99 protein-coding genes and 1 riboswitch (1 of these 100 running past the window's edge) are annotated in these 112,895 nt (G+C 68.9%); of the genes, 43 read left to right on the top strand and 56 right to left on the bottom strand.

The features are described from left to right. From RIB45_RS06825 to RIB45_RS06810, 4 genes are all read left to right on the top strand, one after another. Positions 1 to 1,555: the 3' portion of a helix-turn-helix domain-containing protein gene (locus tag RIB45_RS06825; RefSeq protein WP_350049491.1), read on the top strand. The gene continues 44 nt to the left of window position 1, outside the view; 1,555 of the gene's 1,599 nt are visible here — the last part of the coding sequence; the start codon falls outside the window, past its left edge; the stop codon is at positions 1,553 to 1,555. 112 nt (positions 1,556 to 1,667) lie between these two features. Further along, a complete protein-coding gene (locus RIB45_RS06820) occupies positions 1,668 to 2,054 on the top strand; it encodes a response regulator transcription factor (protein ID WP_350049490.1) in 387 nt (128 codons plus the stop codon). A gap of 31 nt (positions 2,055 to 2,085) precedes the next feature. Beyond that, entirely contained in the window at positions 2,086 to 2,379 is a 294-nt protein-coding gene (locus RIB45_RS06815; protein ID WP_350049489.1) for a hypothetical protein, read from the top strand. A 15-nt stretch (positions 2,380 to 2,394) separates the two neighbouring features. Next, complete coding sequence (locus tag RIB45_RS06810; RefSeq protein ID WP_350049488.1) at positions 2,395 to 5,190, top strand: ATP-binding protein; 2,796 nt, start codon at positions 2,395 to 2,397, stop codon at positions 5,188 to 5,190. Positions 5,191 to 5,258: 68 nt separating this feature from the next. Here RIB45_RS06810 and RIB45_RS06805 read toward each other — a convergent pair whose 3' ends face one another. Both RIB45_RS06805 and RIB45_RS06800 read right to left on the bottom strand, forming a co-directional pair. Then, positions 5,259 to 6,173: a pirin family protein gene (locus RIB45_RS06805; RefSeq protein WP_350049487.1), complete on the bottom strand. Its 915-nt coding sequence runs from the start codon at positions 6,171 to 6,173 to the stop codon at positions 5,259 to 5,261. Positions 6,174 to 6,222: 49 nt separating this feature from the next. Beyond that, complete coding sequence (locus tag RIB45_RS06800; protein ID WP_350049486.1) at positions 6,223 to 6,609, bottom strand: hypothetical protein; 387 nt, start codon at positions 6,607 to 6,609, stop codon at positions 6,223 to 6,225. A 148-nt stretch (positions 6,610 to 6,757) separates the two neighbouring features. Between RIB45_RS06800 and bchI the strand changes: the two genes are divergently transcribed. From bchI to bchO, 3 genes are read left to right on the top strand one after another with little or no spacing between them, the layout of a single operon-like run. Further along, on the top strand, positions 6,758 to 7,798 hold the full coding sequence (bchI, locus tag RIB45_RS06795; protein WP_350049485.1) for a magnesium chelatase ATPase subunit I: 1,041 nt from the start codon (positions 6,758 to 6,760) through the stop codon (positions 7,796 to 7,798). Continuing rightward, on the top strand, positions 7,795 to 9,645 hold the full coding sequence (locus tag RIB45_RS06790) for a magnesium chelatase subunit D (RefSeq protein WP_350049484.1): 1,851 nt from the start codon (positions 7,795 to 7,797) through the stop codon (positions 9,643 to 9,645). Before bchI ends, RIB45_RS06790 begins: the two co-directional genes overlap by 4 nt. 16 nt (positions 9,646 to 9,661) lie before the next feature. Then, on the top strand, positions 9,662 to 10,555 hold the full coding sequence (gene bchO / locus RIB45_RS06785; protein ID WP_350049483.1) for an alpha/beta fold hydrolase BchO: 894 nt from the start codon (positions 9,662 to 9,664) through the stop codon (positions 10,553 to 10,555). A gap of 221 nt (positions 10,556 to 10,776) precedes the next feature. Here bchO and RIB45_RS06780 read toward each other — a convergent pair whose 3' ends face one another. Genes RIB45_RS06780 through RIB45_RS06765 form a run of 4 tightly spaced genes read right to left on the bottom strand, consistent with a single transcriptional unit; the run spans position 10,777 to position 15,989 of the window. Further along, positions 10,777 to 11,400, bottom strand: a complete 624-nt coding sequence (locus RIB45_RS06780; protein ID WP_350049482.1) for a sarcosine oxidase subunit gamma — start codon at positions 11,398 to 11,400, stop codon at positions 10,777 to 10,779. Then, entirely contained in the window at positions 11,393 to 14,452 is a 3,060-nt protein-coding gene (locus RIB45_RS06775; RefSeq protein WP_350049481.1) for a sarcosine oxidase subunit alpha family protein, read from the bottom strand. The genes RIB45_RS06780 and RIB45_RS06775 overlap by 8 nt, the downstream gene beginning before the upstream one ends. Next, positions 14,449 to 14,709 carry a sarcosine oxidase subunit delta gene (locus tag RIB45_RS06770; protein ID WP_350049480.1) on the bottom strand — a complete coding sequence of 87 codons (261 nt, stop codon included), beginning with the start codon at positions 14,707 to 14,709 and terminating at the stop codon, positions 14,449 to 14,451. The genes RIB45_RS06775 and RIB45_RS06770 overlap by 4 nt, the downstream gene beginning before the upstream one ends. Positions 14,710 to 14,732: 23 nt before the next feature. Beyond that, positions 14,733 to 15,989, bottom strand: a complete 1,257-nt coding sequence (locus RIB45_RS06765; RefSeq protein ID WP_502882564.1) for a sarcosine oxidase subunit beta family protein — start codon at positions 15,987 to 15,989, stop codon at positions 14,733 to 14,735. Between the two features lie 447 nt (positions 15,990 to 16,436). Between RIB45_RS06765 and RIB45_RS06760 the strand changes: the two genes are divergently transcribed. Both RIB45_RS06760 and RIB45_RS06755 read left to right on the top strand, forming a co-directional pair. Next, positions 16,437 to 18,536 carry a hydantoinase/oxoprolinase family protein gene (locus RIB45_RS06760; protein ID WP_350049478.1) on the top strand — a complete coding sequence of 700 codons (2,100 nt, stop codon included), beginning with the start codon at positions 16,437 to 16,439 and terminating at the stop codon, positions 18,534 to 18,536. After that, entirely contained in the window at positions 18,533 to 20,272 is a 1,740-nt protein-coding gene (locus RIB45_RS06755) for a hydantoinase B/oxoprolinase family protein (protein WP_350049477.1), read from the top strand. Before RIB45_RS06760 ends, RIB45_RS06755 begins: the two co-directional genes overlap by 4 nt. Positions 20,273 to 20,416: 144 nt before the next feature. On the opposite strand, the gene RIB45_RS06750 is transcribed toward RIB45_RS06755, so the two are convergent. The 6 genes from RIB45_RS06750 to RIB45_RS06725 all read right to left on the bottom strand — a co-directional run bounded on the left by RIB45_RS06750 (position 20,417) and on the right by RIB45_RS06725 (position 28,188). Then, positions 20,417 to 21,133: a type 1 glutamine amidotransferase domain-containing protein gene (locus tag RIB45_RS06750; RefSeq protein ID WP_350049476.1), complete on the bottom strand. Its 717-nt coding sequence runs from the start codon at positions 21,131 to 21,133 to the stop codon at positions 20,417 to 20,419. Positions 21,134 to 21,503: 370 nt separating this feature from the next. Next, positions 21,504 to 22,094, bottom strand: coding sequence for an amino acid synthesis family protein (locus RIB45_RS06745; RefSeq protein WP_350049475.1), 591 nt, complete (start codon positions 22,092 to 22,094; stop codon positions 21,504 to 21,506). Then, a complete protein-coding gene (locus RIB45_RS06740; RefSeq protein WP_350049474.1) occupies positions 22,091 to 22,975 on the bottom strand; it encodes a UPF0280 family protein in 885 nt (294 codons plus the stop codon). Before RIB45_RS06740 ends, RIB45_RS06745 begins: the two co-directional genes overlap by 4 nt. Positions 22,976 to 22,979: 4 nt before the next feature. Continuing rightward, positions 22,980 to 24,512 carry a 6-hydroxynicotinate reductase gene (locus RIB45_RS06735; protein WP_350049473.1) on the bottom strand — a complete coding sequence of 511 codons (1,533 nt, stop codon included), beginning with the start codon at positions 24,510 to 24,512 and terminating at the stop codon, positions 22,980 to 22,982. Continuing rightward, positions 24,509 to 27,319, bottom strand: a complete 2,811-nt coding sequence (locus RIB45_RS06730) for a molybdopterin-dependent oxidoreductase (protein ID WP_350049472.1) — start codon at positions 27,317 to 27,319, stop codon at positions 24,509 to 24,511. The genes RIB45_RS06735 and RIB45_RS06730 overlap by 4 nt, the downstream gene beginning before the upstream one ends. Then, positions 27,316 to 28,188: an FAD binding domain-containing protein gene (locus RIB45_RS06725; protein WP_350049471.1), complete on the bottom strand. Its 873-nt coding sequence runs from the start codon at positions 28,186 to 28,188 to the stop codon at positions 27,316 to 27,318. The genes RIB45_RS06730 and RIB45_RS06725 overlap by 4 nt, the downstream gene beginning before the upstream one ends. Before the next feature lie 535 nt (positions 28,189 to 28,723). Between RIB45_RS06725 and RIB45_RS06720 the strand changes: the two genes are divergently transcribed. Continuing rightward, positions 28,724 to 30,493 carry a putative bifunctional diguanylate cyclase/phosphodiesterase gene (locus RIB45_RS06720; protein ID WP_350049470.1) on the top strand — a complete coding sequence of 590 codons (1,770 nt, stop codon included), beginning with the start codon at positions 28,724 to 28,726 and terminating at the stop codon, positions 30,491 to 30,493. 4 nt (positions 30,494 to 30,497) lie between these two features. Here the strand turns inward: RIB45_RS06720 and phaR are convergent, their stop codons facing one another. Next, complete coding sequence (gene phaR / locus RIB45_RS06715; RefSeq protein WP_350049469.1) at positions 30,498 to 31,169, bottom strand: polyhydroxyalkanoate synthesis repressor PhaR; 672 nt, start codon at positions 31,167 to 31,169, stop codon at positions 30,498 to 30,500. A 531-nt stretch (positions 31,170 to 31,700) separates the two neighbouring features. On the opposite strand from phaR, the gene RIB45_RS06710 reads away from it, so the two are divergent. Together RIB45_RS06710 and RIB45_RS06705 are read left to right on the top strand one after the other, a co-directional pair. Continuing rightward, positions 31,701 to 33,065: an alpha/beta fold hydrolase gene (locus RIB45_RS06710; protein WP_350049468.1), complete on the top strand. Its 1,365-nt coding sequence runs from the start codon at positions 31,701 to 31,703 to the stop codon at positions 33,063 to 33,065. Positions 33,066 to 33,273: 208 nt separating this feature from the next. Continuing rightward, positions 33,274 to 34,449 carry an acetyl-CoA C-acetyltransferase gene (locus RIB45_RS06705; protein WP_350049467.1) on the top strand — a complete coding sequence of 392 codons (1,176 nt, stop codon included), beginning with the start codon at positions 33,274 to 33,276 and terminating at the stop codon, positions 34,447 to 34,449. 27 nt (positions 34,450 to 34,476) lie between these two features. Here RIB45_RS06705 and RIB45_RS06700 read toward each other — a convergent pair whose 3' ends face one another. Further along, entirely contained in the window at positions 34,477 to 34,935 is a 459-nt protein-coding gene (locus RIB45_RS06700) for a MarR family winged helix-turn-helix transcriptional regulator (RefSeq protein ID WP_350049466.1), read from the bottom strand. Positions 34,936 to 35,347: 412 nt separating this feature from the next. Beyond that, positions 35,348 to 35,902, bottom strand: a complete 555-nt coding sequence (locus RIB45_RS06695; RefSeq protein ID WP_350049465.1) for an RT0821/Lpp0805 family surface protein — start codon at positions 35,900 to 35,902, stop codon at positions 35,348 to 35,350. 66 nt (positions 35,903 to 35,968) lie between these two features. Here RIB45_RS06695 and RIB45_RS06690 point away from each other — a divergent pair, with 66 nt between their 5' ends. After that, a complete protein-coding gene (locus tag RIB45_RS06690; RefSeq protein WP_350049464.1) occupies positions 35,969 to 36,304 on the top strand; it encodes a hypothetical protein in 336 nt (111 codons plus the stop codon). On the opposite strand, the gene RIB45_RS06685 is transcribed toward RIB45_RS06690, so the two are convergent. Beyond that, a complete protein-coding gene (locus RIB45_RS06685; RefSeq protein WP_350049463.1) occupies positions 36,283 to 37,251 on the bottom strand; it encodes a diacylglycerol/lipid kinase family protein in 969 nt (322 codons plus the stop codon). The genes RIB45_RS06690 and RIB45_RS06685 overlap by 22 nt on opposite strands. A 206-nt stretch (positions 37,252 to 37,457) precedes the next feature. On the opposite strand from RIB45_RS06685, the gene RIB45_RS06680 reads away from it, so the two are divergent. From RIB45_RS06680 to RIB45_RS06650, 7 genes are all read left to right on the top strand, one after another. Then, complete coding sequence (locus RIB45_RS06680) at positions 37,458 to 38,309, top strand: UDP-2,3-diacylglucosamine diphosphatase (protein WP_350049462.1); 852 nt, start codon at positions 37,458 to 37,460, stop codon at positions 38,307 to 38,309. Beyond that, positions 38,306 to 39,415 (top strand): glycosyltransferase family 4 protein, encoded by a 1,110-nt coding sequence (locus RIB45_RS06675; RefSeq protein ID WP_350049461.1) that lies wholly within the window; start codon positions 38,306 to 38,308, stop codon positions 39,413 to 39,415. The genes RIB45_RS06680 and RIB45_RS06675 overlap by 4 nt, the downstream gene beginning before the upstream one ends. Positions 39,416 to 39,556: 141 nt before the next feature. Then, the gene (locus RIB45_RS06670; RefSeq protein WP_350049460.1) at positions 39,557 to 41,419 is read left to right on the top strand and encodes an ABC transporter ATP-binding protein; all 1,863 of its coding nucleotides are present in this window, start codon (positions 39,557 to 39,559) and stop codon (positions 41,417 to 41,419) included. Between the two features lie 11 nt (positions 41,420 to 41,430). Beyond that, positions 41,431 to 42,198, top strand: coding sequence for a lysophospholipid acyltransferase family protein (locus RIB45_RS06665; protein WP_350049459.1), 768 nt, complete (start codon positions 41,431 to 41,433; stop codon positions 42,196 to 42,198). After that, positions 42,195 to 43,496, top strand: coding sequence for a 3-deoxy-D-manno-octulosonic acid transferase (locus RIB45_RS06660; protein WP_350049458.1), 1,302 nt, complete (start codon positions 42,195 to 42,197; stop codon positions 43,494 to 43,496). The genes RIB45_RS06665 and RIB45_RS06660 overlap by 4 nt, the downstream gene beginning before the upstream one ends. Then, the gene (lpxK, locus tag RIB45_RS06655; protein WP_350049457.1) at positions 43,496 to 44,491 is read left to right on the top strand and encodes a tetraacyldisaccharide 4'-kinase; all 996 of its coding nucleotides are present in this window, start codon (positions 43,496 to 43,498) and stop codon (positions 44,489 to 44,491) included. The genes RIB45_RS06660 and lpxK overlap by 1 nt, the downstream gene beginning before the upstream one ends. Before the next feature lie 44 nt (positions 44,492 to 44,535). After that, a complete protein-coding gene (locus tag RIB45_RS06650; protein ID WP_350049456.1) occupies positions 44,536 to 45,414 on the top strand; it encodes a lipid A biosynthesis lauroyl acyltransferase in 879 nt (292 codons plus the stop codon). Here RIB45_RS06650 and RIB45_RS06645 read toward each other — a convergent pair whose 3' ends face one another. Further along, entirely contained in the window at positions 45,415 to 46,248 is an 834-nt protein-coding gene (locus RIB45_RS06645; protein ID WP_350049455.1) for a M23 family metallopeptidase, read from the bottom strand. After that, positions 46,248 to 47,771: an exodeoxyribonuclease VII large subunit gene (gene xseA, locus RIB45_RS06640; RefSeq protein WP_350049454.1), complete on the bottom strand. Its 1,524-nt coding sequence runs from the start codon at positions 47,769 to 47,771 to the stop codon at positions 46,248 to 46,250. Before xseA ends, RIB45_RS06645 begins: the two co-directional genes overlap by 1 nt. Positions 47,772 to 47,955: 184 nt before the next feature. Here xseA and RIB45_RS06635 point away from each other — a divergent pair, with 184 nt between their 5' ends. From RIB45_RS06635 to RIB45_RS06620, 4 genes are read left to right on the top strand one after another with little or no spacing between them, the layout of a single operon-like run. Continuing rightward, positions 47,956 to 48,414 (top strand): hypothetical protein, encoded by a 459-nt coding sequence (locus tag RIB45_RS06635; RefSeq protein WP_350049453.1) that lies wholly within the window; start codon positions 47,956 to 47,958, stop codon positions 48,412 to 48,414. A gap of 60 nt (positions 48,415 to 48,474) precedes the next feature. After that, positions 48,475 to 49,770, top strand: coding sequence for a phosphoribosylamine--glycine ligase (purD, locus tag RIB45_RS06630; RefSeq protein WP_350049452.1), 1,296 nt, complete (start codon positions 48,475 to 48,477; stop codon positions 49,768 to 49,770). An 18-nt stretch (positions 49,771 to 49,788) separates the two neighbouring features. Further along, entirely contained in the window at positions 49,789 to 50,106 is a 318-nt protein-coding gene (locus RIB45_RS06625; protein ID WP_350049451.1) for a hypothetical protein, read from the top strand. A gap of 30 nt (positions 50,107 to 50,136) precedes the next feature. Next, positions 50,137 to 51,522 (top strand): TldD/PmbA family protein, encoded by a 1,386-nt coding sequence (locus RIB45_RS06620; protein ID WP_350049450.1) that lies wholly within the window; start codon positions 50,137 to 50,139, stop codon positions 51,520 to 51,522. A gap of 3 nt (positions 51,523 to 51,525) precedes the next feature. Here the strand turns inward: RIB45_RS06620 and RIB45_RS06615 are convergent, their stop codons facing one another. Beyond that, entirely contained in the window at positions 51,526 to 52,056 is a 531-nt protein-coding gene (locus tag RIB45_RS06615; RefSeq protein WP_350049449.1) for a hypothetical protein, read from the bottom strand. A gap of 406 nt (positions 52,057 to 52,462) precedes the next feature. Next, the gene (locus tag RIB45_RS06610) at positions 52,463 to 52,840 is read right to left on the bottom strand and encodes a VOC family protein (RefSeq protein ID WP_350049448.1); all 378 of its coding nucleotides are present in this window, start codon (positions 52,838 to 52,840) and stop codon (positions 52,463 to 52,465) included. A 70-nt stretch (positions 52,841 to 52,910) separates the two neighbouring features. On the opposite strand from RIB45_RS06610, the gene RIB45_RS06605 reads away from it, so the two are divergent. Further along, positions 52,911 to 53,165, top strand: coding sequence for a hypothetical protein (locus RIB45_RS06605; RefSeq protein ID WP_350049447.1), 255 nt, complete (start codon positions 52,911 to 52,913; stop codon positions 53,163 to 53,165). A gap of 16 nt (positions 53,166 to 53,181) precedes the next feature. On the opposite strand, the gene dusA is transcribed toward RIB45_RS06605, so the two are convergent. Next, positions 53,182 to 54,210 (bottom strand): tRNA dihydrouridine(20/20a) synthase DusA, encoded by a 1,029-nt coding sequence (dusA, locus tag RIB45_RS06600; protein WP_350049446.1) that lies wholly within the window; start codon positions 54,208 to 54,210, stop codon positions 53,182 to 53,184. A 141-nt stretch (positions 54,211 to 54,351) separates the two neighbouring features. Between dusA and RIB45_RS06595 the strand changes: the two genes are divergently transcribed. Further along, positions 54,352 to 56,601 carry a putative bifunctional diguanylate cyclase/phosphodiesterase gene (locus tag RIB45_RS06595; RefSeq protein WP_350049445.1) on the top strand — a complete coding sequence of 750 codons (2,250 nt, stop codon included), beginning with the start codon at positions 54,352 to 54,354 and terminating at the stop codon, positions 56,599 to 56,601. Positions 56,602 to 56,803: 202 nt separating this feature from the next. Here the strand turns inward: RIB45_RS06595 and pufC are convergent, their stop codons facing one another. The 12 genes from pufC to RIB45_RS06535 all read right to left on the bottom strand — a co-directional run bounded on the left by pufC (position 56,804) and on the right by RIB45_RS06535 (position 68,145). Beyond that, positions 56,804 to 57,838 carry a photosynthetic reaction center cytochrome PufC gene (gene pufC / locus RIB45_RS06590; RefSeq protein WP_350049444.1) on the bottom strand — a complete coding sequence of 345 codons (1,035 nt, stop codon included), beginning with the start codon at positions 57,836 to 57,838 and terminating at the stop codon, positions 56,804 to 56,806. A 3-nt stretch (positions 57,839 to 57,841) separates the two neighbouring features. Beyond that, positions 57,842 to 58,816 (bottom strand): photosynthetic reaction center subunit M, encoded by a 975-nt coding sequence (pufM, locus tag RIB45_RS06585; RefSeq protein WP_350049443.1) that lies wholly within the window; start codon positions 58,814 to 58,816, stop codon positions 57,842 to 57,844. An 11-nt stretch (positions 58,817 to 58,827) separates the two neighbouring features. Then, positions 58,828 to 59,652 carry a photosynthetic reaction center subunit L gene (pufL, locus tag RIB45_RS06580; protein ID WP_350049442.1) on the bottom strand — a complete coding sequence of 275 codons (825 nt, stop codon included), beginning with the start codon at positions 59,650 to 59,652 and terminating at the stop codon, positions 58,828 to 58,830. A 237-nt stretch (positions 59,653 to 59,889) separates the two neighbouring features. After that, positions 59,890 to 60,087, bottom strand: coding sequence for a light-harvesting antenna LH1, alpha subunit (pufA, locus tag RIB45_RS06575; RefSeq protein WP_350049441.1), 198 nt, complete (start codon positions 60,085 to 60,087; stop codon positions 59,890 to 59,892). A 12-nt stretch (positions 60,088 to 60,099) separates the two neighbouring features. Beyond that, positions 60,100 to 60,312 carry a light-harvesting antenna LH1, beta subunit gene (gene pufB, locus RIB45_RS06570; RefSeq protein ID WP_350049440.1) on the bottom strand — a complete coding sequence of 71 codons (213 nt, stop codon included), beginning with the start codon at positions 60,310 to 60,312 and terminating at the stop codon, positions 60,100 to 60,102. A 173-nt stretch (positions 60,313 to 60,485) separates the two neighbouring features. Further along, positions 60,486 to 60,758: a hypothetical protein gene (locus RIB45_RS06565; RefSeq protein WP_350049439.1), complete on the bottom strand. Its 273-nt coding sequence runs from the start codon at positions 60,756 to 60,758 to the stop codon at positions 60,486 to 60,488. 52 nt (positions 60,759 to 60,810) lie between these two features. Next, the gene (gene bchZ / locus RIB45_RS06560) at positions 60,811 to 62,271 is read right to left on the bottom strand and encodes a chlorophyllide a reductase subunit Z (protein ID WP_350049438.1); all 1,461 of its coding nucleotides are present in this window, start codon (positions 62,269 to 62,271) and stop codon (positions 60,811 to 60,813) included. Beyond that, a complete protein-coding gene (bchY, locus tag RIB45_RS06555) occupies positions 62,265 to 63,932 on the bottom strand; it encodes a chlorophyllide a reductase subunit Y (protein WP_502882557.1) in 1,668 nt (555 codons plus the stop codon). Before bchY ends, bchZ begins: the two co-directional genes overlap by 7 nt. Positions 63,933 to 63,956: 24 nt before the next feature. Beyond that, positions 63,957 to 64,979 carry a chlorophyllide a reductase iron protein subunit X gene (locus RIB45_RS06550; RefSeq protein ID WP_350049437.1) on the bottom strand — a complete coding sequence of 341 codons (1,023 nt, stop codon included), beginning with the start codon at positions 64,977 to 64,979 and terminating at the stop codon, positions 63,957 to 63,959. Further along, positions 64,976 to 65,911, bottom strand: coding sequence for a chlorophyll synthesis pathway protein BchC (gene bchC, locus RIB45_RS06545; RefSeq protein WP_350049436.1), 936 nt, complete (start codon positions 65,909 to 65,911; stop codon positions 64,976 to 64,978). Before bchC ends, RIB45_RS06550 begins: the two co-directional genes overlap by 4 nt. Positions 65,912 to 66,103: 192 nt before the next feature. Continuing rightward, the gene (locus RIB45_RS06540) at positions 66,104 to 67,231 is read right to left on the bottom strand and encodes a methyltransferase (protein WP_350049435.1); all 1,128 of its coding nucleotides are present in this window, start codon (positions 67,229 to 67,231) and stop codon (positions 66,104 to 66,106) included. 11 nt (positions 67,232 to 67,242) lie between these two features. Further along, on the bottom strand, positions 67,243 to 68,145 hold the full coding sequence (locus RIB45_RS06535; RefSeq protein ID WP_350049434.1) for a polyprenyl synthetase family protein: 903 nt from the start codon (positions 68,143 to 68,145) through the stop codon (positions 67,243 to 67,245). Positions 68,146 to 68,308: 163 nt separating this feature from the next. Here RIB45_RS06535 and crtD point away from each other — a divergent pair, with 163 nt between their 5' ends. Continuing rightward, positions 68,309 to 69,865 (top strand): 1-hydroxycarotenoid 3,4-desaturase CrtD, encoded by a 1,557-nt coding sequence (gene crtD, locus RIB45_RS06530; RefSeq protein ID WP_350049433.1) that lies wholly within the window; start codon positions 68,309 to 68,311, stop codon positions 69,863 to 69,865. A gap of 2 nt (positions 69,866 to 69,867) precedes the next feature. After that, a complete protein-coding gene (locus RIB45_RS06525) occupies positions 69,868 to 70,794 on the top strand; it encodes a carotenoid 1,2-hydratase family protein (protein WP_350049432.1) in 927 nt (308 codons plus the stop codon). A gap of 11 nt (positions 70,795 to 70,805) precedes the next feature. Here the strand turns inward: RIB45_RS06525 and RIB45_RS06520 are convergent, their stop codons facing one another. Genes RIB45_RS06520 through RIB45_RS06505 form a run of 4 tightly spaced genes read right to left on the bottom strand, consistent with a single transcriptional unit; the run spans position 70,806 to position 74,152 of the window. After that, positions 70,806 to 70,970, bottom strand: a complete 165-nt coding sequence (locus RIB45_RS06520) for a hypothetical protein (RefSeq protein ID WP_350049431.1) — start codon at positions 70,968 to 70,970, stop codon at positions 70,806 to 70,808. A 14-nt stretch (positions 70,971 to 70,984) separates the two neighbouring features. Further along, positions 70,985 to 71,458: a TspO/MBR family protein gene (locus RIB45_RS06515; protein ID WP_350049430.1), complete on the bottom strand. Its 474-nt coding sequence runs from the start codon at positions 71,456 to 71,458 to the stop codon at positions 70,985 to 70,987. A gap of 47 nt (positions 71,459 to 71,505) precedes the next feature. Then, complete coding sequence (locus RIB45_RS06510; protein ID WP_350049429.1) at positions 71,506 to 72,618, bottom strand: phytoene/squalene synthase family protein; 1,113 nt, start codon at positions 72,616 to 72,618, stop codon at positions 71,506 to 71,508. Further along, positions 72,596 to 74,152 (bottom strand): phytoene desaturase, encoded by a 1,557-nt coding sequence (locus tag RIB45_RS06505; protein WP_350049428.1) that lies wholly within the window; start codon positions 74,150 to 74,152, stop codon positions 72,596 to 72,598. The genes RIB45_RS06510 and RIB45_RS06505 overlap by 23 nt, the downstream gene beginning before the upstream one ends. Positions 74,153 to 74,269: 117 nt before the next feature. Here RIB45_RS06505 and RIB45_RS06500 point away from each other — a divergent pair, with 117 nt between their 5' ends. Beyond that, positions 74,270 to 74,554 carry a sll1863 family stress response protein gene (locus tag RIB45_RS06500; protein ID WP_350049427.1) on the top strand — a complete coding sequence of 95 codons (285 nt, stop codon included), beginning with the start codon at positions 74,270 to 74,272 and terminating at the stop codon, positions 74,552 to 74,554. Positions 74,555 to 74,594: 40 nt separating this feature from the next. Here RIB45_RS06500 and RIB45_RS06495 read toward each other — a convergent pair whose 3' ends face one another. Beyond that, entirely contained in the window at positions 74,595 to 74,822 is a 228-nt protein-coding gene (locus tag RIB45_RS06495) for a HupE/UreJ family protein (RefSeq protein ID WP_350049426.1), read from the bottom strand. Between the two features lie 48 nt (positions 74,823 to 74,870). After that, positions 74,871 to 75,066, bottom strand: a riboswitch (cobalamin riboswitch). A gap of 71 nt (positions 75,067 to 75,137) precedes the next feature. Here RIB45_RS06495 and RIB45_RS06490 point away from each other — a divergent pair. The 3 genes from RIB45_RS06490 to RIB45_RS06480 all read left to right on the top strand — a co-directional run bounded on the left by RIB45_RS06490 (position 75,138) and on the right by RIB45_RS06480 (position 79,068). Beyond that, positions 75,138 to 76,157, top strand: coding sequence for a ligase-associated DNA damage response exonuclease (locus RIB45_RS06490; RefSeq protein ID WP_350049425.1), 1,020 nt, complete (start codon positions 75,138 to 75,140; stop codon positions 76,155 to 76,157). A 4-nt stretch (positions 76,158 to 76,161) separates the two neighbouring features. Continuing rightward, positions 76,162 to 77,769, top strand: coding sequence for a cisplatin damage response ATP-dependent DNA ligase (locus RIB45_RS06485; protein ID WP_350049424.1), 1,608 nt, complete (start codon positions 76,162 to 76,164; stop codon positions 77,767 to 77,769). A gap of 210 nt (positions 77,770 to 77,979) precedes the next feature. Then, a complete protein-coding gene (locus RIB45_RS06480; RefSeq protein WP_350049423.1) occupies positions 77,980 to 79,068 on the top strand; it encodes a COX15/CtaA family protein in 1,089 nt (362 codons plus the stop codon). A gap of 103 nt (positions 79,069 to 79,171) precedes the next feature. On the opposite strand, the gene RIB45_RS06475 is transcribed toward RIB45_RS06480, so the two are convergent. From RIB45_RS06475 to acdA, 3 genes are all read right to left on the bottom strand, one after another. Further along, positions 79,172 to 80,404 carry a CaiB/BaiF CoA transferase family protein gene (locus tag RIB45_RS06475; RefSeq protein WP_350049422.1) on the bottom strand — a complete coding sequence of 411 codons (1,233 nt, stop codon included), beginning with the start codon at positions 80,402 to 80,404 and terminating at the stop codon, positions 79,172 to 79,174. A gap of 142 nt (positions 80,405 to 80,546) precedes the next feature. Next, positions 80,547 to 82,181, bottom strand: coding sequence for a thiamine pyrophosphate-binding protein (locus RIB45_RS06470; protein WP_350049421.1), 1,635 nt, complete (start codon positions 82,179 to 82,181; stop codon positions 80,547 to 80,549). Positions 82,182 to 82,230: 49 nt separating this feature from the next. Then, a complete protein-coding gene (gene acdA, locus RIB45_RS06465; protein WP_350049420.1) occupies positions 82,231 to 83,472 on the bottom strand; it encodes a 3-sulfinopropanoyl-CoA desulfinase in 1,242 nt (413 codons plus the stop codon). A gap of 103 nt (positions 83,473 to 83,575) precedes the next feature. Between acdA and RIB45_RS06460 the strand changes: the two genes are divergently transcribed. Together RIB45_RS06460 and RIB45_RS06455 are read left to right on the top strand one after the other, a co-directional pair. Then, positions 83,576 to 84,457, top strand: coding sequence for a LysR family transcriptional regulator (locus RIB45_RS06460; protein ID WP_350049419.1), 882 nt, complete (start codon positions 83,576 to 83,578; stop codon positions 84,455 to 84,457). Positions 84,458 to 84,534: 77 nt separating this feature from the next. Beyond that, complete coding sequence (locus tag RIB45_RS06455; RefSeq protein WP_350049418.1) at positions 84,535 to 85,200, top strand: DUF2459 domain-containing protein; 666 nt, start codon at positions 84,535 to 84,537, stop codon at positions 85,198 to 85,200. Here RIB45_RS06455 and RIB45_RS06450 read toward each other — a convergent pair. Both RIB45_RS06450 and RIB45_RS06445 read right to left on the bottom strand, forming a co-directional pair. Then, on the bottom strand, positions 85,197 to 85,685 hold the full coding sequence (locus tag RIB45_RS06450; protein ID WP_350049417.1) for a GFA family protein: 489 nt from the start codon (positions 85,683 to 85,685) through the stop codon (positions 85,197 to 85,199). The genes RIB45_RS06455 and RIB45_RS06450 overlap by 4 nt on opposite strands. A 212-nt stretch (positions 85,686 to 85,897) precedes the next feature. Next, a complete protein-coding gene (locus RIB45_RS06445; RefSeq protein WP_350049416.1) occupies positions 85,898 to 86,512 on the bottom strand; it encodes an RT0821/Lpp0805 family surface protein in 615 nt (204 codons plus the stop codon). 272 nt (positions 86,513 to 86,784) lie between these two features. On the opposite strand from RIB45_RS06445, the gene RIB45_RS06440 reads away from it, so the two are divergent. Continuing rightward, entirely contained in the window at positions 86,785 to 87,294 is a 510-nt protein-coding gene (locus tag RIB45_RS06440) for a hypothetical protein (protein WP_350049415.1), read from the top strand. A gap of 4 nt (positions 87,295 to 87,298) precedes the next feature. Here RIB45_RS06440 and RIB45_RS06435 read toward each other — a convergent pair whose 3' ends face one another. The 4 genes from RIB45_RS06435 to RIB45_RS06420 form a co-directional block, all read right to left on the bottom strand. Next, positions 87,299 to 88,534, bottom strand: a complete 1,236-nt coding sequence (locus RIB45_RS06435) for a type III PLP-dependent enzyme (protein WP_350049414.1) — start codon at positions 88,532 to 88,534, stop codon at positions 87,299 to 87,301. Positions 88,535 to 88,865: 331 nt separating this feature from the next. Beyond that, complete coding sequence (locus RIB45_RS06430) at positions 88,866 to 90,038, bottom strand: NAD(P)/FAD-dependent oxidoreductase (RefSeq protein ID WP_350049413.1); 1,173 nt, start codon at positions 90,036 to 90,038, stop codon at positions 88,866 to 88,868. 66 nt (positions 90,039 to 90,104) lie between these two features. Then, positions 90,105 to 90,677 carry an isoprenylcysteine carboxyl methyltransferase family protein gene (locus tag RIB45_RS06425; protein ID WP_350049412.1) on the bottom strand — a complete coding sequence of 191 codons (573 nt, stop codon included), beginning with the start codon at positions 90,675 to 90,677 and terminating at the stop codon, positions 90,105 to 90,107. Positions 90,678 to 90,692: 15 nt separating this feature from the next. Then, entirely contained in the window at positions 90,693 to 91,781 is a 1,089-nt protein-coding gene (locus tag RIB45_RS06420) for a type III polyketide synthase (protein WP_350049411.1), read from the bottom strand. A gap of 132 nt (positions 91,782 to 91,913) precedes the next feature. On the opposite strand from RIB45_RS06420, the gene RIB45_RS06415 reads away from it, so the two are divergent. Further along, positions 91,914 to 92,669 carry a GntR family transcriptional regulator gene (locus tag RIB45_RS06415; RefSeq protein WP_350049410.1) on the top strand — a complete coding sequence of 252 codons (756 nt, stop codon included), beginning with the start codon at positions 91,914 to 91,916 and terminating at the stop codon, positions 92,667 to 92,669. On the opposite strand, the gene RIB45_RS06410 is transcribed toward RIB45_RS06415, so the two are convergent. Further along, positions 92,666 to 94,123 carry a hypothetical protein gene (locus RIB45_RS06410; protein ID WP_350049409.1) on the bottom strand — a complete coding sequence of 486 codons (1,458 nt, stop codon included), beginning with the start codon at positions 94,121 to 94,123 and terminating at the stop codon, positions 92,666 to 92,668. The genes RIB45_RS06415 and RIB45_RS06410 overlap by 4 nt on opposite strands. Positions 94,124 to 94,235: 112 nt before the next feature. Further along, a complete protein-coding gene (locus RIB45_RS06405; RefSeq protein WP_350049408.1) occupies positions 94,236 to 95,456 on the bottom strand; it encodes a hypothetical protein in 1,221 nt (406 codons plus the stop codon). A 314-nt stretch (positions 95,457 to 95,770) separates the two neighbouring features. On the opposite strand from RIB45_RS06405, the gene RIB45_RS06400 reads away from it, so the two are divergent. Then, positions 95,771 to 96,097, top strand: a complete 327-nt coding sequence (locus tag RIB45_RS06400; RefSeq protein WP_350049407.1) for a hypothetical protein — start codon at positions 95,771 to 95,773, stop codon at positions 96,095 to 96,097. A 7-nt stretch (positions 96,098 to 96,104) separates the two neighbouring features. Here the strand turns inward: RIB45_RS06400 and RIB45_RS06395 are convergent, their stop codons facing one another. The 3 genes from RIB45_RS06395 to RIB45_RS06385 all read right to left on the bottom strand — a co-directional run bounded on the left by RIB45_RS06395 (position 96,105) and on the right by RIB45_RS06385 (position 98,988). Continuing rightward, entirely contained in the window at positions 96,105 to 97,157 is a 1,053-nt protein-coding gene (locus tag RIB45_RS06395; protein WP_350049406.1) for a metal-dependent hydrolase, read from the bottom strand. A gap of 85 nt (positions 97,158 to 97,242) precedes the next feature. Continuing rightward, a complete protein-coding gene (locus RIB45_RS06390; protein WP_350049405.1) occupies positions 97,243 to 97,659 on the bottom strand; it encodes a hypothetical protein in 417 nt (138 codons plus the stop codon). 57 nt (positions 97,660 to 97,716) lie between these two features. Continuing rightward, positions 97,717 to 98,988 (bottom strand): FAD-binding domain-containing protein, encoded by a 1,272-nt coding sequence (locus RIB45_RS06385; protein WP_350049404.1) that lies wholly within the window; start codon positions 98,986 to 98,988, stop codon positions 97,717 to 97,719. A 169-nt stretch (positions 98,989 to 99,157) separates the two neighbouring features. Here RIB45_RS06385 and RIB45_RS06380 point away from each other — a divergent pair, with 169 nt between their 5' ends. Further along, positions 99,158 to 99,577, top strand: coding sequence for a universal stress protein (locus RIB45_RS06380; RefSeq protein ID WP_350049403.1), 420 nt, complete (start codon positions 99,158 to 99,160; stop codon positions 99,575 to 99,577). 118 nt (positions 99,578 to 99,695) lie between these two features. Next, positions 99,696 to 100,295: a PAS domain-containing protein gene (locus RIB45_RS06375; protein ID WP_350049402.1), complete on the top strand. Its 600-nt coding sequence runs from the start codon at positions 99,696 to 99,698 to the stop codon at positions 100,293 to 100,295. 13 nt (positions 100,296 to 100,308) lie between these two features. Here RIB45_RS06375 and RIB45_RS06370 read toward each other — a convergent pair whose 3' ends face one another. Both RIB45_RS06370 and RIB45_RS06365 read right to left on the bottom strand, forming a co-directional pair. Next, positions 100,309 to 102,954: an ATP-binding protein gene (locus tag RIB45_RS06370; protein WP_350049401.1), complete on the bottom strand. Its 2,646-nt coding sequence runs from the start codon at positions 102,952 to 102,954 to the stop codon at positions 100,309 to 100,311. 165 nt (positions 102,955 to 103,119) lie between these two features. Next, positions 103,120 to 103,878 carry a hypothetical protein gene (locus RIB45_RS06365; protein ID WP_350049400.1) on the bottom strand — a complete coding sequence of 253 codons (759 nt, stop codon included), beginning with the start codon at positions 103,876 to 103,878 and terminating at the stop codon, positions 103,120 to 103,122. 152 nt (positions 103,879 to 104,030) lie between these two features. Between RIB45_RS06365 and RIB45_RS06360 the strand changes: the two genes are divergently transcribed. From RIB45_RS06360 to RIB45_RS06350, 3 genes are read left to right on the top strand one after another with little or no spacing between them, the layout of a single operon-like run. After that, a complete protein-coding gene (locus RIB45_RS06360) occupies positions 104,031 to 104,678 on the top strand; it encodes a TetR family transcriptional regulator C-terminal domain-containing protein (RefSeq protein ID WP_350049399.1) in 648 nt (215 codons plus the stop codon). Between the two features lie 53 nt (positions 104,679 to 104,731). Then, a complete protein-coding gene (locus RIB45_RS06355; protein WP_350049398.1) occupies positions 104,732 to 106,801 on the top strand; it encodes an oxidoreductase in 2,070 nt (689 codons plus the stop codon). 26 nt (positions 106,802 to 106,827) lie between these two features. Continuing rightward, complete coding sequence (locus RIB45_RS06350; protein ID WP_350049397.1) at positions 106,828 to 108,909, top strand: oxidoreductase; 2,082 nt, start codon at positions 106,828 to 106,830, stop codon at positions 108,907 to 108,909. A 7-nt stretch (positions 108,910 to 108,916) separates the two neighbouring features. Here the strand turns inward: RIB45_RS06350 and RIB45_RS06345 are convergent, their stop codons facing one another. Beyond that, positions 108,917 to 109,834: a LysR substrate-binding domain-containing protein gene (locus RIB45_RS06345; RefSeq protein ID WP_350049396.1), complete on the bottom strand. Its 918-nt coding sequence runs from the start codon at positions 109,832 to 109,834 to the stop codon at positions 108,917 to 108,919. A 120-nt stretch (positions 109,835 to 109,954) separates the two neighbouring features. Here RIB45_RS06345 and RIB45_RS06340 point away from each other — a divergent pair, with 120 nt between their 5' ends. Continuing rightward, a complete protein-coding gene (locus RIB45_RS06340) occupies positions 109,955 to 110,827 on the top strand; it encodes a TauD/TfdA dioxygenase family protein (protein ID WP_350049395.1) in 873 nt (290 codons plus the stop codon). 138 nt (positions 110,828 to 110,965) lie between these two features. Here RIB45_RS06340 and RIB45_RS06335 read toward each other — a convergent pair whose 3' ends face one another. Further along, on the bottom strand, positions 110,966 to 112,681 hold the full coding sequence (locus RIB45_RS06335; protein ID WP_350049394.1) for a sensor histidine kinase: 1,716 nt from the start codon (positions 112,679 to 112,681) through the stop codon (positions 110,966 to 110,968). Positions 112,682 to 112,895: the final 214 nt, after the last annotated feature.

Below are 112,895 nucleotides of genomic sequence, written 5' to 3'. Positions count from 1 at the left end.
CGACGCAGGGGTCAGCCAAACCGCGCTTGCAAAGGCGGCGGGGGTCTCGCCGAGCTATCTCAATCTGATCGAACACGACAAGCGACAGATCGGCGGCGCGCTGCTCAAGCGCATCGCACAGGCCCTCGATGCGCCGCTCGGTCGGTTGAGCGGGGCGGAGGACGCGCCGCTCGCCAACGATCTTGCGGAGCTTGCACGGACTCTGGCCTTTCGCGGCCTGGACGACGCGTCCGCGGCGCGCTTCACGTCCCAGCATCCGGATTGGGCGGGCGCGTTCGTCCAGCTCCATCGGCGCTATCGCGATGCGACCGAGACGGCGTTGGCGCTGTCGGACCGCTTAAGTCAGGACCCGGCCTTGATGGAGTTGAGCCACGCGGTGCTCACCCAGGTGAGCGCCATCCGCTCTTTCGCCGAGATTCTGGAGGCCTATCCCGACCTCGCGAGCGACGAGCGGGAGCGTTTTTGCGGCATCATCGCCGCCCAGGCGGACCGTCTCGGATCCAGCGCGCGGGAGATGATCGCGCTGCTCGACGGGGCGCAGAACGCCCCCACGCCCACGTCGCCGCAGAGCGAGGTCGACGATTTCATTCATCATTGCGGCAATCACCTGCCGGTGCTCGAGGAGGCGGCGGACGCGCTGCGCCGCCAGCTGGAAACCGCTCCCCAGCCCTTGGCCGCCGCCATCGAAAGCCGGCTCGTGCAGGCCCACGGCCTGCGCATTCGCCGCGGCGATCCGCTCGAGGCGACGCAAAGCGACCCGCGTGCGGACCTGCTGATCCTCGACCAGGCGGCCTTGGACAGCACCGTGCGCTTTCAATTGGCGCGAACGCTCGCGCAGCTGGAGTTGGGCGACGCGATCGAGGCGCTGGCCGCCAGCGGCCAACTCACCAGCGACGAAGCGCGCGCCATCGCGCGTCGCGCGCTCGCCAACTACGCCGCCGGCGCGCTGCTGTTCCCGTACGCCCCCTTCTTCGAGGCGGCGGAAGCGGACCGCTACGACATCGACCGGCTGGGCCAGCGCTTCGGGGCCAGCTTCGAGCAAGCCGCCCATCGGCTGGTGACGCTGCGCCGGGAGGACGCGCAGGGCGTGCCCTTCGCCTTCCTGCGCGCCGACCCGGCCGGCAACATCTCGAAGCCGTTCAGCATCGCCGGTCTGCGCATGCCGCGACTGGGCGGCGCCTGCCCTCTATGGGCGCTGTACGGCGCGTTGGCGACGCCGGACCGAACCATCGCGCAACTGGCCGAAATGCCGAGCGGCGAGCAGTATCTTTTCATCGCGCGCAGCCAATCGAAACGGGCGCCCGCCTATGGCGGGCCGGCGGCGAGCTATTCGGTCATGCTGGGCTGCGACGTCGTCTATGGCGACCGGCTTGTGTATTTCGACGCCTTCGCGTCGCGCAAACGCTCGCTGGCGACGCCGGTCGGATTCAACTGCCGATCCTGCCCCCGCGCGGGCTGCGCCCAGCGCGCCCAGGCGGCGATCACCGCCGAGGGGCCGCCGCGCGGCGTCGCATCGGCCCGCAACGATCCTCTCGCAACCGAAGGCGCGACGTGAAAGAATGGACCGGTGAAGGGCGCGCGCCAAGCGACACGCCCAAGCGACATGGACGATCCGGGCGGCGTTAGGACTGCGAACAAAACCGGACGTCCGGGGAGGACGATCGATCATGGGGACTCGCATCCTCATCGCGGAGGACGAGCCGTTCATCGTCGAGTCCTTGAGCTTCCTGCTGAAGCGCGAGGGCTATGACGTCGAAGCGGTCGACACCGGGTCGCGGGCGCTGGCCGTCCTGCAGGCCTCGGCGCCGGACCTGCTGCTGCTCGACATCATGCTGCCGGAGACGAACGGCTTCGACGTGCTGCGCCGCGTCCGGGCGAGCGAGGCCCTGGCCGGTCTGCCGGTCATGGTCCTGACCGCCAAGGGCCAGGAAGCGGACCGCAAGCGGATGCAGGAGCTGGGGGCCGACGATTTCGTCACCAAGCCCTTCTCCAACCGCGATCTGATCGAACGCGTCGCCGTGCTGCTGCGCGAAGCGGCCAAGCCGCCGGGTTGAGCCGGGCGCGCCTGCAAGGGGAGCCGGACCGATGAATCGCCGACGCCTGCGCGACGCCGCCGCCGCCCTGCCGGCCGGCGCCGTTCTGATCTTCACGCCGCCCTATATGCGGATTTACGATCAGGATTGGACCGTCTTCGGCGTGCCGTTCCTCCATGTCAGCCTGTTCGCGCTTTGGTTTGTCGGTCTTGTTCTCTCGGCCGCGCTGGCCCGCCGCCTGATCGCGGACGAGGAGGCGGGGGAAGACGGCGGGGTCGAGGCGTTGGACGCGCCGCCTCCGTCGGATGGAGCGGAGCCGCCCGCGCACGCGGCGCGCGGCGACTGACGGGGCGCCGGCGTCATGCTGACCACCGGCGTCATCATCCTGATCGCGGGCGTCTATCTCGGCGGGCTGTTCCTTCTCGCCTTCTACAGCGAACGCCGGGCCGCGCAAGGACGCGCGCGCTTCATCCAATCGCCGCTGGTCTACACGCTCTCGCTCGCGGTCTACTGCACCAGCTGGACCTTCTACGGGGCGGTCGGCTCGGCCGCGCGCAGCGGGCTCGAGTTCCTGACTATCTATCTCGGCCCCACCATCGTGCTGATGGCCTGGTGGCTTTTGCTGCGCAAGTTGGTGCGCATCTCGAAAGCGCAGAAAATCACGTCGATCGCCGACTTCATCTCAGCCCGCTACGGCAAGAGCGCCAGCATCTCGGCGTTGGTCACCTTGATCGCGCTCAGCGGCGTCGCGCCCTATATCGCGCTGCAGCTCAAGGCGGTCGCCTCCAGCGTCGACGCGCTCGGCGGCCTGCACGTACGGACTCCCGTCTCCGCGACAAACCACGGGATCCTGGCCGACACCGGTTTCTGGGTGGCGGTCTGCATGGCGCTGTTCACCATCCTGTTCGGCACCCGCAATCAAAGCGCCGACGAACGCCAGCCGGGCATCGTCGCCGCCATCGCGTTCGAATCGATCGTCAAGCTGGTCAGCCTCGGCGCGATCGCGCTGTTCGCGCTGTACGGCATGAACGGCGGGATCGCCGACCTCTATGCGCGGGCGGACTGGCATGCGGGCGTGGCGCGATTGACGACGCTCGGCGCGGAGTTCGAGACGCGCTGGCTCGCGACCCTGTTCCTGGCGGCGGCGGCCTTTATCTGCCTGCCGCGTCAGTTCCATGTCGGCGTGGTGGAAAACAACGACGAACGCCATCTGGCCACCGCCAGCTGGATGTTTCCGCTCTACCTGATGCTCGTCAGCCTGTTCGTGATCCCGATCGCGATCAGCGGCATGACGCAGTTGCCTGAAACCGCGAACCCCGATCTCTTCGTGCTGACGGTGCCGCTGTCGGAAGGCCGGACGGGGCTCGCGCTGGTCGCCTTCATCGGCGGACTCTCGGCGGCGACCTCGATGGTCATCGTCTCCTCGATCGCCATGTCGATCATGATTTCGAACCATCTGGTGACGCCGCTGCTGCTGCGTCTCAGCGTCTTCAGCCAGCAGCGAACCAGCGATTTCTCCAAGGTGCTGGTTCTGGTGCGCCGGCTCAGCATCATCGCCATCCTCACCCTCGGCTTCATCTATTACCATTCGATCGGCACGACGAGCCCGCTGGCCTCCATCGGCCTGATCTCATTCGCCGCCGTCGCGCAATTCCTGCCCGCCCTGATCGGCGCGGTCTATTGGGAAGGCGGCACCAAGGCCGGCGCCACGGCCGGTCTGATCGGCGGCTTCGGGCTGTGGACCTACACCCTGCTGTTGCCGAGCTTCGCCGGGGCCGGCTATGTGGTGATAGAGCTGGTTGAGAGCGGTCCCTTCGGGATCGAGCTTCTGAAGCCCAATGCGCTTCTCGGCCTAACAGGCTGGGACCCGCTGGTTCACGGGCTGTTCTGGAGCCTGAGCGTCAACGTCGTGCTGTTCGCGGCGGTCTCGCTGTTCAGCGAGCAGTCGCCGCTGGAGCGTCTTCAGAGCGCCGTCTTCGTCGACGCGTTCGACCGCCGGCGCACCGGAGTCGAAGGGGCGATCCCACGCTCCGCGGCCACCGAGGATTTGTTCCGTCTGGCGCGGCGCATCCTGGGGCGCGATCGCGCCGATCGGCTGTTCGCCGAATACGCCCAGTCCGTGGGGCTCGATCGGCGCGCCGATCTTCCGAAGACGGACCCCGCCCTGATCGTCTATGTCGAGCGCGCGCTGGCCGGCTCGATCGGCGCCGCCTCGGCGCGTTCGCTAGTCGCACGCATCGCCAAGGGCGAGACGATCAGCCTGGAATCCGTGATCCAGATCCTCGACGAGACCCAGGAGGCGATCCGCTACAGCCGCGAGCTGGAGCGCAAGTCGCGCGAGCTGGAGGAGACCGCTCGTCAGCTGCGCGAGGCGAACGCCCAGCTCACCGAGCTCGACCGGCTGAAGGACGACTTCCTGAGCCGGGTGAGCCACGAGCTGCGCACGCCCATGACCTCGATCCGCTCCTTTTCCGAAATGCTCGTGGAACAGGCGGCGCAACGCGGCCCGCAGGCGTTGGAGGGGGCGCAGGCGCAGCGCTTTCTCGGCATTATCCAGCATGAAAGCGTGCGGCTGACCCGTCTGCTCGATCAGATCCTGGACCTGAACCGGATGGAGAACGGCCAGCTCGACTGGGAGTTCGAACGCCTCGATCTTGTCGACGTCGCGCGCGAGGCGATGGAGACGATGCACGGTCTGGCCCAGAACAGCGACGTCGAGCTGATCGACGGGCTTGGCGACGCGCGCCTCCCGGTTCTCGCCGACGGCGACCGGCTGAAGCAGGTCTTCGTCAACCTCCTGTCGAACGCAATCAAGTTCAACGACGCCGCCGAGCGCGGCGGGATCGGCCGCGTCTGGGTCGAGGTCGACCGCACCGCCCTTCCCTCGGCCGGACTGGCCGCGATCGCGGTGCGCGACAACGGCCCCGGGATCCCGCCTTCCGAGCAACAGACGCTGTTTTCCAAGTTCTCGCGCGGCTGGAAGGAAGGGGCGCGGCGGCCGACCGGAAGCGGCCTCGGTCTCGCCATCTCCAAACAGATCATGCTGCAGTTCGGCGGGGAGCTGCTGCTGACCGCCTCCTCACTCAACGGCTCCAGCTTCGCGGTGCGCCTGACGCGCGCCGAGGACGCGGCCGAGCGACCCGACGCCGCCGAATGAACGCGCGTCGCCCCGAGCGACCGACGGGCCGGCGCCCGAAGCCCGCCGTTAGGCGAAGCGGGAGGCGATCAGGGGAGCGGGATGAAATCGTCTTCATCGCCGGGCACTTTGGGAAAGCGGCCCTCCCGCCAATCCCTCTTGGCCGCGTCGATCCGCGCCCGCCTGCTTGAGACGAAGTTCCAGAACTTGTGACGCGGACCGTCCAACGGCTCTCCGCCGATGAGGATCAGCCGAGCGCCCGCCGGCGTGCGAACGGAGACGCTCAGCGCCGGCCGCAAGACCAGCATGCGCCCGGCGTCGAAGGTCTTGCCGCCGACCTCGACCGAGCCCTCCAAGACGTATACGGCGCGCTGCTGGTGCTCCGCGTCGATCGTCAGCGTCGCGCCGGCGGACGCTTCGACGTCGGCGTACAGCGTCGGAGAGAAAACGGTGACGGGCGAGGTCTTCTCCCACGCCCGTCCCGCGACGATCGAAGCGCGCCACCCCTCCCCCTCGACGATAGGAATCTGGTTCGCCGGGTAGTGCTGGAAGGACGGCGCGCTCTCCTCATACGCCGTCGGCAAGGCCATCCAGACTTGCAGCCCGTAGAGGCGCGTTTCGCGCCCGCGCAGACGCTCGGGCGTGCGTTCCGAATGCACGACGCCGGATCCGGCGGTCATCCAGTTGACCGCGCCGGGGACGATCTCCTGAGCGTAGCCGAGGCTGTCGCGGTGCATGATCGAGCCCTCGATCATCCAGGTCAGCGTCGACAGGCCGATATGCGGATGCGGCCGCACGCTCAACGGCGAGTCCGCCGCCAACGTCGCCGGCCCCATTTGATCGAAGAAGACGAAGGGGCCGACCGCCGGCGCCTCCTTCGTCGGCAGCACCCGCCGCACGCTGAGTCCGCCGATGTCGTGTTCGATCGGCGAGATGACCAGATCGACCGGATCGCACGCGCCGGGCTCGGTGCAGATCGGATCGGTTGCAGCGCTCCAGCTCATGTCTTTTCCCCTCGCTGGCGGCCTCTTCCATACGGGCCGCTCGACCCCGTCATCCGTCGACGTCCAACCCGAACGCCTCGACCACGTCTGGGTGAATGACGTCGGCGTGAAGGGTGAGCAAGACGAGTTCCGCATCGAGGCCGCGTTCTTCCGCGACCGCCGCTTGGACCCGGCTCTCCACGGCCCGTGTCCGATCCGGCCCGTTGGTCTCGGCGTACGCATCGGGGCCGAGCGTGCAATAGGCGACGAGCGCCGCCGCCTCCGCCATGTGCGGCGCGGCGTCGCCATATGCGCCCTTCAGCAGACGGATGACGGTCATCTTCACGGCGTCGGCCGTCAGCGCCGGATGCAATCCGGCGCTGCGCAATTCGTCGTCAAGATGGCGCAGGTCGCGCGCGCGGCCGAGCCGGCCGAATATCCCCAACATCGCCGCCATTCTAGCGCAGGCGCCCCCTGCGCCGCACTAGGGAAGACGACGGCGGCGCACGCCCTCTTTTTGCCGCCCGAAACCCTCGCTATAGTGTCTCGCAAAGTTGACAGGCGCGCGGGCGACCGCGCCAGATTCAAGAGGACCCGCACCCCCTATGAGCGCCCCTTTTCCCTTCTCCGCCATCGTGGGCCAGGACGAGATGAAGCGCGCGCTGCTGATCGCCGCCGTCGACCCCCATGTCGGCGGCGTCTTGGCCTTCGGCGATCGCGGCACCGGAAAATCGACGACGGTGCGCGCGCTGGCCGCGCTGCTGCCGCAGATCAAGGTGGTCGAGGGCTGCCCCTACAATTGCGATCCGGAGCGCCCCTCGCCTCTGTGCCCGCACTGTGAGGGCGATGGGACGACGCCCGAGGGCGCGAAAAAGGCGTCCAAGGGCCGCAGGATTTCCGCCCCCGTTATCGATCTGCCGCTTGGCGCGACCGAGGATCGCGTCGTCGGCGCGCTCGATCTGGAGCGCGCCCTGACCCGCGGCGAGAAGGCGTTCGAGCCGGGCCTGCTGGCCCGCGCCAACCGCGGCTTCCTCTATATCGACGAGGTGAACCTGCTGGAGGACCATCTGGTCGATCTGCTGCTCGACGTCGCGGCGTCCGGCGAGAATCTGGTGGAGCGCGAAGGCCTGAGCGTCCGCCACCCGGCGCGTTTCGTGCTGATCGGTAGCGGCAACCCGGAGGAGGGCGAGCTGCGCCCGCAGCTGCTTGATCGCTTCGGTCTGTCGGTCGAGGTGACCACGCCCAACGACCTGGAGACCCGGGTCGAAGTGGTGCGCCGCCGCGACGCCTACGAACGCGATCCGAGCGCCTTCCACGAGCGGTGGGCGAAGGAGGAGGCGAAAATCCGCCGCCGAATCGAGCGCGCGCGCAGGCTGATCGGCGAGGTGGAGGCGCCGGAGGCCGCCTATCGACGCGCCTCCGAGATCTGCATGGCGCTCGACACCGACGGGCTGCGCGGGGAGTTGACCCTGATCCGCGCGGCGCGCGCCTCGGCCGCCTTGGACGGCAAGAAAACGATCGAGGACGAGAGCTTGCGCGCGGTCGCGCCGATGGCGCTGCGCCACCGCCTGCGGCGCGATCCGTTGGACGAAGCCGGCTCGGCCGTGCGCGTCGAACGGGGGCTCGGCGAGGTCTTCGCCGCATGATCGAGGCCGCCGCCCTGACCGCGGACGACGCATCCGCCGGCGACGGCGATCCGGCGTCAGAGCGGGTCTGGGCGGATGCGTTGACGGCGGCGGCGCTGCTGGCGCTCGACCCGAGCGGCTGCGGCGGGTTGCGACTGAGGGCCGGGCCGGGGCCGGCGCGCGACAGCTGGATGACATATCTGTCGGCCCTGATCCCGGCGGGAACGCCGGTGCGGCGCATGCCGTCGGGGATCGGCGACGAACGGCTGCTGGGCGGTCTGGATCTGGCCGCGACCTTGAAGGCGGGTCGGCCGATCGCGATGCGGGGTATGCTGGCCGAGGCGGACGGCGGTCTTCTGATCGCGGCGATGGCCGAGCGCCTGGGCGGCGAGACGGCGGCGAAACTCTCCTTGGCGCTCGACCGAGGCGCCGTTCGCCCGGAGCGCACCGGCGCCGCCGAGGAGGTGTCGACCCGCTTCGGTCTGATCCTGCTGGACGAGGGGATCGAGGAGGAGGAAGCGCCGCCGGAGGCGCTGATCGACCGGCTGGCCTTTTCGATCGATCTCTCCGCCTATCGCGGGCCGCTTGAGACCGACGGCTTTCCTTTGCCAGAGGAAATCGAGGCGGCGCGTGAGCGTCTCTCCGCCGCATCCGTGGGGGACGAGGCGATGCGCGCGCTGGTCGGCGCCGCGCTGGCGCTGGGCGTCGCCTCGGCGCGCGCGCCGATCCTGGCGCTGCGCGTCGCGCGCGCGGCGGCCGCGTTGGACGGGCGGCCGGAGGCCTCGATGGACGATTGCGCCCTGGCCGCGCGCCTGGTTCTCGCCCCGCGGGCGACGCGTCTTCCGGCCCCGCCCGAGGATCAACAGGAAGAAGAGCCCGAGGACCGGCAGGAGGAGGAGCCGCCCGAACCGCCGGAGGACCCCGACCAGGACCCGCCGTCCGAGGAGCCCGAGCCGCCGCCGGACGAGAGCGAGGCGAAGACGCCTGAAGAGATCCTGGTGGAGGCGGCGCAGGCCGCCCTGCCGCGCGATCTGCTGGAGCGGATGCGGGCCGGCGTCAAACTGCGCAGCCCCGCCTCCGCCGGGCGGAAGGGGGAGATCGCGCGCTCCCTGACCCGCGGGCGGCCGATCGGCGTGCGCCCGGGCGCGCCGCGCCCCGGCCAGCGTCTGAACGTGGTCGAGACCCTGCGCAACGCCGCCCCCTGGCAGCCGCTGCGCCGGCGCGAGCGCGGCGAAGAGACCGGCGAGGCCGCGACCCGCGTCGAGGTGCGCAAGGACGATTTCCGCATCACCCGCTTTAAGCGCGCGCGCGAGACCTGCACCGTCTTCGTCGTCGACGCCAGCGGCTCCTCCGCCTTCAATCGGCTGGCGGAGGCGAAAGGCGCGGTCGAGCTGCTGCTGGCCGAATGCTACAGCCGGCGCGATCAGGTGGCGCTGATCACCTTCGCCGGCAAGACGGTCGATCTGGCCTTACCGCCGACCCGCAGCCTTGCGCGCGCCAAGAAGCTGCTGGCCGGCCTGCCCGGCGGGGGCGGCACGCCGCTGGCCGCCGCGATCGACGCAGCCGGAGAGCTGGCCGGCAAGCTCGCCCGCGCGGGGCGGACGCCGGCGATCGTGCTGATGACCGACGGGCGCGCCAACATCGCGCGCGACGGGGCCGGCGACCCGCCGCGCGCGGCCGAGGAGTCGCTGTCGGCGGCGCGCTCCTTCGCCGCCCAAGGCCACGCTGCGCTGCTGGTCGACATCTCGCCGCGTCCGCGCGAGAACGCGCAGGCGCTGGCCGGCGCCTTGAAAGCCCGCTATCTGCCGCTGCCGCGGGCGGACGCGCGCCGCCTTAATGACGCCGTACGCGGCGCGACCGGCCGCTGAAAAGGAGAGCGACGCGATGGCGGTGCGCGACGAGCGGCTCATCTGGGCGCGCGACGGCGTCGACTGGCCGAACCGCGATCTGTCGCGCTTCATCGAGACGCGCGGGCTCACCTGGCACGTCCAACAGGCCGGGCACGGGCCGCTGTTGCTGCTGCTGCACGGCACCGGCGCCTCGACCCACAGCTTCCGCGACCTGATCCCGGCCTTGGCCCGCGACTATTCGATCCTTGCGGTCGATCTGCCCGGGCACGGCTTCACCGATCTCCCGCCCTTCTACCGGCTGTCGCTGGACGGCATGGCGCGCGCGCTGGACGAGTTGCTGCGAACGCTGGCGGCGAAGCCGGCCGGCGTCGTCGGCCATTCCGCCGGCGCGGCGATCGGCGCGCGGCTCGCCCTCGATCGGGCGATCCGAGCGGATCTGCTGATCAGTTTGAACGGCGCGCTGCTGCCGTTCCGCGGCGCGCCGAACTTCCTGTTTCCCGCGATAGCCAAGGCGCTGTTCCTCAATCCGCTGACCCCGCGCATCGCGGCCAGGCGGGCGAGCCCGAAGGCGGTCGCGCGCCTGATCCGCGACACGGGCTCGCATCTGGACGAGCGGGGCCTCGACCTCTACTGCCGGCTGATGCGCACGCCCGCCCACATCGCCGGCGCGCTGGGCATGATGGCGAATTGGAAGCTGCAGGGCTTGGCGCGCGAGCTGCCGCGGCTGGAGACGCCGATCGTCTTCGTCGCCTGCGACGGGGACCGGGCGGTCCCGCCCGCCGACGGCGCGACGCTCGCCGGCCGCGTGCCGCACGGCCGCTATCTGGAGATCCCCTCCCTCGGCCATCTCGGACATGAGGAGAACCCGCCGCGCTTCATCGAACTGATCCGCAGCGAGATGCGGCATGCGGGCGGTCGGACGGCCTGAATCGGGAGCCGCTAAAAGAAGGATAGGACAGGCAGGACGCCCCAGCGAAAGCGGGGGGCTCAGGAGTACCCCTGCGGCGGCGCCGGTTGAAAAAGGCGCCCGCCTTCGCGGGCGCACCGTCAAGGCGGCTCGACTTGATGGCGAAAAATTCCTCAGAAACCGCGCTTTAGCGAATCACGGCCGAGCTTGGCCCGACCCTCTTCCGAAGACTGCCCCCGACCTCACGCCGCCTCCACCCGCACCCCGTACTCCGCCGCCGCATGCATCAGCCAGTCGAGGAAGCTGACCGCGAAAGAGCGGGCGACATAGAGATCGGCCGTCTCCTCGTCGACGCGGTGCATCGTCACCGTCATGTGGCCGAGCGACGTTCCCACGACGCGGCCGGGATCGAAATCGCGACCGGGGTCGAGGTCGAGGGTGCAGCCCTTGGCCAGAACGTCGGTCAAGGCAGGACCCGAGATCCGCAGGCAGACCCGGCCGTGCCCCTGATCGGTCAGCGCCGCCTGCCCGCCCAGTTCGGCGGCCAGCGTCTCGACCAGGCTCGCCACGCCGCGCGCGCTCTCCGGCTCGACCAGCAGCCAGCTGTCCGGGCCGACCCACAGCGCCGTCGTCTCGCCCGCGACGGTCGCGACGAGCGGGTCGCGCGAGGGGCGCACGCCGACAGTCTTCCCGATTTTCTCGACCGTCTCGGCCGCGCTTTCCGGCCAAGCCTCGACCTGGGCGATGGCGAGCGCGGGGCGCTCCCGCACCATCAGCCTCGGCCCGTCAGCGCAGACGGTCCCAAAGTCTCCCGGCTCCAGCCGTCCTTCGAGGGCGGAGCGGCGGCGAATTTCGAGCTCAGCCATGCAGACGCTCTCCCTTCGGGTCGACGAAGACGGGCTCGACGATCTTGACCGGCACGCTCAACCCGCGCAGCGGATAGCGCATCGAAATCTCCTCGCCGAGGCGCGCGCGGCCGTTCACCACGAGGCCGAGCGCGATCGGATGGTCCAGTTCCGGGCTGTAGCCTGTGGAGGTGACGTTCCCGATCATCGGGATCGGCTTGCCGCCGGCGGCGAGCGTTCCGGCCTCGGCGGGCGCGTCCTTCTCCACCAGCTGCGCGCCTTGCCGCAGCTTCGTCTTGCCGTCGACAGGGACGAGGCCCACGACCTGCTTGCGGTCGGCGCGGATCAGATCCTCGCGTCCGGCCAGCTTGGCGCCGATGAAGTCCTTCTTGGACGACATCATGCGTCCCATGCCGAGATCGTCGGCGGTGGTGCGGCCGTCGAGCTCCGGTCCCGCGACGTGGCCCTTCTCGATCCGCATGTTGCCGAGCGCCTCCATGCCGTAGGGCGTGATGTCGAACTCGGCGCCGGCCTGCATCAGCATTTCCCACGCCGCGCGGCCGTAATCGGCCGGCACGTTGAGCTCGTAGGCGAGTTCTCCCGAGAAGCTGATGCGGAAGAGCCGCCCCTTGATCTCGCCGGCCGCCGAGCCCTTGTTGAGCGTCGCCGGGCCGCACGCCATGAAGGGAAAGGCCTCGCTCGACAGATCGATGTCGACCACCTTCTCCAGCGCCTTGCGGGCGTTCGGACCGGCGAGCGCCATCGCCGCCCACTGCTCGGTCACGCTGACGGCCTTCACGCGCAGATCCGGCCAGACCACCTGCAGGTGATAGTCGATCCAGGCCATGATGCGCACGGCGTTGGCGGTGGTCGTTGTCATCAGATAATGCTGCTCGCCCAGGCGCGACGTCGTGCCGTCGTCGAGCACGATCCCGTCCTCGCGCAGCATCAGCCCATAGCGCGCCTTGCCGACCGGAAGGGTCTTCCAGCCGTTGATGTAAAGACGGTTCAGGAACTCGGCCGCGTCCGGCCCCTGGATGTCGATTTTGCCCAGCGTGGTGACGTCGACGATTCCGAGCGAGCCGCGCGTGGCCATGGTCTCCCGGATATAGGCGTCGAACAGGCTCTCGCGCGGACCCGAGGGATAGTAGCGCGGCCGGCGCCACAGGCCGGCGTCGATCCACTCGCAGCCCTGCTCCTCATGCCAGCCGTCCATCGGCGTGCGGCGCAGCGCCATGTACCGCTCGCCCACCTCGGGCCCGGCGAGCGCCCCCAACGCCACCGGCGTATAGGGCGGGCGGAAGGTGGTGGTCCCGGTCTGGCCGATCTCCACCCCGCGGGCCTTCGCCATGATCGCGAAGCCCGGAATATTCGAGGTCTTGCCCTGGTCGGTGCCCATGCCGAGCGTGGTGTAGCGCTTCAGATGCTCGACCGAGATGTAGCCCTCCCGATGGGCGAGGCGCACGTCGGACGCCGCCACGTCGTCTTGATGATCGACGAACTTCTTGCCCGGCGTGTTGATCGGATCCGGGCATTCCCAATAGGCGCGCGGCGGGACTTCCTGCGGCGCGCTCGCCTTGGGGGCCTCGATTTCAGGCCGCGCGAGGCCCGCCGCCTCGGCCGCCTCAAGGCCGGCCGCGTGGCCGTGGGCAAGACATTCCGGCAGGGTGAAGACGCCCGCGCAGGCGCCGGCGGAGCGTTCGCGTTGGCGCGGCGGCCCCGGCAGGAAGCAGCACTTCTCCGCGTCCCAATAGGCCTTGGCGCCGGTCTGACTGGAGAGGTGCAGGGTCGGCTGCCAGCCGCCGGACATCGCCACCAAGTCGCAGGCGGCCGCGCGCTGCGAGCCGGTCGCCTTGCCGTTCTCGTCCAATTTCAGGATGGCGAGCTGGCGCACGGCGCGCCGGCCTTGGGCCTTCACCGGCGCATAGCCGCGCAGATAGGTGATGCCGCGGTCCTTCGCCTCCTGTCGGATCGGACCGGGTCCCTTCGGACGCACGTCGACGATGGATTCGATGGTCGCGCCCAGGTCATGCAGATCGATCGCGGTGCGGTAGGCGTCGTCGTTGTTGGCGGCGACGACGATTCGCTTGCCGGCCAGCACGCCGTACTGGTTGGCGAAACCCCGCACTGCGCCCGCCAGCATCACGCCGGGCCGGTCGTTGTCAGCGAAGATCAGGGGCTGTTCGATCGCCCCGGTCGCCAGCACGACCTCTGTCGCGCGGATCGACCATAGACGCTGGCGCGGCTGATGCGGCGGGGGCTTGATCAGATGGTCGCAGACCCGCTCGACCGCGCCGATCATGTTCTGGTCGTAATAGCCGAAGGCGGTGGTGCGCGGCAGGATGCGCACGTTCCCCGCCGCCTCCAGGGCGCCGCGCTCACGCGCCAGCCATTCGCCGGACTCCAGACCGTCGACCTGGAAGCGCTCCATCAAAAGCCGTCCGCCGATCTCCTCGCGCTCGTCCAGCAGGATCACCCGCCCGCCCGACGCGGCCGCGGCGCGCGCGGCGGCGATGCCGGCCGGGCCTGCGCCGATCACCAGCACCTCGCAATGGGCGCTCATCTTGTCGTACTCGTCGGGGTCGGGGGCGTGGGTGCCCGTCCCCATGCCGGCCGCTTTGCGGATCGACCGTTCGAAGCGCATCCACAGCTTGGTGTTGGCGAAGGGTCCCATGAAGGTCTTGTAGTAGAAGCCCGCCGGCAGGAAGCGCGCGAACAGCTGGTTGACCGCCTGGACGTCGAAGGCGAGCGAGGGCCAGCGGTTCTGGCTTTCTGCGACCAGCCCGTCATAGAGCGGGATCATCGTCGCGCGCGTGTTCGGCTCCACCCGGTCGCCGACGCGCAGGCGGACGAGCGCATTGGGCTCCTCCGGCCCGTTGGAGAAAATCCCGCGCGGGCGATGGTATTTGAAGCTGCGCCCGACCAGCTTCACGCCGTTCGCCAGCAACGCGGAGGCGAGGGTGTCGCCCTCGAACCCGGTCATCGGGACGCCGTCGAAGGTGAAGCTGATGCGGCGCGTGCGGTCGATGCGGCCCGCCTCGGCGTGGCGGTTGATCTGTCCCGGACCGGTCATTTCGTCACCTCGCCGGGCTTGCCGCATTGCAGGATGTCATGGCTCAGCGTGTCGCGCTTCACCGCCACATGTTGACGGCAGCCCGCGCCGTGACGCCACAACTCGACATGAACGCCCTTCGGATTGTCGCGCAGATAAACATAGTCGAAATGGCCCGCCTCAGCGCCTATCGCGGGGCGCTGAAGCGTCCCATCGCCGACATAGGTGAACTCCACCATGTCGCGCGGGCCGCACCAGGGGCACTCGATCCTCAGCATGTCGGTCAGACTCCCTTGCGCGCCTAGTGCCAGCCCGGGGTCGGGCCGGCGCCGCGCTCGTCCAGCACCGCGCCGGTCTCGAACCGGCTGAGCGAGAGCGCCTCGTTCAACGCGTGCGGCCGGTCCTGGGCGATCGTGTGGGCGAAGACCCAGCCGCTGCCGGGCGTCGCCTTGAAGCCGCCGTAGCACCAGCCGCCGTTGAGATAGAGCCCCTCGATCGGCGTCTTGCCGATGATCGGGCTGCCGTCCATCGTCATGTCCATGACGCCGCCCCAATGGCGCAGCAGACGCAGGCGCTTCAGGCTCGGCATCAGGGCGACGCCGCACTGGATCACATGCTCCAGCATCGGCAGGTTGCCGCGCTGGGCGAAGGAGTTGTATCCGTCCAGATCGCCGCCGAAGACGAGCCCGCCCTTGTCCGACTGGCTGATGTAGAAATGCCCGGCGCCGAAGGTGACGACGGTGTCGATCCAGGGCTTCAGCGGCTCGGAGACCATCGCCTGCAGCAGGTGGCTTTCGATCGGCAGGCGCAGGCCCGCCATCTCCGCCAGTTGCGTGGTGTGGCCGGCCACCGCCAGACCGATCTTCTTGGTCTTGATCGCGCCGCGGGTCGTCTGGACGCCGGTCACCCGCCCCTGTTCGACGTCGATCCCCGTCACCTCGCAATTCTGGATGACGTCGACGCCGAGGCGGTCGGCCGCCCGCGCGAAGCCCCAGGCGACGGCGTCGTGGCGCGCCGTGCCGCCGCGCGGCTGGAAGAGGCCGCCGTGGATCGGGAAGCGCGCCTTGTCCGAAAAATCGCACATCGGCGCGATCTCGCGCACCTGTTCGGCCGTCAGCAGGTCCGCGTCGATCCCGTTCAGGCGCATCGCGTTGCCGCGGCGCGCATAGGCGTCCATCTGCGCGTCGGAGTGGGCGAGGTTGAGCACGCCGCGCTGGGAGAACATAACGTTATAGTTGAGTTCGTGGCTCAGCTGCTCCCACAGCTGCAGCGACTTCTCGTAGAAGTGCGCATTGCCCTCCAGCATGTAGTTGGAGCGCACGATCGTCGTGTTCCGACCCGTGTTGCCGCCGCCGATCCAGCCCTTCTCCAGCACGGCGACGTTCTTCACCCCGTGCAGCTTGGCGAGATAGAAGGCCGTCGCCAGACCGTGGCCGCCGCCGCCGACGATGATCGCGTCATAGCTGGGTTGGGGGTCGGGGTCCCGCCAGGCCGGCTTCCAATGGCGTTGGCCCGTAAGGCCGCCGCGCAACACGCTCCAAACCGAATAGTCGTTCATCAACCGCCCTGACCGCTGCATGGGGCGCCGCCCGGCCCGACATGACGAACCCCCGCAGGTTGCGGGGGTTTTCGCGCCGTACGGCAACGTGTCGCTCATCTATCAGGGCTCACGATCCCGCGCCCGCCGATCCCCGTCAAGCTTCGGCCTTTTCGCGACATCGGCGGCGAAAATGGGACAAATCGCCGAACCGGGCGGAGCGCGCCGACCGGACGCCGCGCGTCGGGGATCTTAAGTCGGCGACGCCGATCCGCGTGTGATCGCCCCCCAGCCGCGAGCGGTCCCTCGATCGTCGCTCGTCCAGCGCGATTGTCCGGCGAGCGTCCATTATGGGAGCGCCCAGGTAATTCATATGTACACGAATGAATTGACCGGTGTTGCGATTTCAGGGACGCTTTGCGAACGCTGTCCGCTGCGCGGCGGCGCGACGGGGAGGCTTGGCGAGACATGACGGCGCGAGAGCGTGAAGCCGCCGGCGGCGCAACGGCGAGGGGCGGGCTGGTCGGCTGCGACGTTGGCGGCACCTTCACCGACCTGATCTATATCGACGTCGACGCCGACGGCGGTCAGCAAGTGCGCATCGCCAAGGTCCCGACGACGCTGGACAACCAGGCCTTCGGCGTCCTCGCGGCGCTGGACGCGGCGGAGGCCGATCCGGCGGCGCTGGCGGCGCTGGTGCACGGCACGACGACGACGACGAACGCGTTGTTGGAGCGCAAGCTGGCCAAGACGGGGCTGATCACCACCGCGGGGTTTCGCGACGTACTTGAGTTGGGGCGGCGCACCCGCCCGCAGCCCTACGGGCTGAAGGGAAGCTTCACGCCGCTGATACCGCGCGAATTGCGGTTGGAAGTTCCGGAACGGATGGACGCGGACGGCGGCGTCGTCACGGCGTTGGACGAGGCGGCGGTCGGCGCCGCCGTCGACCAGCTGATCGCGGCCGGCTGCGAAGCGCTCGTCATCCATTTCCTGCACGCCTACAAGAACCCGACGCACGAACGCCGCGCGGCCGAAATCGCGGCCGCGCGCTGGCCCAACCGCTACATCACCATGGGCCACGCCGTGTTGAGCGAGTATCGCGAATACGAGCGCGGCGTCACGGCGGCCGTCAACGCCTCCGTCCAGCCGATTCTGGAGCGCTACATCGCCCGTCTGGCGGACGAGCTGGCCGGGCGCGGCTATCGCCACGACCTGTTGGTGATGCAAGGCAACGGCGGCGTGGTCTCGGGCCGAATCGTCGCCGAGAACGCGGTCAACACGGTGATGAGCGGCCCGGCCTCCGGCGTCATGGCCGCGGCCTACACCGCGCGCGCCGCCGGCGTCGAGAGCGTGGTGACCTTCGACATGGGCGGCACCAGTTGCGACGTCGGCCTGATCAAGGACGGCGCGCCCCAGGTCTCGAACGAGTTGGAGATCGAGTACGCCATGCCGGTGCACGTGCCCATGGTGGACGTGCACACGATCGGGGCCGGCGGCGGGTCCATCGCCTCGATCGACGCCGGCGGCCTGCTCAAGGTCGGGCCGGAGAGCGCGGGCTCCGCGCCCGGACCGATCTGCTATGGCCGCGGCGGAACGCAGCCGACCATCACCGACGCCAATCTGGCGCTCGGCCGGCTCAATCCGAAGGCGCTGCTGTCGGTCGACCGTCCGGTCGGAATCGAGGACGTGCAACGGATCATCGGCGAGACGATCGGCGCGCCGCTGGGCCTGGACTGGGCGCAGGCGGCGGCCGCGATCCTGCGCATCGCCGACAACAAGATGGCGGGCGCGGTGCGGATGGTCTCGCTCAGCCGCGGGCACGATCCCCGGGATTTCGCGCTGTTTCCCTTCGGCGGCGCCGGACCCTTGCACGCCGCCTCCATCGCCCGCGAATTGGGGATTCCGCGTCTGCTGGTGCCGGCGCGTCCGGGGATCACCAATGCGCTGGGCTGCACGGTGGCGGACGTGCGCCACGATTACGTCAACACGATCAACGAACCGCTTGGGACCGTCGACATGGCGCTCGTGCGCGAGACCCTTGAAGCGCAGATCGCCCAAGGCCGCGCGACCATCGAACGCGAGGGCGTCGAAGTCGGCGACGTCAGCGTGCTCCACAGCGCCGACATGCAATTCGTCGGGCAAAGCCATTTGCTGGCGGTTCCGGTTTCAGGTCCCGACGTCGATCGAGAGACGCTGCAACAGGCGTTCGAAGACGTCTATTGGGCGCGCTTCGAGGTCGCGCTGCCGGAGATCAAGGCGAACCTCGTCAATTTACACACGGCCGTCATCGGCAAGCGCCCGCCCGTCGACCTCTCCAATCTGATCGACGAAGAGCGCGCGGCCAGCGCGCAGGCCGCCCTCGCCGGGCGCCGGACGGTCTGGTTCCAGGGTGCGGGGTGGGTGGAGACGCCGCTCTATTCCCGCGGCAAGCTGGCCGAAGGCTTCGCGATCGACGGGCCGGCCATCGTCGAACAGTTGGACAGCACCATCGTGATCGAACCGGGCATGCGCGCGCGCGTCGACGCGATGGGCAACCTGATCGTCAGCATCGGAGACGCGACGGAATGAACGCGCAGACGGACCAGGACCTCGACCCTGTCACTTTGACCGTGATCCAGAACGGCCTCGCCCAGGTCTGCAACGAAATGGACCTGGCCTTCTGCCGGGCCGCCTTCTCGCCGGTGATCTCAGAGGCGATGGACCGATCCGACGGAATCTACGCGCTGGACGACGGCGCGCTGATCGCGCAGGGGGAACTGGGGCTGCCGGTCTTCGTCGGCACCATGCAGTACGGCACGCAAGCGGTGATCGACCGGATCAAGGATCCTGAGCCCGACGACGTCATTATCTGCAACGATCCCTATCTGGGCGGCACGCACCTCATGGACGTGCGCTTCTATCGGCCGTTCTTTTATCGCGGACGGCTCTATTGCTGGCTCGCCAACACCGGGCATTGGCCGGATACGGGCGGGATGGTGCCGGGCGGCTTCTCGGCGCGCGCGACGGAGGTGGAGCAGGAGGGGCTGCGCCTGCCGCCGGTGAAACTCTTCAAACGCGGCGTCCTCGACGCCGAGATCCTAGCGATCATCCAATCCAACATCCGCATCGCCGATCAGCGGATCGGCGACATTCAGGCCCAGGCGGCGGCGTTGAAGATCGGCGACAAGCGGCTGACCGCCCTGCTCGACCGGTATGGCGAGGAGACGGTGACGGAGGCGATCCGGCAGCTGCGGCGGCGCTCCAACCAGCTGATGCGGGCAAAGATCGCGGAGATCCCGGACGGCGTTTACGAAGGCGAGGCCTTCGTCGACAGCGACGGCGTGGTGGACCAGCCGCTGCGGATCGCCATGAAGATCACCGTCGCCGGCGACGAGATGACCTTCGACATGACCGGCAGCAGCCCGCCCTGCCGCGGGCCGATGAACAGCGTGATCGCCACCACGCGCTCGTCGGTCTATCTGGCGATCAAGCACATCTTCCCCGACGTGCCGCTCAACGCCGGCGCGTACGAGCCGCTGAAGATCGTCGATCCCAAGGGCACCTTCCTCTACGCCGAGTACCCGCGCCCTGTCTCCGGCTGTGCGGCCGAGGTCTCGCAACGTATCGCGGAAGCCGTGTTCGCCGCGTTGACCAAGGCCGTCCCCGACGAACTGTTCGCCGCGCCGGCGGGCTCCAGCGGCAATTTCGCGCTCGGCGGCCACGATCCGGTGAAGGGCCGCTCCTATGTGATGTACGTGATCTCGGGCGGCGGCTACGGCGGCTATGCGGAAGGCGACGGCCTCTCCAACGGCTGCTCGACGATCGGGATTTCCAAGTCCCAGCCGGTCGAGGTGCTGGAGCAGTATTTCCCCGTCCTGTTTCACCGCTACGCGCTCTACGAAGGCTCCGGCGGGCCGGGGAAAAGCCGCGGCGGCATGGGCCTCAACTACGCCGTCTCGATCCGCCGGGGGGAGGCGCGGGCCTCCATGGTGATGGATCACGGGCGCGACGGGCCGCAGGGCGCGCTCGGCGGCGCCGACGGCGGCCCGAATCGGGTGCGCTTCACTTTCGCCGACGGCCGCTGTTACGAGCCTGAGCACAAATCCAAAGACCAGGACGTCACCATCCGCCCCGGCGACTTGGTCGACGTCTCCACCCCCGGCGGCGGGGGCTACGGCGACCCGTTCGCGCGCGATCCGGCGAAGGTCGCGGCGGACGTGGCGAAGGGATACTACACCGCCGAGCAGGCGGCCGACCTCTTCGGCGTCGCGCTGACGGCGGACGGATCGGTGGACGCGGCCGGGACCGATCGGCTGCGGGGCTAAGCCGCGCGCTCCAGAGAATCCTCACGGCGATTTCGGGAACGGCCTCGCGCGTTTTCCGGGGACGCGGCCGTCGCAGGCCGACCAAAAAACCCCGCCCGAGCGTGAGCCTCGGGCGGGGGCGTTCGGGACGCTAGGGGTCCGGCGTCACGCCGCGTGGCGCTGCTCCGCGTCGCGCAGGGCCTCAAGGAAGAGGGCCGACAGACGCTCCAGCGACATCGGGTTCTGCCCGGTCACCAGGTTGCCGTCGCGCACGGCGTAGGAGGTGAAGGGCTCGCCGCCTTCGACCTTCGCGCCGAGATCCTTCAATTTGCTCTCCAACAAGAAGGGGACGACGCCGTCGAGTTCGACCTTGCGCTCTTCCTCGTCCCGGAAGCAGTTCACCCGCTTGCCCGCGACGATCGGTTCGCCGTCCTTCTTGGCGGCGCCGACGAGACCGGCCGGACCGTGGCAGACCGCGGCGACCGGTCGGTCGGCCATGTAGAAGGCGCCGATGAGGTCCGCCAGCGTCTTATTGTTCGGCATATCCCACATTGTGCCGTGGCCGCCCGGCAGATAGACGCCGTCGTACGCGTCCGCATTCACTTCGGTGAGCGGCAGCGTCTGCCGGATCGTCGCCATCGCCATGTCGTCGTTCAGAAACCGTTCGACGCTCTCAGCGTTCTCGCCGTCCGGTTTGCGGCTGTTCGGGTCGATCGGCGCCTCGCCGCCTTGGACGGAGGCGATATCGACCGTGTGGCCGGCGTCCTTGAAGGCGTAATAGGGATGGGTCAGCTCCTCGAGATGGAAGCCGGTCGGCTTGCCTGTGTCCCCGAGCTGATCGTGCGAGGTCACGACGATTAGGATGCGCTTTTCGTCAGCCATTGCGGCAAAGCCTCCTTTTTGTCCTGAGACATTCTATCGAACGGCCGTGCGCCGTCCGCCAGGCCTTCACCTAAGCTATTGATTTTTCGTTTAAACCCCGATCGGCGAAAAATCCGCAGCGCCCCACACTCGCCATATTCGAGCCCCATGGGGAACACATGGACCGACGACGATAGGCGCAATCCCGATCCGGGGCGCGGATCGGTCGCGGCGAGCGGTTACGGACCCGCGTCGCGGCGCCGCCCCCCTCACGGCGTCGCGACGAAGCCGCGCGAAGCGGCCGGCCGCGCCCCGGACGGGAGGCCTTCTCTCTCCCACGCAATGAAGCGGACGCCTGATGTCTGCAGGAGTGAGCTCGTCAGGACGCAGGCTAGCGCAGCCCGTCGCGCGCGCTGATGTCCGCTTGCGTCAGGCCGCCGACGCGTTCGTGGATTCGGCCGCCGTCGGCCATCGCGATGGCGTAGACGATCTCGCGCGGGCGCGGGGCGTCGGCGACGCGCACTTCGATCGCGGAGAAGTGGCTGCGCACATAGGCCGCGTCGATATGACCGAGCGGCACGTCGAGCCCCGCCCCGCAGGCGCCGACCTTCTTCGACGAAGGCACGATGGCCAGCGCCTCGCCCAACAGCCGTCGCATCGCCCAACCGCCGGGGACATGCCACAGCGCGCCGTGCTCCAACTCCCCGTCGACGCCCACGATCGCCCCCTTGCCGTAGGCTTCGATCGCCCGCTTGTCGCCGCCCATGGCGACGAGCAGACGGGCGGCCATCTCGTCGCCAAGCGGCTTCAGCGTCTCCATGAACCCCTCGATCTCGGGCGCGAACGCGCCGGCGAAGGGATTGGCGATGACGGCCGCCGCCCAACCGACCAGCACGGGCTTGTCGGGCGGCGGGCCGAATTCATGCCGGATCTCTTCGACATGAGTGACGATCTTGCGGATCTCGATGGTGGGGTCGCTCATGCGGGGACGCTCCGATCTGCGGATGGAAGGACGACGGCGGGTCCGGGCGCTTGCAACGGGCCGAGAGCCCGCCGCCGCCCTCGCAGGCTCAACACCGCGCCGAGGATCAGCCCTTGGGTCTGGAACTGCGCCGCGCGCTCGAAGCCCGCGGCCAACGCCCGATCAATCGCGGCGTCGGAAAGCGGGCCGAGCGCGGTCACCGCCGGCCGCTCGCCCAGATCGCTGTCCGGGTCGAGGGAGGCGGCCGGCCGGCGCGTCACCGCCGGGTCGTCGACGTCCACGGCGTTGGCGATCAATGTGGCGGCGGCGTCGGCCTGGGCCGCAGTTTCCGCCAGCACGGTGACGGCGTCGGCTATCCCCAACGAGAATGAGCGTCCGCCGCGCCCGCTGGTGGCGAGGCCGCGCCCGCGCTGACCGGCGTCTAGATCGACCCGGCCCGCCGGCTCCGCCGTATCGAGATCGGCGAGGAGGCCGACCCCTATCTGCGTCCCGGGGGTGAGGAAAAAGGCCACGTCTCCCCCATTGTTCACATAGGCTTTGGCGAGCCGTCGTGCGCGCGTCATCGCCGCCAACAACTCGTCCGCAACCGCGCCGGCCACGGCGGCCATCGGCGTGACGAAGGCTTGGTCGCTGAACGGCAGGCACGCCCAACGCATGCGCTGGGCGACGGGTCCGCGCGGGCTGACGGCGCCGATCGGCGCGCGTAACAGCGGCAATTCCTCGGCCAGCGAGGGCAAAATGTCTGGAAAGCGCGCCTCGGCCTGATCGTAGGCGGCCTCCACCTCCGCGAACGGCCCCTCGGCTTCCACGATCAGATCGATCGGTCCGTGCTGCAGATGCAGGCGACCGTCGGCCAATCGGGCGGCGAAGGGCGGGGTCATGGGATCACAGCGCCTCTTCCGCCGTCTTCGGGTCGTGCGGCCAAGGCAGGTCCGCGCGCGCATCAATCAGGCGCCGCCCGTCCGGCGTCTCGATCCGATCCAGCGCGACGATCGCCGCCTCATGCCCGCCCAGCGCCAGATAGTCCGCGCGGCTCATGCTGAATTCGATCGGCGCGACCAGGGCGGGCGTCGGGACCGATCCGAAGGCCTCGTCCGGCGTCTGCGTCACATCCACCATCACCGTGATCCCGCCGCCCGGCCAGACATAGGCGGGCGCGCCCCCGACCGTCACCCGGGTCAGCGCGTCGCGCACCGAACGGGTTAGGCGCACCGGATTCTCCGTCACGCCCGCGCGCAGGCTGCCCCCCGCCCCGCCGAGGAACAGGACGGAGCACAGCGCCGGCTCGCAATTCTCCGCAATCCGGTCGACCACCTGGGCGAGCGGCGCGGGCATCTCCGTCGGGACGGGCGTCAGATCCTCGTCGAGCACGCAGTAGAGCGCGTCCTCGCCCGTGGTCGAGACCATGAAGAGGCGCAGGCCCGGCCAGGCCTTTTTGGGGTCGATCTTCTCGATGATGGTGAGCGGGTCGGTTACGTCCGTGCCGCCCCAGCCGGCGCCGGGGCGCGCGGTCTGAAAATACCGCCCCGGCGTCGATTTGCGCCCGCGCACGCGGATCCCGCTCGGGCTCATGTCGAGATAGGCGCCCGCCTGATGTTCGCTCAACACGCCGGTTATGTGATCGTCGACCACGATCACCTCGTCGGCGTGGCCGCGCCATTGTTGGGCGAACATGCCGATGGCGGCGCTGCCGCATCCGACGCGCATGCGCCGCTCCTGCTCGCCGTCGACGATCGGCGCCGCGCCGGCCTGGACGGTCAGTTTGGCGCCGCCGTCGATCTGCATCTCCACAGCGCGCTTGTTGCACAGATCGAGCATCGCCTTACAGGTGACGACGCCTTCCTTCTTCGCCCCGCCGGTCAGATGGCGAACCCCGCCCAGCGAGAGCATCTGCGAGCCGTACTCCGCCGTGGTGACGTGGCCGATCGGTTCGCCGTCGACCAGGACGTCGGCCTGTTCCGGCCCGATATGTCGATCGGTGTCGATCTTCACCTTGAGAGAGCAGTAGCTGAAGATCCCCTCGGTCACCACGGTGACGGTGTCGACGCCGCGCCATTTGCCGGCGACGATGAAAGGGGCCGGCTTGTAGTCGGGATAGGTCGTGGTGGCGCCGATCCCGGTGACGAAGACCGGAGCGTCCGAGGTCAGACTCCCATCCCACGCCCCTTGCGGCTTCAGGAAGCGCACGACTTGGCCGTCGGGCTTCTGTTCGGTCTTTTGCAGCAAGGTCAAGGGATCGGTCCGCGCGAGGCGGCCGTCGATGTTGGCGTACCGGTCGCAGGCGCCGGTCCGGCCCGGCCGGATGCGGCAGATCACCGGGCAGGCGTCGCAGCGCACGACGCCGTCGCCGCCCGAGTCCTGGCCCTTGGTCGGCGGCGCGCCCTCGACGGCGGAGGTGTCGCGGCGAGTCTCGGTCACGCGCCCTCCTGTCGCACGGTGTCGATCGCCTCCAACACCCGATGCGGCGTGGCCGGAACCTGGCGGATCACCGCGCCGGTCGCCTGCCGAATCGCGCCCAGGATGGCCGGCGCGGTCGGAACCAGCGCCGGCTCGCCGATGCCCTTGGCCCCGAACGGGCCCTCGCGCTCAGGGTCCTCGATGAGGATGCAGTCGATCTGCGGCATGTCGCCGAAGGTTGGAATGAGATAATCGTGCAGGTTCTCCGTGCGGCCGTGGACGTACTCCTCCATCAGCGCGAGGCCGAGGCCCTGCGCCACGCCGCCGTGGATCTGCCCCTCGACCAGCGTGGGGTTGACGGCGCGGCCCACGTCATGGGCGGCCAAGAGCCGCGTCGGCCGGACCGTGCCCAACTCCAGATCAACCTCGACCTCCGCGATCTGGGCGGCGAAGCCGTAGGTGGCGTAGGGCGCGCCCTGCCCGTCCGCGTCCAGCGTCGTCGTCGGCGGATCGAATCGCCCGACCCCCAGCAGCACGGCGCCCGGCGGCCCCATCTCGACCTCGCCCAGCTCTTCGAGCGCGACACGCTTTTCAACCCCGTCCTCATAGGCGGCCACGCCGTCCTCCAGGAAGCGGATCTCCGCGTCGGGGCCGGCGTTGGCGTGGCGGCGGACTTCGGCGAGCAACGCCTCCGCCGCCTCCTTCACCGCGCGCCCCGAGACGAAGGTCTGGCGCGACGCGGAGGTCTTGCCGGCGTCAAGAGTCGCGTCCGTGTCGCCGGTCACCTGGGCGATCCGCGCGACCGGGACCCCAAGCGTCTCGGCGCAGATCTGCGGCATCACGGTGTACGTGCCTTGGCCGATGTCGACCGCGCCGTTGTAAAGCGTGATCCCGCCGCGCCGGTCTAGCGCGACCTGCATGTTGGACGGATTGGACATCGAGGTGTTGCCGCAGCCGTACCACATGCAGCCGACGCCGACGCCGCGGCGCAGCGGCGATCCCGACGCCTCAGCGGCCGCGTTGGCGGTTACGGCGGCGGCGCGCCACTGCGCCCACGCGCCCTGCACGGCCTCCAGGCACGCCGCCATGCCGACCGATTGCTCGATCACCTGGCCGGTCGCCGTGCGGTCGCCGGCGCGCAGCGCGTTCTTCAGGCGGAAGGCCACCGGGTCCTCCCCAAGCGCCGCCGCCAGATCGTCCATCAGCCCCTCGGTCGCGATCGCGCCCTGCGGCACGCCGAAGCCGCGGAAGGCGCCGGACGGGCACTTGTTCGTGTGAATGGCCGCGCTGGTCGCCAGCACGTGCGGAACCCGATAGGGGCCGGTGGCGTGAACCGGCACGCGCCCGGCCACGGTCGGACCCCAGCTCGCGTAGGCGCCGGTGTCGAAATCCGCGTGCATGCGAAGGGCGGTCAGCCGGCCGTCCGCGTCCGCCGCCAGCGTCGCGTCGATCCGCGCCGGGTGCCGCTTGGTGCTGGCGCGCATCGACTCAGGCCGGTCATAGACATAGCGCACCGGTCGGCCGGTCAGCCAAGCGGCGACGCCCAGGATCGGCTGCAGCGAGACGTCCAGCTTGCCGCCGAAGCCGCCGCCGCAGGCGGTGGGCACGATGCGGACGCGCTCTTGCTCGAAGCCGAGAACGTTGGCGACCTCCTCAAGATCCATGTAGGGCGCTTGCGTACAGGCGTACACATGAACTCGATCGCCGACGCGTACGGCGTATCCCGCCTCAGGTTCAATATAGGCGTGCTCGACGAAGCCGGTTTCATAACGCCCCGCCGCGCGCACGACGCCGACCTCCAACGCCGCCTCCGCGTCGCCCGCCTTGACCCGGCCTCGGATCAGGACGTTGTGCTCCTCCAGGCGCGGGTGCAAGGCGGCCGACCGCGCGGGATCGCGGGCCGCGTCCAGATCTTCGACCGCCGGCAGGACGGCCCATTCGATCGGCAGGTCGGCGTCGGTCAACCGGTCGATCGTCTCACGGTCGCCCAGCAGCGCGCAGACCGCATCGCCGCGGTACAGCACCCGACCCTCCGCCAGAACCGGCTGGTCCTTGATTGTCGGATAGATGCCGAAACCGTTCAGACCGGGGATGTCGGCGGCCGTCAGAACCCGGTCCAGGCCGGGGAAGCGTGCGTGCAGGCCCCGCAAGTCGCCGATCGTAAATCGCGCGTGCGCGTACGGGCTGCGCACGACGCGCATATGCAGGCAGTTTTCCGGAAAGGCGTCAGCGCCGTAACGCTCCGTGCCGTCCAGTTTCGGCGCCCCGTCAAGCCGGGCCACCCGCGCGCCCATCGCCCGAGTCTCGGCGTTGTCGGCCGGCGGGGCGGGACCGTTGCCGGCGGCGTCCAGCACCGCCTCGACGATTTTCTGGTAGCCGGTGCAGCGGCACAGCACGCCGCCCAGCGCGTCCATCGCCTCTCGCCGGTTCGGCCGTGCGACTCGGGCCAGCAGATCATGCGCCGCCATCAGCATGCCCGGCGTGCAGATCCCGCATTGCGCCGCCCCGTGCGCCAGGAAAGCCTCTTGCAACCGGTCGAGCCGCCCGTCCGCGGCCAGCCCCTCCACCGTGCGGATCTCGGCGCCGTCGGCTTGGGCGGCGGGCACCAGACAGGCGCAGACCTGCGCGCCGTCGAGCAGCACAGTGCAGGCGCCGCAGTCGCCGGCGTCGCACCCGACCTTGGTCCCGATCAGACCGAGATCTTCGCGAAGCACGCGGGTCAAGCGCCGGCCCGCGGGCACGCGCAAGCGTTCGGCCTTGCCGTTCACCGTCAAGGCTACGTCGATTTGCGCGCCCGCTTCGCTCGGTCGATCCAGGGCGTCGGTCATGCGGCGTTCTCCTCCGCCTCGGCGGGGACCCGGACGACATCCTCAAGCGCCCGGGCGACGAGAGTCCGCGCCGCGCGCCGGCGATAGGCCGCGCTCGCGCGGACGTCGTCGATCGGCTGCAGCTCCGCGAGATGCGCCTCACTCACAAGCGCGCCTAGGCCCGGAGCGGCCGGCCGGCCGACAAGCGCGGCCTCAAGCTCGGACAGGCGTTGAGCCGTGGCGGAGCAGGCGCCGACCGCGATCCGCGCCGCAGCTACGGCGCCGCCATCGTCGACTTCGAGCGTCGCGGCGACCATCGCGATCGAGATCACCAGATAACGTCGCGCGCCGAGCTTGAGGAAACGACTCGCCGCCGGACGGTCGGGTTTGGGCAGATGGATCGCCGTCAGCAGCTCGTCCGGCCGCCGCGCCGTGGCGCGGTAGCCGATCAGAAAGTCCGCGAGCGGCAGCCGGCGTGGGCCCGCGACGCTGTGCAGCTCGACCGCCGCATCGGCCGCGAGAAGGCAGGGCGTTCCGTCCGCCGCGGGCGAGGCGTTGCACAGATTGCCCGCCAGCGTGCCGCGATTTTGAATCTGCACGCCGCCGATCTCCCGCGCCGCCTGCTTCAGGGCGTCGAACCAGGGCGGAAGCTCGGCCTCCACGACGTCGGTCCAGGTTGTGCGGCCGCCGAGGACGAAGGCCTGCGCCTCCTCGCGAATGAAGCGCAGTTCGGAAATCCCGCCGATGTCGAGAACGGCCTCCTCCGCGTGCGGGCCCACGCGGGCCGGATAATGATCCGTGCCGCCCGAAAGCACGACCAGCGGCCTCTCGGCCAGCCGCTCCAACGCCGCCTGAAGCGTCGTGGGTCGATGATAGACGGGGCCCGTCATGTCGGCCGGAACTCCCTTGACGTCGCGCCTGTTCGCCCCTCGCTCGCGCCGCACCCGGCCTGCGAGGATTGTTTGTGTACGAACGAGTTTGCGGCAAATCCGTTTCCCGGGCAAGGGGCGGCGGCGCCCGGGACGCGCGGCCCGCGACGGGCGCGGCGCCGGTTTGGAAGCGAGGGCGGAGACGACGGATCTTCATTCCTTATTAACCCGTGCGTCTTAGGGTTGCGAACGATCGAGAGGGACCTGCGTCGGGACAGGTCTATTTGTGCAACGCAAACTCTTGTCGATCCGCGGCGAATTGTTTGATAGTCTGAAAGACGTCGTAATAGTCGATGGGAGTCGCAGCGTTTTGTTTTTGCAGGGGCGGGACTGATTACCGGGAGGCCTACTTGGTCCGGCGCACCGGATCGACGGCGAACAGAAAGGACGAACGACGCGCCATCCGATAGGACGGGAGCCGAGCGAGCGTCGCTCGGGCGGGGCGTCGAGCGGGCATGATCGGAACCCCAAGCAGGAAGAGTGCGACGGTGCGGCCATGGAGTTGGACGGCGAGCCGATGACGGCGCAACCCCCACCCGACCCTGCGATGCGGGACGGCGCAGACGCGATCGCCGACGACCGCACGCCGGCCTCGGGGCCGGGGCCGATCGTGCGCGCGGCCTTGGAGGCTTCGGGCGACCTGGCCTATGTCTGGGACCTGCAGGACGACCGGATCGATTGGGCGGGCGACGTGGCCGGCATCTTCGGTCGCGCGGCCCCGCCGTCCGTCGCTGACGGCGAAGCCTTCAACGAGCGCATCAACGCCGAAGATCTGGCGCGACGGCTCAAGGTGTTGAACGAACATCTGTCTACCGGCTCGCCCTATGACTGCGAATATCGCATTCGACGCGAAGACGGCTCTTTCGTCTGGGTTCACGACCGCGGCGGCATGAGCGTCGGCGGCGACGGGGAGCCGCAAAGTCTGGCCGGCACGCTGCGGGTCATCACCCGTCGGAAACAGGCTGAGAGCCTGCTGGAGCATCGCGCGAACTTCGACGAATTGACCGGCCATCTCAACAAGGCGCGACTGCGCGAAGCGCTGCAGAGCGCGCTGGCCTATAACCAGCGTTACAAGGTTTCGGGCGGTTATCTTGCGGTCGGCCTCGACAAGCTCTCGATGATCAACGACGGCTACGGGCACGAGACCGCTGACGCCGTCATCATCGCGGCCGGGCAGCGGATCGAGCGCTGCCTGCGGATCACCGACGTGATCGGGCGTATCGGCGGCGACCGCTTCGGCATCGTGCTGGCGCAATGCGACGAGGACGGGTTGGCGCGCACGGCCGAAAAGATCCTTGAGGCCTTCCGCGCCGCGCCGTTAGAGACGGCCGACGGGCCCATGCGCCTCACCGTTTCGATCGGCGGCGTCTCGATCCCCGGCTTCATCCGCACCGCGCAGGACGCCATGACCGGAGCGGAGAGCGCGCTGCAGGAAGCCAAGGCGGCGGGCCGCAACTGCTTCGTGCGCTACGAGATGTCGAGCGAACAACGCGAACGCCAGCGCCGAAACATCGAGGTCGGAGAGGACGTGCTGCGCGCGCTGGACGACGACCGCATCGTGCTGGCCTATCAGCCGGTCGTGTGCGCGCGCACCCGGGAGACGCGCTATTTCGAGACGCTGCTGCGCATGTATGACGAGCACGGCCAGTTGCGCTCGGCCGGTGAGTTCGTGCCGATTCTCGAGAAGCTGGGCTTGATCCGTCTGCTCGACCTGCGCGCGCTCGAACTCGCCGCGCAGGATCTGCGCCGGCACCCGAACGTGGCGCTCGCCGTCAACGTCTCGTCCATGACGGTCATCGACCCGTCCTGGATGCGCACGCTGGTCAGTCTGGTGACGGGCAGCCGGTCGATCGCCGAACGGCTGACGATTGAGATCACCGAGACGGCGGCGCTGGAGGATTTCGACGTCACGGCGCGCTTCATCAGCAACGTGCGCGATCTCGGCTGCAAGGTGGCGCTCGACGATTTCGGCTCGGGCTACACCTCGTTCCGACACATGAAGTCGCTGACGGTCGACGTCGTGAAGATCGACGGAGCGTTCGTCACCGACATCGCCAACAGCCCGGACAACCAGCTGTTCGTGCGTACGCTGCTGGGCTTGGCCGAAGGCTTCGGCCTGAAGACGGTGGCGGAATGCATCGAGAGCGAGGAGGACGCCCGGATCCTCAGCCGTGAAGGCGCCGACTTCCTGCAGGGCTGGCACCTCGGCCGGCCGGAAGTCGCGCCCGATTGGCGCAAGGTCGATCCGGACCGCGATCCGGCCTGACCCGCTATTTCTTCTGCATGTCCTTGAGCTGGCGCTGCATCTCGGCGAGTTGAGACTGCAGCGCCTCGACCCGCTGCGCCTGATCGGCGGCGGCCTGACGATTGGCCTCACTCGGCTCGCCGGTCGGATCCGCCGCCTCGTCGTTTGGGAACGGCGTGAAGGCGCGCATCGCGCGTTCGAAGATCTCCATGTTCTTCTTCCCCATCTCCTCCAACTGGCCGAAGGGGAACACGGTTCCGAAGGCGTCCGACATGTAGCTGCGCATCTTCTCCTGATTCTCCGCGAACGAGCGGATCGAGAAGTCGAGATACTGCGGCAGCATCATCTGCTGCATGTTGTCGCCATAGAAACTGATGAGTTGGCGCAGGAAGCTGATCGGCAGGAGATTCTGGCCGGTCTTCGCCTCCTCCTCCACGATGATCTGAGTGAGCACCGAGCGGGTGATGTCTTCGCCCGTCTTGGCGTCGTAGACCGCGAACTCCACCCCCTCCTTCACCATTTTGCACAGATGGTCGAGGGTGACGTAGCTGCTGGTGGCCGTATTGTAGAGCCGGCGGTTCGCGTATTTCTTGATGGTGACCGGCGCGCCCTCGCGGCCGTCGCCTTTACCGCCGCCCGCCTTGCCCGTCTTTTTCGCCGCCCCCGCCTGGCCGGCGCTCTCGCGTTCGTCCGCCATCGATCCGCTCCTTCCACGAGAGCCGTCTCGCGCGCGCTTTGCGAAGGGGTCGCCCGAGTGTCGACCGCCCCGCGCCCTTGCGCGAAGTAAGGGCATACTGCACCGCGCAATGAGGCGGCGCAAGCGCGGCGGGCGCCGACGCCGATCGGCCTAACCCCTTGGAGCCGCGGGCGCGTCCGGTCTATAGTCCGCCCGCGGCGGCGGGTGCGGCGCCGCCTGCGAGGCAAGGAGGATCGAGCGAGCCGATGAGCCCGAGCCGAGACGGCGAAGAGGATTTGGCGGCGCTTGCCGAACGGTTCGCAGCCCTGTGGCGCGAGCAGGCGGCGCGCACAGCCGACGACCCGGCGACGGCGGAGGCGATGGCTTTGCTCGCGCGCTTCTGGCGTCCCTTCTGGCTCGACGGCGCCTGGCCGCCCGAGGCCGGACGGGATCCGGTCGGAGCGCCGGGCGCCGATCCCGGCGCGATGATGCGCCAAATGCAGGCGATGGCCGCCGCGATGACCGGCGGGGCGGCGCAACAGGGAGGCGCGGATGACGGAGCGGCGCGAACCACCGGCCCGCATGGGACCGCGGCCGCTGGCGGTGCATCTGACGACCGCGATCGGCGTCTCAATGAGTTCGATCGCCGCCTCCGCCGCCTTGAGGAGCGGCTCGATTCCCTGGGCGGCGGACCTGCGGCCGGAGGCGGCGGCGATCGAGGCGGCGCTGCAGGCGCTGGAAAGGCCGCCGGCGCGAAAGGCGGCGGCGGAAAAGGCCGCGCCAAAAAAAAGGCGGCGGCGAAACGAGCCGCCGCCAAACGGCCGGCCGGACGAAAGCCCCGATCCTGACGCCGTGCGCCGCGCCTTCGCCGGCGCGGTCCAGAGGGTGGAGCAACGCCGGCTCGCGGCCATGCTCGACGGGATCGAGCGGTATCGCAGCCACCCCTATCGGCGCACGCTCGCCGATCCGCCGGCGGTCTGGCGGGAAGGCGGGGCTCGGCTTTTGGATTTCCGCGCGCTGCGTCGCGGATCAGCGAAGGGCGCGGTGCTGCTGACGCCGTCCCTGGTCAATCGGGGCTACGTGCTCGACCTGTCCGAGCGGTGCAGTTTTGCGCGGTGGCTGGCGCAGGACGGCTTCGACGTCTTCCTGATGGATTGGGGGGCGCCGGGCGCGGAGGAGCGCAGCTTCGCCCTCGCCGACGTGGTCGCCCGGTTGGGGCGCGCCGCCGCCGCGGCGGCCGAAGCCGCCGGCCGGCCCGTGGGCCTTCTCGGCTACTGCATGGGCGGTCTGCTGGCCTTGCCGCTGGCCGCCGGCTGGTTGGGCCCGCATCCGCCGATCGACCGATTGGTGCTGCTCGCCGCGCCCTGGGACTTCCACGCCGAACGCGCGGCCCAAGCGCGCGCGCTGGGCGCGACGGCGCAGCTTTGGGCGCCGGCGATCGCCGGATTGGGCGTGCTGCCTGTCGACGCCATTCAGGCGCTGTTCGCCGCCCTCGACCCTGATTTGGCGCCGCGGAAGTTCGCCGCCTTCGCGCGCATGGCGCCGGAGAGCGCCCGCGCGCACGCCTTCGTCGCGTTGGAGGACTGGCTCAACGACGGCGTCCCGCTTCCGGCGGCCGTGGCTGAAGAATGTTTGATCGGATGGTACGGCGAAAACCGGCCGGCCCGCGGAGGGTGGCGGCTTGGCGGATTCCCGGTCGATCCAGGCGCGGTCGGCGTCCCGAGCCTCGCGCTCGCCCCGGCGGGCGATCGGATCGTGCCGCCGGCCTCGGCGCGGGCGCTGGCCGCGGCCGTGCCGGGCTGCCGGCTGATCGAGCCGGAGGCGGGCCATATCGGCATGATCGTCGGCGCGAGCGCGCCGGATCGGGTCTGGCGGCCGATCGCCGACTTCCTTGCAGAGCGCGGCGACGGCGCCTAGGTGCAAGACGGCGCGCCGGGCGGCAAGCGCGTTGCCCGCATGCGCCCCGGTCGCTACAGTCTTTTTGCGACGCAGCGCCGCGCAGGCGCTGCAGCGCCAGTTTTCGTACGCCCGCGTCCGTGGGCTCGCCCGTCGGCCGATCGCCGACCTTGAGCCGGGACGCCGACAGATCGCATCCAAGCGAACGCACCCAAGCGGAGGAGCATCCATGACCGACATCGTAATCGCCGGCGCGGCCCGCACGCCGGTCGGCGCCTTCAACGGCGCGCTGAGCAGCGTCCCCGCCCACTATCTCGGCAGCGTCGCGATCAAGGAGGCGTTGAGCCGCGCCAAGGTCGCGCCGGAAGACGTCGACGAGGTGGTGCTGGGTCAGATCCTGACCGCGGCCGAAGGCCAGAATCCCGCCCGTCAGGCGGCGGTCGAGGCCGGCATCCCGGTTGAGAAGACGGCCTATCAGATGAACCAGTTGTGCGGGTCCGGCCTGCGCTCGGTCGCACTCGGCCTGCAGGCGATCAAAGCGGGCGACGCCGACATCATCGTCGCCGGCGGCCAGGAGAGCATGAGCCAGGCGCCGCACGCCGCGCACCTGCGCAACGGCCAGAAGATGGGCGACCTTAAGTTCGTCGACACCATGATCAAGGACGGTCTGTGGTGCGCCTTCAACGGCTATCACATGGGCAACACGGCCGAGAACGTCGCCCGCCAGTGGCAGCTGACGCGCGAGCAGCAGGACGAATTCGCCGCGCTGTCGCAGCAGAAGGCCGAGGCCGCCCAAAAGGCCGGCCGCTTCAAGGACGAGATCGTCCCCGTGACGATCAAGGGCCGCAAGGGCGAGACCGTCGTAGAAGATGACGAGCATCCCAAGCACGGCACCACGGCCGAAAGCCTTTCCAAGCTGCGCCCGGCCTTCGACAAGGAGGGCACCGTAACCGCGGGCAACGCATCGGGCATCAACGACGGCGCGGCCGCCTGCGTGTTGATGAGCGCGGCCGAGGCCGAGAAGCGCGGGATCGAGCCGCTGGCCCGGATCGTCTCCTGGGCGACCGCCGGCGTCGACCCCTCGATCATGGGCACGGGTCCGATCCCGGCCTCGCGCAAGGCGCTGGAGAAAGCCGGCTGGAGCCCGGAAGACCTCGACCTGATCGAGGCGAACGAGGCCTTCGCCGCTCAGGCGCTGGCCGTCAACAAGGACATGGGCTGGAACCCGGAGAAGGTGAACGTGAACGGCGGCGCGATCGCGCTCGGCCATCCGATCGGCGCCTCCGGCCAGCGCGTGTTCGTCACCCTGCTGCACGAGATGGTCAAACGCGACGCGAAGAAGGGCCTCGCCACGCTGTGCATCGGCGGCGGCATGGGCATCGCGATGTGCGTGGAGCGGGACTGACTTCCGCGCCGCCTGAGGATTTGAGCCTCAGGCGATCTTCTTCAGAAGCGCGATCAGCGCGCGCCGCTCGGACTCGCTCAAAGGGTCCAGCGTGCGCGCGCTGACTTTTTCGGCCGACGGGATCAGCGCCTGCGCCAACCGGCCGCCCGCCTCGCTTGCGCTCAACAGCGTGCGGCGGCGGTCGCTCGGGTCCGGGCGCCGCTCGATCAGGCCGCGCTCCTCAAGCCGCCGGATGACCCCCTGGATCGTGGCCGGATCCATCGCCGTCTCGCGGCCGAGGCGGTTTTGGGAGACCGGGCCTGCATCGACGAGGCGCATCAGCGCAGCGAGTTGCATCGGCGTCATGCCGGGATCGTCCAGGGTCTCCTGGAAGACGGCCGTGGCGCGTTGGTGCGCCCGGCGCAGCAGATGGCCGATCTGCTCGGTGACGTCGTACTCCGACGCCCGGCCCTCGTCCGGCGCCGTTTCCCCGCGCGCGTCGCTCATGCGATCGACAGACGCCATTAACCCGACCCCGCCCGACGGTTGTGCGCGACATAAAATGTCGCCGCGCAAGCCGTTTGAGTACGAATGTTCGTGTACATACAAGGCGAAGCGACGGCCCGGTGCAAGGGCGGGGTTCGGCGCGCGCAGGGACGCTTACGTTTTTTCTCGCCTGATCAGATACTTGACGACAATGACGGCGGGAAGCTCCAGCCGATTTTTCGCGACGATCTCTTGCCATGCTGCACCGCACATGCCATATTGTGCAACGCAGCATGGCGCGCCTCGCCATGTTGTAGCGCCGGGAGGCCGAGGCTTCCCCAAGCGCTCTTTTGGGCGTTTCCTCCCTAAACTTGGGCCGCGCTTCGGCGCGGCCTTTTTTTTCCACAGGCAGAAGCGACGCGAAAGGGAGGCCTCAGCCGACGACCCACGCGCCGACCGCATTGCGGCAGGCGGTCTCTTCGCCGTCATAACGCTCGCCCTCGACTTCGATCATGGCGGCGTAATCGCGGCAGATCCGCCCCTCGCCGTCGAGATAGGTGCGCAGCGGCGTGATCGTGCCGTTCGAGCCCGTATCGGGGTTGCGCCAGGCCGCCGTCTCGCCCGCCGGGGCCTCGGTCAGGCTGAAGTAGGCGGTCTCCTGCATCACACGGCGATCCCAAACCGTCAGCCGATCGGTCACTTCATAGCCGGCGTAGCCGCCGGCCGCGCCCAGCACGAACGCCGCCACCCATTGCCCGGAGCCGCCTCCGAACAACGAATAGCCGATCAGCGCGCCGGCCGCCGCCCCGGCGATCGTGCCTGAGGCCAGCTTGTCCTCCCGGCTGCTGTTCGGGCTGATGCACCCCGTCAGCGCCAGCGCCAGCGCGCCGACGAGCAAGCCGCGGCCGGCGCGCCGGCGGCGATCTTTGCGTCGGGTCTCTTGAAAATCGACCTCCGGCGCCTTCATCTCGATGAGCGTCATGGTCATCGCGCCCCATCCTCAGGATCGTCGTTTCCGCCCGTGCGCGGGCGTCAGGAAGAGCAAGCACGAAGCATGCCAGCACGTTCGCCCGTCCGCCGCCCACGCCTTGGACCCGCCGCCGCGACGCTGCTGCTGTCCGCGCTCATTGTGGGCGCCTGCGCGGAGCGGGCGCAATGGGTCAATGAAGATGCGCCTCAGGAGCGTTGGGGCCAAGATCGCGCCGCCTGTCGCGAGCGCGCGGATCGGCTGGCCGGCCGACAGCTGGAACGCGACCGATCCTCAGACTGGATCAGCGGCGATACGGGCGCGCTCAGCGAACAGTTCGCGGTCGAGGACGCCAAACGGCTGCGGCGCGATCTCTACAATCGATGCATGGGCGCGCGGGGCTACGAGTTGAAGGGGGAGTGACGGTCGAGCGCCGCGCTCTCCTTCGACTCCGTCGGCCGCACGCTCGCCACTCGGGCCGGGTCGGCGACGATCAACGACAACTCCGCCTCGCCCACACCGACGCTCAAGGGCGTCCGGCCGATCAGATCGCCGTCGCTTTGCACCGGCTCGCCGACCGGTCCCGCGAAGACCACCGACCGAGCGCGCCGCACCTCTGCGCTTTGGAGCCGCGGAATGCGGTTCAGCAACAACGCCAGACCGCACAGGATCAGGCTGCGCTTACGCCCGTCTTTCAGCAGCACGACCGTCAGCCGATCGTCGGCGAGACGCGCGTCCCGCGCGATGATGAACGGTCCCGCGTAATGCGCCGCGTGGGTCGCCACGACCAACGCCGCCCTTTCCGGGACGCCGTCGATCTCCACCTCAATCGGCGCGGGCGTCGCGCGGAAAATCTCCCGCACGGCGGCGAGGGCGTAGGCCGCCTTTCCGATGCGCCGCTTCAGCGCCGAATCGACGCCCGCCACCACGCGAGCGTCCAGGCCCGCGCTCGCCATCAACAGAAAGCCGCGGGTCCCGGCGCGGGCTGGGCGAATGCGCACCACGTCGCCCCAGGCCACTGTGGTCGCGGCCCGCCGAACGCCGAGTCCGTGGCCCAACTCCCAGGCCAGCACGTTGGCGGTTCCCAAGGGCGCGATCGCCAGCGGCAGCGAGCGGCCGATCAGCCCGTTCGCAACTTCATTGATGGTGCCGTCGCCGCCGGCCGCCAGCACGACGTCGACCGAGGCGGGGTCCAGTGCGCCGGCGATCCGCGTGGCGTCGCCGGGTCCTTCCGTCCGGCGCAGCAGTATTTCATGTCCGGCCGCCTTAAGCCGCTTCAGCAGACCGCGCAGCCGGCCGCGCTGGCGGGCGCCCGCGGCCGGATTGTAGATCACGGCCACGCGGCGCCGATTCGCGGGACAAGGAGTCATGCAAGACCTTTCCAAGGGATCGACCGATAAATTATCGCGTTTTTTGTCGGATTAACGACGTTAACATTTACTTTCGGTGACAGAGACGTGAAGTCATGGTGAAATCCCAAATACTCATACGCCTATACTCCGATCTGTAACATTGAGTCCTTATCACCGCCCCAACGAACGCGCTGGATACTGAGGCAACCGGAAAGGACCTCGCCATGCACGGGATTCGCGGCGTCAGCCGGTACCGCACCGTCTGGATTTCCGACACCCATCTCGGCACCCGCGGCTGCAAAGCCGACTATCTTCTCGATTTCCTGAAACACGTCGAGGCCGAGACGATTTATCTCGTCGGCGACATCATCGACGGTTGGCGTCTCAAACGCTCCTGGTATTGGACCGAGACCCAGAACGCGGTCGTCCAGGAAATCCTGAAAAAGACCCGGCACGGGACCAAGGTCGTCTACGTACCCGGCAATCACGACGAATGCCTGCGCGACTACACTAATCTTTTCTTCGGCGGCGTGCTGGTCGCGCCGGAGGCGATCCACGTCGGGGCCGACGGGCGGCGCTTTCTGGTGCTGCATGGGGACGAATTCGACAGCGTCGTGCGCTATGCGAAGTGGCTCGCGCTGCTGGGCGACTGGGCCTACACGATGCTGCTGGCGCTCAACGGCCAGGTGAACCGGGTTCGACGCTGGCTGAAACTGCCCTACTGGTCGCTTTCCGCCTATCTCAAGCACAAGGTCAAGAACGCGGTCGAATTCATCAGCGCGTTCGAAGACGCGGTCGCCGACGAAGCGCGCAAACGCGGCGTCGACGGCGTGATCTGCGGTCATATCCATCACCCGGAGATGCGGATGATCGGCGACATCCTTTACTGCAACGACGGCGATTGGGTGGAGAGCTGCACCGCGCTGGTCGAAGCCCAGGACGGCCGCCTCGAGATCCTGCGCTGGACCGAGGCGCCGGAGCGCATCGGGGCGCTGCCGCCCCTGCCGGCCCCGTCGTCGATCGCGCCGCCAATGAAACCGCCTGTCGAGACCGCCGCGCGAGCGACCGTCGGATGACCGGGGTCACGGCGTCCGCCGCCCTCGACGCCGAGGGCGGCGCAAGCGCGTCGGACGACGCGCGCGTCGCGGCGACGGCAGCGTCCGGCGCGCCGATCGCCATCGTTTCCGACGCCTGGTTCCCGCAGATCAACGGTGTGGTTCGCACATTGGAGCGCACCGCACGCGACCTCTCCGCGCTCGGCCACCCGACCGAGGTGATCGGCCCGGACCGCTTCCGCACGATCCCCTGTCCGAGCTATCCGGAAATCCGGCTCGCCGTCGACGCGCGGTTCAAACTGCCCGGCCTGCTGGACGCGCGGGCCGACAGCGCGATCCATATCGCGACCGAAGGCCCGCTTGGGCAGGCGGCGCGACGCTATTGCCTGAGGCGCGGGCGGCCGTTCACCACCGCCTTTCACACCCGGTTTCCAGAATACATTCACGCCCGCATCCGCGCGCCGCTGAGTTGGAGCTACGCCTTCATGCGCCGGTTTCATGCGCCCGCGCTCGCCACCATGGTGACGACCGACAGCATGAAGCGCGATCTTGAGGCCTGGGGGTTCGAGCATCTGCGTCTGTGGAGCCGAGGCGTCGACATCGCCCTGTTTCGCCCGCAGCCGAAAGACGCGCTGGACTTGCCTCGGCCTATTTTCATGAATGTCGGGCGCGTCGCGATCGAAAAGAACATCAAGCAGTTTCTCGACCTGGACCTGCCCGGCAGCAAGGTCGTGGTCGGCGACGGGCCGCAACTGGCCGAATTGCGCGCCGCCTATCCGGCGGTGCATTTCCTCGGCGCCAAGACGGGAGAGGATCTGGCCCGTCATTACGCCGCCGCCGACGTCTTCGTCTTCCCGAGCCGCACGGACACGTTCGGCCTCGTGCTGCTGGAAGCGCTGGCGAGCGGCGTGCCGGTCGCGGCGCTGCCGGTGAACGGTCCGCTGGACGTCATCGGGAGCGCGCCGGTCGGCGCGCTCGACGAAGACCTCGGCGCGGCCGCGCGTCGCGCGCTCGACGTCGATCCGGCGGCCTGCCGGGCGCATGCGCTCACCTTCTCCTGGGAGGCGTGCGCGCGGCAATTTCTCGAGAATCTGCAACCGGTGCTGACCCGCGTCGAAGCGTCGTAACCTTCATTTTTCAGCCTCTTCGGGGCGCTCAGTCGGAGTGACGCGCCCGGACGCTCATGCTATACGCAGCCCATCTTCGAAGGGGCCGGCTCGCCGCCGACGCCCCGAAAAGGCGTTTCGATCAAGGGAAGACCTCTCAGCGTGTCCGATCCAAACAAGAAGCGTAAGGATAAAGCGCGGCTCACGCTTGACCACGACACGCGGGTTCTGGTGGCGCGTCTTTGGCGCGACTACATGCGTCACTATCTCATGCGCATCGTCTTCGCCGTCATCTGCATGGCCATCGTCGGCGCGGCCTCGGGCGGTATCGTCTACTTGGTCGAACGCACCCTAGACGACGCTCTGATCCAAGGCGACGAAGCGATGATTTGGTTCGTCGCGGCGGGCTTTCTATCGGTGGCGGTGATCCGCGGGACGGCGAATTTCGGGCAGACGACGCTGATGCATTCGGTCGGCCTGCGCATCATCGAGCGCATGCAAAGCCAGATGTTCCGATCCCTGCAGCGCGCGGACATCCAGTATCTGCACGACGAAGGCACGGCGCGGCAGCTCTCGCGCTTCTCGAACGACGTTCACTTCCTGCGCGACGCCATCTCGAAGGTCTTCACCAGCGCCGGACGGGACATGATCGTCGTCGTCGTGCTGGTGGGGCAGATGTTCTACCTGAATTGGCAGATGGCGATCGTCGCCTTCGTCTTCTTCCCGCTGTCGGTCATGCCCATCATCCGGATCGGCCGACGACTGCGCCGCGTGTCGGCGCACACGCAGACGGAGTTCGGGCAAATGACCTCCGTGCTCGACGATTCGCTGAAGGGCGCGCGCCAGGTGCGCGCTTACCGCATGCAGGAGTACGAGCAGCAGCGCGCCGACGGCGCCTTCGCGGCCATGTACAAGCTGATCTTCAAGGCGGCGGTCGTGCGTTCGCTGACCTATCCGATCATGGACGGTCTCTCCGGCGGCGCGCTGGCCGCGATCCTGGTTTGGGGGGGATACCAGATCATGGAGGGCGCCATGACGGTCGGGCAGTTCATGGCCTTCTTCATGGCCGTGATCACCGCCTACCAGCCTATGCGCTCGCTCGCCAACCTGAACGCCGCCTTGCAGGAAGGCCTCGCCGCGGCCCAGCGCATCTTCGCGATCATCGATCACGAGCCGCAGATCCAGGACAAGCCGAACGCCAAGACGCTGGTCCCGCAGGACGGTCGCGTTTCGCTCAAGAGCGTGGAGTTCTCCTACTCTTCGGGCGACCCCGTACTGCGCGGGGTGGACATCGAAATCCCGGCTGGCGAAACCGTGGCGCTCGTCGGGCCGTCCGGGGCGGGAAAATCGACGGTGCTCAACCTCATTCCGCGGTTTTACGACGTGTCCGCCGGCTCGGTCGAAATCGACGGCCAGGACGTCCGAGACGTTACGCTGGATTCCCTGCTGGCCCAGATCGGTCTGGTCAGCCAGGAGACCACGCTGTTCAACGACACGGTTCGCGCAAACATCGCCTACGGCCGCATCGACGCCCGGGAGGAGGACGTGATCGACGCCGCGAAAGGCGCGGCGGCGCACGAGTTCATCGCTGATCTGCCGCAGGGCTACGACACCGTGGTCGGCGAGCAGGGCTTGAAGCTCTCCGGCGGACAGCGCCAGCGGATCGCCATCGCTCGGGCGATGCTGAAGAACGCGCCGATCCTGTTGTTGGACGAGGCCACCTCTGCGCTCGACACAGAGTCGGAGCGCCAGGTGCAGGGCGCGTTGAAGCGGCTGATGACCGGCCGCACGGTCGTTGTGATCGCCCACCGCCTCTCCACCATCGCGGACGCCGACCGCATCTACGTCATGGACAAGGGGCGGGTGGTCGAAACCGGCGATCATCATGCGCTGAGCGCCCGGGGCGGACTTTACGCCCGGCTGCAGGCGATGCAATTCCAGCCGGACGCCGGGGCCGCGGCGGAGGCGGATGAGACGCCCGAGGCGGTCGAGGCGGAGCGACCGGCGGCGGCCGGACAGCACTGAGGCGGCGCCTGATGACTTGGTCGGCCCGCTTTTTCAGGTCGCGCACAGCCTATTCGATCGCTCGCGAAATCATCGTTTGGTACATTCGCTTCGTGTATCTGACGTCGCGCTTTGACTTGGCCGGACAGGAAGCGCGGGACGCGCTTAAGGCGCAGGGGCGGCCCTTCCTCATCGCTCTGTGGCACAATCGCATCGCGATGATGCCGTACGCCTGGAAAGAGGAGACGCGCGCCCTGACCGTCCTCGCGTCCGCGCATCGCGACGGCCGGCTCGTGAGCGAGGGGCTCGGCCGTTTCGGCTTCAGCGCCGTGCCGGTGGACAGCCGGCGAGGCGGCTCGGGACCGACGCGGGAGATTTTGCGCCTTCTCAAGCAGGGAAAATGCGTCGGCATCACGCCGGACGGGCCGCGCGGGCCGCGCATGCGGCTGCGCGGCGGCATGATCACCATCGCCGCCATGGCGCAGGTTCCGATCGTGCCGGTCGCCTACAGCGCCACGCGTCGCCGGTTGCTCGGCAGTTGGGATCGCTTCATCCTGCCGCTTCCGTTTTCGCGTCTGGTGTGTCTGTGGGGGGACCCCATCGACCCCCCGCCGCGCGGCGATGCGGACGCGTTCGAACGAGTGCGCGAATTGGTGGAACGTCGGATGACCGACTTGAGCGACGAATGCGACCGCCGATGCGGCGTCTCCCCGATCCCGCCGGCCGACCCGCCTCCCTCGTCCGAGACGCAGCCGCCCGCGCCGCCGGCCTCCGGCGCGTCCTACGAGGGCGGGCGATGATCTGGCGCGGGCTTTACCGCAGCGCCCTCGCCGCCTCGCGGCCGGCGCTGTCGCTTTACCTCAAACGACGGCTCGCCCGCGGCAAGGAAGATCCCAAACGCTTCCCCGAGCGGCTGGGCCATGCCTCGATCGAGCGCCCGACCGGCCCGCTGGTCTGGATTCACGCCGCCAGCAACGGCGAGGCGATGTCCGCGCAGCCGCTGATGGAGGCGCTCGCCGCCCGAGACCCGGACGCCTCGATCCTCCTGACGACGGGCACCGTCACATCCGCCCGCTTGATGGCGAGCCGCCTGCCGACGAACGCCGTCCACCAGTATGCGCCGATCGACCAGTTGGGCCCGGTTCGGCGCTTTTTGGCGAATTGGCGCCCCGACGCGGGCGTGTGGTTGGAATCGGAACTTTGGCCCAACCTTCTGTGGGAGATGCGCGACGACGGACGGCCGACCCTGCTTATCAACGGCCGCATCTCCGAACGCAGCTTCCAGCGTTGGCGCCGAACGCCGGGTCTCGCTCGCGATCTTCTGGGCGGCTTCGACCTCTGCTTGGCGCAAACCCCGCGCGAAGCGGAGCGGCTGAACCGCCTCGGCGCACGCGACGCCGACTGCGTGGGCAATCTCAAATTCTCCGCTCCTCCCCTGCCGGTCAACGCGGATCTTCTGGCGGCGTTGCGTCACGCGGTGGGCGCACGGCCGCTGTGGGTTGCGGCGAGCACGCATGCGGGCGAAGAGGAAATCGTCGCCGACGTGCACGCCCGCCTCGCCCCGCAACGCGACGGGCTGCTCACGATCCTCGCTCCGCGGCATCCGGTGCGCGGCGATGCGGTCGCCGAGCATCTGCGCGGCCAGGGATTCCGGGTGGCCCGGCGCTCGGAGACGCCGACGCCGCCGCCGGACGCCGAAATCTATCTCGCGGATACGCTGGGCGAATTGGGGCTGTTCTACCGGTTGAGCGAGATCGCGCTGATTGGCGGCAGCCTGATCGGCGGGGTCGGCGGGCATAATCCGGTCGAGGCCGTGCATCTCGGCGCCGCGCCGCTGTTCGGCCCCGATATGGCGAACTTCGAGACCGTGGCGGACGAACTGCTCCAGGCCGGCGGGGCGCGGCGCATCGAGTCAGCGCAAGAGGCGGCGGCCGCGGTCGCCGCCTTGCTGGACGATTCCGACGCGCGGCGCGCGATGAGCGCCGCCGCGGCCGACGTCGCGGCGCGCAATCGCGGCGTGGCGCAGCGCGTGATGCAACGTCTTGAGCCCTTTCTGCCGCCGGTCTCCAAGCCTGTGAAGCGCGCGGAGACGTCCTGATGCGGGCGCCGGGCTTCTGGGCGGAAGACGGATGGCGGGCCCGCGCGCTCACCCCGGCCGCCGCCCTGTTCTGCGCAGCCGGAGCGCTGCGCCGGCGCCTCGTGCGGCCGGTCCGCGTCTCGGCTCCTGTGATCTGCGTCGGCAATCCCACCCTGGGCGGCGCCGGCAAGACGCCCACGGTGCAAGCGATCGTCGCCCGATTGCAGGCGAGGGGCGCAACGCCGGCCGTTCTGCTGCGCGGCTACGGCGGCGCGGCGACCGGTCCGGTGCGGGTCGATCCGACACGCCATACGGCGCGCGATGTGGGCGACGAAGCGCTGTTGCACGCGGCGCGCGCGCCGACGGTCGTCGCCGCCGACCGGCCGGCCGGCGCACGCCTGGCGATCGAGCAGGGCGCCGATTATCTGGTGATGGACGACGGCTTCCAGAATCCGAGCCTTCGGAAGGATCTTTCCATTCTGACGGTCGACGGCGGCGTCGGGTTCGGCAACGGGCGGGTCGCCCCGGCCGGCCCGCTGCGCGAGCCGCTTGCGGCGGCGCTGGCGCGCGCCGACCTGATCGTCCTCATCGGCGAGGATCGCACCGGCGCGCGCGCCGCGCTAGCGAGCCGCGCGCCGATCCTGGAGGCTGCGCTCGCGCCCGTCGATCCGAGTCCGGAGTTGCTCGGCGCGCGGCTCGTCGCCTTCGCCGGCATCGGCCGGCCGCGCAAGTTCTTCGAAAGTTTGGAGGGGGCGGGCGCGAACCTTGCAGAAACCCGGGCTTTTCCGGATCATCACACCTACGAGTCGGCGACCCTTGCGGAACTGCGCGAGACGGCCGAGCGCTCTGGGGCGCGGCTGGCGACCACCGAGAAAGACGCCGCGCGCCTGAGCGTCGTGCAACGCGAGAGCCTGCGCACCTCGCGCGGCGCGTTGATCGTGCTGCGCGTGCGCCTGGCGTTCTCGGACGAAAGCGCGCAGCTGTTGGAGGAGCGCCTCACGGCTCTGAGACCTTGATGACGGCGAGGGACGAACGCATCGCAGAGCGAGCCGAAACGCCTTTGGCGCGACGTTTGGGCTACGCGATTCAAAACGTCGTCTTCCGGGCGTTGCTGGGCGCCATGCGGTTGCTGCCGATCGAAACCGCGTCGGCCGCGGGCGGATGGCTGTTCCGCCTGGTCGGACCCCGTTTGCCCGCCGATCGGATCGCCCGAAGCAATCTGGCCCGCGCCTTTCCTGAGGCCTCGCAGGCCGAGATCGATCGGATCGTTCAGGAGGTGTGGGACAATTTGGGGCGCGGGGCGGCGGAGTACGCCCATCTCGACCGGATCGACACGCACGACGGGAATCGGGTCGAGTTGATCGGCGAGGAGCGCCTGTTGGCGGCGCGCGATTCCAAAGCGCCCTTCATCGTGTTCTCCGCCCACATGGCGAATTGGGAGATGGCGAGCCTGGTGGCCGCTCAGCGCGGCTGCAAGCTCGCCAACATCTACCGCCGGGCGAGCAATCCGGGCATGGATCGGATGATTCAGAAGGTTCGCGCCGGCTTCACCGCCGAACTGCTGCCCAAAGGCCGCGCCGGCGCGCGGGGAGCGCTGAAGGTGATGGACGAGGGCCGGCCGCTCGGCCTGCTGATCGATCAGAAATTCAACGAAGGCGCGCCGATCCCCTTCTTCGGTCGCCCGGCAATGACGGCGACCGCACCGGCGGAGCTGGCGCTGCGCTATCGCTGTCGCGTGCTGCCGGTGCGTTTGGAGCGACTGCCGGGCGCGCGCTTTCGCGTCACCGTCGAAGCGCCGCTTGAGTTGCCCGACAGCGGCGACCGCAAGGCGGACGTGGAGACGCTGCTGCACGCCATGAACGCGCGCGTCGAGGCCTGGGTCCGCGCGCGCCCCGGCCAATGGTTCTGGGTCCACCGCCGTTGGCCGAAGGACGACTGATCAGTCGCCCCCACCCGTCGCGGGCATGGGCGGGACGAACAGCGCCGCATCGAGGCGCGCGTCGAACCAGTTGATCCGCCAATCCAGATGCGGGCCGGTGGACCGCCCGCTGGAGCCGACGCGTCCGATCGTCCGCCCCTGCCTCACTTTTTCCCCCTCCCGGACGGCTATGTCGTCGAGATGCAGGAAGGTCGAGGCGAGCCCGAGCCCGTGGTCGATCATCAAGGTCGCGCCGGAATAGTAGAGATCGGGGTGGGCGAAGCTGACGACCCCGTCGGCGGGCGCGACGACGGGCGTTCCCGTCGGCGCGGCGATATCGACGCCGTAATGGGGCTGACGCGGGTGACCGTTGAGGATGCGTTGGGCGCCGAACACGCCGGTTATTCGGCCGCGGACAGGCCAGATCCACCCGCTGTCGAAGCCGATCTCCAAGCTCCCTCTCTCGCGCGCGGCGCGTACGGCCGCGGCCTCGTCGCGGATGCGCTGAAGCGTCTCTTCGGGCGGCGTCACCTTGTTCTCGGGGAGGCCGTCGATGCGTTGGATGTCGTAGTCCCGCTGGGCGAGGCTCAGCGTCTGTTCCATGCGCGCGCCGTCCGGGCCGGTCGCGCGCACCACGACGCGCGCCGGCGAGTCGCGGTGAAAGCCGATCACGAATCGGCCGTCGGGGGCGACCGGCGCGGCGCGGCCCGCGAACTCGACCGCGCCGCCCGGCGCGATCCTGCCGATGGCGTAGCCGCCTTCCTGCAGGTCGGTCTGGAGCCAATCGATTTCGCCGGCCCGCGCGGCCGGCGCGAGCAAGCACAGCGCCAACAGCCCCATCAGTGCGCGTCGCATCAGAACAACTCCTGCTGATCGGTTTTGCCGCCGCCGCCCGCCTGTCGCGCCTTGGGCTTGGCCCGTGGGGAAGGCGGGCCGGCCGCGCCGCCGCCCGCAACCAGCGCCCGGCGCGAGCGCGCCCCGCGAAAGGCGATGTCGATCTCGTCGCCCGCGCGCAGCGCGTCGGCGTCGGAGACGACCGCGCCGTCTTCGGCCCGACGCACGACGGCGTAGCCGCGTTCTAGAACGCGCTCATAGCTCAAACTCTCCAGCATCTGGGCTTGCCGGGCGAGTCGCGCGGCCCGGTCCTCGATCAAGCGGGTCGTCGCGCGGGTCAAGCGCTCGGCGACACGGCTGTCCGCGAAGCGATTGCGGTGGGTGCGCTCGACGCTCGCCAGCGCGCGCGTCAGGCGGCCGTCCAGCGCGTCGAGCTCCCGCGCGGCGCCGCGCAGCGTCTCAAGCGGTGTGCGCAGACGCGCCGCGGTCTGGGCGAGGTCGCGCTCCTTCGCGCCGATCAGCCGCGGCAGCCCGGCGACGAAGCGCTCCGACAAATCGTCCAGCTTTTGCTCCGCGCCTTCCAGCAAGCGATGCGGACGAGGCAGCCCGCGGGCCAACCCCGCCAGTAATTTCGCGCGATCGGCGACGCCGCGGTGGGCCGCCGCGCTCAAGCGGCGCGCCCGATCGGCCAGATCGATCATCAACTCGCTGCGCACCGGCACGGCGATTTCCGCCGCCGCCGTCGGGGTGGGCGCGCGCCGGTCGCTGGCGAAATCGATCAGCGTCGTATCGGTCTCATGGCCGACGGCCGAGATCAGCGGGATCTCCGACGCCGCGGCCGCGCGCACCACGGCCTCCTCGTTGAAGGCCCAGAGATCCTCCAACGATCCGCCGCCGCGCGCCACGATCAGGACGTCGGGGCGCGGCGGCTCGCCCGGCGCGCCGGTCAGGCGGTTGAAACCCGCGATCGCGGCCGCGACTGCGTCCGCTGCGCCGTCGCCCTGAACCGCGGTCGGCCAAATCAGAACATGACGCGGGAAGCGGTCCCGCAGACGGTGAAGGATGTCGCGGATCACCGACCCGGTGGGCGAGGTCACGACGCCGATCACCGACGGCAGGAACGGCAGCGGACGCTTTCGCTCCTCGGCGAACAGTCCCTCGGCGGCGAGTTTCTTACGGCGATCGTCGAGCAGCTTCAGCAGCGCGCCTTCCCCGGCGAGCTCAAGACTTTCGATGACGATCTGATATTTCGAGCGGCCGGGATAGGTCGTGAGCCGCCCGGTCGCGATCACCTCCATCCCGTCCTCAGGCTTGATCGACAGCCGCCCCGCCGTCCCGCGCCAACAGACCGCGTCCAAGACCGCGTCCGCGTCCTTCATCGCCATGTAGAGATGGCCGGAGGCGGCGCGCTTGAAGCCCGAGATCTCGCCGCGCACGCGCACGTACGAAAAGCTCTCCTCCACTGTGCGCTTGAGGGCGGCGGACAGCTCCGAGACTGAGAACTCGGGCGCGTTGCTGACGGCGGAGGCGGCGGGCGACGACATGAGCGAAGAGTCCCGCCCGAACCGGCCGCCGTCAAGCGTCGCCGCGCCGCCTGCGCCGGACTGGCTTCGACGCATTTTAGACGAACCTCTGAGAAGACGCACAAATCCGCCGCATTCCTACCCAGACACCGCCCCGATCCGAATTGCATTTAGAAATAAACCACAATCTAAGGGAGCTAAGAGCATGAGGTTGCAAGCGCACCGTCAGGCATTGAGTTTGTGGCTGGGCGATGGAAGGCGGAACGTTTGGTTCTATCGCACCGAGGCGCATTTTTTCGATCAGATCGCCGCGCCGGGCTTCTTCGCCCCGGTGATCGAGCGGTTGAGCCTGGGCGATCTCATCCTGGTCGAGTGTCCGGGATACATTGAGGTCGACCGGCCTTTCGGACGACGCGCCGTCTACACGCATCGGCCGGGCGGCGGCGTGTTGCTGGTGACGGCGGCGCCGACCGACGCGGCCGGAACGGCCGAGGCCCCCGCGGCGAGGATCGCCGAGGGCGCCGCGGTGGAGATCGCCGTGCTGGCCGAGGGGCTCAGGCGGTTTCCCTCCCCGTCGGCTCATGCTATCCCGCACCAGCCGATCTGCAGGGCGTGCGCGGGTGCTTTGAGCGAGCGCCCGACGCCCCCCGCCCGCGCCGTCTGAGCGCAGACGGGAGGACTTTGGAGCGGCGCGATTCACGGCTTGACGGGGGAGTCGGAGCGAATGCGCATCTTGGTTGTCGGGAGCGGCGGGCGCGAGCACGCTTTGTGTTGGGCGATCGCGGCCTCGCCCCTTTGCGAGAGCCTGTTCTGCGCGCCCGGCAACGCCGGCGTGGCTCAGGAAGCCCAATGTGTCGAGGATCTGCAGGCCGACGACATTGACGGCATCCTCGCCTTCGCCGAACGCGAGGCGATCGATTTGGTCGTCATCGGACCGGAAGCGCCGTTGGTCGCGGGTTTGGCGGATCGGCTGCGCGCCGCCGGCGTCCGCGTTCTCGGACCCAGCGCGGCGGCCGCGCGGCTCGAAGGCTCGAAGGGTTTCGCGAAGGATCTCTGCGCCAAGTACGACATCCCCACAGCCGCCTACGGCCGGTTCACTGACGCCGACGCCGCCAAGGCCTATATCCGCGAGCGCGGCGCGCCGATCGTCGTCAAGGCCGACGGTCTTGCCGCCGGCAAGGGGGTGACCGTCGCGGAGAGCGTCGAGCAGGCTTTGGCCGCCGTGGATGAGGCGATGGTCGCCGAGAGCTTCGGCGCCGCCGGCGCCGAGGTGGTCGTCGAAGAGTTCATGGCCGGGGAGGAGCTCTCTTTCTTCGCCCTGGTCGACGGCGTTTCGGCGTTGCCCCTCGCCTCCGCCCAGGATCACAAGGCCGCTTATGACGGCGATCGCGGACCGAACACCGGCGGGATGGGCGCCTATTCGCCGGCGCCCGTCTGCACGCCCGACCTTGAGCGGCGCATCGTCGAAGAGATCCTCACCCCCACGGTCAAGGCGATGGCCGCCGAAGGCGCGCCCTTCAACGGCGTTCTGTTCATCGGGCTCATGGTGACCGACCAGGGGCCCAAGGTGGTCGAGTACAATGTCCGTTTCGGCGACCCGGAGTGTCAGGTCCTGATGATGCGGCTTAAGTCCGATCTTCTGCCCGCGCTGACGGCCGCCGCCGACGGCGTGCTGTCCGCCGCCGATCTGCGCTGGTACGAGGACGAGACCGCGCTGAGCGTGGTGATGGCGGCCGAAGGCTATCCGGGCGCCTACCAGAAGAACACCGTGATCCGCGGGCTGGAGCCGGCGGAAGAGGATCCCGACGTCACCATCTTCCATGCCGGCACAGCGCGCGACGCCGACGGCGTCTTGCGGGCGATCGGCGGACGGGTGCTAAACGTCACCGCCCGCGGGTCAAGCGTCGCGGAGGCCCAGGCCGCCGCCTATCGCGCCGTCGACAGGATCGACTGGCCGGAAAGCTTCTATCGCCGCGACATCGGCTGGCGCGCGCTCGCGCGCGCGCGCGGCGAGGGCTGAGCGAAAGGCCCCCGCACGATGGCGGAGCTTCTGCGCGATAACCCGATCGCGGTGCTGCTGGCGGTGGTTCTGATCGCGGCGCTGGTCGGGTTGCGCGCGCGCCGCCGCGGGGCGCGCCTCGGCGCGCGCGACCCCCGCATGGACGGCCGGGCGCGCCCGCCGCGCTACAGCCGCCGCGCGGAAGGGCGGCGCGACGAAGAACGCCCGCGCGACGAGCCGGAGCGCGACCGCAAGCGGGTTCGGCTGCAGATGATCTTAGCGCTGATCGCGATCGCGGGCTTTACTCTGATCGCCCTCGTGAACACTTTCAGAGGGGTGAGCGATCTGTCGCCCTAAATTTCGCCAACCGAATAAGGATCGAGCTTCATGTCCGACGCGCCCGCGACCGCCAAGCGCGCTGAAAAGACCGGGGCTGACGCCCAATCCCTCGACCTGATCGAAGAGATGCTGGACCGGGCGCGCAAAGCCGGCGCCGATCAGGCCGACGCGATCGTGGCGCACGCGACCAGCCTGAGCCACGCCCAGCGCCTCGGCAAGATGGAGCGGCTGGAGCGCTCGGAGAGCCGCGATCTGGGCTTGCGCGTCATCATCGGCAAGAAGCAGGCCTGCGTCTCCGGCAACGACTGGAAGTCGGACGCGCTTTCGGAGTTGGTCGAGCGCGCGATCGCCATGGCGAAGACCGTCCCGGACGATCCCTATTGCGGGCTGGCGACGGCCGAGGACCTGGGCCGCCCGCCCTTCCCCGACGTCGACAGCTGCGATCACGAGGAGCCTGCGGCGGAACTCTTGATCGAACGCGCCAAGGCGGCCGAAGACGCGGCCATGGCCGTGCAGGGCGTGAGCAATTCAGAAGGCGCCGAGTCGAGCTGGGCGCGCTGGTCGATCGCGCTCGGCGCCTCCAACGGCTTTCGCGGCGGCTACGAGAATTCGCGCCACGGCGTCGGGGTGTCGGTCCTCGCCGGCTCAGGCGTGGAGATGGAGAGCGACTACGACTTCACCTCAAAGGTCTACGGCGCCGATCTGGAGGACCCAAGCCTGATCGGCAAGCGCGCCGGCGATCAGGCGGTCGCCAAGCTGAATCCGCGCAAGGGGCCGACCACCAAATGTCCGGTCGTCTTCGATCCCCGCGTCGCGAACAGCCTGCTCCGCCATCTGGCCGGCGCCGTCAACGGCGCGGCGATCGCCCGCGGCACCAGTTTCCTGAAGGACCGGATGGGCGAGGCCGTGATGGCCAAGGGCCTGACCGTGATCGACGATCCGCACCGCCCGCGCGGCCTCGCCTCCAAGCCGTTCGACGCGGAAGGCGTGGCCACGACAAGGCGCGCGCTGGTCGAAGACGGCGTGCTGACGACCTGGGTGCTCGATCTGCGCAGCGCCCGGCAGTTGGATCTCTCGACGACCGGCAACGCCGGCCGAGGGACCTCGAGCCCGCCGAGCCCGACGACGACCAATCTCTATCTCGAGCCGGGCGAGACGAGCCCGGAGGACATGATTCGCGAGATCGACAGCGGCTTCTACGTCACCAGCCTGATGGGCATGGGGGTCAACGGCGTGACCGGCGACTACAGCCGGGGCGCGTCCGGCTTCTGGATCGAAAAGGGCGAAATCGCCTATCCGGTGAGCGAGATGACGATCGCCGGCAATCTGAAGGACATGTTTCTCGCGATGACGGCGGCGAACGACCTCGACTTCCGCTACGGCGCCAATGCGCCGAGCGTGCGGATCGACGGTATGACGGCGGCGGGGCAGTAGCGCTCAGCCGCCGGCCCCGCCGGCGAACAGCTCTGCAATCCAGTCGCTCCAAGCAAAAAAGGCGGCCACCGCGATCACGAAAGCGAACGCGGAGCCGAGTAGGCTCGCCAACACGGCCATTAGGAAGCTGCGATTGGCCTGAGTTTGCAAGTTGTCGGAAACCGCCTTGATTCCTTGCACTGTGCTATTGAGCGCCTGCAATTGCTTATTCATTTCATCTTTTTTCCCACCCTCGTAAGCATCAACTAGTTCGGTCGCTTGTTGTTCGCCTAGGAGTTGGCGGGCGTAGTCTTCAAGGCGTCGATCCGCCTCATTGAAGAGCATGTTAATCTGCGTATCGGTGTCGACCGACTCGCGGAATTGGTTCATGTCGTGAAGCGATATCGGCCCGCCGCGGTTGCCTTGCTCCCGCTCGGTCCATTCGACCTTCAATTGCTTGTATAAAGCATACGCCAAGAGCGAACGCGTCTCCCCTTCGCCGGCGACGATACGACTGAACATTTCGTTCCAAGGGTACGGGCGATCGCCTTCCATTCAGCAATCTCTATTATTTGCTCTTTATGAGGGTGGCTCGCGCCAAAATTTTTTTACCGCTTCCAAACCTTGCGTCCGCCAAAACTCACTTTCTCGCCCTTGGCCGCCGCCTGCGCGATCTTCAACACTCGAAGGCGCTTAGCAACAGCCTGGGCGTTCGCTTCGGCTCTGGTCACTTGATGGGAGGAGGGCGTCGTACGTACCATTGAAGGTCCGCGCGGAGTCGACTGTACCGGTCTCTCGACATCTACGGATAACACGTCCGCCACCTGTTTTTTGGTGTAGGGTCTCATATCCGATAGCCTTAGCTAGGGCTCGTCAAGCATGGAACAACCATGTCACGAATAACACAACGGCGATTCGGAACTTTGATCAACATATTGTAGGTATGAGCCGCTGAGAGCCACTAGGAGGGTGGCCACGCCACATCCTCGAACCGCTGGATTTCGATCAGATAGCCGTCGGGGTCGCGCAGGAAGAGGTGCGTGATGGCGAAGTCGGGGTTCGGCTGCGGCTCCTTCTCCAGCACCACGCCCTTGGCTTTCAGCCGCGCGCCCCAGCCTTCGACGTCCTGCGTCACCAGGCACAGGATCACGCCGTTGGGATTGGCCGCGCGGCCGTCGCGCGCCGCGCACAGGCCGACGAAGCTCGCCGGGCCGGTGCGATAGATCCGGCAGCCGCCCTGCTGCGTCAGCACGCAGGTCAGCTCCAGCGTCTCCTCGTAGAAGCGGCGCGAGGCGTCCGGATCGGCGGTGTAGAGAAACGTCACCTGTTGGTCGAACATCGGGACTCCCCTCCGAGGGGCGAATCGTGGCGTCGTGACGCGGCATCCGATCGCTGGAGGAGGCGCGCCAATGGGGGCCGACATCAAAACCGCCATCGCCCAGGCGATCAAGAAGGCGGACAAATCCTGGTTCAACGAGGATTACGACAAGCAGGCGCGCGCCGTTCTGCAGGCGCTGGCCAAGGAAGGCTACGCCGTCGTGCCGCGCCATCCGTCCGATGCGGCGATCGAGGCGGGGCGCGAGGCCATGCAGGCCGGACGCTATCGGCCGTCCGAGGTGTTGACCCAGCTCTACCGCGCAATGGTCGAGGCGGGAAAACTTTAGACGCCTACGCCTACGCCTACGCCGCGCCGCTGCGCGCCGCGTCGCGATCGTCGGGAACCAGGGCGGCCGCCTGCTCGATCACCTCGACGCCCGCCTCGGCGCTGTAGGCGTTCTCACTCAGATACCGGCGCCATTTTCGCGCGCCGGGCCGCCCGTTGAACAGGCCCAGTATGTGCCGCGTGATGTGGTGCAGCGCGACGCCGCGATCGAGGCTCTTCCGGACATAGGGCAGCAGGTCCGAGATCACTTGATGGCGGGTTTTGACGGGAGCGTCGCTCCGACCGAACAGCCGTCGATCGGCCTCGGCCAGAATATAGGGGTCCTGGTAGGCCGCCCGACCGATCATGACGCCGTCTAGGGCCGGGCCGTCATCGTCCTCCGCCAGAATCGCTTCCGCCTGGTCCAGATCCTTGACCCCGCCGTTCAAGACGATCTCCAACTGCGGGCGATCGGCTTTGAGCCGGCGCACCACGTCGTATTTCAGCGGAGGGATCTCGCGATTCTCCTTTGGACTGAGCCCTGAGAGGATCGCGATCCGGGCGTGGACGATGAAGGTCGAACAGCCGCTTTGCGCCACCGTGTCGATGAAGCGGAGGAGCTCCTCATAGCTCTCGCGCCCGTCGATGCCGATGCGCGACTTAACCGTGACCGGGATCGAGACCGCGCGGGCCATCGCATCGACGCAATCGCGCACGCGGGCCGGATCCGCCATCAGGCAGGCGCCGAAGAAGCCGTTCTGCACCCGATCGGACGGGCACCCCACATTCAGATTGATTTCGTCATAGCCGACCCGCTCCACGATCGCCGCAGCCTCGGCGAGTTCCGCCGGATCGGAGCCGCCCAGTTGGCACGCGACCGGATGCTCGAGTGCGTCAAAGCCGAGGAGTTTTTCCCGATCGCCGTAAAGCACCGCCGGCGCCGTCACCATTTCGGTGTAAAGCAGCGTGCGCGCAGACAAGATGCGCAGGAACCGCCGGTCATGCCGGTCCGTCCAATCCATCATCGGGGCCACCGACAGGCGGCGGTCGATCTTTGCGTCGGTCATCGCGCGGGTCCAAGGTTGCGGTCGCCGTCCCCTATTTAATCGATTGCGTTCGCTTGACCAACCGGGGGGCGGTTAGTGCACTCTAACGGTCGCGTTGGCGCTGCATGTTTGGCGGCGCCGCTTCTCGGAGCCTCAGCCGCCATGCCCATTCACGACAGCAGCGCAGGTTCGGCGATCGCCGCCGCGCTGTCCGCTCTGATCGGCGGGCTGACCGGTTTTCGCAAAGGTCGGCGCGACGGCGCGCGCGGCGCGGCGTCGCAAACCGCCTTGCAGAACGCGCTCGACTACATGGCCGACGGCATCGTCGTGACCGACGAGGCGCTGACCCTCGTCGCTTGGAACCGGCGCTACCGCGAAATCTTCTCGATTGCTGAAGGCGGCATCGTCGAGGGCGATCCGATCGCCAAGGCGATCCGCAGCGCCTTCGAAGCGGGCGTTCTGGTCCGGCCCGACGCCCGCGCCATCGACGCCCATGTGGAGGCGCGCTTGGCCGACATCCGCGACGGGCGCGGCGCGGTGCAGTTGGAGCGGCTGGCGGACGGGCGCTGGATTGAAATCGTGCGCAACGCGCTTCCCCAGGGCGGCTTCGTCAGCACCTTCACCGACGTCACGGAACGCAAGCGCGCCGAGGACGCGTTGCGGGTCTCGGAGGAGCGCTACGCGCTCGCCGCGCAGGGCTCGTCCGAAGGCATCTGGGATTGGGACCTCGCGGCGGAGCGGGTCTATTACTCGCCGCGCTGGCGGGCCATGCTGGGGCTCAGCCCCGACATGATAAGCGGCCGGCCGGACGATTGGTTCAACCGCGTCCACCCGCGCGACGTCGACGCCCTGCGCGCCGCGATCGACAGCTACCTCGACGGCGCGTCCGAGCAGTTCGCCGCCGAGTTCCGCATGCTGCATACCGACGACGATTATTTGTGGGTCGCGGCGAGCGGGCTTGCGGTGCGCAGCCCGCATGACGGCCGGCCGCAGCGCCTGGTCGGCTCGATGACCGACATATCGGAGCGCAAGCGCGCGGAAGAGCAGCTGATCCACGACGCGCTGTACGATTCCGTCACCGGCTTGCCGAACCGGGCGCTGTTTCTGGACCGCATCGATCAGACCCTGCAGCGCCGGCGCCTGCAAGGCGCAGACGATGCGGGCGAGGGATTCGCCGTCCTGTTCCTCGATCTCGACCGCTTCAAGGTGATCAACGATTCGCTCGGTCACGACGTGGGGGACGAGCTGCTGATCGACGTCGCGCGGCGTCTGGAAAGCGCGATCAAGCCGGGCGACAGTCTGGCGCGCCTGGCGAGCGACGAATTCGGCGTGCTGCTGGGCGAGGTGCGCAGGGCGGAGGACGCGCTGGAGACTGCGCACTGGCTGCAGTCGGATCTGGCGGCCGCCTTCTATCTGCGCGGGCAAGAGGTCTTCACCTCGGTCTGCATCGGCGTCGCCCTGCCGTCGGCCGGGTTCCGCAAAGCGGAGGACATGCTGCGCGCGGCGGACATCGCGATGTATCGCGCCAAAGACGGGGGCCAGAGCAGCACGGCCGTCTTCGACCCCTCGATGCAGTCCCGGGCGATCAGCCAGCTTCAGCTGGAGAGCGACCTGCGCCGCGCCGTCGACCGGGATGAGATCGAGGTCTACTACCAGCCGATCGTGCGCTTCGATACGGGCCGCATCGCCGGCTTCGAGGTCTTGGCCCGTTGGCGGCATACGGAACGCGGGCTGGTCGCGCCGGCCGATTTCATTCCGCCGGCGGAGGATGTCGGCCTGATCGCCGCGATCGGCGCGCAGGCGCTGCGTAAGTCCGCCCGCGCCATGCGCGAGTGGATGCGCCGCTACGGCGGCGAAGCGCCGGAGGCGATTTCGGTCAATCTGTCCGGCCGTCAGTTGCAGGACCCGGATCTGGTGCGCGACATCGAGCTGCTGCTGGCGCAAACCGGCCTGCCGGGCAGCCGGCTGAAGCTTGAAGTGACCGAGAGCATGATCATGCACAATCCGGAATCCACCGCGCGTACGCTGATGGAGTTGAAGGATCTGGGCGTGACGCTGTCGATCGACGATTTCGGCACCGGCTATTCGTCGCTCAGCTATCTCCACCGCTTCCCGTTCGACACGCTGAAGATCGACCGCTCCTTCGTCGCCGCGATGGAGGAGAAGCGCGAGAATCTGGAGATCATCCGCACCATCGCGCTGCTCGCCCACACACTGGGGATGGACGTGATCGCCGAAGGGGTCGAAAGCCCGGGTCAGCTGAAGCGCCTGCGGGAGCTTGGCTGCGAATCCGGGCAGGGCTTCCTCTTCTCCCACCCGACCGACGCCGACGGCGCGGAGGCTTATCTGAAAGCCGCGCGCCGCTGGGACGTCGACGCCCTGATCGCCGGCGGCGACCGCGCGGCGGAATAAAAGCGGCGGATCGGGAGTCCGCGCGAAAGCGCCCTGCGGTCCGGAATCGGCAAAGCGCGCCCCCGCGAAAGGGGGACCCATTTCTGAGACCCGCCGTCGCAGGCGCGCGCTGTTGCACCTCAGCTCCCGCGATCGCGACGAAAAAAATGGCGGGAAGAGAGGTCTCTTCCCGCCAGTGGGGTGGATGGGGTACGGAACAACGCTACTCCATGACCCTCCCGAGCTCGGGATGGTCTTCCAGCATCGGGGCCCCGTTCATGGGCAACGGAAGGCCCTGATGGCAGGTCGCGCAGGACGCCTTCGGGGCGTCGCCGGCGGGACCCAACCGGTGCGCCGGCAGCGCCGACTGCAACGGGATCAGGTAATTGGCGTTGACGTCCTGCGCCATCTGGATGCCGTGCCAGGCGGTGGCGCGGGCCGGCGGGCTTTGCTCCCAATCCGCCCAGCTGCGGCTGTTGTGGCAGTAGGTGCAGTTGACGCCGAGCCCGTCCGACATGTTCATCATCAGCGAGTAGGTCACCTCGGTCTTCTTGGTGCCCGGCTCGAGCGGAACCGTCGGCAGGGCCTGACCCTCCTGCACGCGGATCTGCGCGCCGGGTTGGGTCAGGAGGTCCTCCAACGCCGTGTAGGGCAGCGAGGAGTAGACCGCGATCTCGGTCGCCAGGTTCTGGCCCTGGCGATCGGCGGTCATGCCTTTCGCCGGGTCGACCCCGTCCTCCTCGACCCAGAGGTACTCCGGCACGTGATTGCCGCGGTGGCAGGTGTAGCAGTTGACGCCGGTCTGCCCCACGTGGCTTTCGTAATTGGCGTTGATGTGCTGGGTCATCTGGATCATCCGACGCGAGACGATCTTGGTGTAGACCTCGTCGGACGCCATGTTCTCGACATTGTGGCAGTAGGCGCAGCCCTCGTCCGGCGAGACCCAATTGGTGATGCTGACCATCAACTGGTTGAATTGATCCTCGCTGAGCGAGCCCAGCACCTGCACGTTCTCATAAACCTCGCCGGCCGGCTGTCCGCCGGGCGGCATGCGGCCCATCGAAATCGGCGGCTCGTTGCGCGCCTGCAGCTCGGCGTCGATGCGCGGGTTGGTGTGGGTCACCATGCCGACGCCGTCGTAGCCGATCTGCTCGCTCTCGATCGGCGGGCGCTCCCAACTCAGGAAGAACGCCACCCCGAGGAGAAAGGCCGCCACGATCGCAACGCCGCCGACGCCTAGTTTGATTCCGTCCAACATGGCTCAGCTCCCGTTGCTCATGGCGGGGTCGGGGACCGGGGTCCAGACCTCAGGATAGGCCGGCGCAATCCCGTGCTTGACGCCCCACAGGTACCAGTTGTCGACCACCGTGCCGGTGAGCAGGATGCCGATGCCGCCGGTCAGCGGGCACAGCACCGCGAACCACCAGGCCCAGCGGTGAATCGACTCCATCGTGGCGTTGAAACCCATGGTCCAGCGCCAGAAGAGGGCGGCGCGCTCCGAGGCCGTGCCGCGGTCGACGATCTGTTCGATCTCCCGGTCGCCGCCGAAGCGGCTGACCGCCAGGATCGTCGCTCCGTGCATGGCGAACAGCAGCGCCGAGCCGTACAGGAAGACGATCGAGAGCATGTGGAAGGGGTTGTAGAACAGATTGCCGTAGCGGATGGAGAAAGCCGCGGTCCAATCCAGGTGCGGGAAGATGCCGAACGGCACCGCCTCCGACCAGCTGCCCATCAGCACCGGCCGGATCAGGCCCAGCACCAGATAAAGCCAAATCGCCGCCGCGAAGGCCCAGGCCACATGCGTGCCCATGCCGAGCGCGCGCGCCCGGGTGTACATTCGCAGCCACCACAACAGGATGGAGACGGTCAGGAAGAAGCCCGCCATCAGCCACCATCCGCCTTCCGCCAGCGGCGGGAATGAGAGACCGTACTCTGCCTTCGGCGGCTCGAGCGCCAGCCAGAAGAGCTGGCGGACGAACTCGATCGGATCCCAACCGACCGAGGCCCACATGTTGAGACCGATGATCTCGATGGCGATCACGCCGCAGACGATGGAGGCGAGGCCCAGGAAGCCCAGATAGAACGGGCCGACCTGCGCGTCGCCGATCTTGCCGGCGAGATAGGAAAGGCGGGTCTTGTTGTTGCGGGTCCACACGCCGCCCTTCGGCAGCGGCACGCCCAGGTCGGGATTCCCGTGGACCTGAACCCGCGTGAAGATGTTCTGGTATTCAGCCATGGTCTTTCCCCTCAGCTCCAGATCGGCAGGCTCAGCCACCAGTTCCACCACTCAGGCCAGCCGCGGGTCCAGAAGGGACCGCTGATGACGATGCAGACCGCGCTCCAGAAGCCGGCCGACAGCGCCAGGAACAAGCCCAGACGGTGGATGCCCAAGGTGCCGATCGAGTAGCCGATGGCGTCGCGGAAGAAGGCGTTCTCGTGCTCGGCCGTCTTGACCGGCTCGCCCTTCTTCGGGTTCGTCGCCGACAGCACCAGCGCGCCGTGCAGCGACAGCGCCAGCGTCGTGGTGAAGAAGAAGCTCACCGCGATCATGTGCGCCGGGTTGTAGTGGAAGTGGAGATACTGGTAGCCGACGTTCGAGACCCAATCCAGGTGGCTGAGAATGCCGTAGGGGAAGCCGTGCCCCCAGGCGCCCAGCAGCAAGGGGCGGATCACCACCAGGGTGACGTAGGCGAAGATCGCCACGCCGAACGCGATCGGCACATGATATCCCATGCCGAGTTTGCGGCAGATCTCCACCTCGCGCAGCGCCCAGGAAACGAAGGCGCCGATGGCGCAGATGGTGATCAACTGCCACAGCCCTCCTTCCTTCAACGGGGCGAACGCCAGGCCGTATTCCAGGGCCGGCGGCGCGATGTTGATCTGCCAGACGTTCCAGGTCGGCCCGATCGCCGCCCCGTACAGGATCAGCGCGGTGCCGAGGAACGAGAAGAAGAGCGTCGTGACCCCGAAGAATCCGACGTAGAAAGGCCCTACCCAGAAGTCGAAGAGGTCGCCGCCGAGCAGAGTCCCTCCGCGAATGCGGTATTTCCTTTCAAAGTTGAGCATGGCCATCGTCAGGGCCTCCCCTTTGCGACGTCTGTCGAACGGTTCGCAATCGCTTCGTGCATCGGCCGTCCGGGTCCGAAACAGCTAACCGTCCCGGGCGGCGGCGCCGGCGGAGCCTTCACGCGGCGGATCCGCGCGAAGGGCGCCGGTAAACGAGAATGCATCGGCCGGAGCCAGGACCTCGGGGAAGCCCGAGGGCTCAGCCGGGGCCTCGACCCCGACCGATGCACTCGTAGGCGGTCGTCAGACCAGCTTCACGTCCGTCGGAGACGGCTCGTGGATCTGGACCTGAGCGCCCGCATCGGCGGCCGCGCCTTCCAACCAGTTGAACCGGTCGGTGCTCAGCAGAATGAAGTGAATCAGCAGAGCCAGCGCGAACAGGAAGACCGCGAGAGCGACCAACGCCCGACGCGGATCGAACAGCAGCCAAATGCGCCACATGTTTCGCTCCTCCTATCCGATGTGCGACGTGATATAGCTGACCGCCATATTCACGCCGTCTGTCAGGGACGCATAACCCTCGGGTCCGGGAAGCCACGGACGCCACTGCCACGCCAGGAAGTGCGCGATGATGGCGACCACGGTAAAGACGATGAAGCTCGTCATGAAGATACCGTGGAATTCCTTGGCTTCCTCGGGGGTCATGCCTGATGGGTTATCAGCCATGGATAATCCCTCCGTTAACTGGCCTTTCGGCCGTTACCGCAGATTCCCTGTGCGGCCAGGGCCGCCGATCCGATCGAAACCGAACCGGCGGATTTCCGGAGAGGGTTCCCCCCCACACCGGAAACCGGTGACGCGCCGACGGCGCCCGCAGGGTCGCTCGACCCTGCGCGCCGTCAGCACATGAACGCGTAGGGCGCGGTCGCGTGGGCGCGGCTCAGCGCCTCATGCCAGACCGAGCGGCTCTCGAAGCCGTCGCCCCCGAAGACCCGCCAGCGCCAGAGCGCCAGTCGACCGATCAGCCCGGCGGTCAGAAAGGCCGCGAAGCAGACCGCCAGCAGCAGTCGGTACTGCAGCGAGTCGCTGAATTCGTGCGGCGTCGCGCGCTCGCTGTGCGCCCCCAGGGCGCCGCCTACGGACTGCGGTCCGTTGTCGATGCTGAGCGTCATGCCGTGATCTCCCCTCTTGAGGATGCGGGCGAGTGAAGGACCGTCGTATCGTTCACGCCGCCCTCCCCTCGATGATGGTGAGGCGCGCGCGGTCGAGGCAGGTCTCGTCGACCTCCTCCAGGCCGCGGCGGCGCGCCTCGCTTTCGGCCGCGTCGCGCAGGCGCTTGGCGGCGGAAATCCGGGTCAGAACCGGCTGAGTCTCCAGGATTCGCTCGAAGGCTTTGCTCGCCTCCGCGTCCCAGGGCAGTTCGCGATGCATACGGCTCAGGGTCGCCTCCGCCCGGTCCATGTCCGAGCCAAGCGGCAGGATGTGGAACAGCGCGTCGAACAGGCCGTTGCAGACCTCCTGCAGCAGGTAGGTCGCGCCGGCGTAGCCCATGAAGGGGGTGCCGGTGTGCCGCCGGATCGCCGTGCCCGGAAATGAGGCGGGGATGTAGATCGCCCGGTTGGGGCCGAGCTCGGCCAGATACATGCGCTCGTTGTAGCTGCCGAACAGCAGCAGCGGCGTCTTGGTGTGGACGTCCCGGCGCACCTGATCGTTGTCCGGCTTTTTGCCGGCGGAGCGCATGTGGGAGAAGGTGCAGGGCAGGCCCAGATCGTTTTCGAGATAGTTTCGGATGCCGCGGGCGTAGGTCTCGCCGGCGACGATCGCGAAGCTGGCCGTGCCGAAGAAGTCCTGCGTGACCGAGCGCCAGAGATCCCACAACGGCTTGATCGTCGTGTGCTTCTCGCGCTCGATGAAGGGCTCGGGATCAAGCTCCAGCAGGTCGCCCAGCTTGCGCAGGAACTTGGTCGTGCTGTCGAGGCCGATCGGCGCCTGCAAGTAGGGCTGCTCAAGCGCCTCGCAGAGCAGGCGGCCGTACTCCCGGTACATGCAGACGTTGACGTCGGCGTCGACCAGCCGCGGAAGGTCCGCGAGATGCGAGCCGAGCGGCATGACCATATTGACCTCGGCTCCGATCCCCTCGACCAGCCGACGGATCTCCGCCAGGTCGGAGGGCATGTTGAACATGCCGTAGGCCGGACCGATGATGTTGACCTTCGGGGCCTCGCCCTCGCGCTTGGCGCGGGCCTTGGGCCGCTTGCCGCCCTTGATCGCGTAGTTGGTCCACAGCCACAGCAGGGCGCGGTCGGCGCTCTGCCACTGATCCTCGTCGATCGTGCGCGGCAGGAAGCGCTGGATGCCGGTGCCTTCCGGCGTGACGCCGCCGCCGATCATCTCAGCGATCGAGCCGGTGACGACCACGGACGGCTCGTCGCGCCGCAGCACCGCGTGGGCGCGCTTCATCGAGTCTTCCGTGCCGGTCTTGCCGAGTTCTTCCTCGGCGAGGCCCGTGACGACGATCGGCAACTCGTGCGGCGGCAGACCGTCGGTGTAGTGCAGCACCGACGTGACCGGCAAGTTCTCGCAGCCGACCGGACCGTCGATGATGACCTGCAGGCCCTTGATCGCGGTGAAGACGTAAACGGCGCCCCAATAGCCGCCGGCGCGGTCGTGATCCTGAATCAGCATCCGATCCCCTCCTCCGGCTCGGCGAGGCGCTTCAGCTTCTTCGCGTACTTCTTCCGGAAACCCGGATTGTCCTTGGGCGTGGTCTCCCAGACGCCGGCGGTGAACCCCTTATCGGCCGCGTCGCCCGCGCTGACGCCGCCGACGCCGTCGAAGAACTCGCTCATCCGATCGAAGCGCGCCTTGTTGGCCAGCGCGCCGTTGACGACCTGGGCGAGCGAGCCCGCGCCGGCGGCGCCCATCAGCGGACGGGCGGAGATCAGGTTGGTGAAGTACAGCGACGGGATCGCCTTTTCCTTGGCGTGCTGGACGACGGGCGTCGTGCCGATGGCGAGATCCGGGCGGAACTCCTCTACGGCCGCGATGTCCTCTTCCAGCGAGGCCCGGAAGTTGACCCGCACCCCGTGCGCCTCCAACCACTCGCGGTCCGGGTCGGACCATTTGGTCTGCGGGCAGGCGGAGCCGACGTATCGGACCTCCGCGCCGCTCTCGACCAGCAGCCGGGCGACGATCAGCTCCGAGCCCTCGTAGCCCGACAAGGTGATCCGCCCCTTGATCGGCGTCTTGGAAAGCGCCTCCGCGATGCGCGGCAGGATCTGCGCCTTGGCCGCGTCCAGGGTCTTGGCGTCGACGTTCATGATCTTCGCCACGTGGTCGAGCCACGCCGCCGTCCCGTCATGGCCCACAGGCGCAGAGCCGAAGACCGGCCGGCCGGCCGCCTGGAACTCGCGAATCGCGCTGGTGTAGAAGGGATGGATCGCGGCGACGGCCTGACCGTCGAGCGCGGCGTAGAGCTCGCGCCACTCACGCGTCGGCACGACCGGCCCGACGGCGAGACCCAGCGGGTCGAGCATCTGGTTGACGCCGACCGGATCGACCGGAAACATCTCGCCCAAGAGCGTGATCGTCGGCTTGTCCGTCTGCGGCTGCGCCGGGGCCTGGACCGGTCCCTGCTCGGCCTCCTCGCGGGCGTATTTCAGCATCGCGCCGGCCAGCACGTCCTTCGCTTCCGCGTGCGTCGGAACGCCGAAGCCGGGCACGTCGATGCCGATGATGCGCACGCCGTTGATCTCGTCGGGCAGCAGCCGCAGGGGCACGCCCGAGGCCGTCGGGACGCACAGGTTCGTCACCACGACCGCGTCGTAACGCTCCGGATCGGCGAGGTCGTAGACCGCGTCGCGCAGATCTTCGAACAGCTTGCCGGTGACCAGCGTCTCGGAATTGAACGGCACGTAGCCGACCGAGCGCCGCGCCCCGTAGAAGTGCGAGGTGAAGGTCAGGCCGTAGACGCAGCAAGCCGAGCCGCACAGCACGGTCGCCGTCCGCTTCATGCGCAGCCCGACGCGCAAGCTGCCGAACGCCGGACACATGCTTTGCGGCTTGTCGTGCGGGCCGGTCGGATAGTCGGCGGCGTATTGCTCCAACACCTCCGACTTGCCGGCGGCCTTGGCGGCCTCGAGCATCTTGTCGGCGCCGGCGTGGCAGCCGACGCCGTCGCCCGCCGCTTCCGGCGTTGCGGCGGCGTTGATGGGGGCGTCCGGCTTCGGCGCCGCGGTCCCGCCATCGTCGTTCACCGCCCCGTCATTGGCCATGGGCGCAACGGCGGCGTCGTCATAGACGACTTCACCGTCTGTGCGCTCCTGATCCGTCTGTCTGTCCGTCATGGCGTCGTCCCCTCGCTCGTCGGCTTACGCGTCGTCGTAGACGACTTCGAGGGAGCGCTTCTCCTCCACCTTGCCGCCGCGCATGTCGGCGGCCGTGGCGGGTTCGAGCACGACGTCGCGGCCGACCGTGTCGCTGTCGAACAGCCCGAGGAGATCCTCCTGGGTGAGCGGGTTCGGCTGCAGCGGCGGCGCGGTCTGCAGATTGGCCGCCAGCTCGCCGAACAGCGGACCCCAACGGCCTTCGGGGGTGCCGACGATCTGGTAGTTCGCGCTCTTGCGGCGCAGATCCTCGTCCGCGGGGATGGCGGCCAGAACCGGGATGTCGACCGCTTTCGCAAACGCCTCGGCCTCGCCGGTGCCGTCGTCCTTGTTTACGACAATGCCCGCGACGCCGACATTGCCGCCCAGCTTGCGGAAATACTGCACGGCCGAGCAGACGTTGTTCGCGACATAGAGCGACTGCAGGTCGTTCGAGCCGACGACCACCACCTTCTGGCACATGTCGCGGGCGATCGGCAGGCCGAAGCCGCCGCACACCACGTCGCCCAGAAAGTCGAGAAGAACGTAGTCGAAGTCCCAGTCGTGGAAACCGAGATTCTCGAGCGTCTCGAAGCCGTGGATGATGCCGCGCCCGCCGCAGCCGCGGCCGACCTCGGGCCCGCCGAGCTCCATGGCGTAGACGCCGTCGCGCTTGAAGCAGACGTCCTCGATGCGAACCTCTTCGCCGGCCGCCTTCTTCTTCGAGCCGGTCTCGATGATCGTCGGGCAGCTCTTGCCGCCGAACAGCAGCGAGGTGGTGTCGCTCTTCGGATCGCAGCCGATCAGCAGCACCCGCTTGCCCTGCTGGGCCAGCATGTAGCTGAGGTTCGAGAGCGTGAAACTCTTGCCGATGCCGCCCTTGCCGTAGATCGCGATGATCTGCGTTTCTTTGGTGGTCGGGCCGGTATGCACCGGGTTCGGGTCGATCGAGGCCTCCTTGCGCAGGCTCTCCGCGAGCTTGGCCCCGGCGTCGGCGCTCGGAACCTTTTTATCCGTCGTCGTCGTCATGAAGCGTCTCTCCAATCCAGAACCATTTTCAGGCACGCCGGATCCTCAAAGGCGGTCCGGTAGGCCTCCCCCGCCTCGTTCGCCGGGCGGTGATGGGTGAGAAGTCCGTCGAGCGCGAGCCGGCCGTCGGAGACCAGCGCGCTGACGGCGTCCAAGTCGGGCCGGCGCCATTCCGCCGCGACGCGCAGGCGCGCCTCGCGGATGAAGGCCGGCGGAAAGGTGAAGCTGAGCGGCGCCTTGTAGAAGCCGGCGAGGATCACCTCGCCCTGCGGCGCCAGGCGCCCGATCAGCGAATCCAGGAGCGAGCCGTCGCCGCTGACGTCGCAGATCGCCTTATAGTCGCGGCGCTCGTCCTCGTCGGGATGGACGACCTGATAGCCCTCGGCGCCGCTCTGGCGGACCGGGTTGGTCTCCCACACCGTCGGCGCGCCGCCGTGGGCGACCGCGATCCGCGCGATCAGCCGGCCCAGCACGCCGTGACCGACGATCAGATCGGGCGGGGCGGCCCCGCCCGCGATCGCATGCTGCGCCGTGGCGGCCAGCGCCATCAGCACGCCGTCGCGCCCGAGGCTCTTGTCGACGGGGGCGGTGCGGGCTCCGGCGGTGATCAGGCGCTGGGCCGTGCCGCCGAAAAGGCCCCGCACCTCGCCGTAGCAGGTGGCGCCCGGAACGAAGACCGTCTGGCCGACGGAAAGCCCGCTTTCGGGTCCGGCCTCGACCACCTCGCCGACCGATTCGTAACCGGGGACCAGCGGATAGCCCATGCCCGGAAAGGGCGGCATTTCGCCGGACCACAGCAGGCGCTCGGTCCCGGTGCTGACGCCGCTGTGCGCAATCTCCACCACCGCGTCAGCCGGGCCGGGCGCGGTCAGATCCAGCGTCTCGACGCTGAGTCGCTTGGGTTCGTGGAAAACGACGGCTTGCGCTTGCATCGTGCATCCTCCCGGCTAAAGCGGGAGCCCCGTTCAGACGTTTCTTCGACTTGTGGGCGGCCTTCTTCCGGGCCTGATTTCGTATCTGTCAGTTTAGCCTGACAATTAAGAGTGTCAAGCATAACGTACAGTCAAGTTGTAGGGATATCGTCTCGCACCCGACCCGCGCGCCGGCGGCCCGAAGGCGTGACGTCACGCCCGCGGCCGAGCGGCGATCGCCTGCACCATCAAAGGGTTGCGGGTGGTGAGCGGCGTGACGATCCGGAAGTCGGCCGCGTCCAACAGCGCGGAAATCTCGTCCGGCGTGCGGGCCCGCCCGGAGCCCATCGCCAACAAATAGAAACCGAAATAGGCGTCGGCGACGCGCGCCGCGTCGGCTCTGCCGGACATCGGTTCAGCGATCAGCAGCGCGCCGACGTCGGCCAGGGCGACGCGACAGGCCTTGAGCAGCGCCAGCGCCTTGTCGTCATCATGGTCGTGCAGGATGCGCACCAGCGTTATCAGGTCGCAGCCCGCCGGCAGCGGGTCGTGCATGAAGTCGCCCGCCGCGACCGAAATGCGCTTCGCCAAGCCGCGCCGCGCGATCTCGGCGCGGGCGTATTCGGCGACCCCCGGCAAGTCGAAGAGCGTCAGCTGCGCCTGAGGGTGGCGCGCGGCGACCGCGGTCAGGAACGCGCCGCCGCCGCCGCCGACATCGAGGATCCGCCTGGTCCCGTCCATCGGGTAGGCGGCCAGGATCTCTTCCGCCAACAGGCTTTGGCTTTCGGCCATGAGACGGCTGTAGCCCTCCGCTTCCTCCGGCTTGACGGCGCGGCCGTCGGCTTCGCCGGCGTACCGCCAGAAGCGCGCGAGCTCCGTCTCACCGGCCTCGCCTCTCAGCAACGCCACCGGATTCGTCAAATCACGATAGAGCGCGTCATGATGACGAATCATGGCCCGAGCCCCCGGACTGCCGGCCAGCGCCGCCCCGTCTGCGCCCAGCCCCCAGCGCCCGTCGTCGAACCGCTCCGCCAGCCCGACCGCCGCCGCCGCCTTCATCAGGCGGTTGAGGGCGGCGGGGTCGAGATCCGTCGCATCGCTCAACGCGGCCTCGCTCTGCGGCGCCTCCTTCAGGCGATCGAGCAGATCGAGCGCGACAAACGCGGCCAGCGTCTGCGAATACACGAATCCCGCCACAAGATCGAAGCTGCGCCGCACGCCCATCCGGGCGAACGGGCGCAGCAGCGGGTTGGCGATCGCCCTGTGCTGAAAATCGGGGTCGGCGAGTTTGCGATTCCGCCAGTCGCGCCAGCGATCGCGCAGGCTGGCGCCCTCGCTCATCGGCCCGGCGATCAGGCCGGGTGGGCCGCGCTGCGGCCGGCGGCCGGGGCGTTCGGCGGCGGCTCGAACCGCTGGGACTGCTGCAGGATCATCTGCTGCAACATCGCCTGTCCGGCGCATGGCGGCACCGCGTCGACCGCGTCGGTGACCAGCTGCTTGAGGTGGCGCGTCGCGCCCGCCAGCCCGTGCTGGGCGACGGCGTTGGGTCGGGCGTAGGTCGCGTCGACCCCGGTCGGCTTGCCGAGAACGGCTTCATCGCCGGTGACGTCCTGGATGTCGTCGGCGACCTGATAGGCCTCGCCGAGACGCTCGCCGACGACCCGCCAAAGCTGCGAATCGCCGCCAGCGGCGACCGCGCCGGCCTCCGTCGCGGCGGCGAAGAGCGAGCCGGTCTTGGCGCGCTGATAATCCGCCAGGATCGCGTCGTCCTCGCTCTCCCAGGCCTGACCGGCGACGATTCCAAAGGGCATGCCGACCGAGCCGGCGACGATGCGCATCAGATGCGCCGCGCGCGCCGGATGGTCCAGGATGCGCTCAGCCAGGGTTTCGAAGGCGAGCACGATCAGCGCGTCGCCCGCCAGCACCGCCAAAGGCTCGCCATAGGCCCTGTGGACCGAGGGTTTGCCGCGCCGGGTCGGCGCATCGTCGAAGCAGGGCAGATCGTCATGCACCAGCGACGCGCAATGGAGCAGTTCGATCGCGGCGCCGGCGGCGTCGGCCAGCGCCGGCTGATCGTCGCCGCACGAACTCGCCACCGCCAGACACAGGCTGGGGCGCACGCGCGCGCCGCCCGGGAAGACGGCGTAGCGCATCGCCTCCGCCAGTTTAGGCGGCGCGCCGGGCTTGCCGGCGCGGCTGAGCGCCCGGCCCAGCGTGGATTCGATGCGCGTGGACAATTGTTCGGTCGTCGCCATGACGCCTTCTCCCTGTCGTTCCGTTCCGAACGACCGCCGGTCGCCGCGCGACCGTCACGATCCTTGGACGGCGCAATGTGTCATGTATAATAGACACTCGACGTGTCCAATTTCAATGACAAACCTGTCGGGCGCGACCAAAGAGGCTGAGACGGAGGCCTGAATGCACGGAACGCGCGATCGTCACGTCGCGGTGATCGGCGCCGGGATCGGCGGGCTGGCGGCCGCGTTGGACCTGCTGGGCCGAGGCGTGCGCGTCACGGTGCTGGAGCGTCAGGCCCAGCCGGGCGGCAAGATGCGCACCGTCGAGGCGCCCGACGGCCGGCCGATCGACGCCGGCCCCACGGTCTTCACCATGAAATGGGTGTTCGACCAGCTGTTCGAGGGGATCGAGGAGCGGCTGGACGACCATGTCGGCCTGCATCAGGCGCACACGCTCGCCCGCCACGCCTGGCCGGAAGAGGCCGGCGGCGGGCGCCTCGACCTGTTCGCCGACGTCGCGCGCGCGGCCGACGCGATCGGCGATTTCGCCGGCGCGCGGGACGCCGCCGGCTTCAAGCGCTTCGTCGCCGACAGCCAGGCGATCTACGAGACGCTGGAGCCCTCCTTCATCCGCGCCCCCGCCCCCAGCATGGGCGCGCTGATGAAGGCGGTCGGGCCGACGGGGCTCGGCAAGCTCGCCGGCATCAAGCCCTTCACGCCGATGTGGAAGGCGCTGGGCGCATACTTCGCAGACCCGCGGTTGCGCCAGCTGTTCGGACGCTACACCACCTATTGCGGCTCCTCCCCCTTCCAGGCGCCGGCGACCCTGATGCTGGTGAGCCATGTGGAGCAGGCCGGCGTCTGGCTGATCGCGGGCGGCATGCACCGCCTGGTCCAAGTCATGGCCGGGCTGGTGGAGGCGAAAGGCGGGCGCGTTCTCTACGACAGCCCGGTCGCCGAGATCACGGTCGAGCGCGGCCGCGCGACCGGCGTGACGCTGACGAGCGGCGAGGCGATCGCCGCCGACGCCGTCATCGCCAACGCCGACTGCGCGGCCGTGGGCGGCGGGCTGTTCGGAGCCGAGGCCGCCCGCGCGGTCGACGCCCCGCCGCGCGCCGCGCGCTCGCTCTCGGCGCTCACCTTCCTGGGCGCAGCGACGGCGCGGGGCTTTCCGCTGCTGCGCCACACCGTCTTCTTCTCCAGCGCCTATGAGGACGAGTTCGCCCGCATCTTCAACGCGCGCCGCCTGCCGCACGAGCCGACGGTCTATATCTGCGCCCAGGACCGGGGCGACGCCGACAAGACCGGGGACGGGGACGGGGACGGCGGCGACCCCGATCGCCCGGCCGAACGCCTGCTGCTGCTGGTCAACGCGCCGCCCGACGGCGACCGCGCCGCGCCCGATGAGGAGGAGATCGCCAAATGCGAAACCCGAACGCACGATCTGCTGGCCCGCTGCGGGCTGACGCTCTCGCCGGCGGGCGCGGGGTTTCAGACGGCGGGCCCGCGGACCTTCGCGGAGCTGTTCCCGGCGACGGGCGGGGCGCTCTACGGCCGGGCGAGCCACGGCTGGCGGGCGTCCTTTCAGCGGCCGGGGGTCAAGACGCGCCTGCCGGGCCTCTATCTGGCGGGGGGCAGCGTCCATCCGGGACCGGGCGTCCCGATGGCGGCGCTGTCGGGCCGTCTGGCGGCGGCGGCGGCGACGGCGGGACTGACGCGGGACCGCGCTTCGACGTAAGCGTGCCTGACGGCGGGTACGTCTGGTGGTATCTCGACGGGATCAGCGCCGACGGGCGCTACGGCGTCACCCTGATCGCCTTCGTCGGCAGCGTCTTTTCCCCCTATTATGCGGCCGCGCGACGCAAAGGCGCCGGCGCGGCCCCGGCTGAGCGGCACGTCGCGATCAATCTCGCCCTCTACAGCCTGGACGGAAGAGGCCCCGGGCGCTGGTGCATGACGGAGCGCGGCGCGGGCGCGCACAGGCGCCGCGCCGACTTCTTCCAGGTCGGACCCAGCGGGCTCCGCTGGGACGGCCGCACGGTGGTCGCCGAGATCGAGGAATGGGCCGTCCCCCTGCCCCGCCGAGTGCGCGGGCGCATCACGCTGACGCCCAAGGCGATCAACGCCGAAGCCTTCGCGCTGGACCCAGGCGGCCGGCATCATTGGCGCCCGATCGGGCCGATCGCCGACATCGCGCTCGACTTCTCGGCCCCGCAGCTCTCCTGGCGCGGCGAGGGGTATCTCGACAGCAATTGGGGGACCGAGCCGCTGGAGCGACGCTTCCTGCGCTGGGACTGGTCACGCGCCGCGCTGCCCGACGGCGCGGGCGCGGCGATCCTCTACGACCCCACGCTCGCCGACGGCGCGGGCGAGCCGTTGGCGCTCCACATTGATGCGGCCGGGCGGATCTCTCGGCGGCCGGCGCCGCCCCGCCGGGCGCTCGGGAAATGCTTCTGGGGGGTCGAGCGGGAGACCTTGGCCGACGAGGGCGCCGCGCCGCGCCTGCTCAAGACGCTAGAGGATTCGCCCTTCTACACCCGCTCGCTCATCGAGACGCGGCTGTTCGGGCAGGACCTGACTGCAATGCACGAAAGCCTGGACCTGACGCGTTTCGACAAACGCTGGGTTCAGACCCTGCTGCCGTTCCGGATGCCGCGGCGGGCGTGAGAGAGGCGCGGTCAGCCGTCGCGAAACCGATTGCGTCCGCTCTCTTCGCCGCGCGCGCGCTTTTCTTCGTCCTTCCGCTTCTCGCGCTTCAGCGAGATCAGCTGCCACACGCCGAAGCCGATCACGCCGCCGAAGATCAGCGCCGCCTCGATCGCGACCAACCATTGCGGCTGCATGACTCCTCTCCCTCTCAGGCCGCGTTGGCGTCGGGGTTGAGACGCCAGACGGTGAAGTTCAGCAGGCCGGCGAAGCTGACCCACATGAGATAGGGGACCAGCAGCCAGGCCGCGGTCGCATCGACCGGATAGAACACCACCATCGTCGCCGCCACAGACACCCACAGCGCGATGACGTCGCCCATCGCGAGGTCCATGCGCTTCATGCCGAAAAACAGCGCGGACCAGGCCGCGTTGAAGACCAGTTGCACCGCATAGACGATCATCGGCAACACGGCTTCGCCAGGCCCGGCGGCTTCCCACACGAACCAGCCGGCGGCGGCGTTCATGCCGTATAGGATCGTCCAGGCCGGCGCGAACAGCCAGCCCGGCGGCTGCCAGCGCGGCTTGCGCAAGGCGAAATACCAATCGCCCGGCTTGAAGAAGGCGCCCGAACAGGCGGCCGCGAAATTAGCCAGCGCGAAAGCGCCGAGGCTCCAATAATCCATCGCCGGATGCGCATCCTTCGCCGTGCGAGAGACGAGCTCGCTGCGGATCAGTCCGCCGCTCGGCCGGCCGCGTGGTCGCGCGCCTCGAGCCGGGCGAAAAGCTCGATCATGAAGGCGAATTTAGCATCCAAACCGTCCGGCGCCAGGGCGGGCGCGCCCGAGGCCGGTTCGGGCAGGGCGGCGGCGCGCACCAGAAACTGCGTTTCGGCCAGCGCCGGGGCGCGCCCGTCCTCCAGCGATCTGCGCGTCCAACCGGCCGCTGCGCGGGCCGCCAGCGCCAGCTTTCGCCGCTTCGGCACGACCGCCCGACGGCTGACGGAATCGAAGTCGGCGGCGGCGACCTCCGCCCCGATCTCGGCGTAGATCAGGCGGGCGGCGTGGATCGCCGGTCGGCAGGAGGCCGGCAGATGCGCGATCCCCGGCTCCGCCCGGCGGTAGAGGTCGGCGGCGGCGTCGAGCAGCCGCTGAACGACGCGCCCCAGCGCCGGCGTGAAGCGGGGGTCGGCCAGGAAGGCGTCCGGCTCGATCCCCTCCTCGCGCAGCCAGCCGGTCGGCAGATAGAGGCGGCCCGCCCGCGCGTCCTCGCCGACGTCGCGGGCGATGTTGGTGAGTTGCATGGCGACGCCGAGGTCGCAGGCGCGGGCCAGCGTCTCGGCCTCGCGCGCGTCCATCAGCACCGCCATCACCGCGCCGACCGAGCCGGCGACGCGCGCCGAATAGTCGTAGACCTCGCCCAGCGTCTCGAATCGCCGGCCGTCGCGGTCCCAGGCGAAGCCTTCGAGCAACGCCGTCAGCAGATCCTTCGGCACGCGCTTGGCGCGCACGACGTCGGCCAGCGCCCGGTCGGCCGGATGGTCCGCCGGCCGGCCGGCGTAGAGCGCATCCAGGCGGCGCTGGAGGCGCTCCACCGCGTCGGCTTCGGCCGGCTCAAGATCGACCAGATCGTCCGACAAGCGACAGAAGGCGTAGAACGCGTAAGCCGGCTCGCGGATCGCCTTCGGCAGCAGCAGGGAGGCCGTGAAGAAGCTGCGCGAGCCGGTGCGGATCATCGCCCGGCAGGCGCGCCGGTCGGCCGGCGAGGCGTAGCAGCCCCAATAGGGGCCCCGCGGCGGCGGGGCGCCGGCCCCCGCACGGCCTTCAGCCTGCGACGCGCCGCGCATCGGGGATCACCCTGTCGAGAACCTTGGCGGAGGAGAGCACGCCGGGAATGCCGGCCCCCGGATGCGTCCCGGCGCCGACGAGATAGAGGCCCTCGACCTCCTCGCTCTTATTGTGCGGGCGGAACCAGGCGCTCTGCGTGAAGATCGGCGCCAGGCCGAAGGCGGCGCCCTTGTGGGACAACAGCCGCGTCTCGAAATCCTGCGGCGTCAGCATCCGGCTGGAGACGACGCGCCGGGCGAGGTCGGGCAGCACCGTCTCCTCGAGCCGCTTCTCGATCTTCCGGCGATAGGGCTCGGCCTCGCGCGCCCAGTCGACGCCGCTGTCGAGATGCGGGACGGGCGAGAGGGCGTAGAAGGCGTCGCAGCCTTCGGGCGCGACGCTTGGGTCGGTCGCGCTCGGCCGGTGGAGATAGAGGCTGAAATCGTCGGCCAGCTTGTGGCGCGAGAAGATGTCGGTCAGCAATTCCTTATAGCGCGGCCCCAGCACCATCATGTGATGCGGCTGATGCTCGTAGCGCCGGTCGGTTCCGAAATACCAGACGAACAGGCTCATCGAGTATTTCGCCCGCGCGAGCTTGGCGTCGCTCCACCGCGTGCGGGCGTGCGACGGCAGCAGGTGCTTGTAGGTCCAGGCGCTGTCAGCGTTGGAGACGACGAGATCGGCGGGGATCGTCTCCCCGTCCTTGAGGCGAACGCCGGTCGCGCGCCCGCCCTCGACGGTGATCTCGGCGACCTCGGCCTCGTAGCGCACCCGCGCGCCCTGGCCGCGCAGCAGATCGACCATGCCCTCGATCAGCTTGTGGGTGCCGCCCATGGCGTAGTGGACGCCCCAATGCCGCTCCAGATGGGCGATCAGCGCGTAGATCGAGGTCACCTGGAACGGATTGCCGCCGATCAGCAGCGGATGAAGGCTGAGCGCCGTACGCAGCTTCGGGTGCTTGAAGAAATGCGAAACCAGCCCGTAGACGGTGCGATAGGCCTTGAGACGCACCAGGTCGGGGATGGTCTTCACCATGGCTCTGGGATCGTCGAAGGTCTGGTCGCCAAGCTCCAGGAAGCCGACGCGGAAGATCGCCTCGCTCTGCGCCATATAGCGCTCGAAATTCTCGGCGTCGGCCGGGCTGATGCGCGCGATCTCGGCGCGCATGGCCGCCGGATCGCTGCAGAGCGCGAATTCGTCGCCGTCGTCGAAGCGCACCTTGTAGAAGGGCTCCAGCGCGCGCAGCTCGACGTCGTCGGAGAAGCGCCGCCCGCAGAGATCCCATAACTCCTCGAACAGGAACGGCGCGGTCACGATGGTCGGCCCGGCGTCGAAGGTGAAGCCGTCCTGCTTGAAGACCGCCGCCCTCCCGCCGGGCCCGTCGAGGCGCTCCAACACCGTGACCCGATAGCCTTTCGCGCCGAGCCGGATCGCCGCCGCCAGCCCGCCGAAGCCGCTGCCGATGACGATCGCGTGCGGGCGCGACTCGCCTTCGTCCGATCCGGGCGGATCGGTCGGCGGCGCGGCGGCGTCTGCGGAATCGAGCGTCAACATCACGTGACAGTATCAGGCGCACATCCGCCGGACGCAAGGGATGAACACCCCTTCACAAAAAGGGGTCGCCTTATCACATGGGCCGTAGACGCAAAGGATAGAAAGGAGAGATCTCCGATGGAGACCAGAGACGTGCTGCAGAAACGGCTCGAATCGCAACTGCACGAAATCAAGGCCGAGATCGAGAAGATCGAGGCCAAGGCGAAAGCCAAGGAGGCCGACGCCCAGATCGAAAGCCAGGAGAAGCTCAAGGAGCTCCGCGAGAAGCGCGAGCGCACCGAGCAGAAGCTGGAAGACCTGCGCAACGCCAGCGAAAGCGCCTGGGAAGACGCCAAGGCGGGCGTGCAGCTCGCCGTCACCGACCTGAAGGCGGCGTTGGACAGCGCGAAGTCGCGCTTTTAAGAGCCGCGGCGATCGACGCTGAGACGGAGCGTCGTCGGGATCAGTCCCGGCGACGCTCTTTCAGTTTGCGCATCACGGGCCGCGCGGCCAGCGCCGCGACGACGCCGAGCGTCACCGCCGTCAGCAGGATGTCGAGCCCGCCGAGTTCGTGAGCGATCGCGTGCAGCGTGCCCGACATCGGCTCGTGTCCCGGATGGGCGAGGACCGGCGTCGCAATCAGGGCGGCGGACGCGGCGGCGCCCAGGGCGGTCAGCGTGGTGCGAATCATGTCTTTCAATTCTCCATTGGCGAGGGCCCTCCGCCCTCTTCTCGGATGAAGCGCAACGTCGCGACGGCCGGTCTCCTGGCTCGACCCCGTCTCCGCCTTCCGCCTTCCCGGTCGCGCGACCAGTGGCGTCTTTGGAAGGCGGCCGCTTGGGGCCTTACAGTGGCGGGGGCCGCGCCGGCCTTGCACCGGCTTCCCGATTATCCCGAACGCAAAAGCGCCCTGGACCGTCACGAACGAACCGGACGGTAGCGAGGCGCAGGCGCTCCCGCAACGGTTTCATTGGCGCAGGCCGCCCGCCGCCCTAACTTTTCGCCCATGACGACGGACGCCGATCCCGAACGCTGGCTGCAGGTGACCGACGGCGGGCTCTATTGCGCGCCGGGCGACTTCTATGTCGACCCGCACCGCGGGGCCGAGCGCGCGGTGATCACCCACGGCCACGCCGACCACGCGCGCTGGGGCAATTCCCATGTGCTGGCGACCGAAGGCACGTTGGCGATCATGGCCGCGCGCTACGGCGCCGACGCCTGGAAGACCAAGCAGACGCTGGCTTATGGCGAGACGGTCAGGATCGGCCCGGTCGCGGTCTCCTTCGCGCCGGCGGGCCATGTGCTGGGGAGCGCGCAGGCGGTCCTCGAATACAAGGGCGCGCGGGTCGTCGTCTCCGGCGACTACAAGCGCCGGGCCGATCCCACCTGCCCGTCGTTCGAGCCGGTCGCCTGCGACGTCTTCATCACCGAGGCGACCTTCGGCCTGCCGGTCTTCCGTCATCCGCCGGATTCGGAGGAGATCGGGAAGCTTCTGCGCTCGCTCGAGACCTTCCCCGAGCGCACGCATCTGCTGGGGGCCTACGCGCTCGGCAAGGCCCAACGGCTTTTGCGCCTGCTGCGTCAGGCGGGCTACGACCGCACAATCTATCTGCACGGCGCGATGACGGCGCTCTGCGAGCTCTATGAGGCGCACGGCGTGGCGCTCGGGCCGCTCGAGCCGGTGAGCCGTCGAGACAAAAAGAGCCTCGCCGGCGAGATCGTGCTGTGCCCGCCCTCCGCCTTGGCCGACAAATGGAGCCGCAGCTTCAAGGACCCGCTCAGCGTCATGGCGTCGGGCTGGATGCGGGTGCGCCAGCGCGCGCGCCAACGCAACGTGGAGTTGCCGCTGATCCTCTCAGACCACGCCGATTGGGACGAGCTGATCCAAACGCTCGCCGACGTCGGCGCGCCGCGGGTCTGGGTCACCCACGGCCGGGAGGAGGCGCTGGTCCATTACGCCCGACGCGAGGGCTATGACGCGGACGCCCTTTCCCTCGTCGGGCGCGAGGACGAGGAGGACGACTGAACCGATGGCGGTCAAAGCCTTCGCCGACTTGCTGGAGCGTCTCGTCTTCACCGCGTCGCGCAACGGCAAGCTGCGCCATCTTGAACGCTACTTCGCAGAGACCCCCGATCCGGACCGCGGCTGGGCGCTGGCGGCCCTGACCGACGGGTTCGAGAAGCGCGTCGCCACGCCCGCCGTCATTCGCGGGCTGATCGAAGAGCGCGCGGACCCGGTCCTCTTCCGCCTGTCCTACGACTACGTCGGCGATCTGGCGGAAACCGTCTCTCTGATGTGGCCGGGGCCGGACGAGCCTGCGCGGGAGAACGCGCCGCTCGCGCTCTCGAGCGTCGTCGAGACGGTGCAGGAGGCGCGCAAGAAGGACGTCCCCGATCTGCTGGCCGGGTGGCTCGACCGGCTGGACGCCGGCGGCCGCTTCGCGCTCCTCAAACTGCTGATGGGGGGCTTGCGGGTCGGCGTCTCGGCGCGCCTCGCCAAGACGGCGCTCGCCGGCTACGGCCAGGTCGATCTCGACCGGATCGAGGAGCTGTGGTTCGGCCTCGCGCCGCCCTATGAGGACCTCTTCGCCTGGCTCGACGGCCGGGCCGGGCCGCCGGCGGTGGACGACCGGCTGATGTTCCGCCCGATGATGCTGGCCAACCCGTTGGAGGAGACGGAGCTCGACGGCCTAGACCCCGCCGACTTCGCCGCCGAATGGAAGTGGGACGGGATCCGCGTTCAGTTGGCGGCTTCGGAGGGGGCGGCGAAGCTTTTTTCACGCACGGGCGACGAGATCGGCGGAAGCTTCCCCGAAATCGTCGCAGGCGCAGACTTCGACGCCGTCTTGGACGGCGAATTGCTGATCCTGCGCGACGATCAGGTCAGACCCTTCAACGATTTGCAGCAACGCCTCGGCCGCAAGACGGTCTCGGCCAAGATGCTGCGCGACTATCCCGCGCATCTGCGCGCCTACGACATGCTGTTCGACGGCGGCGAGGATTTGCGCGCCCTGCCGCTCGACGCCCGCCGCGCGCGCCTCGCCGCCTTCGTCGCGCGTCAGAACAAGAGTTGGCTGGACCTGTCGCCGGAGGTCCCGTTCGAGAGGTGGGACGAGCTGCACGGCCATCGCTCCGACGCGCGGGAGGCGGGGATCGAGGGGCTGATGCTGAAGCGCCGCGACAGCGCCTATCTGGCAGGCCGACCGAAGGGGCCGTGGTTCAAGTGGAAGCGCGATCCGCTGGTCGCCGACTGCGTGCTCATGTACGCCCAGCGCGGCCACGGCAAACGCTCCAGCTTCTATTCCGACTACACCTTCGGCGTCTGGCGGGGCGAGGAGATCGTGCCCGTCGGCAAGGCCTATTTCGGCTTCACGGACGTGGAGCTGCGCCAGCTGGACAAGTATGTGCGCGACCACACGGTGGAGCGCTACGGCCCGGTGCGCGCGGTCGAGTTCGGGCTGGTCCTGGAAGTTGCGTTCGATTCCATCCACCCCTCGACCCGCCACAAATCGGGTCTCGCCATGCGCTTCCCGCGCGTCTCCCGCATCCGCTGGGACAAGCCGCATGAGGAGGCCGACCGGATCGAGACGCTGGAGGCGCTGGTCGAGAAGCCGGCGGCGGATGCGGCGGCCGGATAGGCCTCCGTCAACGCCCGGCGCCCCCCGCGAAAGCGGGGCCCTCTGTCGGGCGGGCTCCGGCGATTGGGCGGATACCGCAGACAGGTCCCCGCTTTCGCGGGGACTTCTTGCGTGTTTCACGCGGCCCCAGTCAGGCTATCCCGCGACCCGCCGCCGCATCTCGGCTCCTACGTCTGGTCAAGGCGGCGTCTCCAGCGTAAATAGCGGCGCATGAGCGCAAGCGTCCCGCATTCCGCCGATCTGACCGCCCCCCGCGACGACGCCCGGAACCGCCGGGCGGTCGGCCTCTGGCTCGCCGCGAGCGCGCTGATGGTCTTCGCCATGATGATCATCGGGGCGATCACGCGGCTCACCGAAAGCGGGCTCTCGATGGTGGAGTGGCGCCCGCTGATCGGGACGCTGCCGCCCTTTACGGACGCAGAGTGGGCGCGGGTCTTCGAGCTTTACCGCGAGACCTCGCAATACCAGCTGATGAACCGCGGCATGTCCCTGGAGGCCTTCAAGGAGATCTTCTTCTGGGAGTGGTTCCATCGCTTCTGGGGGCGGATGATCGGGGTCGTCTTTGCGGCGCCCTTCCTCTGGTTCCTGATCCGCGGGCGGATGCCGGCGGGCTATGTGAAGCACGGCTTCATCCTGCTGGTCCTCGGCGGGCTGCAGGGCGTCATCGGCTGGTGGATGGTGAAGAGCGGCTTCGTCGACCGGACGGAGGTGAGCCAATATCGTCTCGCCGTCCATCTCGGCATGGCCTTCTTCATCCTGGGCTATCTGGTGTGGCTCGCGCTGTCGCTCTTGTGGCCGATCGAGGCGGGGCGGGCGGCCGCGCCGAGAGGCTACCGCCGCCTCGGGGCTTGGTGCCATGCGGTGGTCTTCTTAACCGTTCTCTCCGGCGCGATCGTCGCGGGCAGCCGGGCGGGCTTCATCTACAACGAATGGCCGACCATGGGCGGCGGCTTCGTCCCCACCCCCTTCTGGGACGCCGCGCTCGGCTGGCGGAACCTGTTCGAGAATCTCTCTGTCGTGCAGTTCGACCATCGCATGATGGCCTATCTGACCACGGCCGTCGTCGCGGCCTTCTGGCTCTGGACGGTGCGCCAAGGGGCCGCGCTGCACGCGCGCGTGCGCTGGGCCGCGCATGCGCTGATGGCGGGCGTGCTGCTGCAGGTGACGCTGGGAATCGCAACCTTGCTCTCGATCGTCTGGCTGCCGCTCGGCGTGCTGCACCAGGCGGGCGCGGCGATCGTCTTCTGCCTGACGCTGTGGGCGTTGAAGGAGTTGCGGGGCGCGCCCGCCCAAGCCTGAGGGAGCCCCCCGCGAAGGCGGGGACCTCCTCACACTCGCTCCACCGCTGCTCGGCGCTCGCATAGGCCCCCGCCTTCGCGGGGGCTCGTCGTATGACGCGGATCTACTCGATCGTCCCCGCGGCGCGCAGCCGCTCCAGTTCGACCTCTTCCAGTCCCAGCCGCTCCTGCAGCACCTCCGTCGTGTGCTGGCCGCGCGTCGGCGGGGCGTGGCGGTAGCGGATCGGCGTGCCGGAGAACTTGATCGGGTTTGCGATCAAGGGCGCGGTCCCGTCCCCCCCGGCCTGATGGTGCGGCAGATTGATCTGCATCTCGCGCGCCGTCACTTGCGGGTCTTCGAACACGCGGTCGATGGTGTTGACGGGGCTGCAGGGCACGCCGATCTCGGCCAGGCCGTCGACCCACTGGTCGATCGTCTTCGCGCGCATGTAGCGCGGCATTTCGGCGTAGAGCGCCTCGCGATTCTCGACCCGCAGGCTGTTGGTCAGGAACCGCGGATCGACCGCCAGATCCTGCGCGCCGGCGAAGTTGCACCATTTCTGAAACTGCGAATCGTTGCCGACGGCCAGGATGACATGGCCGTCCGCCACCTCGAAGACCTTGTAGGGCACGATGTTCGGATGCTCGTTGCCCAACCGTCGCGGCACTTTGCCTGAGAGCAGATAGTTGCAGCCCTCGTTCACCAGCCAGGCGACCTGCGTATCCAAGAGGCAGGCGTCGATATGCTGCCCCTCGCCCGTGCGGTCGCGGTGGCGCAGCGCGGCCAGGATCGCGGTGGCGGCGTACATGCCGCACATCACGTCGGCGATCCCGACGCCGACCTTCATCGGCTCGCCCTCCGGCGCGCCGGTGATGGACATGATCCCGCCCAATCCCTGGGCCAAGAAATCGTAGCCCGCGCGTTTCGCGTAGGGCCCGGTCTGGCCGAAGCCGGTGATCGAACAATAGACGAGGCCGGGGAACTCCTTTTTCAGGTCCTCATAGGCGAGCCCGTATTTCTTCAGGCCGCCGACCTTGTAGTTCTCCACCAGCACGTCGCAGCTCTCAAGCAGCCGGCGGATCAGCGCCTGCCCCTCGGCGTCCGCGATATTGACCGCGACCGAGCGCTTCGAGCGGTTGGAGGAGAGGTAATAGGCGCTCTCCTGGGTCGGCGCGCCGTCCTTGCCCGGCAGATAGGGCGGCCCCCATTTGCGCGTGTCATCCCCGGCGCCCGGTCGTTCGATCTTGAGCACGTCGGCGCCCAGATCGCCGAGATACTGCGTGCAGGTCGGCCCGGCCAGAATGCGGCTCAGGTCGAGCACGCGCAGGCCGTCCAAGGGCAGGGGGGCGTCAGTCATCGTGTCCTCAGCGTCAGGGTCTCGAAGAAAACCTTTCCCCGTGGGAGAGGTCGGGCGCGCAGCCGCCCGGGTGAACGGCTTTGCTCGACCGCCGGGCGCGGCCCCTCACCCCGTCCCCTCTCCGGTGGAGAGAGGCCGTCGCCTACAGCCGCCCGTCATACGCCTTGCGTTTGATCCGGGCTGCGATGACGGTGAAGCGGTCGCGGGCGAGCGCCGTCTTCAGGGCGTCGGCGAGGTCGAGCCGGTTGTCGACCGTCACGCCCACGCCGCCCATCGCGTCCGCCGTCGCGGCGAAGTTGGTCTCGGTGAAATCGACGCCGACGTTCTTCAGCTTCTCGCCGCGCTGCTTCAGTTCGATCAGCGCCAGCGAAGCGTCGACGAAGACGACGACGACGATCGGGGTCTTCAACTCGCGCGCGGTGGCGAGTTCGCCCAGCACCATCTCAAGCCCCGCGTCGCCGGTGAAGCAGACGACCGGCCGGTCCGGCGCCGCCAGCTTCGCGCCGATCGCCAGCGGCAGCGCGCCGCCCATGGTGCACAGGCCGGACGATTGCAGCAGCGTGCGCGGCGCCGGGCACTCCCATATCTGGCTCAGCATGATGCGATGGGCGCCGCTGTCGACGGTGGCGACCGTCTCGGGCGGCAGGGCCTGGCGGGCGGTGGCGATCAACGCGGCCGGCCCCCAGTCCTCCTCGGTGAAATAGGCTTTCGCAAGCGACTCCTTGGCGCGGGTCGGCTCGCCGCGCTTCCAGACGCGTTCGCGCGATTGACCGGCGGCGCCCAGCGCCTCGACCCCCGCCTTCACGTCGCACACGAAGCTGAGGCTCGCCTGGTGCATGGAATGATCGGCGCCCTCGGCGGCGATCTCCACCACCCGGGTCGATTTCGGGTTCCACAGATTGCGCCAGCCGACGCGCATCTCGATCGGGTCGTAGCCGAACAGCAGGATCAGGTCGGATTCCTTGATCAGCGGATGCAGGATCTTGTCGGCGGCCGGCGAGAGACCCGCGCCGCCGAGCGCCAGCGGATCGTCCTCCGGCAGCACGCCCTTCGCCTTGTAGGTGGTGATCAGCGGCACGCCGAAGCGGCGGCAGAAATCGGCGACCGCCTTCTCCGCCCCGTGGTTGAGGACGTCGACGCCGGCGATGGCGATCGGGCAGCCGGCTTCCTTCAGCCAACCTTGCGCCGTCTCCAGGTCGCGCCCGCTCGGCGCCGTCGCGCTGTTCGCGGCGCGGCGGTGGGCGGTCGAGGGATAGGGCTGCGCGCTGCGGGTCAGCTTGATCGGCAGGTCGATATGGACCGGGCCGGGGCGGCCGTCGCCCGTTCGCCCCATCGCGATCGCCAGCGCCTTCTCGACGATCTCGCCGACGGCGCCGTCGGCCAGCTTGAAGCTCGCCTTGGTGATCGGCCGAAAGAGTTGTTGGTGGTCAAAGACCTGATGGGTGTAGGTCGCGGCCTCCGCCTCCTCGACGCAGCCTGTGAGCACGATCAGCGGCACGCGGTCCTGCCAGGCGTTGGCGACCACATTGACGCCGTTGGCCGCGCCGGGGCCCAGCGTCGCCACCATCACGCCCGGCGCGCCGGTCATGTGCCAGGTCCCCTCGGCCATGAAGCCGGCGGCGTTCTCGTGCTTGGCCAGCTGGAAGGCGACGCCGGCGGCCTCGAGCGCGTCGATCATGCTGACCACCTCGCCGCCGGGAATCCCGAAGGCGTGGCGGCAACCCGCCTCAGCGAGGCGTTCGGCGATCAGTTCGGCCGCGGATGCGGTGCGTTTCATCGGATGGTTCGGCCCCTTCTTGCGCCCAGTTCCGGGGCCTTGGGACCGATCATTCGGCCGCCCGCAGGCCCCGCGCCGCTGCGTCGTCCCGCGCGTCGTCGCGCAGATAGCCGTCGCGGCCTTGCGGCAGTTTCCGCCCAAGGATGCGGCTTGCAACCACGGTGCGCAAGATTTGCGCGGTCCCGCCGCCGATTGTGAACATGCGCACGTCGCGGCAGATGCGCTCCAATGGGTTGTTCCGGCTGTAGCCCCGCGCGCCGAACAGCTGCAACGCGTCGTTGGCGATTTTGATCGACGTTTCGGCCGAAAAGATCTTCGCCTGCGCCGCCAACTGCACGTCCGGGAAGGGATCCGCGCTGGCGGCCGCGCGATGCAGCATCAGGCGCGAGGCTTCGAGCCCCGTCGCCATGTCGGCGAGCATCCACTGCAGGCCTTGGAATTCGGCGATCGGGCGGCCGAACTGCTCGCGCTCCTGAACCCAGGCGAGCGCGTGCTCATAGGCGCCCTGCGCCAAGCCGAGCGCCACCGTGCCGGCGCCCACGCGCTGCGAATTATAGGCCGTCATCAGATCGGCGAAGCCGCGCTTGAAGCCCGACGGCGGGATCACCGCCATCGCCGCCGGGATTTCCATGTCGCGGAAGAAGACTTCGGTCTCGGGGATGCCGCGCAGGCCCATCGTGGGCTCGCGCGCGCCGATCTCCAGGCCCGGCGTTTCGTCTCGGACGGCGAGGAAGCCGCCGATTCCCTGCGCCTCGCCCGCCTCGTCGAAGACGCGCGCGAAAATCAGATGCAGCTTGGAGACGCCGCCGCCGGTGATCCAATGTTTCGAGCCGTTGAGGATGTAGGAGTCACCGCGCTTGTCCGCGCGCGTGGTCATCTCGGCGGCCGCGCTGCCGGCCTCCGGCTCGGTGATGCAGATGGCGGGCTTGTCGCCGGCCAGCACCAGATCGGCCGCCAGGCGTTTCTGCTCTTCGGTCCCATAGGCCATGACGGCCGAGACCGCGCCCATGTTCGCCTCGACCGCGATGCGGCCGGTCACGCCGCACACGCGCGCCATCTCCTCGACCAGCACGGCCGCGTCCAGGAAGCTCGCCCCGCGCCCGCCATAGGCCTTGGGTATCGTCATGCCGAAGAAGCCGGCGTCGCGCAGGGCTGCGACATTGCCCCAGGGATAGGATTCGGTGCGATCGACCTCGGCCGCATTGGGGCGGATCGCGTCCTCGGCCAGATCGCGCGCCTCGGCGCGCAGGCGCTGCTGGGCGTCGGACAAGAAGAAGCTCGGCTCGGTCATCACACACCCCCTCACGAAGACCTCACGAGTTTGTGAGCGCCCGCTTCATCACGCAACAGAATTATCCTGAACACTTACTTCAATTTCTCTTATGATAAGCCTCATGAATCTCCGCGCTCTGCAAACCCTCGTCGCGGCGGTGGAGGCCGGCGGCTTTCAGGCGGCGGCCGACCGGCTGAACCTGACGCAATCCGCCGTCTCGATGCAGATCAAGGCGCTGGAGGGGGAATTCGCCGTTCGACTGTTCGACCGCACCACCCGCCCGCCGACCCCGACGGTGGCTGGCCGCAGCGCGGCCGTGCGGGCGCGCGCGGTGTTGGCGGCGCTGGCGCAGTTCGAGGCCGGCGCCCGCGCGCCCGACGGCGGCGACGGCGGGCTCGGCGGCGTCCTTCATCTGGGCGCGATCCCGACCGCGACGACCGGCTTTCTGCCCGACGCGCTGGCCCGGCTCGCCGCCGACCATCCGGGCCTGCAGGCGCGGGTGGAGAGCGGGCTGACCGACGCGCTGCTGGCCCGGGTCGCGACGGGGGAGCTCGACGCGGCGCTCGTCACCGACGGGGGCGAGACGCCGCCGAAATCGCTCGATCTTCATGTCCTGCGGGAGGAGGCGCTGGTCGTCGTCGCGCGCACCGGGCCGGCCGACGGCCGCGCGGACAGCGCGCTCGCCGCCGCGCCGCTGATCCGATTCAACCGTCAGACCGGGGTCGGGCGCATCATCGACCGACGCCTGCGCGCCGACGGCGTGGCGCCGCGCGACGCGATGGAGCTCGATTCGATCGAAGCCATCCTCGCCATGGTCTCTAGAGGCCTGGGCGCGGCGGTCGTGCCGGAAGACAGTTTGACCGGCGCCGCCGCGACCGGCCTATGGTCGGCGCCCTATCCCGGCCTGTCGCGCCGCGTCAGTCTCGCGACGCGACGCGGCGGGGCGGAGGACCGGGCGGTGGCGGCGCTGTTGGCGACGCTCGCCAAGGCGGCGCGGACATGAAGCCGACGGCTGAGGCTTCGCCATCCCTCCGCGGCGCCCTACTCTCTTGGCCCGGAAAAGGCCGGATGGGTCCACGGATGACCGGTTTTCTTAAACGAAGCCTCGTCCTTCTGCTGGCCGGCTGGCTCGCCGCCTGCGGAGCCGGCCAGGCCCCCGCGCCGCCGCCGCCCGCCGACGCCGGGCCGAAGGACCGGACCATATGGGTCGTCAGCAACGGCTGGCACACCGAGATCGCGCTGGACCGCGTCGATCTAAAGGCGTCCCGGGCCGCGCCGCCGGAGATCGAGGACCTGCCCGAGGCGCGCTATCTCTCCTTCAGCTGGGGCGACCGCGCCTATTTCAAGGAGCGCAATCAGTCGCTGGGCGCGGTGATCGAGGCGGCGATAACGCCGACGCCGGCGGTCCTGCATCTGGTCGGGCTCGACGGGCCGCCGCCCGAGGCCTATGCGCATCTGGCGGTCTATGAGCTCTCGATCACCGAGGCCGGTCTCGAACGGCTCGTCGCGGCGATGTCGGCCGCGTTCACGCGCGACGGCGAGGCGCGCGCCCAGCCGGTCGCGCCCGGTCTCATGACGCGCAGCTTCTTCTACGACGCCCGCGGCGAATTCCACCTGTTCAACACCTGCAACACCTGGACGGCGCGGATGCTGCGAACGGCGGGCGTCGACATCTCGCCCGCCGGCGTGATGACCGCGTCCCATGTGACAGGGCGTCTCGCGGATCTCGCCGAAGAAGGCTCCTAGCGCGCCATGCCCGTGCGCTCGTGCCAGGCTTCCAGCGATTCGTCCGGGTACTCGTCGAAGCATTTGTCGCCCTCGGCGACGTCCGGTTCGGCCCAGTTCGCGCGGGAGCCGAGCATCAGGTGCACCCGCTCCGGCGGGACGGGCAGGTCCGTGTCGATCGCCGAGGCGTGCGGGTGGATCAGCTCGGGCCAGCGCGGGTCCCAGACCCACAGCGAGCTGCCGCAGTTGGTGCAGAAGCGCCGCTCGCCCTCGCTCGTCCCGACCTGGTCGCCCGCCGCATCGCGCAGCACGGCGCGGTAGAGGCCGATATGCTCGCGCCCCGAGACCTCGAGAGTCTCGGCCAGCCCGCCGATATTGATCGCATAGCCGCCCGCGCCCGCCGTCTTGCGGCAGATTGAGCAATAGCAGCGATTGAACGGAACCGGATGCGGCGCCTCCAAAGAGAAACTGACCGCGCCGCAATGGCAGGAGCCGTCGAGATGCATGAGACCCTCCGTCGTTTCAATGACGGGTGAGTGTGACGGCTGAGGGGCGGAGGTGCAAAGGGGCGGGAGGCCCCGGTCATTCGGACCGAGGGTGCGCGCGTCGCCAGGCGCCCGGAGAGGAGACGCCTCGGCGCGCCGCGCCGAGGCGATTGTTCATGAAAGACCGCCTCCCTCCGCCCTCGCCGATAACGGGGAAGGCGTTTCGAGGGCTCTCAATTGACGAGCTTCCAACTCCCGTCCGGCTGACGGCAGGCGGTCCCGTAGGTCTCGCGGGCGTCGCCGCCGATCGCGGCCTGGGCCTGGTACTCGCGGCAATAGCGGCCGTCCTCGCGCTGGTAGCTCGCCGTCGGCGTCACCTGATAGCGCGCGCCGTCGTTCGGGTCGCGCCAAGCGACGCTTCGGCCGTCCGGCAGATGCTCAAGCGCGGCGCCGGTGCAGGCCTGATCGGCCTCGTCCAGCGTGCGGCCGACGTCGCCGCCGATCAGCACGCCCAGGATCGCGCCGCCGATCACCGCAGCGATCTGGCCGCTGCCGCTGCCGATTTGGGAGCCGGCGGCCGCCCCGGCCGCGCCGCCCAGGATGCGACCGATCGCTTCGCGATTGCAGCGCCCGCCGGACAGATAGTCGGGGATCTCGACCCGGCGATCGTCGTAACGCACGCGCTCGTGGCGATCCTGACCTTGCTTGGCGCGCCAGCCGTGGGCCGGCGCCCAGGGCGGCGGCTCGGCCGCGGCCACCGTCGGTCCGCCGATCAGCGCCCCGCCCAAAAGAAAGGCGGCGCAGGCGGCGCGCAGCCGACGCCCTGTAATCGTTCTCTCGTCGCCCATCGGAGGCCCTTTCCTCAGCTCGTCGATCGGATGTCGACTGTCACAAGATTGAGGAGATGGGCGCGGAGGGCGCCCGAAATGGGGCGCCGAGGCGACATGCTTGGGGCGATCGCCGACAAAGCCCGTAAAATGCCGAACGACAACGCTTCGGGCCCCGCGGGCGCGTTGCTAATCTCTCGCGCATGCGAAGGCCGCCTCAAACCCTGAAAGGGGGACGCTGGGACGTCGCCCGGGACCCCGTCAATCTCGACGCCCGCCGACGTCTTTATCGCATGCGTCGTTTCGGCTTTGCGGCGCTTGTCAGCGTGGGGCTCGCCGTCGGCTTCTGGGCTGCCGGCGCGCAGACGGGCGCGCGCCTCGCCGCCGACGGCGCCGCCGTGATCGAGGGAGTCTTCTCGAGTCCGCCGGCCCGCCCCCTGTCCACCCGGGTGACGAGCCGCGCGGCGGAGACCTATCCCCGCGCGCCGCTCACTGTGCGCGCGCACGCAGAGCTGTCGCACTTCATCAAATTGGTGGAGGCGCGCACCGGCGAGACGGCCCTCACCTTGACCGTCGCCGCGGGAGAGCGGACCCGCACGCAAATCCCCTACGGCCGCTATGAATTCCGCGTGGCGAGCGGCAAGACCTGGCACGGGGAAGAGCGCCTTTTCGGCCCCTTGGGCGTTACGGAAAGCGCCCGCCGCCCCCTGGTCTTCGGCCGGGCCGGCGGCCATGAGATAGACCTCAATCGACGGGTCGACGGCAATATGGCGGTCGACTGGACGCCGAAAAGCGGTTTCTAGAAGCTCACAGGCAGGTGCAGGCGAGCGGCGCGAAGCCGTTGAAGCCGACGGCGGAGTAACTCTGCGTGTAGGCGCCGCAGCCGAGCAGCCGGATGCGGTCGCCTTCCTTGAGGGCGAGCGGCAGCTCAAGCGCGGAGGCCTCGTACAGGACGTCGGCGCTGTCGCAGGTCGGCCCGGCCAGGATCACCGGCCCGGTCGGCCCGCCGTCATGCGGCGTCTCGATGCGGTACTTGATCGCCTCGTCCATCGTTTCGGCGAGGCCGGTGAACTTGCCGATGTCGAGATAGACCCAGCGCCGCGGATCGCCGTCGCCCTTCTCGGAAATCAGCATCACCTCGGCCTCGATCACGCCGGCGTCGCCGACCAGGCCGCGACCCGGCTCGGCGATCAGACGGACCGGCCGGGCGGCGCCGAACCGGGCGTCGACCGCCGCGCCCACGGCGCAGGCGTAGCCGATCGGGTCCGGAGAGGGTCCGCGATAGGAGGCGGGGAACCCGCCGCCGAGATTGATCAGGGCGAGACGCACGCCGCGCGCCGCCAAGCGGTCATAGAGCGCGGCCGCCCGGTCGAGCGCGTGATCCCAGGCGGCGAGCGCCGTCTGCTGCGAGCCGACATGGAAGCTGATCCCCAGATCGCGGAAGCCGCGGGCGTGGGCCTCGATCAAGAGATCTTCGGCCATTGCGTCCGTGCAGCCGAACTTCCGGCTGAGCGGCCAGTCGGCGCCCGCCCCGTCGGTCAGCAGCCGGCAATAGACCCCCGCCCCGGGCGCGAGGTCGGACAGCTTGTCCAGCTCCGGCAGGGAATCGAAGGCGAAGAGCGAAACGCCCGCCGCGACCGCATGGGCGACCTCCGTCCGCTTCTTGATGGTGTTGCCGAAGGACAGCCGGTCGGCCGAGATCCCGAGCCCGCGGCACAGCTCCACCTCCCCGCGGCTGGCGACGTCGAACCGCGCGCCCAGCTCGGCCAACAGCGTGAGCACGGCCGGGGCCGGATTCGCCTTCACCGCATAATGGATCGCCGCCGGCGCCAGCGCGTCGGCCAGCGCGCGATAGCGCGCGGCGATCGCATGCAGATCGACGGCGAGGTGCGGGGTCGCGGGCTGCGCGGCCGCGAACCAGGCGGCCAGCCGGGCCGAGGTCTGCGGCGTCGGGCGCTCCAGCTCGCGGTCGTTGGCGGGCGACAGGGCGTTGGCGGGCGAAAAGGCGAAGGAATCGGCGCTCACGCCGGACAGCACGGCCATCGACAGGCTCCCTTTTCAGACCGGGGTGACAGCCTGTCCCGAGGAGTCCTCGGCGGCGTGTGACCGGCGCGTTCCAAAAAAGGACGCTTTCCCGTCGGTGCTAAGCCCGGGCGGATCCTGTCCGCCCTTCACTGAGGGCCCGTGCGCTGAGCGTCTTCACGACGGCGTATAGGGCCGAACCTGTTTTCCGCGCAAGAGAATTCTTCGCGCCAGCCCCGTCTTGCCCCGGCGGGGCGGCGTCGCGCGCCTGGTCGAGGGCTTCGCCGTTCGGCCGCCCCCCGTCCGGCTTGGCGCTTTTCGGAGATCGGACCTCGCAAGACGCGAGGCGGACTCACACGATGCCGCGCTCAAAAAGCGGCGCGCCGGCGGCGATGCGGGCGTAGCCCAGGCGTGAGAGGTCGAGGCTCCGAAAGCCGCCGGTCTCGATCAACTCAGCGATCGCGCGGCCGACCGCCGGCGCCTGTTGCAGGCCGTGGCCGGAGAAACCATTGGCGAACAGGAAGGTCTCGACCTGCGGATGCGGGCCGATCACGGCGTTGTGGTCGAGCGTATTGACCTCGTACCAGCCGGCCCAGGCGCTTTGCATCTTGATCGCCTCGAAGGCGGGGACGCGCGCGGCCAGCGTCGGCCACAGCACCTCCTCGAACAGCGTGTAGTCGACGAGGTCGTCCCAGCAGTCGGGATCGTCTTGCGGGTCGGGCGACTTGCCGCAAATGAACTGCGCGCCTTCCGGGCGGAAATAAACGCCGCTGGGATCGACCGTCAGCGGCAGATGGGCCAAGTCCTCGCGGCAGTCGAAGACGAAGACTTGGCGCTTCTTGGGCGCGACGGGCAGATCGAGCCCGGCGAGCGCCGCCACCCGGCCGGCCGCGGCGCCGGCCGCATTGACCAGCCGCCCGCAGGCGACGCGTCGGCCGGCTTCGGTGGTCAAGGCCTCGACCCGGCCGCCTGCGATCTCGATCCCGGTGACGCGATCCTGCAGCAGCTCCGCGCCGAGCGAGCGGGCCTTGCGCTTCAAGGCCTGCATCAGGGCGTAGGGATCGAGCCACCCCTCGCCCGAACGGCCGAACGCGCCGCCGGCCAGATCGTCGAGCGCGAGCCAGGGGAAGATCTCGGCCAGACCGTCGCGATCCAGCAGCGCCACATCCGCGCCCTCCGCCGTCTGCACCGCCTGGTTCTCGGTGAGCGCCGCCATGCCGGATTCGGGGGCGAGGAAAAGATAGCCCTGCTCCTTGAAGGCGAGGTCGGGCGCTTCGCCGTCGACGGCGAGGCGCGCGGGCGCCTGGCGCACGAAGTCCAGACCGTAGCGCGACATGCGGATGTTCTCGGGCAGGGAGAACTGTTGGCGCAAGCCGCCGGCGCTGCGCCCGGTGGAGCCGCTTTCGAAGCTGGGATCCGGCTCGATCACCAGAACGCGGCCGTCGAAGCCGCCCTCCACCAGATGAAAGGCGACCGACCAGCCGATCACTCCGCCGCCTACGATCGCAACATCCGCGCTGTGCACGTCTTTCCCCCCGTCGTTTGACCGCGCACTTTTTCCCCCGCCGCCGGCGGTGTCAAATCCGGGCGGCTAGCGGACCTCCGGCCGGCCGGCGAGCGCCGCGTCCTCCACCCGGATGCGGTGATAGAGCAGCGCGCCGTTGACGGCCGAGAAGGCCAGCGCGATCTCCCACGCGCCGAAGGCGAGCGGCAGCAGCGCGATCTCGATCGCGACGATCGCGTAGTTCGGGTGGCGGATCAGCCCAAAGATCCCGCGACGCAGCACCGGGGCCTCCGGGTGCGTCAGGATGCGCGTCGTCCAGAAAGGCCCCAGGCTCAGGATCACCCACAACCGGCCGATCTGCAGCGCGCCGTAGGCGATCAGCAGCCACCAGTGGATCGTCTGCAGGCTCAACGCCGCATAGGCGCAGGCGACCAGCCACAGAACGTGCAGCGCGACGATCAGCGGATAATGGCGCGCGCCCTCCTCGCGCCAGCCGTGCTCCAGCAGCATCGTCGTGTTGCGCGCGGCGATCATCTGTTCGGCCAGCCGCTGAAAGGCGACCGCCAGGACGACGCCCAGCGCGATCGCCTGGGCCCCGATCATCGGTCCGGCCTCGCCGGCCAGGCCGGCGTCGCGGATCACCTCCTGCACGGGCTCCATGCGCCGCGTCCTCCTCTAAAGATCGATCAGTTGGAAGCCGGCGGTGAAGCCGGGGCCGAGCGCGGCGATCAGACTGCAGCCTGAAGCGCCGTCGGCGCGCGCGCGGTCCAGCACGGCCAGTACCCCGACCGACGAACAATTGCCCATCCGGCGCAGCACGCTGCGGGTCTCGGCGAGCGCGACAGAGGGCAGATCGAACGCGCGTTCGTAAGCCGCCAGGACCTTCGCCCCGCCGGGATGCAGCAGCCAATGGGCGATATCGGCCCGCGCGAGACCGGCCCGTTGCAGGAAACCGTCCAGCGCGGGCGGCAGATCGCGGTCGATCAGAGTGGGGATGGCTTGCGAGAAAATCACGCCGAGCCCGTCGTCGGCCACCTCCCACCCCATGACGTCGAGGCTCTCCGGCCAGCGATGTTCGCCCGCCGGACCGAGCGCCGCCCCCTGAGCGCCGCCCCCCTGAGCATCGCCCCCCTGAGCATCGCCGGCGCGGATCACGGCCGCGCCGGCCGCGTCGCCGAACAGCGCGGAGGCGACGATCGTTTCCTTGGCGGCGACCTGCGGACGGAAGGTGAGGGTGCACAACTCCACCGCCAGCAGCAGCACCGTCTCTCCCGGTCGCGCGCGCGCGAGATCGGCCGCCCGCGCGAGGCCGAGCGCGCCGCCCGCGCAGCCGAGACCGAACAGCGGCGTGCGCCGCACATCGGCGCGGAAGGCCATCCGCTCCGCCAGCCGGGCCTCCAGGCTCGGGGTGGAGACGCCGGTGGTGGTCACGCAGACGATCTGATCGACGTCCGCCGCGCCGAGCCCGGCCTGGTCGAGCGCCGCCCAGGCCGCATCCTCCAGCAGGTCGAGCGCGAAGCGATCGAACAGCGCCGCACGCTCCGCCCAGCCGTGCGGACGGCGGTACCAGCCGATCGGCGCGCAGGCGTAGCGCGTTTCCACGCCGGCGTTCAGATAGACGGGCGCCAAACGCTCGAACAGGCCCGGCGCGCTGTCCGCGAACAAGTCGCGGCACAAGTCGCGCACCGCCGTTTGGGACAGCCGGTGGGGCGGCGTCTTGATCGCGGTGGAAAGCAGGCGGGCGTCGGGGGCGGCGGCGGTCATGGCGGGCAATCTAGGGCGTCGGGCCGGCCGCTTCAAAGCGCCAGTGGGGCGCGGCCCGCGATTGCGGCGCGTGCGGCGATCTGAAACAATGTGATCACAAGAAGAGAGCGGGGCGGGAGCGAGAGAGGGTTTATGACGCCGGATCAGCCGCATGCGGGCGGATCGCCGGAAAACGGCTCGCAGACCGGCCTTGAGGCCGGCGAGGAAGAGAAGACCACGCTCCAAGAGCGGGTCTATCGCCGCCTGCGCGAAGAGATCATGACCGGGCGGTTCAAGCCCGGACGATCGGTCACGATCCGCGGACTGGCCGACGAGTTGGAGGTCAGCATGATGCCGGTGCGCGAGGCGCTGCGCCGGCTGGTGACCGAACGCGCCCTGACGCTGAAGCCGAACCGCCGCGTCGAAGTGCCGGCGATGACGCCCGAGACCTTCGAGGAGTTGGCGGAATCGCGCGTCGCGCTGGAACGGCTGGCCGCGGCCCGTGCGCTGGCGGCCGCCGAAGCGCGCGGAGAGACCGACGCGCTCGCCGATCGGCTTGAGGCCATCGACCTCGAACAGGATCGGGCGATCGAGACCGGCGACTGGGAAGCCTATCTGCAGAAGAACCTTGAGTTCCACTTCACCCTTTACGGGGCCGCAGACAGCCGTGTGACGACGCCGATGATCGAAAGTCTGTGGCTCCAGATCGGCCCGTTCCTGTATCTGACGCGCGAGAGTTTGGGCGTGACCTATAACGAAGACCGACACAAGGAGGCGGTGGCCGCCTTACGCGCACGCGACGCCGACGCCCTCGCGGCCGCGATCGAACAGGACGTGCGCGACGGCATGGGCTCGTTGCCGCGCGATCGTCTGCCCTTTCAAAGCGCGGCGCGGCGCCTCGATCCCTAGCCGCGCGCCAGCAGTTCCGGCCAGACCGCCGGCCCGCTGACACACACGCCGGAGACGCCGGCGAGGGCGGCGGCCACGCCGGGGTCTTCAACGCCGTCGACATAAAGCGCGATGGCGCGGCCCGCGCACAGCCGCAAGGCTTCCTGGAAGGAAGCGAGCGCCGGCTCCGGCGCGTCGCCGAAAAGCCGCGCTTCGAGATGCAGCATCTCAAGGCGGCGCACCGACGCCAGCACCCGCTGCAGCGCCGGCGCGCGGGCCACCGCCCCGCCGTCCAGCATGGCGGCCGGCAGGCCGCGCAGCACCGCGGTCAAACGATCCGCCTCGCGTTCGGCCTCAGGACCCGCCTGCGTGATCTGCAACAAGACGCCGTCGCCGGCCGCGTCGAAGGCGTCGGCCGACAGGGCGAGCAGCGTCGCGGCGTCGATCTCCAAGGCGACCTTCGCGCGCTCCGCGCGCACCAGGGCGCCGGCGCGCTCAAGCCGGCGGATCAACGCCTGGCGGCACAGGCGTTGCTGTTCGCGGCTGCGCCCGACGGCGGCGGGCAGCTTGCGGGCGAAAAGCAGCTTGTGGAAAGCGACCGCGCCGTCTTCGGCCCAGAACGCCGTCTCGCGCGTCATCCCCTCGTCGGTGACGGCCGCCGCCTCGTGCGCGTCGAGGGCGCGGGACAAATCGAACGGGGCGAACGGATCGGCCGCGCCCTCGAAATCCAGCATCTCGGTCGCGCTCAACAGCCGGTCGATGAGGTCGCGGCGCTCCTCCCCCGCCAAGCTCGGCTCGGACAGATCAAGCTGCGCCGAGCGAGCGCGCACCCCAGGCCCGACCACGGCGCCGACCCGCGCTTCGGCTCTATCGCGGGAGAAGTCATCGCCGTGCAGGACCGAGACGGAATGCGCGCCGCTGCGGAACGCCCTAGCGCCGTCGCGGGCCTGCACAGCCAGGACGCCGGCCATCTTCTCCGCGGCGGCGTCCAGCGCGGCGGCGTCCGCCCCGTCGTCCTCCGCGCTCAACGAGAAGACCGAAAGCGCTGGCGCGCCGTGCGCCGCGCGCTCCAGTTCGGCGTCGATCTCCGCCAGCACCTGGTCGAGATCCTCGGCGTGGTCGAGGGCGGCGAAGGGGTCGCTGAGCCGGCTGCGCTCGGCCCGCACCGCTTCGATCCGGGTGAACAGATGTCGGCCTTGCTGGCGATACGCCCGAAAGGCGGCGGCGGTCTGCGTCGCGCCGCCGTCGGCCTTGACGAAGGCGACCGGCGCGGTCAACCGACCGCCCGATTCCGCAAGCTCGAGCAGAATCTCGCCCACGATGAAGAGATCCGCGCGGCCGACCAGCTGTTCAACCCGCACGCCGCGCAGCCGGTCAGGCGACAGGCCGAGGCAGGCGAGCACCTTCCCTTCCGAGCGGATCACCGCGCCGGTCGGATCGATCTCAAGCAGGAAGTCAGGCTCGGCGGCGCTCACGGGCGACCTCGCGTTCGGGGGACGATGATCGAGTGAACCGACGCTATAGGGCGGGTGATAAGACGGGGTTAACGCGCTCGCAAGCGAAAGCGATCCGACGCCGGCGCGTCGATCAGGAGGCGACGTAGAAATCCTGACCGTTGACCGCGATGATGAAGTCGTAGAACGGCTCCAATTCCACCGCCTTGACCTGCGGCTTCTTGCCGTCCTGGGTCAGGTGACGCCAGGCGGTCGCGGTATGCGCCAGGACGCCGATGGCCAACCCGACCGTCAGGAAGTTCTTCGGCGCCTCAGCCAGAAACGTCTGGAAGTCCTTCGGCGCCTCTTCGTCCACCAGCTTTTCGAAGGCCGCGTTGTAGTCCTTGACGACCCCCATGACCGTGGCGTGGGTGGCGCGGATCAACTTACGGGCCCGATCGCGTCGGTAGTTGAAGCGATCGACGGCGCTCGCCTCCAGCCCCGCCAGATCACGCGGCAGCGACTCGTTTCCGCCGAGCCATTTGAAGAAGTCGTAGAACTGGCTCTGGTACTTTTTGTACTGAAACTCGTAGTAGTTGATGCCCTTCCACGCGAACAGGATCTCGGTCGTCTTGTCCTCGTCCAGATGGAAGCTGCGGATCAGCTGCCGACAGCCCTGCGTGGCCTCGCCGCGCCAGATTGAATCGATGACCGCCGAGGTCATCAGGCGGCGCGTCTCGTCCTCTTCGCCGTCGTCCCCGCCTCCCTTGCCCATATATTGTTCGAAGACGTCGACTTCAGAGCCCTGATTGGCCTTCGAGACGAGCAGCGAGATCTTCTCCATCACCGGCCGTCGGATCATCACCCAATCGTCCTCGGTGATGTCGAAATAGCTGTTGTCGACGGGGCGGTCGGCCTCCATCTCGCGGCGCTGCGAGAGCAGCAGGAACGGATCGAAGGTCGGCAGCTGGGAGAGCACCTCCAGCACGCGCTGATCGTGGGCGCTCAAACCGGTCGTGTCCTTGATCGCGCCGCGCTTGGCGAGGACCCGGATGATCGTGTCCGGCTCGGCCGACGTGCTCTCGCCGCCTTGGCTCACGTCCTCGTCGTTATAGGGGAAGTAGACGCGTGTGGAGACGAACACCTCCTCCTGATCGTCGGAGTAGGAGACCTCCTTGAAGAAGATGCCGAGATTGAGCGTCGAGAGGTCGAACAACATCCCCCGCGACGGCGACTTTCGCTTGAAGCCGTCGTCGACCATCGTCTTGTCGTCCTCGGCCGCGTTGCGCTCCTTGATCATCTGATAAGGGCCGCGGCAGTCGAAGCACAAAAAGCGCCCCGACTTGAGCAACATCTTGAGTGCGCGCCGATTCATGAAGGAATCGCCCGATACAGCCGTTGATCGTTGAGACGCCTGCGCGTCGTGCGCGCAGCGCCCGTCCGGGCGCGGGCGATTGAGCCGCCCGGACGCCCTCTCCCACCAGTCTCTCCCCTCCTAGCACAAGGGCGACGGGGACACTATAGCTTGCCGAAGGGCGCGCGGCGCGCGCCTGGGGAGGGGAAGGGGGCGTTGACGGTGGCGTTTCGTCGCGAAGCGGGTATAGTGCCGCGCGGATGGAGGCCGTCCGCCCGTCGGGCGGCGGGGGCTCGCCGCTCAAGAACGGGCGCAGGAACGGATCGCAAGGACTCATGAAGTTCATCGAACGGCGCCGATTGCCGCGCTACCCGGTCGCCGTCGGTTTCCTGGAAATCGACGGCCGCACCCTCAAGGTCGACAACGTCAGCGAGGAAGGCGTCGGCTTCTACACCGACGCCCGGACGCCCTTGCCAGAAGGCGGCCGGCATGAAGGCTTCCTGATTCTCCAGCATCAGGAGGATCAATTCGAGATCCCCGTGCTGTTCGAGGTGCGCCGCCGGGAAGGCGATTACGTGGGCGCGCTGGTGACCTACCGCGACGTCCAGCATCGCGAGCGGGTGAAGGACTTCATCCGCGTCTCCGGGGCGGAGCCCAGCTGACCCCGTCTCATTCCTCGCGCACCGCGTCTTCGTCCGCGATCCGCCGAAACAACCAGTCGATCCCGCGCATGTCGCGGGTCGGCTCGACCCGAGCGATCGGCGCGGGCTGGATCGCCGCCGCCGGCGGCGGCGCGTCGCCAAGCGCCGCCACATCGGCGATCGTCCCCACCTGAAAGGTGAAGACGTAGGCCGGGGTCACCCCCATGCGGATATCCGAGATCAAGATCTGCGCGCCCTCGCGGCGATAGGCGTAGTTGCCGTTGGAGAAGCGCTCCACCCGTTGGGGCGGGCGATAGTCGGAGAGCGCGCGGTCGAAGAGCAGGCCGCGCGGATGGGGGTGCAGCGCGGCCGCCGCACGGCGGTCGAAGACCGAGCGGTAGACGTTGTAATAGACGTCGCCGTCGATCGCGATCCCGCGCCAGAGCAGACTGTTGAAGGGCATGGGGATCATCGTGATCTGCTCGGCCTCCACGCCGGCGGCTTGCAGCGCCTGCTCCACCTTGTCGCGCCCGATCTGCTGCGAGACGCCGGTCCACCCGAGATAGGCGGTGCTGAGCATCAGCGCGATCGCCGCACCGCGCGGCGCGCGCGTCCATCGGGAGCCCGCAATCAGCGCCCCCAGGACCGCGATCACCAGCGGCAGGCTGTAGAGCGGATCGATGATGAAGATCCAGGAGAGGGCGAACGGCTTGTCGGTCAGCGGCCAGAGAATCTGCGTGCCGTATGTCGTCGTCCAGTCGAGCAGCGCATGGGTCGTCAGGATGATCCAAACGACGCCGACGGCGCCAAGCGCGCTCAAATCCGGTGCGCGCGCCCGGAAAAGCCGATGCAGACCGAGGCCGATGAGCGGGGCGAGCGCGCTGTGGACGATTAGCGAATGGGTCCAGCCGCGATGCTCGACGAAACTGTCGATCGGACCGTCGAACGGCAGAAAGACGTCCAGATCGGGCGCGGTGCCCAACAGGCCGCCGACGAGGACGGCGCGGCGCGGACCGATCTTGCGGCTCAACGTCGCCGCACCGATGGTCGCGCCAAGCGCGAACTGGGTTAAGGAGTCCATGGTCGCAGGCCGCCGCTCAGGAAAAAAAGGATCAGGCCCGGTTATTTAGGCGGGCCGCGTGCGGCGGCAAGCCGCCGGGCGGGCGTCAGGAATCCGTCGTCTCCTCAAGCGCCTCCGGATCGGGGACGGCCCCGTCCGATCGGAGCGGCGGATCGTCGTCGCCCGTCGGGTCGTCCGCGACGTCCGGATCGGGCGGCGCGTCGGGCGGCGCGTCGGGCGCGCGCACCTCCTCCAGCTGCAGCGGATCATAGCCGGGATTGTAACGGCAGGCGAAAACCCGACCGTCGACCAGATCGTCGTCGGGGCAGGCCTCGAAGCCGACGGGCTGCGCCGGTTCGGGCGCGCAATAGCGCCGCGCGGCCATCAGGACGTGATGGCGATTATAGGGATTGGGGCAGAACTGGATCGTACCGTCGGCGCGCTCGATCGGCGAGGGCTCGATTTGCGCGCACCCCGCCGCCAACAGCGCCGCCGCGATCGCCGTGATCCCGCTGAACCGCATGGCTGGTCCCTTCCCTCCGCAGCCGGCCGGGCGCGTTCCGCCCGGCACCGCGCGTCGCTAGCATGATTCTGCCGCAAAGCGCGAGCGCTGCAATCCGGCCGCGCGCATCAGCTCCGGAATGCGCTTCTTGAAGGGGAAAAAGCCGCGGTCGGCCACGTCCCAGGCGCGCGCGTCCCAATCGCGCAACAGATAGGTCAGCGGCACGCCGTCTTCGGCCAGCAGAAGGCGCGCCCGCTCGAGCATCTCGCGCGTCGGCCCCTGCGGCGCGTAGGGCGTCACCACGCGGCCGAGAGCCGCGCGTCGCGCCCAATCGCGAATTGCGGCCGCCTGGTCGTCCTTAGCGTTCAGGCGGCTGGGCGCCGGACCGCCCGCGGCCTCCAGCCGGGTGCAGCCGTCCTCCAGCGCGCCGATCGACCAGAGCGAGGCGGCCGCGCCGATAGGCCGAGGCGAGCGATCCTGAACGGCGGAGACGGCCGCCGACGCGGAAAGCCGGTCGAGATCGAGGCCCGGCAGCGTCTCCGGCGCGAGATCCTCTTCGGTCAGCAGCAGGCCGACCGCCCCGTCGAACGTCCAAGGCGTCGGCGCAGGCGTCGGCCCGGCCGGCCCGAGAGGCGGCTCGGACAGCGCAGGCGCATCGTCGGCCAGCGCCGCTGCGTCCGGTCGGAACCGGCCGTCCGTGAAGATCGCGATGTTGTCGGCGCGGGCGAGATAGCGCTTGCCCCGGGTCTGGAGGCCCGCAACCCAGCGCCAGCCCAAGGTGTTCGAGGCCGGGTCGCCGTCGATCAGATGGCGCAGGAAGAAATCGGCCCCGAGCTCCCACGGCAATCGAAAGGTGAAAATCCATAAGCTGGCGAACCACATGCGGGCGTGGTTGTGGAGATAGCCGGTCTCCACCAGCTCGCGCGCCCAGGCGTCGAAACAGGCGAGGCCGGTCTCGCCCGCCTCCGCGGCGCGCCAGCGCGCGGCCGCGTCGGCGTCGGAGGCCATCGCGGCGCCGCCGGCGTCGACGCCGGCGCGATAGGCCCGCCAGACCTCCGGACGACGCTCAAGCCACCCTTTCCAGTAGGTGCGCCAGAAGACTTCCTGAATGAAGCTCTCAGCGCGCTCGGCCCCGTGCCCGGCCAACGCCGTCTCCACCGCCTCCCTCTCCAGCACGAGACGCATGCGCAGATAGCCTGAGAGCTGAGAGACGTTGCTTCGATCGCGCGGGCCGAAATCGACGTTTCGCCGCCGCGCATAGTCCGCGCCCATGCGCGGCGCGAAGGCGGCCAATCGCTCAAGCCCGGCTTGCCGGCTCGGCGCTGCATGAGAGTAAGGGGCGTCAAACATGGGGCGTAAGCATCGTCCGATCGGCGCGGCGGACAAGCGACTGCGACCTTCCGTCCCGTTGCCCGGCCGGCTTGGGAACGCGCACGGCGTTCCGTCCGCATGCGTTGACAGGCTGAAAATGACGCTTACCTGCAAAGGGTCTTTGACAAGAATCGATAGGAGGACGCTCATGGCCCGGTATTCCAAGATCATGGCGCCGGTCGATCTCAAGCACGCCGACACGCTGGACAAGGCGATCGCGACCGCCGCCGACCTCGCAAAGACCTATGACGCCACTCTGACCCTGGTCGGGGTCACGGCGCCGCAGCCGGGCGAGACCAGCCGGACGGTCGACGAGTACAAGCGCGCGCTGAGCGACTTCGCCGCCAAGCACGGCGAGAAGACCGGCGTCGAGATCTCATCGAAGGCGGTGGTGAAATCCGACCCCTTGCGCGACCTGGATGAAGCGCTGGAGGAGACGGTCGAGGAAGACGGCTTCGACCTGATCGTCATGGCCTCCCACACGCCGACCTTCGCCGATCATTTGTTGAGCTCCAACGCCGGCTATCTGGCGAGCCATACGAGCGCCTCCGTCTTCATCGTGCGCTGACGGCCCGCGCGACCCACGTCCCGGGCGGCCCACGTCCCGGGCGACCCACGTCCCGGGCGTCCCGCCCCCCCCCCCGGGCTTGCCCCGCGCCGACCGCCGCCTAGCTTTCAGCGGCGAGATGACCGACGATCCCGTGCAAGCGATGACAGCGCGCTTGGCCGCCGCCCTGGCGGCGGGCGACGCCGGTCCGACGACCGCCTGCTTCACCGACGCCGACGCCCCGGCCCCTGTGATACTGTTCGACCCGGACCGAAAGGCCCTGGGCGACCCGACGTTGGAGACGCTTTACGCCTCGTGGCGCGCGATCGGCGGACGGGCGGGGCGCCCCCCGCCGGGGCGTGCTTTCGATCCGTTGACGGCGACGGCGGCGCTTCCTTACGTGATGCTGCTCGACAGCGTCGACGACGGCGCGGACCTGATCTATCGCGTCTACGGACGCGCGATCGCCGAGCGCTTCGGGGCCGACCTCACCGGGAAACGGTTGAGCGAGACGCCGATCGAGCCCCGCATCGCGGCCTTCTTCCTGGCGGTTTACCGCGCCGTCGCCCTGCGCCGCGCGCCGATGCTGACCGAGCACGCCCCGCCGCGCAACGTCTCCGTCGCCAGTTGGCGGCGGCTGGTCCTGCCTCTTGCGGCCTCGGCCGCACCCGAGGCGCCGGTCGCGAGTTTTCTGGTCGGCAACATCCCGGGCGTCTGGCGGACCGAAGACCGGGCGTGAGGCGTCGCGCCGATCACTCCTCGGAAACGCGCGCCTTTTCGATATCGTGCAGAACAGCCTCAAGCGCAGCGCGCGCGGCGCCGTCCGGAGCGGGATTCGGCGTCCGATCGGCCTCGGCGCCGGGCGCGATTTCGAGCGGCGACCCGGCGTCGGCGCCGACGGCCCGCGAGACGGCCAGCGCCAGCGCAGTCATTTCCACCGGCTTGGTCACATAGTCGCTCATTCCGGCGGCGAGATAGCGCTCCCGATGGCCTTCGAGCGCGTCCGCCGTCAGCGCGATGATCGGAATGTCGCGCTGATCCATGTCCGAGGCCCGTATCCATTGGGCCGCCGTGACCCCGTCCATCTCCGGCATGTGGACGTCCATCAGCACCAGGTCGTAACGGCCGGCGCGCAGAGCCCGGATCGCCGCCGCGCCGTCGGGCGCCATCTCGAAGCTATGGCCCAGCGAAGACAACATGGCGCCGATCACGAGCTGGTTAACTTCATTGTCCTCCGCGACCAGAATGTGGGCGGCCCGCCCGACGGCGGCCGCAGGGCTTGCAGGCTCCGCGCGGGGCGCTTCGTCCTGGCTTGCGGCGCGCATCGGCAACCGGACGGTGAAGGTGCTGCCCTGACCGGGCCAGCTCTCCACGGACGCCTCACCCTGCATCATGTCGCACAGATGCTTGATGATGGCGAGGCCGAGGCCGGTCCCGCCATAGCGCCGGCTGATCGTACTGTCCGCTTGGGTGAAGCTTGAGAACAGCGTCTGCAGCACCGACGGATCGATCCCGATGCCGGTGTCGGCGACGTCGAATCGAAGGGCCTGTCGGCCGTCCTCGAACCGATCCGGAGCGACCGTTACCGTGACCGCGCCTGCGTCGGTGAACTTCACCGCGTTGCCGACCAGATTGATCAGGATTTGCCGCAAACGCGCCGGATCGCCGTAGACCAGGCGCGGAAGCGCCGCGTCCTGCACGATCCGCAACGCCAGACGCTTCGCATCGGCCTGCACCGTCATCAGGGCCCGAACATCCTCCAACAGGGCGGGAAGGTCGAAGCCCGTATACGCGATCTCGACGCGGCCGGCTTCGATCTTCGAGAAATCGAGGATTTCGTTGATCGTGTGCAGCAACGAGGCGCCCGATTTTTCGATGACCTCAAGGCTGCGACGCTGCTTGGGCGTCAGACGCCCGTCGTCCTTCATCAGCGCCGCCATACCCATGACGCCGTTCATCGGGGTGCGGATTTCGTGGCTCATATTGGCCAGGAACTGACTCTTGGCGCGGTTCGCGATCTCGGCTTCCTCGCGCGCGGCGAGCAGTTGCTGTTCGCGCAGAACCACGCCGGTCACGTCCTGGACCACGCCGAAGATCTTGCGCGCGCGGCCCGCCGCGCGCTCCAGCTCCGCGGTCATGGCGAGCCAAAGGGTTTCGCCCCCGACCTGCGCGCGCACCCGAATGGAAAACGGCTGGCCGGATTTCAGCGCCGTGACGACCGTGCCCCGGAGCCGCTCGCGATCCTCCTCGTGAAACAGCGCCGACGCGGCGTAGAAGTCGGGCGGCGGCGCGTCTTCCTCCAATGCGAAGATGCGTCGCGCGCCGCGCGACCATACTCCGGCCCCGGTGGTCAAATCGTACGACCAGTTGCCGAGGCGAGCGACGGTCTCCGCCCGGAGCAGGCTCAACTCAAATCCCTTGCGCTCCGTGATGTCGCTTTCAACCGCAATGAACCCGGCGAAGCCGTCGTCCTCGTAGACCGGTTGGATCTCCAGCGCGAGCCAGTATTCGCGCCCCTGCTTGTCGTAATTCAAGATCTCCGTCGTGATCGGCTCGCGCGCGGCGAGCGCCCGCCCGATCGCCGCCACGGTCGCCGGATCGGTTCCAGGTCCCTGGAGCATCTCGCCGGGCCTGCGGCCCTTCGCTTCGGCGAAGCTGTATCCGGTTATTCGTTCGAAGCCGCGGTTGACCCACTCGATGCGCTTGTCGGCTCCGGTGATGACCACGGCGTTGGTCGTGCGATCGGCGACCAGCGCGAGCTTGCGCATCTCCTGCTGATGCGCGAACGCGCTCGCGCGCGCGTCGGCCAGCCGCTGCGCCTGGAACAGGACGCTGCCGATGATCAATGTGGAGAGGCAGTTCACCACCATCAGCGTGGGCGCGGCCGCGGCCAGAATCTCGATCGCGACGCTGGGCGGCGCGCTGACGAAAAAGGCGGGGACGCCCGCGACCGTCCCAGCCGCGCCGATCAGCAGCAAGCCGACGGGGCCAAGCCTGAGGCCGCTCCGGGCGATCAGCCAGCCGGCGAAGGCCCCGGTCGCCCCGTAGAGCGCGAAGCTGACCGCCCCGCCCAGAGCGACCGGTCCGCCGACGACGAAATACCGCGCGGCCGCGCCGATCGCCGCGGCGACCGCGGCCCCCAACGGCCCCGCGAAGACGCCCGCCAGCAAAGCAGGTCCGGCCCGAGGATCGGTCACCGCCCCGTGCGGCAAGGGGATCGGCTGCAGCATTACGAGCGCGGCCATCGCGCCGAAGGTCAGCCCCAGCAAAACATCGCGGGTCGCGCCGCCCTCGCCTCTCGGAAAGCGAGCGCTGACGGCGCCGACGCACAAGACCATTAGGGCGAGCAGCCCCACGTCGTTGAGCATCGGTATCAGGGTCTCGTGCAGGCCGTCCATCGTCCTATCGCTTCTCGACGCCCTCCTTAGGGCGCACTCCCGCACTTTAGTCTTATATCTTTAACACTCTACTAACAAAGCGCGCCCGGCTTCGCCGACGCAGGCGTCGCGCGCCTGTCGCACGGCGGCCTCCGGACGTCCTGCGGCCCGGTAAAGCCGGCGCCCTCATCGTCGGACGCACCGGGCGAAGGCGATCCGCGCGCCGTCTTCGGATGCGCTCTCGAAGCGCAGGCCGGCCGGAATGAAAGCCGCCTCGCCCGCCTCGACCCGCACGCGCCGCCCGTCTTCGGCGACGAGAGATAGCGCGCCGGTCGCCACGCACCACAGCTCATGGGCCGTCGTCTGGCGCGCGACGGCCTGATGCGCCGGCGCGACGTCGACGCCCGCGGCCATCGCCGCCGACCGGGTCTCGAAAAGAATGCGGCGCGGACCGAACGGCCCTTCCTCCTCGCGTTCCGCGGCGCCCGGGGGCGCATCCTCGGGGGAATAAACCACCACCCCCGGCGCCGGCGGCGGGTCGGCGGGCGGATCCGGGTCTTCGCAGATCATGAAGAACTTCGCCATCGGGTCGTCCTGACGCCAGCTTACGGGCCACGCATTGTGGACGCAGAAGACCTGACCCGGACGCACCGTCGTCTCGGCGCCGTCGCCGTCGATCAGCCGCGTGGTCCCTTCGAGCGAGAGCATGAACTCGTCGCCGGGGTAAGGACCGAACGCCTCCTGCATCGGGTCGGTCGTCCAGACGCCGACATGCAGGCCGAGGGTCTCGTCAGAGATCGCCAGGCCCCAGCTTTGCGTCGCCGGGGCGGCGTGAAAATCGGCCGGATCGAACGGCGCGGGCTCGCGCCCGCGCCCGTCGACGCCCGCGGGCGTGATGTGGCGAATGCCTTCTGACGTTCGGGCGGCGGTTTGGGCGGCGGTCATGGCGGCGCTCCCTGGAATCGTGTCGCGGCTCTGCTCGGCCCGGCAGGCCGGATGGTCAGATGAAAGCTTGACCCTGGCGCATGGGTCAACCAGAATTTGACTGAACAGTCAGATAATGAGATCTGCGCCCTTGGGAAACGACCCGGCCCGCCATGCCTCAGACAGACGATCTCCGATCAAGCCGCATCCGTCAGGCCCGCCGCCGCCAACTGATTGAGGCGACGATCGAGTCGATCGCCAAGCGCGGCTTCGCGGAGACGACCTTGAGCGCGGTGACGGCTGAGGCGGGCCTGTCGCACGGGGTCGTCAATTTTCATTTCGCCAGTAAAGAGCAGCTCTTCGTCGACACCTTGGGCTGGTTGGCGGAGGAGCACTACGATCATTGGCGACGCGCGCTCGACAAGGCGGGCGACGACCCGGCGCGCCGGCTGGAGGCGCTGGTGCGGGCCGACTTTGCGCCCACGGTCTGTTCCCGCAAGAAGCTGGCCGTGTGGTTCGCCTATTGGGGTCAGGCCAAACATCGGCCGATTTATCTCGATATTCACAACCGCCACGACGCCGCCCGGCGCGAACATCTGGAGACGTTGTGCGCTGCGCTGGTCGCCCGGTCCGGCGGCGTCGGCGCGCAGCCGGAGCGCGCCGCGCGACTGCTCGAGGCGTCGATCGACGGGCTGTGGCTGCAACTGCTGCTCTATCCTGAAGGGTTGGACCGCAAGGAGGCCCTCGCCTCCGCCATGGCGCAGCTGGCCGCCCTCTATCCGCATCATTTCGAGCCGCCGACGGCGCCCTTGGAGGGCTGACGGCGTCGTCTCATCCCCCCCTTTCCCATCCCCCTCAAGGAGACGGCGAGCCTATGAGCCGAGATCCCCGTTACGACATCCTGTTCGAGCCCGTACAGATCGGCCCGGTGACGGCGAAGAACCGGTTCTATCAGGTGCCGCACTGCAACGGCATGGGGCGCCTGCGCCCTTCCAGCATGGCGGAAATGCGCGGGGTCAAGGCCGAAGGCGGCTGGGCGGTGGTCTGCACGGAGGAGGTGGAGATCCACTCGACCTCCGATCACAGCCCCGTGGTCGAAGGGCGGATCTGGGACGACGACGATCTGCCGATGTGGGAGAAGATGACGGCCAAGATCCACGAGCATGGCGGGCTGGCGGGCTTTCAGCCGAACCATTCGGGCTACACCGTCTCCAACCTGTTCACGCGCGAGATCCCGCTGGCGCCCGTCGACATGCCGGTGGAGCAACCGCACCCGGTCCAGGCCCGCGCGATGGACAAGGCGGACATCAAGGCGCTGCGCAAATGGTATGTCGACGCGGCCAGACGGGCCAAGCGCGCCGGCTTCGACATCATCTACGACTACTGCGGCCATAACATGTCGCAGCAGATGCACTTCCTCTCACGGCGCATCAACCAGCGCACGGACGAGTACGGCGGCAGCCTGGAGAACCGCGTGCGTCTGTTCCGCGAGGTGCTGGAGGATATGAAGGACGCCGTCGGCGACACCTGCGCAATCGCGGTGCGCTTCGCCGTCGACGAAATGATGGGCGAGGACGGCCTGACCAGCGACGGCGAAGCGCGCGACGTGATCGGAATGCTGGCCGAACTTCCCGACCTTTGGGACGTCAACGTCAGCGAGTGGTCAAACGACAGCGCCACGTCGCGCTTCGCCGGGGCTGATTTCCAAGGCGATTACACAGCATTTGTGAAGAGCCTGACGAGCAAGCCCGTCGTCGGCGTCGGGCGCTTCACCTCGCCCGATATGATGGTGTCGCTGATCAAGAAGGGGCGTCTCGACCTGATCGGCGCGGCGCGCCCGTCGATCGCCGACCCCTTCCTGCCGAAGAAGATCGAGGAAGGCCGGATAGAAGACATCCGCGAGTGCATCGGCTGCAACATCTGCGTGACCGGCGACTTCACGGTGACGCCGATCCGCTGCACCCAGAACCCGACGATGGGCGAGGAGTGGCGCAAGGGCTGGCACCCGGAGCGCATCCCCGAAAAGAAGAGCGACGCCTCCGTGCTGATCGTCGGGGCCGGCCCGGCGGGCCTTGAGGCCGCGCGCGCGCTGGGACAGCGCGGCTACGCCGTGACCCTGGCGGAGGCGTCGGGCGAACTCGGCGGCCGGGTCGTCAATGAGAGCAAACTGCCCGGCCTGACCGAATGGATCCGCGTGCGCGACCATCGCCAATGGCGGCTCGAGCAGATGGGCGCCGTCGACGTCTTTCTGGAGAGCGCGCTCACCGCCGAGCAGATTATGGAGTTCGGCGTGGAGCATGTGGCGGTCGCGACCGGCGCGCATTGGCGAAAGGACGGCGTCGGCCGCGCGTTGTTCTATCCGGTCGACGGGCTGGACGACTTGCCGATCTATACGCCGGACGACCTGATGGCGGGCCGCCTGCCGGAAGAGGGCCCGGTCGTGGTCTATGACGACGATCATTACTACATGGGCGGATTGATGGCTGAGGTGTTGGACGACGCCGGACGGGACGTGATCTTCGCGACGCCGGAGGGCGACGTCTCCACCTTCACCCACAATACGATGGAACAGCACCGCATTCAGCGCGGCCTGCTGGAGCGCGGCGTCGACATCCGCGCCCACCGCACCCTGTCCGGGCTGGAGGCGGGCGGCGTGCGCCTCGCCTGCACCTATACGGGCCGCGAGGAGCGGGTCGAGGCGGCCGCGATCGTGATGGTGACGGCCCGCCTGCCGGACCGCGCGCTTTACGACGCGCTGAGCGCCGATCCGCAGGCGCTGGAGAAGGCCGGAATCAAGAGCGTCGTTCGGATCGGCGATTGCCTGGCCCCGGGAACGATCGCGGCCGCGGTTTACGCCGGTCACCGCTACGCCCGGGAGTTCGATGCGACGCCGGATGAGGGTCTCGGCTTCCGGCGCGAACTGCCGCGTCTGGCGGACGCCTGAGCCGCGACCGTCGGGGGAGGGAGAGCATGACCCGCGACCCGCGCTACGACCTGCTGTTCGAACCGATGCGGATCGGGCCGGTCACCGCGAAGAACCGGTTCTATCAGGTGCCGCACTGCACCGGATCCGGCTATCTGCGCCCGCACGTCCTGGCCGGCCTGCGTGCGATGAAGGCGGAGGGCGGCTGGGGCGTGATCAACACGGAGTACTGTTCGATCCACCCGTCGAGCGACGACACCCCCCATCCCATGGCGGCGCTGTGGGACGCGGGCGACGTGAAGGCGCACGCGTTGATGACCGAGGCGGTGCACGAGCACGGCGCGCTGGCGGGCGTGGAACTGTGTCACGGCGGGGCCCGCATGGCGAACCTGACCACCCGGGAGGTTCCGCTCGGCCCGGTCAGCGCGCCGAACCTTGCCGGCAACCCCTACCAGACCCGCGCGATGGACAAGGCCGATATCCGGGCGGTGCGGCGCTGGCACCGGGACGCGGCGCTGCGCGCGCGGGAAGCCGGCTTCGATCTGGTCTATGTCTACGCCACCCACGGCTATCTGCTGTCGCAGTTCCTCAACAAGGAGCTGAATAGGCGCACGGATGAGTACGGCGGATCGCTGGAGAACCGCCTGCGCCTGATGCGCGAGATCATCGAGGACACGAAAGACGCCGTCGGAGACAGGCTGGCCGTCGCCGTGCGCTTCTCGGTCGAAACCAACGGCGGCGGCGGCGGAGACGGCGCGCCGGTCCCGGGCGAAACGGAGGATGTCTTCGGCCTGATCGGCGAAGCGCCCGATCTCTGGGACCTTAATGTGGAGGACTATTCCCTGGAGATGGGATTGAGTCGCTTCACCGACGAAGGCGCGCTCGAGCCCTATATCGCCGCCGTGCGCGGCTTGACCTCGAAGCCGGTAGTAACCGTCGGCCGCTACACCTCTCCCGATTCGATGGTTCGCCTGGTGAAAAGCGGCGCGGCCGATTTCGTCGGCGCCGCGCGCCCCTCGATCGCCGACCCCTTCCTGCCGAAGAAGATCGAGGAAGGCCGGCTTGAGGACGTCCGCGAATGCATCGGCTGCAACATCTGCTACACGGGCGACGGCAAGGGCGCGCCGATCCGCTGCACCCAGAACCCGACGATGAGCGAGGAATGGCGTCTCGGCTGGCATCCGGAGCGGCTGCCCGCCGCAGCGGGAGACGCGACGGTGCTGATCGTCGGCGCGGGGCCGGCCGGCCTTGAGGCGGCGCAGGCGCTCGGCAAGCGGGGCTATCAGGTGACGCTGGCCGAGGCGACGCGCGAACTCGGCGGCCGCGTCGCGCGGGAGGCGCGTCTGCCGGGCCTGGCCGCCTGGGCGCGGGTTCGCGACCACAGGCTGCAGCAGCTCGATCAGCTGGCGAATGTCGAGATCTATCGCGAAAGCCCGCTGTCGGCGGAGGACGTTCTGGCCGTGGGCGCGGATCACGTCGCGGTCGCGACGGGCGCGCGCTGGCGACGCGACGGCTTCGGACCGTCGGCGTTGGGCGGGGTCGCAGGGTTGAGCGCGCCCGCCGCGCGGATCCTGACGCCGGACGACCTGATGGCCGATGAGGCGCCGACGATCGAGGGGCCGGTGCTGATCTACGACGACGACCACTATTACATGGCGTCCGTTCTAGCGGAGAAGCTGGCCACGGCGGGTCATGACGTGGCGTTGGCGACGCCCGCCGACCGGCTGTCGGACTGGGGCGCCTACACGGTCGACCGCTGGCGGGCGCAGCGCCGGCTGATGGATCTGGGCGTCACGCTGCTGACGGCGGGCGCGCTCAGCGGCTTCGACGGGGAGCGCGCGACGCTCGCCTGCGCCTATACGGGCCGGGAGAGCGCGCACGCGGCCGGCGCTCTGGTCCTGGTGACGACGCGGGCGCCGGTCGACGCTCTCTATCACGAGCTGGCCGAACGGCGGGCGACCGGCGCCGCCGGCGCGCCGAAGACCCTGGCGCGGATCGGCGACTGCGACGCGCCGGCCGTCATCGCCGCCGCGGTCTACGCCGGCCGTCGCTTCGCCATGGATCTTGAGGCGCCCGAGCCCGAGCGCGCGCGCAATCGCCACGACCGTATCTTCGCCCCCTCGCCGTAGCGCGCGCTCACGGATCCCTGTCCGCATCGAGTTCGCCAGCGAGCCAATCGAGCGTCGCCCGGCGCTTGGGATCGCCGCCCGCGCCGCGCGCCCGGTAGAGACAGACCCCCTCCTCGAAGGTCAGCGCGTCGTCCGAAATCCGCCCGAGCGTACCGTCCTTGAGCCGCGCATCGAGCGAGCGCCGCCAGCCGAGCGCGATCCCGTGCCCGTCCATCGCGGCCTGCGCCAACACCGGATAGCTGTTGAAGCGCAGGCCGCCGAGCGGCCCTGTCGACGGAACGCCGAAGGTCGCCAGAAATTCAGGCCACTCGACCCAATCGCGCAGCCGATCCACGAAATGCAGCAGCGGCCGTCGAGCCAAGGCCGACGCCGGCAGCCTTCCGCCCGCCGACTCAAGCAAGGCCGGCGCGGCGACGGCGAAAACCGTCTCCGGCGCGCTGTGGACCAAGTCGAATCGCCGTTCGCCGCGCCGGCCCGTCTGCAAGGCGATGTCCACCGGCTCGCCCACCCTCTCCGGCGGATCGCCGGTCGCCAGCAGCCGAATCTCGATCTCGGGCCGGCGGTTCTGGAAGGTGGCGAGCCGCGGAATCAGCCAATGCGCCGCCAGGGCCAGTTCGCACATCACCGTCACGGCCTCGCTGGCCGCCGCGCGCCGCTCCGCCCGCGCCGCCATCGCCAGGCGCGACAGGGCGTCGGAGCTCTCGTCCGCAAAGCGCCGCCCGGCCTCCGTCAATTCCACCGCGCGATGGCGCCGCACGAAAAGGGCGACGCCCAGATCCGTCTCCAGGACCCGGATCTGGCGGCTGATCGCGGCCTGGGTCAAGTTCAGCTCTTCCGCCGCCTGCTTGAAGGAGCCGAGGCGCGCCGCCGCCTCGAAGGGCGCCAGGGCGGACAGCGGCGGGAGGTCGGCGCGCAGATTTGACATTACTTTTCCTTAAGCGACAGACGCCTTCATCGCTTGATGAATGGGATCCGAAAATATCATGCTTAATTTACCGGATCATCAAGCGTGGGAGAAGCCCGCGCGACCTCAGGAGCCGCCGCCATGACAGCCTCTCTTGCTTTCGAGCCGATCACAGCGCGCATCGGCGCGCGGGCGCCGGGATTCGCGCTCGACCCGGAGATGCCGGACGCCACGCTCGCTCAGCTTTTGGACGGCCTGCTCGCGCATCAGGTTCTGGTGTTCGAAGATCAGCATCACCTGACCCCGGCCGCGCAGCGTGCGCTAGGTCTGCGCCTGGGCCGGTTGGCCCCGCGCCATCCGATGTATCCCATCGCCGACGGGATCGAGGAGGTGATGGTGATCATCAACGACCCCGACACCCCGCCGGAGAACGAGGTCTGGCACAGCGACCTGTCCTGCTATGAGACGCCGCCGGCCGCCGCCATTCTGGCCGCGCGCCATGTGCCGCCGGCCGGCGGCGACACGATGTGGTGCAGCATGACCGGCGTCCTAGAGGACCTGTCCGAGCCGTTTCGGGGCTTCCTGGAGACGCTCTCGGCCCGCCACGATTTTCGCACCGGCTTCGCCTTCGTCAACGAATACGCCGATCTCGCCCGGCGCGAGACGCTGAAGAACCAAGGCGACGCCGCGCCGAAGGCCAGCCATCCTGTCGTGATGCGCCACCCCGTCTCGGGTCAGCCGCTGCTCTACGTCAATGAGAGCTTCACCGACGCGATCGAGGGGCTGAGCGCCGCGGAGAGCCGCCTGTTGCTCAACCATCTCGCCGAGACGGTGCGCCACCCGCGCAACCACATGCGCCTCAAATGGAAGCCGGGCATGGTGGCGATCTGGGACAACTACCTGACGCAACACATGGCCCTCGGCGACCATTGGCCGGCCTATCGCGAGATGCATCGGGTGACGGTCGCTCAGATCGACGCGCGCGCGGCCGGCGCCGCGCCCAGGGCCGCCTGACGCCGCGTCCGCGGGGCGAGGGCGCGCGCGGAAGGCTTTGCCGAACCCGACCGGCGTCGGGAAGCCGGCGGGCGGTGCGAGAGCGGCCGGACGCGCCGGGCGGCGCTTATCGGTCGTGAGCCGGCGCGGCGCCGCGCCTCACGCCGTCGTCACAGGCGACGCGACGGCGGCGGCGAGGTCCCGACGGGCCGTCTCGACCTCGGTCAGGATCAGGGTCGCGCAGGTTCCGCCTTGATCGTCCGGCCCGACCGACAAGCCGCCGCCCTGCTCCTCCATCAGGCGCTTGGTGATGGCGAGGCCGAGGCCGACGCCTGGCAACGAACGGCGTCGGGCGTCGTCGCCGCGCAGGAACGGCTCGCCCAGCCGTTCCAAGACCTCCTCCGGCACGCCGGGGCCGTCGTCTCGAACCGTCAACGCGACGGTCCCGTCGCGCACATCGACGGCGAGCGCGACGCTGACCTCCGGCCCGCCGTGCTTGAAGGCGTTAACGACGAGATTGGTCACGCACTGGGTCAGCGCCGTCGGGTCGCAACGAATTGACGCAGGCTCGGGATGCGGAACGAACCGCAGGACATGATCCCGCCCGGCCTCGATCGTCAGGATGCGGGTCAGGTTCTCCAGCAGGCTGTTGGCGTTCACCTCTTCGAGCGAGAGTATCGCGTCGCCGCGTTCGATCCGGTTGATGTCCATCACCGTGTCAACGAGCCCCAACAGCACCCGGCCGGCCGCATGGATGTCGTCCAAATACTCGTCCACCTTCTCGCGCGGCATCGAATCCGACCCGACCGTACGGATCAGATCCGAAAAGCCCAGGATGGCGTTCAGCGGGGTGCGCAACTCGTGGCTCATATTGGCCAGAAACTGCGACTTGCTCTGGTTCGCCTTCGCCGTGGCCTGAAGTTGTGCGGCCAGTTCGCCCATCATGCGTTGCAGTTCTTCGCGCGACGCCAGAATCTCTGTGAGATCGCGGATGATCACCGTGCTGCGCCGACGCCCTTCGACGGTGAAGGGCGAAACGGTGTAGGACAGCTGACGCCTGCGTCCGTCCGCTTGAATCAGGCTTGCGGTCTGCGTGAGGGGATCGTCGGGTTCGCCTGACGGAGGCTCGCTCGGCCCGGCCGGAAGCGCCGCGTCCAATCGCCGCCCGATCAGCGCGCCGTGCGGCTGACAGAGCATCCGCGCCGCCGCCGGGTTGGCGTCGATCACGCAGCCCTCCTCGTCCAGGATCAGTATGCCGTCGCTTGCGTGTTCAAGCACGGCGCGACTTTGCCGGCGCTGGAGCGCGAAAGCGCTCAACCGCTCCAGCAAGAGGCCCAGCATCGAGGTTCCGATCAGATTGCCGATCAGCAGCCCCGGCAAGACTTGCGGCAGAAACCCCAGCGCCATATCCCCGCTGCGCCCGATGAAGAAGGCCGGCAGCACGCAGAGCGTTCCCAGCGCCGCCAGCGCCGAGAAGCCCGCGAGCCCCGCGTCGCCGCGCGTCCAGAGCTTGCGGAACAGGACCCCGGCCGCCATGTAAAGAAAAAGGCTGAGCGTCCCGCCGAGTTGGAACGGATCGCCGATTTGAAACCGGGCGAGCGCGCCTATGGCCGCGGCGACGCCCCCCGCAAGCGGCCCGGACAGAAACGTGGCGACGAGGATCGGCGCCGCGCGGCTGTCGAAATTGGCGCCGTCCGGCCCCTGGATCGGGACCAGTATGACCAGAGCCGCCGCGGCGCCGAAGACCAGGCCGGTCGTGAGTTTGGCGCGTCCCGAAGTGTCGGACGGACTCCACCGCAAAGTGATGAAGAAGACGAGCATCGCAGCCGCCGCCAGAACGGACAGATTCTCAGCGACGCTCGCGAGCAAAGGCATACGCTAATCCTCCTCCCTTCCGATCGTCGAACCGCGGCGCGGCGGCCGGGGCGCGCCGCCCCCGAATCAGAGCGCCTTCACGCCGTCCAGGAACCGCTCGACGCTGCTCTTCATGCCGCCCGAGCGCTCGCCCAGATCCTCCGAGACCTGCAGCAGGTCCTTGGCCGCCTGTCCGGTCTGGGATGAGGCCTGGGCGACCCCGTCGATGTTGCTC

The sequence above is a fragment of the Marivibrio sp. genome (assembly GCF_040218065.1).
Classification (GTDB): Bacteria; Pseudomonadota; Alphaproteobacteria; order UBA8366; family Aestuariispiraceae; genus Marivibrio.
The sequence above is the reverse complement of the archived record's forward strand: the minus strand, read 5'-3'. Positions and strand labels throughout refer to the sequence as shown.

Coding starts and splice junctions, on each gene's coding strand:
- RIB45_RS06820 (WP_350049490.1), top strand. CDS start 1,668: ATGGGGACTCGCATCCTCATCGCGGAGGACGAGCCGTTCATCGTCGAG.
- RIB45_RS06815 (WP_350049489.1), top strand. CDS start 2,086: ATGAATCGCCGACGCCTGCGCGACGCCGCCGCCGCCCTGCCGGCCGGC.
- RIB45_RS06810 (WP_350049488.1), top strand. CDS start 2,395: ATGCTGACCACCGGCGTCATCATCCTGATCGCGGGCGTCTATCTCGGC.
- RIB45_RS06805 (WP_350049487.1), bottom strand. CDS start 6,173: ATGAGCTGGAGCGCTGCAACCGATCCGATCTGCACCGAGCCCGGCGCG.
- RIB45_RS06800 (WP_350049486.1), bottom strand. CDS start 6,609: ATGGCGGCGATGTTGGGGATATTCGGCCGGCTCGGCCGCGCGCGCGAC.
- bchI (WP_350049485.1), top strand. CDS start 6,758: ATGAGCGCCCCTTTTCCCTTCTCCGCCATCGTGGGCCAGGACGAGATG.
- RIB45_RS06790 (WP_350049484.1), top strand. CDS start 7,795: ATGATCGAGGCCGCCGCCCTGACCGCGGACGACGCATCCGCCGGCGAC.
- bchO (WP_350049483.1), top strand. CDS start 9,662: ATGGCGGTGCGCGACGAGCGGCTCATCTGGGCGCGCGACGGCGTCGAC.
- RIB45_RS06780 (WP_350049482.1), bottom strand. CDS start 11,400: ATGGCTGAGCTCGAAATTCGCCGCCGCTCCGCCCTCGAAGGACGGCTG.
- RIB45_RS06775 (WP_350049481.1), bottom strand. CDS start 14,452: ATGACCGGTCCGGGACAGATCAACCGCCACGCCGAGGCGGGCCGCATC.
- RIB45_RS06770 (WP_350049480.1), bottom strand. CDS start 14,709: ATGCTGAGGATCGAGTGCCCCTGGTGCGGCCCGCGCGACATGGTGGAG.
- RIB45_RS06765 (WP_502882564.1), bottom strand. CDS start 15,989: ATGAACGACTATTCGGTTTGGAGCGTGTTGCGCGGCGGCCTTACGGGC.
- RIB45_RS06760 (WP_350049478.1), top strand. CDS start 16,437: ATGACGGCGCGAGAGCGTGAAGCCGCCGGCGGCGCAACGGCGAGGGGC.
- RIB45_RS06755 (WP_350049477.1), top strand. CDS start 18,533: ATGAACGCGCAGACGGACCAGGACCTCGACCCTGTCACTTTGACCGTG.
- RIB45_RS06750 (WP_350049476.1), bottom strand. CDS start 21,133: ATGGCTGACGAAAAGCGCATCCTAATCGTCGTGACCTCGCACGATCAG.
- RIB45_RS06745 (WP_350049475.1), bottom strand. CDS start 22,094: ATGAGCGACCCCACCATCGAGATCCGCAAGATCGTCACTCATGTCGAA.
- RIB45_RS06740 (WP_350049474.1), bottom strand. CDS start 22,975: ATGACCCCGCCCTTCGCCGCCCGATTGGCCGACGGTCGCCTGCATCTG.
- RIB45_RS06730 (WP_350049472.1), bottom strand. CDS start 27,319: ATGACCGACGCCCTGGATCGACCGAGCGAAGCGGGCGCGCAAATCGAC.
- RIB45_RS06725 (WP_350049471.1), bottom strand. CDS start 28,188: ATGACGGGCCCCGTCTATCATCGACCCACGACGCTTCAGGCGGCGTTG.
- RIB45_RS06720 (WP_350049470.1), top strand. CDS start 28,724: ATGGAGTTGGACGGCGAGCCGATGACGGCGCAACCCCCACCCGACCCT.
- phaR (WP_350049469.1), bottom strand. CDS start 31,169: ATGGCGGACGAACGCGAGAGCGCCGGCCAGGCGGGGGCGGCGAAAAAG.
- RIB45_RS06710 (WP_350049468.1), top strand. CDS start 31,701: ATGACGGAGCGGCGCGAACCACCGGCCCGCATGGGACCGCGGCCGCTG.
- RIB45_RS06705 (WP_350049467.1), top strand. CDS start 33,274: ATGACCGACATCGTAATCGCCGGCGCGGCCCGCACGCCGGTCGGCGCC.
- RIB45_RS06700 (WP_350049466.1), bottom strand. CDS start 34,935: ATGAGCGACGCGCGCGGGGAAACGGCGCCGGACGAGGGCCGGGCGTCG.
- RIB45_RS06695 (WP_350049465.1), bottom strand. CDS start 35,902: ATGACCATGACGCTCATCGAGATGAAGGCGCCGGAGGTCGATTTTCAA.
- RIB45_RS06690 (WP_350049464.1), top strand. CDS start 35,969: ATGCCAGCACGTTCGCCCGTCCGCCGCCCACGCCTTGGACCCGCCGCC.
- RIB45_RS06685 (WP_350049463.1), bottom strand. CDS start 37,251: ATGACTCCTTGTCCCGCGAATCGGCGCCGCGTGGCCGTGATCTACAAT.
- RIB45_RS06680 (WP_350049462.1), top strand. CDS start 37,458: ATGCACGGGATTCGCGGCGTCAGCCGGTACCGCACCGTCTGGATTTCC.
- RIB45_RS06675 (WP_350049461.1), top strand. CDS start 38,306: ATGACCGGGGTCACGGCGTCCGCCGCCCTCGACGCCGAGGGCGGCGCA.
- RIB45_RS06665 (WP_350049459.1), top strand. CDS start 41,431: ATGACTTGGTCGGCCCGCTTTTTCAGGTCGCGCACAGCCTATTCGATC.
- RIB45_RS06660 (WP_350049458.1), top strand. CDS start 42,195: ATGATCTGGCGCGGGCTTTACCGCAGCGCCCTCGCCGCCTCGCGGCCG.
- lpxK (WP_350049457.1), top strand. CDS start 43,496: ATGCGGGCGCCGGGCTTCTGGGCGGAAGACGGATGGCGGGCCCGCGCG.
- RIB45_RS06645 (WP_350049455.1), bottom strand. CDS start 46,248: ATGCGACGCGCACTGATGGGGCTGTTGGCGCTGTGCTTGCTCGCGCCG.
- xseA (WP_350049454.1), bottom strand. CDS start 47,771: ATGTCGTCGCCCGCCGCCTCCGCCGTCAGCAACGCGCCCGAGTTCTCA.
- RIB45_RS06635 (WP_350049453.1), top strand. CDS start 47,956: ATGAGGTTGCAAGCGCACCGTCAGGCATTGAGTTTGTGGCTGGGCGAT.
- purD (WP_350049452.1), top strand. CDS start 48,475: ATGCGCATCTTGGTTGTCGGGAGCGGCGGGCGCGAGCACGCTTTGTGT.
- RIB45_RS06625 (WP_350049451.1), top strand. CDS start 49,789: ATGGCGGAGCTTCTGCGCGATAACCCGATCGCGGTGCTGCTGGCGGTG.
- RIB45_RS06620 (WP_350049450.1), top strand. CDS start 50,137: ATGTCCGACGCGCCCGCGACCGCCAAGCGCGCTGAAAAGACCGGGGCT.
- RIB45_RS06615 (WP_350049449.1), bottom strand. CDS start 52,056: ATGGAAGGCGATCGCCCGTACCCTTGGAACGAAATGTTCAGTCGTATC.
- RIB45_RS06610 (WP_350049448.1), bottom strand. CDS start 52,840: ATGTTCGACCAACAGGTGACGTTTCTCTACACCGCCGATCCGGACGCC.
- RIB45_RS06605 (WP_350049447.1), top strand. CDS start 52,911: ATGGGGGCCGACATCAAAACCGCCATCGCCCAGGCGATCAAGAAGGCG.
- dusA (WP_350049446.1), bottom strand. CDS start 54,210: ATGACCGACGCAAAGATCGACCGCCGCCTGTCGGTGGCCCCGATGATG.
- RIB45_RS06595 (WP_350049445.1), top strand. CDS start 54,352: ATGCCCATTCACGACAGCAGCGCAGGTTCGGCGATCGCCGCCGCGCTG.
- pufC (WP_350049444.1), bottom strand. CDS start 57,838: ATGTTGGACGGAATCAAACTAGGCGTCGGCGGCGTTGCGATCGTGGCG.
- pufM (WP_350049443.1), bottom strand. CDS start 58,816: ATGGCTGAATACCAGAACATCTTCACGCGGGTTCAGGTCCACGGGAAT.
- pufL (WP_350049442.1), bottom strand. CDS start 59,652: ATGGCCATGCTCAACTTTGAAAGGAAATACCGCATTCGCGGAGGGACT.
- pufA (WP_350049441.1), bottom strand. CDS start 60,087: ATGTGGCGCATTTGGCTGCTGTTCGATCCGCGTCGGGCGTTGGTCGCT.
- pufB (WP_350049440.1), bottom strand. CDS start 60,312: ATGGCTGATAACCCATCAGGCATGACCCCCGAGGAAGCCAAGGAATTC.
- RIB45_RS06565 (WP_350049439.1), bottom strand. CDS start 60,758: ATGACGCTCAGCATCGACAACGGACCGCAGTCCGTAGGCGGCGCCCTG.
- bchZ (WP_350049438.1), bottom strand. CDS start 62,271: ATGCTGATTCAGGATCACGACCGCGCCGGCGGCTATTGGGGCGCCGTT.
- bchY (WP_502882557.1), bottom strand. CDS start 63,932: ATGACGGACAGACAGACGGATCAGGAGCGCACAGACGGTGAAGTCGTC.
- RIB45_RS06550 (WP_350049437.1), bottom strand. CDS start 64,979: ATGACGACGACGACGGATAAAAAGGTTCCGAGCGCCGACGCCGGGGCC.
- bchC (WP_350049436.1), bottom strand. CDS start 65,911: ATGCAAGCGCAAGCCGTCGTTTTCCACGAACCCAAGCGACTCAGCGTC.
- RIB45_RS06540 (WP_350049435.1), bottom strand. CDS start 67,231: ATGAGCGAGGGCGCCAGCCTGCGCGATCGCTGGCGCGACTGGCGGAAT.
- RIB45_RS06535 (WP_350049434.1), bottom strand. CDS start 68,145: ATGGCGACGACCGAACAATTGTCCACGCGCATCGAATCCACGCTGGGC.
- crtD (WP_350049433.1), top strand. CDS start 68,309: ATGCACGGAACGCGCGATCGTCACGTCGCGGTGATCGGCGCCGGGATC.
- RIB45_RS06520 (WP_350049431.1), bottom strand. CDS start 70,970: ATGCAGCCGCAATGGTTGGTCGCGATCGAGGCGGCGCTGATCTTCGGC.
- RIB45_RS06515 (WP_350049430.1), bottom strand. CDS start 71,458: ATGGATTATTGGAGCCTCGGCGCTTTCGCGCTGGCTAATTTCGCGGCC.
- RIB45_RS06510 (WP_350049429.1), bottom strand. CDS start 72,618: ATGCGCGGCGCGTCGCAGGCTGAAGGCCGTGCGGGGGCCGGCGCCCCG.
- RIB45_RS06505 (WP_350049428.1), bottom strand. CDS start 74,152: ATGTTGACGCTCGATTCCGCAGACGCCGCCGCGCCGCCGACCGATCCG.
- RIB45_RS06500 (WP_350049427.1), top strand. CDS start 74,270: ATGGAGACCAGAGACGTGCTGCAGAAACGGCTCGAATCGCAACTGCAC.
- RIB45_RS06495 (WP_350049426.1), bottom strand. CDS start 74,822: ATGATTCGCACCACGCTGACCGCCCTGGGCGCCGCCGCGTCCGCCGCC.
- RIB45_RS06490 (WP_350049425.1), top strand. CDS start 75,138: ATGACGACGGACGCCGATCCCGAACGCTGGCTGCAGGTGACCGACGGC.
- RIB45_RS06485 (WP_350049424.1), top strand. CDS start 76,162: ATGGCGGTCAAAGCCTTCGCCGACTTGCTGGAGCGTCTCGTCTTCACC.
- RIB45_RS06480 (WP_350049423.1), top strand. CDS start 77,980: ATGAGCGCAAGCGTCCCGCATTCCGCCGATCTGACCGCCCCCCGCGAC.
- RIB45_RS06475 (WP_350049422.1), bottom strand. CDS start 80,404: ATGACTGACGCCCCCCTGCCCTTGGACGGCCTGCGCGTGCTCGACCTG.
- RIB45_RS06470 (WP_350049421.1), bottom strand. CDS start 82,181: ATGAAACGCACCGCATCCGCGGCCGAACTGATCGCCGAACGCCTCGCT.
- acdA (WP_350049420.1), bottom strand. CDS start 83,472: ATGACCGAGCCGAGCTTCTTCTTGTCCGACGCCCAGCAGCGCCTGCGC.
- RIB45_RS06460 (WP_350049419.1), top strand. CDS start 83,576: ATGAATCTCCGCGCTCTGCAAACCCTCGTCGCGGCGGTGGAGGCCGGC.
- RIB45_RS06455 (WP_350049418.1), top strand. CDS start 84,535: ATGACCGGTTTTCTTAAACGAAGCCTCGTCCTTCTGCTGGCCGGCTGG.
- RIB45_RS06450 (WP_350049417.1), bottom strand. CDS start 85,685: ATGCATCTCGACGGCTCCTGCCATTGCGGCGCGGTCAGTTTCTCTTTG.
- RIB45_RS06445 (WP_350049416.1), bottom strand. CDS start 86,512: ATGGGCGACGAGAGAACGATTACAGGGCGTCGGCTGCGCGCCGCCTGC.
- RIB45_RS06440 (WP_350049415.1), top strand. CDS start 86,785: ATGCGTCGTTTCGGCTTTGCGGCGCTTGTCAGCGTGGGGCTCGCCGTC.
- RIB45_RS06435 (WP_350049414.1), bottom strand. CDS start 88,534: ATGGCCGTGCTGTCCGGCGTGAGCGCCGATTCCTTCGCCTTTTCGCCC.
- RIB45_RS06425 (WP_350049412.1), bottom strand. CDS start 90,677: ATGGAGCCCGTGCAGGAGGTGATCCGCGACGCCGGCCTGGCCGGCGAG.
- RIB45_RS06420 (WP_350049411.1), bottom strand. CDS start 91,781: ATGACCGCCGCCGCCCCCGACGCCCGCCTGCTTTCCACCGCGATCAAG.
- RIB45_RS06415 (WP_350049410.1), top strand. CDS start 91,914: ATGACGCCGGATCAGCCGCATGCGGGCGGATCGCCGGAAAACGGCTCG.
- RIB45_RS06405 (WP_350049408.1), bottom strand. CDS start 95,456: ATGAATCGGCGCGCACTCAAGATGTTGCTCAAGTCGGGGCGCTTTTTG.
- RIB45_RS06400 (WP_350049407.1), top strand. CDS start 95,771: ATGAAGTTCATCGAACGGCGCCGATTGCCGCGCTACCCGGTCGCCGTC.
- RIB45_RS06395 (WP_350049406.1), bottom strand. CDS start 97,157: ATGGACTCCTTAACCCAGTTCGCGCTTGGCGCGACCATCGGTGCGGCG.
- RIB45_RS06390 (WP_350049405.1), bottom strand. CDS start 97,659: ATGCGGTTCAGCGGGATCACGGCGATCGCGGCGGCGCTGTTGGCGGCG.
- RIB45_RS06385 (WP_350049404.1), bottom strand. CDS start 98,988: ATGTTTGACGCCCCTTACTCTCATGCAGCGCCGAGCCGGCAAGCCGGG.
- RIB45_RS06380 (WP_350049403.1), top strand. CDS start 99,158: ATGGCCCGGTATTCCAAGATCATGGCGCCGGTCGATCTCAAGCACGCC.
- RIB45_RS06375 (WP_350049402.1), top strand. CDS start 99,696: ATGACCGACGATCCCGTGCAAGCGATGACAGCGCGCTTGGCCGCCGCC.
- RIB45_RS06370 (WP_350049401.1), bottom strand. CDS start 102,954: ATGGACGGCCTGCACGAGACCCTGATACCGATGCTCAACGACGTGGGG.
- RIB45_RS06365 (WP_350049400.1), bottom strand. CDS start 103,878: ATGACCGCCGCCCAAACCGCCGCCCGAACGTCAGAAGGCATTCGCCAC.
- RIB45_RS06360 (WP_350049399.1), top strand. CDS start 104,031: ATGCCTCAGACAGACGATCTCCGATCAAGCCGCATCCGTCAGGCCCGC.
- RIB45_RS06355 (WP_350049398.1), top strand. CDS start 104,732: ATGAGCCGAGATCCCCGTTACGACATCCTGTTCGAGCCCGTACAGATC.
- RIB45_RS06350 (WP_350049397.1), top strand. CDS start 106,828: ATGACCCGCGACCCGCGCTACGACCTGCTGTTCGAACCGATGCGGATC.
- RIB45_RS06345 (WP_350049396.1), bottom strand. CDS start 109,834: ATGTCAAATCTGCGCGCCGACCTCCCGCCGCTGTCCGCCCTGGCGCCC.
- RIB45_RS06340 (WP_350049395.1), top strand. CDS start 109,955: ATGACAGCCTCTCTTGCTTTCGAGCCGATCACAGCGCGCATCGGCGCG.
- RIB45_RS06335 (WP_350049394.1), bottom strand. CDS start 112,681: ATGCCTTTGCTCGCGAGCGTCGCTGAGAATCTGTCCGTTCTGGCGGCG.